Source organism: Actinoplanes sp. NPDC049548 (assembly GCF_040676695.1).
Lineage (GTDB): Bacteria > Actinomycetota > Actinomycetes > Mycobacteriales > Micromonosporaceae > Actinoplanes.
Map to the genome: position 1 here is coordinate 228243 of NZ_JBFAPM010000002.1, position 115343 is coordinate 343585.

Annotated in this window: 94 protein-coding genes and 3 pseudogenes (1 of these 97 only partly in view); 52 read left to right on the forward strand and 45 right to left on the reverse strand. The window is 72.2% G+C overall.

The features are described 5' to 3' along the window. From AB0J80_RS05195 to AB0J80_RS05210, 4 genes are all read right to left on the reverse strand, one after another. Nucleotides 1–918, reverse strand: partial view of a sugar kinase gene (locus AB0J80_RS05195; RefSeq protein ID WP_364700591.1) — the 5' portion only. 12 nt of this gene lie to the left of the window's left edge; 918 of the gene's 930 nt are visible here — the first part of the coding sequence; it begins with the start codon at nt 916–918; the stop codon falls past the left edge of the window. Beyond that, nucleotides 915–1544, reverse strand: coding sequence for a bifunctional 4-hydroxy-2-oxoglutarate aldolase/2-dehydro-3-deoxy-phosphogluconate aldolase (locus tag AB0J80_RS05200; protein WP_364700593.1), 630 nt, complete (start codon nt 1542–1544; stop codon nt 915–917). The genes AB0J80_RS05195 and AB0J80_RS05200 overlap by 4 nt, the downstream gene beginning before the upstream one ends. A gap of 42 nt (nt 1545–1586) precedes the next feature. Then, entirely contained in the window at nt 1587–2159 is a 573-nt protein-coding gene (locus tag AB0J80_RS05205; RefSeq protein ID WP_364700595.1) for a hypothetical protein, read from the reverse strand. Between the two features lie 142 nt (nt 2160–2301). After that, on the reverse strand, nt 2302–2601 hold the full coding sequence (locus tag AB0J80_RS05210) for a helix-turn-helix domain-containing protein (RefSeq protein WP_364700597.1): 300 nt from the start codon (nt 2599–2601) through the stop codon (nt 2302–2304). 142 nt (nt 2602–2743) lie between these two features. Between AB0J80_RS05210 and AB0J80_RS05215 the strand changes: the two genes are divergently transcribed. Together AB0J80_RS05215 and AB0J80_RS05220 are read left to right on the forward strand one after the other, a co-directional pair. Then, the gene (locus tag AB0J80_RS05215) at nt 2744–3550 is read left to right on the forward strand and encodes an MBL fold metallo-hydrolase (RefSeq protein WP_364700599.1); all 807 of its coding nucleotides are present in this window, start codon (nt 2744–2746) and stop codon (nt 3548–3550) included. Nucleotides 3551–4052: 502 nt separating this feature from the next. Then, nucleotides 4053–4826 carry an NADP-dependent oxidoreductase gene (locus tag AB0J80_RS05220; RefSeq protein ID WP_364701300.1) on the forward strand — a complete coding sequence of 258 codons (774 nt, stop codon included), beginning with the start codon at nt 4053–4055 and terminating at the stop codon, nt 4824–4826. A gap of 4 nt (nt 4827–4830) precedes the next feature. On the opposite strand, the gene AB0J80_RS05225 is transcribed toward AB0J80_RS05220, so the two are convergent. Next, nucleotides 4831–7146: an EAL domain-containing protein gene (locus AB0J80_RS05225; RefSeq protein WP_364700601.1), complete on the reverse strand. Its 2316-nt coding sequence runs from the start codon at nt 7144–7146 to the stop codon at nt 4831–4833. A gap of 184 nt (nt 7147–7330) precedes the next feature. Between AB0J80_RS05225 and AB0J80_RS05230 the strand changes: the two genes are divergently transcribed. Continuing rightward, a complete protein-coding gene (locus tag AB0J80_RS05230; RefSeq protein ID WP_364700603.1) occupies nt 7331–9376 on the forward strand; it encodes an N-acetylmuramoyl-L-alanine amidase in 2046 nt (681 codons plus the stop codon). Here the strand turns inward: AB0J80_RS05230 and AB0J80_RS05235 are convergent. Beyond that, nucleotides 9364–9957: a sigma factor gene (locus tag AB0J80_RS05235; protein WP_364700605.1), complete on the reverse strand. Its 594-nt coding sequence runs from the start codon at nt 9955–9957 to the stop codon at nt 9364–9366. The genes AB0J80_RS05230 and AB0J80_RS05235 overlap by 13 nt on opposite strands. A gap of 168 nt (nt 9958–10125) precedes the next feature. Between AB0J80_RS05235 and AB0J80_RS05240 the strand changes: the two genes are divergently transcribed. The 5 genes from AB0J80_RS05240 to AB0J80_RS05260 all read left to right on the forward strand — a co-directional run bounded on the left by AB0J80_RS05240 (nt 10126) and on the right by AB0J80_RS05260 (nt 15037). Further along, a complete protein-coding gene (locus AB0J80_RS05240) occupies nt 10126–10380 on the forward strand; it encodes a DUF5999 family protein (protein ID WP_364700607.1) in 255 nt (84 codons plus the stop codon). 9 nt (nt 10381–10389) lie between these two features. Continuing rightward, nucleotides 10390–12735 carry a LuxR C-terminal-related transcriptional regulator gene (locus tag AB0J80_RS05245; RefSeq protein ID WP_364700609.1) on the forward strand — a complete coding sequence of 782 codons (2346 nt, stop codon included), beginning with the start codon at nt 10390–10392 and terminating at the stop codon, nt 12733–12735. Nucleotides 12736–12800: 65 nt separating this feature from the next. Next, nucleotides 12801–13166, forward strand: a complete 366-nt coding sequence (locus AB0J80_RS05250) for a VOC family protein (RefSeq protein WP_364700611.1) — start codon at nt 12801–12803, stop codon at nt 13164–13166. Nucleotides 13167–13221: 55 nt separating this feature from the next. Continuing rightward, on the forward strand, nt 13222–13818 hold the full coding sequence (locus tag AB0J80_RS05255) for a winged helix-turn-helix domain-containing protein (RefSeq protein ID WP_364700613.1): 597 nt from the start codon (nt 13222–13224) through the stop codon (nt 13816–13818). Nucleotide 13819: 1 nt separating this feature from the next. Further along, complete coding sequence (locus AB0J80_RS05260; protein WP_364700615.1) at nt 13820–15037, forward strand: MFS transporter; 1218 nt, start codon at nt 13820–13822, stop codon at nt 15035–15037. A 54-nt stretch (nt 15038–15091) separates the two neighbouring features. Here the strand turns inward: AB0J80_RS05260 and AB0J80_RS05265 are convergent, their stop codons facing one another. Continuing rightward, nucleotides 15092–15571 carry a TspO/MBR family protein gene (locus tag AB0J80_RS05265; protein ID WP_364700617.1) on the reverse strand — a complete coding sequence of 160 codons (480 nt, stop codon included), beginning with the start codon at nt 15569–15571 and terminating at the stop codon, nt 15092–15094. A gap of 9 nt (nt 15572–15580) precedes the next feature. Continuing rightward, nucleotides 15581–16201 (reverse strand): TetR/AcrR family transcriptional regulator C-terminal domain-containing protein, encoded by a 621-nt coding sequence (locus tag AB0J80_RS05270; protein ID WP_364700618.1) that lies wholly within the window; start codon nt 16199–16201, stop codon nt 15581–15583. 59 nt (nt 16202–16260) lie between these two features. Between AB0J80_RS05270 and AB0J80_RS05275 the strand changes: the two genes are divergently transcribed. Continuing rightward, nucleotides 16261–17895, forward strand: coding sequence for a CocE/NonD family hydrolase (locus tag AB0J80_RS05275; RefSeq protein WP_364700620.1), 1635 nt, complete (start codon nt 16261–16263; stop codon nt 17893–17895). Here the strand turns inward: AB0J80_RS05275 and AB0J80_RS05280 are convergent. Next, a complete protein-coding gene (locus tag AB0J80_RS05280; protein ID WP_364700622.1) occupies nt 17874–19571 on the reverse strand; it encodes an alpha-glucosidase in 1698 nt (565 codons plus the stop codon). The genes AB0J80_RS05275 and AB0J80_RS05280 overlap by 22 nt on opposite strands. Nucleotides 19572–19632: 61 nt before the next feature. Between AB0J80_RS05280 and AB0J80_RS05285 the strand changes: the two genes are divergently transcribed. The 6 genes from AB0J80_RS05285 (at nt 19633) to AB0J80_RS05310 (ending at nt 26394) form a co-directional block, all read left to right on the forward strand. Then, a complete protein-coding gene (locus AB0J80_RS05285) occupies nt 19633–20634 on the forward strand; it encodes a glycosyltransferase family 4 protein (RefSeq protein ID WP_364700624.1) in 1002 nt (333 codons plus the stop codon). A 103-nt stretch (nt 20635–20737) separates the two neighbouring features. Beyond that, entirely contained in the window at nt 20738–21889 is a 1152-nt protein-coding gene (locus AB0J80_RS05290) for a glycosyltransferase (protein WP_364700626.1), read from the forward strand. Beyond that, nucleotides 21886–22968: a glycosyltransferase gene (locus AB0J80_RS05295; RefSeq protein ID WP_364700628.1), complete on the forward strand. Its 1083-nt coding sequence runs from the start codon at nt 21886–21888 to the stop codon at nt 22966–22968. The genes AB0J80_RS05290 and AB0J80_RS05295 overlap by 4 nt, the downstream gene beginning before the upstream one ends. Further along, complete coding sequence (locus AB0J80_RS05300) at nt 22965–24470, forward strand: glycoside hydrolase family 130 protein (RefSeq protein ID WP_364700630.1); 1506 nt, start codon at nt 22965–22967, stop codon at nt 24468–24470. The genes AB0J80_RS05295 and AB0J80_RS05300 overlap by 4 nt, the downstream gene beginning before the upstream one ends. Before the next feature lie 67 nt (nt 24471–24537). Continuing rightward, on the forward strand, nt 24538–25647 hold the full coding sequence (locus tag AB0J80_RS05305) for a lactonase family protein (RefSeq protein WP_364700632.1): 1110 nt from the start codon (nt 24538–24540) through the stop codon (nt 25645–25647). A gap of 81 nt (nt 25648–25728) precedes the next feature. After that, a complete protein-coding gene (locus AB0J80_RS05310) occupies nt 25729–26394 on the forward strand; it encodes a hypothetical protein (RefSeq protein ID WP_364700634.1) in 666 nt (221 codons plus the stop codon). Between the two features lies 1 nt (nt 26395). On the opposite strand, the gene AB0J80_RS05315 is transcribed toward AB0J80_RS05310, so the two are convergent. Both AB0J80_RS05315 and AB0J80_RS05320 read right to left on the reverse strand, forming a co-directional pair. Beyond that, entirely contained in the window at nt 26396–27067 is a 672-nt protein-coding gene (locus AB0J80_RS05315; protein WP_364700636.1) for an enoyl-CoA hydratase-related protein, read from the reverse strand. A 39-nt stretch (nt 27068–27106) separates the two neighbouring features. Continuing rightward, nucleotides 27107–27928, reverse strand: a complete 822-nt coding sequence (locus AB0J80_RS05320; protein WP_364700638.1) for a methyltransferase domain-containing protein — start codon at nt 27926–27928, stop codon at nt 27107–27109. Nucleotides 27929–28069: 141 nt separating this feature from the next. Between AB0J80_RS05320 and AB0J80_RS05325 the strand changes: the two genes are divergently transcribed. Continuing rightward, nucleotides 28070–29095, forward strand: coding sequence for a Gfo/Idh/MocA family oxidoreductase (locus tag AB0J80_RS05325; protein WP_364700640.1), 1026 nt, complete (start codon nt 28070–28072; stop codon nt 29093–29095). Here AB0J80_RS05325 and AB0J80_RS05330 read toward each other — a convergent pair. Then, a complete protein-coding gene (locus tag AB0J80_RS05330) occupies nt 29086–29943 on the reverse strand; it encodes a haloalkane dehalogenase (protein ID WP_364700642.1) in 858 nt (285 codons plus the stop codon). The two genes, AB0J80_RS05325 and AB0J80_RS05330, sit on opposite strands and share 10 nt — an antisense overlap. An 83-nt stretch (nt 29944–30026) precedes the next feature. Here AB0J80_RS05330 and AB0J80_RS05335 point away from each other — a divergent pair, with 83 nt between their 5' ends. Next, nucleotides 30027–30470, forward strand: coding sequence for a MarR family transcriptional regulator (locus tag AB0J80_RS05335; RefSeq protein ID WP_364700644.1), 444 nt, complete (start codon nt 30027–30029; stop codon nt 30468–30470). Between the two features lies 1 nt (nt 30471). On the opposite strand, the gene AB0J80_RS05340 is transcribed toward AB0J80_RS05335, so the two are convergent. Genes AB0J80_RS05340 through AB0J80_RS05370 form a run of 7 tightly spaced genes read right to left on the reverse strand, consistent with a single transcriptional unit; the run spans nt 30472 to nt 36128 of the window. After that, nucleotides 30472–31341, reverse strand: coding sequence for a serine hydrolase domain-containing protein (locus AB0J80_RS05340; RefSeq protein WP_364701302.1), 870 nt, complete (start codon nt 31339–31341; stop codon nt 30472–30474). A 25-nt stretch (nt 31342–31366) separates the two neighbouring features. After that, complete coding sequence (locus AB0J80_RS05345; RefSeq protein ID WP_364700646.1) at nt 31367–32194, reverse strand: SDR family oxidoreductase; 828 nt, start codon at nt 32192–32194, stop codon at nt 31367–31369. A gap of 2 nt (nt 32195–32196) precedes the next feature. Beyond that, complete coding sequence (locus AB0J80_RS05350; protein ID WP_364700648.1) at nt 32197–33180, reverse strand: amidohydrolase family protein; 984 nt, start codon at nt 33178–33180, stop codon at nt 32197–32199. Beyond that, complete coding sequence (kynU, locus tag AB0J80_RS05355) at nt 33177–34406, reverse strand: kynureninase (protein ID WP_364700650.1); 1230 nt, start codon at nt 34404–34406, stop codon at nt 33177–33179. Before kynU ends, AB0J80_RS05350 begins: the two co-directional genes overlap by 4 nt. Continuing rightward, nucleotides 34403–35260, reverse strand: a complete 858-nt coding sequence (locus AB0J80_RS05360; RefSeq protein WP_364700652.1) for a tryptophan 2,3-dioxygenase family protein — start codon at nt 35258–35260, stop codon at nt 34403–34405. The genes kynU and AB0J80_RS05360 overlap by 4 nt, the downstream gene beginning before the upstream one ends. Nucleotides 35261–35302: 42 nt before the next feature. Beyond that, complete coding sequence (locus AB0J80_RS05365) at nt 35303–35749, reverse strand: YchJ family protein (RefSeq protein WP_364700654.1); 447 nt, start codon at nt 35747–35749, stop codon at nt 35303–35305. Nucleotides 35750–35753: 4 nt separating this feature from the next. Beyond that, nucleotides 35754–36128: a MerR family transcriptional regulator gene (locus AB0J80_RS05370; RefSeq protein WP_364700656.1), complete on the reverse strand. Its 375-nt coding sequence runs from the start codon at nt 36126–36128 to the stop codon at nt 35754–35756. A gap of 53 nt (nt 36129–36181) precedes the next feature. Between AB0J80_RS05370 and AB0J80_RS05375 the strand changes: the two genes are divergently transcribed. Then, nucleotides 36182–37114, forward strand: coding sequence for an aldo/keto reductase (locus AB0J80_RS05375; protein WP_364700658.1), 933 nt, complete (start codon nt 36182–36184; stop codon nt 37112–37114). A 24-nt stretch (nt 37115–37138) separates the two neighbouring features. Here the strand turns inward: AB0J80_RS05375 and AB0J80_RS05380 are convergent, their stop codons facing one another. Further along, nucleotides 37139–37651, reverse strand: a complete 513-nt coding sequence (locus AB0J80_RS05380) for a methyl-accepting chemotaxis protein (protein WP_364700660.1) — start codon at nt 37649–37651, stop codon at nt 37139–37141. 178 nt (nt 37652–37829) lie between these two features. Between AB0J80_RS05380 and AB0J80_RS05385 the strand changes: the two genes are divergently transcribed. Next, entirely contained in the window at nt 37830–43010 is a 5181-nt protein-coding gene (locus AB0J80_RS05385; protein ID WP_364700662.1) for a diguanylate cyclase, read from the forward strand. 3 nt (nt 43011–43013) lie between these two features. On the opposite strand, the gene AB0J80_RS05390 is transcribed toward AB0J80_RS05385, so the two are convergent. After that, the gene (locus AB0J80_RS05390; protein WP_364700664.1) at nt 43014–44084 is read right to left on the reverse strand and encodes a methyl-accepting chemotaxis protein; all 1071 of its coding nucleotides are present in this window, start codon (nt 44082–44084) and stop codon (nt 43014–43016) included. 151 nt (nt 44085–44235) lie between these two features. Here AB0J80_RS05390 and AB0J80_RS05395 point away from each other — a divergent pair, with 151 nt between their 5' ends. From AB0J80_RS05395 to AB0J80_RS05430, 8 genes are all read left to right on the forward strand, one after another. Beyond that, nucleotides 44236–45243, forward strand: a complete 1008-nt coding sequence (locus tag AB0J80_RS05395; protein WP_364700666.1) for a LacI family DNA-binding transcriptional regulator — start codon at nt 44236–44238, stop codon at nt 45241–45243. 169 nt (nt 45244–45412) lie between these two features. Next, nucleotides 45413–46771, forward strand: coding sequence for an extracellular solute-binding protein (locus tag AB0J80_RS05400; RefSeq protein WP_364700668.1), 1359 nt, complete (start codon nt 45413–45415; stop codon nt 46769–46771). 14 nt (nt 46772–46785) lie between these two features. After that, a complete protein-coding gene (locus AB0J80_RS05405; protein ID WP_364700670.1) occupies nt 46786–47685 on the forward strand; it encodes a sugar ABC transporter permease in 900 nt (299 codons plus the stop codon). Between the two features lie 10 nt (nt 47686–47695). Beyond that, nucleotides 47696–48664, forward strand: coding sequence for a carbohydrate ABC transporter permease (locus AB0J80_RS05410; protein WP_364700672.1), 969 nt, complete (start codon nt 47696–47698; stop codon nt 48662–48664). A 21-nt stretch (nt 48665–48685) separates the two neighbouring features. Beyond that, on the forward strand, nt 48686–50272 hold the full coding sequence (locus tag AB0J80_RS05415; protein WP_364700674.1) for a glycoside hydrolase family 13 protein: 1587 nt from the start codon (nt 48686–48688) through the stop codon (nt 50270–50272). 12 nt (nt 50273–50284) lie between these two features. After that, nucleotides 50285–53851, forward strand: a complete 3567-nt coding sequence (locus tag AB0J80_RS05420) for a CARDB domain-containing protein (RefSeq protein WP_364700676.1) — start codon at nt 50285–50287, stop codon at nt 53849–53851. 125 nt (nt 53852–53976) lie between these two features. After that, nucleotides 53977–56811, forward strand: a complete 2835-nt coding sequence (locus AB0J80_RS05425) for an AAA family ATPase (RefSeq protein ID WP_364700678.1) — start codon at nt 53977–53979, stop codon at nt 56809–56811. Between the two features lie 989 nt (nt 56812–57800). After that, nucleotides 57801–58544 carry a hypothetical protein gene (locus tag AB0J80_RS05430; RefSeq protein ID WP_364700680.1) on the forward strand — a complete coding sequence of 248 codons (744 nt, stop codon included), beginning with the start codon at nt 57801–57803 and terminating at the stop codon, nt 58542–58544. Nucleotides 58545–58643: 99 nt separating this feature from the next. Here the strand turns inward: AB0J80_RS05430 and AB0J80_RS05435 are convergent, their stop codons facing one another. From AB0J80_RS05435 to ppdK, 3 genes are all read right to left on the reverse strand, one after another. Next, nucleotides 58644–58913, reverse strand: coding sequence for a hypothetical protein (locus AB0J80_RS05435; RefSeq protein ID WP_364700682.1), 270 nt, complete (start codon nt 58911–58913; stop codon nt 58644–58646). A gap of 3 nt (nt 58914–58916) precedes the next feature. Next, nucleotides 58917–59159, reverse strand: a complete 243-nt coding sequence (locus AB0J80_RS05440) for a hypothetical protein (protein WP_364701304.1) — start codon at nt 59157–59159, stop codon at nt 58917–58919. A gap of 195 nt (nt 59160–59354) precedes the next feature. Continuing rightward, nucleotides 59355–62030: a pyruvate, phosphate dikinase gene (gene ppdK, locus AB0J80_RS05445; protein ID WP_364700683.1), complete on the reverse strand. Its 2676-nt coding sequence runs from the start codon at nt 62028–62030 to the stop codon at nt 59355–59357. Between the two features lie 296 nt (nt 62031–62326). Here ppdK and AB0J80_RS05450 point away from each other — a divergent pair, with 296 nt between their 5' ends. The 6 genes from AB0J80_RS05450 (at nt 62327) to AB0J80_RS05475 (ending at nt 71270) form a co-directional block, all read left to right on the forward strand. Further along, nucleotides 62327–64909, forward strand: coding sequence for a carboxylate--amine ligase/circularly permuted type 2 ATP-grasp protein (locus tag AB0J80_RS05450; protein ID WP_364700685.1), 2583 nt, complete (start codon nt 62327–62329; stop codon nt 64907–64909). Nucleotides 64910–64950: 41 nt separating this feature from the next. Continuing rightward, the gene (locus AB0J80_RS05455; protein ID WP_364700687.1) at nt 64951–66729 is read left to right on the forward strand and encodes an N-acetylglutaminylglutamine amidotransferase; all 1779 of its coding nucleotides are present in this window, start codon (nt 64951–64953) and stop codon (nt 66727–66729) included. Between the two features lie 17 nt (nt 66730–66746). Continuing rightward, complete coding sequence (locus AB0J80_RS05460; protein WP_364700689.1) at nt 66747–68522, forward strand: S9 family peptidase; 1776 nt, start codon at nt 66747–66749, stop codon at nt 68520–68522. Nucleotides 68523–68641: 119 nt separating this feature from the next. Continuing rightward, nucleotides 68642–69964 (forward strand): MFS transporter, encoded by a 1323-nt coding sequence (locus tag AB0J80_RS05465; protein WP_364700691.1) that lies wholly within the window; start codon nt 68642–68644, stop codon nt 69962–69964. 42 nt (nt 69965–70006) lie between these two features. Further along, nucleotides 70007–70756 (forward strand): hypothetical protein, encoded by a 750-nt coding sequence (locus tag AB0J80_RS05470; protein WP_364700693.1) that lies wholly within the window; start codon nt 70007–70009, stop codon nt 70754–70756. A 13-nt stretch (nt 70757–70769) separates the two neighbouring features. Continuing rightward, nucleotides 70770–71270: a DUF664 domain-containing protein gene (locus AB0J80_RS05475; RefSeq protein WP_364700695.1), complete on the forward strand. Its 501-nt coding sequence runs from the start codon at nt 70770–70772 to the stop codon at nt 71268–71270. A 73-nt stretch (nt 71271–71343) separates the two neighbouring features. On the opposite strand, the gene AB0J80_RS05480 is transcribed toward AB0J80_RS05475, so the two are convergent. The 6 genes from AB0J80_RS05480 to AB0J80_RS05505 form a co-directional block, all read right to left on the reverse strand. Then, nucleotides 71344–72069: an HAD family hydrolase gene (locus AB0J80_RS05480; RefSeq protein WP_364700697.1), complete on the reverse strand. Its 726-nt coding sequence runs from the start codon at nt 72067–72069 to the stop codon at nt 71344–71346. Next, nucleotides 72054–72809 (reverse strand): UDP-N-acetylglucosamine 2-epimerase, encoded by a 756-nt coding sequence (locus AB0J80_RS05485; protein WP_364700699.1) that lies wholly within the window; start codon nt 72807–72809, stop codon nt 72054–72056. The genes AB0J80_RS05480 and AB0J80_RS05485 overlap by 16 nt, the downstream gene beginning before the upstream one ends. After that, nucleotides 72757–74223: an ATP-binding protein gene (locus tag AB0J80_RS05490; protein WP_364700701.1), complete on the reverse strand. Its 1467-nt coding sequence runs from the start codon at nt 74221–74223 to the stop codon at nt 72757–72759. The genes AB0J80_RS05485 and AB0J80_RS05490 overlap by 53 nt, the downstream gene beginning before the upstream one ends. Continuing rightward, on the reverse strand, nt 74223–75881 hold the full coding sequence (locus tag AB0J80_RS05495; protein WP_364700703.1) for an FAD-dependent oxidoreductase: 1659 nt from the start codon (nt 75879–75881) through the stop codon (nt 74223–74225). Before AB0J80_RS05495 ends, AB0J80_RS05490 begins: the two co-directional genes overlap by 1 nt. Before the next feature lie 14 nt (nt 75882–75895). Then, the gene (locus tag AB0J80_RS05500) at nt 75896–76123 is read right to left on the reverse strand and encodes a UBP-type zinc finger domain-containing protein (protein WP_364700705.1); all 228 of its coding nucleotides are present in this window, start codon (nt 76121–76123) and stop codon (nt 75896–75898) included. A 62-nt stretch (nt 76124–76185) separates the two neighbouring features. Beyond that, complete coding sequence (locus AB0J80_RS05505) at nt 76186–77355, reverse strand: NAD(+)/NADH kinase (RefSeq protein WP_364700707.1); 1170 nt, start codon at nt 77353–77355, stop codon at nt 76186–76188. A 159-nt stretch (nt 77356–77514) separates the two neighbouring features. Here AB0J80_RS05505 and AB0J80_RS05510 point away from each other — a divergent pair, with 159 nt between their 5' ends. The 3 genes from AB0J80_RS05510 (at nt 77515) to AB0J80_RS05520 (ending at nt 82289) form a co-directional block, all read left to right on the forward strand. Beyond that, on the forward strand, nt 77515–79062 hold the full coding sequence (locus AB0J80_RS05510) for an RICIN domain-containing protein (protein ID WP_364700709.1): 1548 nt from the start codon (nt 77515–77517) through the stop codon (nt 79060–79062). A 178-nt stretch (nt 79063–79240) separates the two neighbouring features. After that, the gene (locus AB0J80_RS05515; RefSeq protein ID WP_364700711.1) at nt 79241–80875 is read left to right on the forward strand and encodes a beta-1,3-glucanase family protein; all 1635 of its coding nucleotides are present in this window, start codon (nt 79241–79243) and stop codon (nt 80873–80875) included. Nucleotides 80876–81026: 151 nt separating this feature from the next. Further along, entirely contained in the window at nt 81027–82289 is a 1263-nt protein-coding gene (locus AB0J80_RS05520; protein ID WP_364700713.1) for a multidrug effflux MFS transporter, read from the forward strand. Nucleotides 82290–83818: 1529 nt separating this feature from the next. On the opposite strand, the gene AB0J80_RS05525 is transcribed toward AB0J80_RS05520, so the two are convergent. Both AB0J80_RS05525 and AB0J80_RS05530 read right to left on the reverse strand, forming a co-directional pair. Continuing rightward, nucleotides 83819–84826, reverse strand: a complete 1008-nt coding sequence (locus AB0J80_RS05525) for an SGNH/GDSL hydrolase family protein (protein WP_364700715.1) — start codon at nt 84824–84826, stop codon at nt 83819–83821. 165 nt (nt 84827–84991) lie between these two features. Further along, the gene (locus tag AB0J80_RS05530) at nt 84992–86260 is read right to left on the reverse strand and encodes a PHB depolymerase family esterase (protein WP_364700717.1); all 1269 of its coding nucleotides are present in this window, start codon (nt 86258–86260) and stop codon (nt 84992–84994) included. Nucleotides 86261–86367: 107 nt separating this feature from the next. Here AB0J80_RS05530 and AB0J80_RS05535 point away from each other — a divergent pair, with 107 nt between their 5' ends. Continuing rightward, nucleotides 86368–86643 (forward strand): hypothetical protein, encoded by a 276-nt coding sequence (locus AB0J80_RS05535; RefSeq protein ID WP_364700719.1) that lies wholly within the window; start codon nt 86368–86370, stop codon nt 86641–86643. Between the two features lie 171 nt (nt 86644–86814). Continuing rightward, nucleotides 86815–87111, forward strand: coding sequence for a hypothetical protein (locus AB0J80_RS05540; protein ID WP_364700721.1), 297 nt, complete (start codon nt 86815–86817; stop codon nt 87109–87111). A gap of 10 nt (nt 87112–87121) precedes the next feature. On the opposite strand, the gene AB0J80_RS05545 is transcribed toward AB0J80_RS05540, so the two are convergent. The 3 genes from AB0J80_RS05545 to AB0J80_RS05555 form a co-directional block, all read right to left on the reverse strand. After that, the gene (locus AB0J80_RS05545) at nt 87122–88027 is read right to left on the reverse strand and encodes a glycoside hydrolase family 16 protein (protein WP_364700723.1); all 906 of its coding nucleotides are present in this window, start codon (nt 88025–88027) and stop codon (nt 87122–87124) included. After that, nucleotides 88024–90153, reverse strand: a complete 2130-nt coding sequence (locus tag AB0J80_RS05550) for an acyltransferase family protein (protein ID WP_364700725.1) — start codon at nt 90151–90153, stop codon at nt 88024–88026. Before AB0J80_RS05550 ends, AB0J80_RS05545 begins: the two co-directional genes overlap by 4 nt. 106 nt (nt 90154–90259) lie before the next feature. Continuing rightward, the gene (locus AB0J80_RS05555) at nt 90260–91690 is read right to left on the reverse strand and encodes a glycosyltransferase family 2 protein (protein ID WP_364700727.1); all 1431 of its coding nucleotides are present in this window, start codon (nt 91688–91690) and stop codon (nt 90260–90262) included. Nucleotides 91691–92059: 369 nt separating this feature from the next. Here AB0J80_RS05555 and AB0J80_RS05560 point away from each other — a divergent pair, with 369 nt between their 5' ends. Then, entirely contained in the window at nt 92060–92866 is an 807-nt protein-coding gene (locus tag AB0J80_RS05560; protein WP_364700729.1) for a PrsW family glutamic-type intramembrane protease, read from the forward strand. Nucleotides 92867–92879: 13 nt separating this feature from the next. Here the strand turns inward: AB0J80_RS05560 and AB0J80_RS05565 are convergent, their stop codons facing one another. Next, complete coding sequence (locus tag AB0J80_RS05565) at nt 92880–93869, reverse strand: hypothetical protein (RefSeq protein ID WP_364700731.1); 990 nt, start codon at nt 93867–93869, stop codon at nt 92880–92882. Nucleotides 93870–93953: 84 nt separating this feature from the next. Between AB0J80_RS05565 and AB0J80_RS05570 the strand changes: the two genes are divergently transcribed. Next, entirely contained in the window at nt 93954–94874 is a 921-nt protein-coding gene (locus AB0J80_RS05570; protein ID WP_364700733.1) for an aminoglycoside phosphotransferase family protein, read from the forward strand. Here AB0J80_RS05570 and AB0J80_RS05575 read toward each other — a convergent pair. The 4 genes and pseudogenes from AB0J80_RS05575 to AB0J80_RS05590 all read right to left on the reverse strand — a co-directional run. After that, nucleotides 94832–95239 carry an alpha-L-rhamnosidase C-terminal domain-containing protein gene (locus AB0J80_RS05575; RefSeq protein WP_364701306.1) on the reverse strand — a complete coding sequence of 136 codons (408 nt, stop codon included), beginning with the start codon at nt 95237–95239 and terminating at the stop codon, nt 94832–94834. The genes AB0J80_RS05570 and AB0J80_RS05575 overlap by 43 nt on opposite strands. Beyond that, nucleotides 95240–95459 (reverse strand): annotated as a pseudogene (locus AB0J80_RS05580) (hypothetical protein); the annotation flags it as partial. It abuts the gene before it with no gap. A gap of 26 nt (nt 95460–95485) precedes the next feature. Beyond that, a pseudogene (locus AB0J80_RS05585) lies at nt 95486–95861 on the reverse strand (hypothetical protein). A 93-nt stretch (nt 95862–95954) separates the two neighbouring features. After that, nucleotides 95955–96179: pseudogene (locus tag AB0J80_RS05590) on the reverse strand (family 78 glycoside hydrolase catalytic domain); the annotation flags it as partial. Between the two features lie 57 nt (nt 96180–96236). Between AB0J80_RS05590 and AB0J80_RS05595 the strand changes: the two are divergent. From AB0J80_RS05595 to AB0J80_RS05625, 7 genes are all read left to right on the forward strand, one after another. Continuing rightward, the gene (locus AB0J80_RS05595; RefSeq protein WP_364700735.1) at nt 96237–96815 is read left to right on the forward strand and encodes a DUF1684 domain-containing protein; all 579 of its coding nucleotides are present in this window, start codon (nt 96237–96239) and stop codon (nt 96813–96815) included. A 36-nt stretch (nt 96816–96851) separates the two neighbouring features. Next, complete coding sequence (locus AB0J80_RS05600) at nt 96852–97979, forward strand: histidine kinase (protein ID WP_364701308.1); 1128 nt, start codon at nt 96852–96854, stop codon at nt 97977–97979. Next, nucleotides 97976–98623 (forward strand): response regulator transcription factor, encoded by a 648-nt coding sequence (locus tag AB0J80_RS05605; protein ID WP_364700737.1) that lies wholly within the window; start codon nt 97976–97978, stop codon nt 98621–98623. Before AB0J80_RS05600 ends, AB0J80_RS05605 begins: the two co-directional genes overlap by 4 nt. Before the next feature lie 88 nt (nt 98624–98711). Then, nucleotides 98712–99368, forward strand: a complete 657-nt coding sequence (locus AB0J80_RS05610; RefSeq protein ID WP_364700739.1) for a DUF2306 domain-containing protein — start codon at nt 98712–98714, stop codon at nt 99366–99368. Between the two features lie 169 nt (nt 99369–99537). Beyond that, on the forward strand, nt 99538–99816 hold the full coding sequence (locus AB0J80_RS05615; RefSeq protein WP_364700741.1) for a YggT family protein: 279 nt from the start codon (nt 99538–99540) through the stop codon (nt 99814–99816). After that, complete coding sequence (locus AB0J80_RS05620) at nt 99813–100328, forward strand: GNAT family N-acetyltransferase (RefSeq protein WP_364700743.1); 516 nt, start codon at nt 99813–99815, stop codon at nt 100326–100328. Before AB0J80_RS05615 ends, AB0J80_RS05620 begins: the two co-directional genes overlap by 4 nt. 64 nt (nt 100329–100392) lie before the next feature. Then, nucleotides 100393–101202: an SAM-dependent methyltransferase gene (locus tag AB0J80_RS05625; RefSeq protein WP_364700745.1), complete on the forward strand. Its 810-nt coding sequence runs from the start codon at nt 100393–100395 to the stop codon at nt 101200–101202. A gap of 3 nt (nt 101203–101205) precedes the next feature. Here the strand turns inward: AB0J80_RS05625 and AB0J80_RS05630 are convergent, their stop codons facing one another. From AB0J80_RS05630 to AB0J80_RS05650, 5 genes are read right to left on the reverse strand one after another with little or no spacing between them, the layout of a single operon-like run. Further along, nucleotides 101206–103407, reverse strand: coding sequence for an FtsX-like permease family protein (locus AB0J80_RS05630; RefSeq protein ID WP_364700747.1), 2202 nt, complete (start codon nt 103405–103407; stop codon nt 101206–101208). Beyond that, complete coding sequence (locus AB0J80_RS05635) at nt 103404–104087, reverse strand: ABC transporter ATP-binding protein (RefSeq protein ID WP_364700748.1); 684 nt, start codon at nt 104085–104087, stop codon at nt 103404–103406. The genes AB0J80_RS05630 and AB0J80_RS05635 overlap by 4 nt, the downstream gene beginning before the upstream one ends. Continuing rightward, nucleotides 104084–104608, reverse strand: a complete 525-nt coding sequence (locus tag AB0J80_RS05640) for a PadR family transcriptional regulator (RefSeq protein ID WP_364700750.1) — start codon at nt 104606–104608, stop codon at nt 104084–104086. Before AB0J80_RS05640 ends, AB0J80_RS05635 begins: the two co-directional genes overlap by 4 nt. 45 nt (nt 104609–104653) lie before the next feature. Beyond that, nucleotides 104654–105529, reverse strand: a complete 876-nt coding sequence (locus AB0J80_RS05645; protein ID WP_364701310.1) for a diacylglycerol kinase family protein — start codon at nt 105527–105529, stop codon at nt 104654–104656. Continuing rightward, nucleotides 105529–107034 (reverse strand): FAD-binding oxidoreductase, encoded by a 1506-nt coding sequence (locus AB0J80_RS05650; protein ID WP_364700752.1) that lies wholly within the window; start codon nt 107032–107034, stop codon nt 105529–105531. Before AB0J80_RS05650 ends, AB0J80_RS05645 begins: the two co-directional genes overlap by 1 nt. 17 nt (nt 107035–107051) lie before the next feature. On the opposite strand from AB0J80_RS05650, the gene AB0J80_RS05655 reads away from it, so the two are divergent. From AB0J80_RS05655 to AB0J80_RS05675, 5 genes are all read left to right on the forward strand, one after another. Further along, nucleotides 107052–107654 (forward strand): TetR/AcrR family transcriptional regulator, encoded by a 603-nt coding sequence (locus AB0J80_RS05655; protein ID WP_364700754.1) that lies wholly within the window; start codon nt 107052–107054, stop codon nt 107652–107654. After that, nucleotides 107651–109177, forward strand: coding sequence for a glycerol-3-phosphate dehydrogenase/oxidase (locus tag AB0J80_RS05660; protein WP_364700756.1), 1527 nt, complete (start codon nt 107651–107653; stop codon nt 109175–109177). The genes AB0J80_RS05655 and AB0J80_RS05660 overlap by 4 nt, the downstream gene beginning before the upstream one ends. Before the next feature lie 1825 nt (nt 109178–111002). Continuing rightward, the gene (locus tag AB0J80_RS05665) at nt 111003–111629 is read left to right on the forward strand and encodes a TetR/AcrR family transcriptional regulator (protein WP_364700758.1); all 627 of its coding nucleotides are present in this window, start codon (nt 111003–111005) and stop codon (nt 111627–111629) included. Between the two features lie 3 nt (nt 111630–111632). Beyond that, on the forward strand, nt 111633–113369 hold the full coding sequence (locus AB0J80_RS05670; RefSeq protein ID WP_364700760.1) for an ABC transporter ATP-binding protein: 1737 nt from the start codon (nt 111633–111635) through the stop codon (nt 113367–113369). Continuing rightward, nucleotides 113366–115324, forward strand: coding sequence for an ABC transporter ATP-binding protein (locus AB0J80_RS05675; protein WP_364700762.1), 1959 nt, complete (start codon nt 113366–113368; stop codon nt 115322–115324). Before AB0J80_RS05670 ends, AB0J80_RS05675 begins: the two co-directional genes overlap by 4 nt. Nucleotides 115325–115343: the final 19 nt, after the last annotated feature.

Below are 115343 nucleotides of genomic sequence, written 5' to 3' on the forward strand. Positions count from 1 at the left end.
GTCGTCGCCGGCGGACGTCAGGGCACCGAGATCGGCCCGGGTGGGCAGCCCCTCACAGTCGCCCGGCACGGTCACCGCGAACGCGCCCGCCGCGATGGCCGTGGCGAGCCGGGCGGCCGGAGCCGCACCGGCCAGGCGGTCGGCGAGGTAGCCCGCGACGAAGGCGTCCCCCGCACCGACCGGGTCCACCACCGTGACGTCCAGCGCCTCTCGCTCGTACCGCTCGCCGCCGATCAGCGCGGTGCAGCCCCGGGCGCCGTCCTTGACCACCACCTCGGCCGGCCCGAGCGCCGCCAGGCCGTCGAGCGGCGGGCCGTCGACGAAGAGCGCTGCCTCGTCCGGGCCGGCGAAGACGACATCGGCGCGCGTGACCAGGTCGCGGAGCACCGGCCCGGCGTCGAAACGCGACCACAGCTTGGCCCGGTAGTTGACGTCCACCGACACCGGCACCCCCGCCGCGCGCGCGGTCTCCACGGCCTGGAAGACCGCCGCGCGCGCGGAATCGCTGAGAGCCGGGGTGATGCCGGTGACGTGCACAATCGCCGCCGCACGCAACGCGTCGGCCGGGATGTCGGACGGCGCGAGCCGCGAGCCGGCGCTCCCCGCACGGTGGTAGTCGACGTGCAGCAGAGCACCGGTGCGGCGGTGCTTCACCATGAGCCCGGTGAACGACGAGTCCCGGATGACGACGGCGTCGACCCCCTCGGCCCGCAGCCGGCGAGCGATGAGCTCGCCGGTCGCGTCGGAGCCGACCCGCCCGATCCATGTCGCCGGCCCGCCGAGGCGCGCCACACCGATGGCCACGTTGCTCTCCGCGCCGCCGATGCCGAACCCGAACCCCCGCGCGTACTCCAGCGGGCCGATGCCGTCGGCCGAGACCAGGCCCATGGTCTCGCCGAAGGTCAGCAGACCCGTCATGAGCGGGCGTACGCGACCGCGTCGGCCGCCCGCCGGGCCCGGTCGGCGAGCTTCGCCAGGCTGCCCCCGGAGGCGGCGTCGCCGAGCAGCGGGCCGCCCAGCCCTACCGCCGCCGCACCCGCGCCGAGCCAGGCCGCCACCTCGCCGATCTCGATGCCGCCGGTCGGCATGATCCGCACACCGGGGAGCGGCCCGTGCAGATCCTTGAGGTAACGAGGGCCGACCGCCGAGGCCGGGAACAGCTTGACCAGCGGTGCGCCGGTGCGGGAGGCGGCGAAGATCTCGCTCGGGGTGAACGCGCCCGGATAGACCGGCACGTCGAACCCCTCGATGCCGGGCACCGCCACCGGCGAGACCAGGAAGGCGGCTCCCGCGTCGATGCCGGCCTTGGCGTCGTCGGGGCTGAGCACCGTGCCCGCACCCACCACGACGTGGGCGGGAAGCTGCCGGCGCAGCCCGGCGATGGCCTCCAGCGCGCCCCGCGAGGTGAGGGTCACCTCGAGTGCGGTGATGCCCGCCTCGACGAGCACGTCACTGATCGCGGAGAAAGCACCGGCCGTCGGCGCCCGCAGCACCGCCACCACCCCGCTCCGCACCACCGCATCAGTCACTGACAAATCCGACATGGACGCCTCCCCACGAGTTCCGTCACGTCTGGCGATGATGACCTATCCGCTCGTGATGCTCGACTCCTCCGACGCCGGATGCCGCCTCATGTACGACCGCAGCGAACGCGACGGCTGCCCGGCCGACGGGGGCGGCGGCGCGTCCTTGATGCCCAGCTCCTCCCGGATCGCCGCCTCCAGCTGCTGCATCACCAGGGGTACGTGGCCGAGCATCTCGCGGGCTGACTTCGCCGGGTCCACGCCCGGGGGCGGGGTGGGGCGCTCGCCGTACAGCTTCTCCAGCAGCAGATGGACGGCGAGAGCGGCGCTGCGGACCTGGCCGGACGCGAGCAGCCGCACCTGCATCAGGGCCGGACCCACCTCGTCCAGGTAGGTGAACGGGCCGGGTAGTGGCCGGCCGGCGTCCAGGGCGGCGCGGGCACGGTACGAGGCGCGCTCGAACTGGGTGAGCAGGGCGACGTAGGCGTCGCGGCGTTCGGCGTACCAGCGGCGGGTTCGCTTGGCGCGGCTGCGCAGGTAGTTGTCGCGGGCTGACACCAGGAGGGTGACACCTGCTCCGACCAGGGCGAATACGGCGGCGATGAGGGGCAGGCCCCACCACGGGATCTCAGACACCCGACCACCGTAGCGATGCCCCGGGGTCGCCGGGTCCGGGCTGCGCCGGATCGTGACCGGGGTTCCTTTTCATCCGGCCTTCACGGCTTTCTTGCGCGCGGAGGGCCAAGGGCTGGAGCGACCAAGGCGGCTATGGCGCGTTTCATGCCGTTTCGCCGGGGCGGGGCGTGTCGGAGCCCCAGTCCCAGAGGGCTTCGAGGACGGGCAGCAGGGCCCGGCCGCGGTCGGTGAGGGCGTATTCGACTCGGGGTGGCCAGCCGGGGCTGCGTCTGCGGTGGGTCACTCCCGAGCGGGTCAGTTGGGCCAGTCGTTCGGCGAGGATCTTGTCCGAGAGGTTGGGGAGGGCTCGGGCGAGGTCGACGAAGGTGCGGTCGCCCAGGAGGAGTTCGCGGATCACCAGCGGGGTCCATCGGCCGCGGAGCACCGTGAGGGTCGTCTCCACCGGGCACGACGGTTCGGGTGCCGGCGCGGGTCCTCGGCAGCTTCGCCGCATCGGGGACTCGCTGCTCTCGTCACTAACCGTTAGGTGAGCCACTACGACGCCTCCTAGGGTTTCGGCGGGACATCGACGAGGGGGTTCGGTCTTGCGGGTTCATAGTCTCAACTGCGGGTCGCTGCGCGAGGTCCAGCCGCCACCGGAAAGCGGCCTTCGGGCGTTGCCGGCGGTTACCCACTGCTTGTTGATCGAGCCGGACGACGGCGGGCTGGTGCTGGTCGATTCCGGGTTCGGGCTGGGCGACGTCGCCGCGCCCGAGCGGTCGCTGGGGCCGGAATTCGTCGCGTGGGCTCAGCCGGCGCTCGATCCGGAGGAGACGGCGGTCCGTCAGATTCGTCGCCTGGGCTTCACCGCCGGCGATGTGCGTCATATCGTGCTGACGCACCTGCACCGCGACCACGCGGGCGGCCTGCCGGACTTCCCGGACGCCGCGGTTCACGTCTCGCGGGCGGAGCTCGAGGCGGCGACGGCCGGCCAGGGGTATGCGAACCGGACACAGTGGGCGCACGGGCCCCGGTGGGTCACCTATCCCGATGCGGGCGGTGAACGGTGGGAGGGCTTCGACGGCGTTCACCAGCTCGACGGTCTGCCGTCCGACGTACTGCTGGTTCCGTTGCGCGGTCATACGCCCGGTCACACGGCTGTAGCGGTCAAGGCCGGTGACCGGTGGTTGCTTCATGCCGGTGACGCGTACTACTACCACGGTGAGGTGCAGGACCCGCCCGCTGAGGCGCCGATGCTCACGCGGGCCCTGCAGGAGCAGGTGGAAACCGACCGCACCGTGCGGTTGGCGAACGTCGATCGGTTGCGTCGACTCGCCGCTGGCGGCAGCGCGGATGTCACGGTCTTCTGCGCACACGACCCTTGGGAGTTCCGGCGACTTGGCGTCTCCTGATTCGTGGCGCCAGGCTGCTGCGGTGGACGCAGAGTGGGGATCGGTGTGTGTGAGCGCAAGCGGCGAGGTGCGTCCGCTTGACCCACCAATGGGGTGGGCCTGCGGAACCAGATGCTCACCGCGACCGAAAAGCGCGGTAGCCGGACCACGCAGCGCGAGGTGGAGGCGCAGCGCACGATGCAACCAGCGAGGAGCAAGCCATCTCTCACCCGCAGCTGGTGTCCATGCAAGGTTGGGGGCCGGGGTGACCAAGAACGGCGTAAAACGCCCCACCAGCCGTCTTGGTCACCCCGGCCCCCAACCGTCCACCGCAAGAAACAAAGATCGCTTGACCTCAACCCAAGTTGAGCTAGCACAGTCAAGCGCATGAGAGCTGCCGTCTTCGACCGCTTCGGCGCGCCCGACGTCCTTCGCATCGCTCAGCTGCCCGACCCCGAACCCGGTCCCCGGTCAGGTCCGGGTCCGGGTACACGCCGCCGGCGTCCAGCCGTTCGACGTGGGCGTGCGGCGCGGCCATATCGCGCCGGTCCCGGTGCGCTTTCCTCAGCAGGTCGGCCAGGAGTACTCGGGGGTGGTCGACAAGCTCGGCGAGGGCGCCACCGGGACCGGCCTCGAGGTGGGCACCGCCGTGCTCGGGTCGACGATGATGAACGGGCAGGCCAGCCACGTCGTGGTGGAAGCCGCGACCGTCGTACGGAAGCCGCCGGAGCTCGATTTCCTCACCGCCGCCGCTCTCGTAGCGGCCTCGCAGACGGCTTCCGGGGCGTTGCTCGAGCTGGGTGTCGGTGCGGGTGACGTCCTGCTGGTGCATGCCGCCGCCGGTTCGGTGGGGACGGTGGCCACCCAGCTGGCCCGGCGGGCCGGGGCGACGGTCATCGGCACCGCGAGTCCCGCGAACCACGACTATCTGCGGCAGCTCGGGGCCGTGCCGGTCGCTTACGGTCCCGGGCTGGTGGACGCCGTCCGGGCGATCGGGCCGGTGACCGTGGCGCTCGATGCCGCCGGGGGCGAGGCGGTCGCCCAGTCGGTGGCGTTGGGCGTCGCGCCGGATCGGGTCGGCACGATCGTCGATGACAAGGCGGCTGCCGAGCACGGCGCCCGGGTGGTGCGGGCGGGGCGGTCGCCGGTGCGGCTGGCGGAGGTGGTCGCTCTGGCCGCCCGGGGGCTCGTCACGATGCCGGTACGCGCGTACCCGCTGGACGAGGTGGTGCAGGCGCACGCCGCCGTGGAGGCGCGGCACGGCCGCGGCAAGGTGGTGCTGATCGTGGAGCCGTGACGGGTCAGGCCGTGCCGCGGATCAGGTCGGTGTGGCCGGTGGGGAGCTGCGGCCGGCCGTACAGCCAGCCCTGGGCGAGGTCGCAGCCCTGCTCGCGCAGCCAGTCGCGTTGGAGCTCGGTCTCCACGCCTTCGGCGACCACCCGCAGGTTCAGGGCGCTGGTCATGGCGAGGACGGCGCGGACGATCGACTCGTTGGCGCCGTGCTCGCCGACCTCGGAGACGAAGGCGCGGTCGAGCTTGACGATGCCCACGGGCAGCCGGTTGAGGTAGCTCAGCGACGAGTAGCCCGTACCGAAGTCGTCGATGGCCAGGGTGACGCCCAGCTCTCGCAGAGCGTCGAGGGTGGCCAGCGCGGTTTCCAGGTCTTCCATCACGCCCGATTCGGTGATCTCCAGCCACAGGGCGTCCGGCGGGAGGCCGGTGGTGGCGAGCACGTCGCGGACGATGGCGACGAGGGTGTGGTCGCGCAGCTGCCGGACCGAGACGTTGACCGAGACGTGCAGCTGCCGGGCCTGCGGGCCGCGTTCGGCGCGCCATGCGGCGAGCTGGGCGGCGGCCTCGCGCAGCAGCCAGGCGCCGCTCTCGACGATGAGGCCGGTCTCCTCGGCGATCGGGATGAAGTGCAGCGGTGACACCGCGCCGAGGGTGGGGTGCTGCCAGCGCATGAGGGCCTCGAAGCCGTCGAGCTCGCCGGTGGCCAGGTCCACGATCGGCTGGTAGTGCACGGACAGCTCGCCGTTCGGCAGCGCGGTGCGCAGGGCCTGTTCCAGGTTCATACGGTCGCGGACCTGGTCGCGCAGCGAGGTGTCGAACAGGGCATACGCGTTGCGCCCGGAACCTTTCGCCTTGTACATCGCGGTGTCGGCGTCGCGGATCAGCTCGAGGGCCTCGGCCCCGCCGAGGGACTTCGCGACGCCGATGGAGGCCGAGATGACCACGTCTCCGACGGACAGTGCGAACGGGCGGGAGAACTCGTCGAGGACCCGGCCGGCGAGCGACTCGGCGAGCCGGGAGTGCGACGGGCTGGCCAGGGCGATGACGAACTCGTCGCCGCCGATGCGGCAGACCAGGTCGGCGTCGCGGACCTGGGCGCCGAGCCGGCCCGCGACGGCGCAGAGAAGCTCGTCGCCGACCTGGTGGCCCCAGTGGTCGTTGACCATCTTGAAGCGGTCCAGGTCGATGAAGAGCAGGCTGATCTCGAGCTGTTCGGCCGCCGCGCGGTCGCCCCAGCTCGCGACGGTCTCGGCGAGCAGCTCCCGGTTGGGCAGGTCGGTGAGGGCGTCGTGGGTGGCGCGCCGTCGGGTGGCGCGTTCGGCGCGGGCGCGGGAGTCGTTGGAGCGGACCACCCGGTAGAGCACGGCGAGGATCAGCGCTACGCACAGGATGGCCCGGACCGCGCCGTTGACCGTCCCTCCGGCGGGTTCGACCGTCGTGATCACCACGGGTACGACCACCACGAGCGCGATCAGCGCCATCCGGATCTTGCTCAGGTCCTTGACGATGATCCGCTGGGGTGCGGTGAGGGTACGCATCGACGGGTGCAGTCCCGCTCCCCCGACCAGCACGAAGGTCGCGCTGAAGAGCACGTCGATGAGGTGCTGGGGCGCGTCGGCGACGGCGTTGTCGCGGAGCATGAAGAGGAAGTCTCCGGCGAACATCGCGACGGATGCGGTGATCAGCAGCCAGAGGGAGAACTGGCGCGCGCCGCCGGAGAGGGCGAGCTGGGCCACGACCACCAGCAGGACGACGTCGAGGACCGGGAAGATCGAGTTGGCCACCCGCAACGGCGTGAGGTCGAGCTGGTCCATCGAGGGGACCATCACGAACGTCCAGCACATGAACGCCGCCGCCAGGCCGACCAGCACGGCGTCGACCCGGGCCGGGTCGTCCTCGGCCGCGCGGCGCCGGCGCAGCATGCTGCCGAAGGCGTACACCATGGTCAGGTAGCCGGGCAGCACGAAGGCGTCGGGGATCAGCGACATGGTCGTCGGCGGGGACGCGCCCGCCCCGGGCACCACGATCCGGGTCACGATGCCGGCCAGGAAGAGCCCGGCCGCGGCGAACAGGCACGTCCAGGGGCGGCGTTCCGCGGGCACCGCCATGCGCCGCGCGCCGTATCCCATCGCCGCCAGCCCGCCGAGCAGGGCTACTGCCAGCAGCGGGGTGCGCAGCCAGACCGGGCCGGCGGCCAGCAAGGCCAGCAGGATCCCGCCGGCGCCCAGGTAGGACCAGACCAGCAGCCGGTGGTGCGGGGGTAGCGGGGACCCCGCGCGCGGGACCGCAACCGGGGCGGTTTCCGGGCGCTGCGGGGCCAGCACGGGAGACACGTTCTTCCATCGGCAGCCGGGGCGGGGTCATTAACCATCCGTTTCGAGCTCCCCGGAATGGGTCACGCGGCCGCCCGGACCCGCGTACGTTTCATCCTGATCTGGGAACGGGGGGATAAAAGTGAACAGAACGTGCAGGCGAGTCATCGGTACGGCCCTGGGCACCGCAGTCACCTTGAGTGGCGCACTGGTGGTCCTGGGAAGCCGTGGGCCGGTCCCGGCCGAGCTGACGGCGGCCGCGGCCGGGACCGCACCGACATTGCAGACGATCGATCTGCTGCCGGCCGGAGGATCGTCGCCGACCGGCCGGGCCTTCTCGGCCCCCGGGGCGCTGCGGACCGAGTCGGCGGCGGCCGGCCGGGCCGTCGCACCGCGGACGACAGCCAGGTTCAGCCTGGTCGGCGCGACCTGGACGGACCCGGCCCGCCGGCTCACCGGCACCGTGCAGGTGCGGACCCGCTCGGCGGCCGACGGAACCTGGACACCGTGGCAGTCCCTCGAGGCCGCCGAGCCGAACCCGGCCGAGCCCGGATCCGGCGACGCCGACGGCGCCCGGGGCACCACGGATCCCCTCTGGGTCGGCCCGTCGGACGGGGTCGAGGCGCGGATCGCCGCCGATGCCGGGCGGACCACGCCGCTGCCGCCCGGCCTGCGACTGGATCTCATCGATCCCGGCCGTCCCGCCGCCGCGCCCGTGCCCAGGGCGTACGCGCGCGTCGAGGTCCCGGCCCGGCCGGTGCCGAACGTCGTCACCAGGGCGCAGTGGGGCGCCAACGAGAAGCTGGTCGAGGACGCGCCGGAGTACACCACCGACGTGCAGGTCCTGTTCGTGCACCACACGGCGGGGACCAACAGCTACAGCTGCTCGGACTCACCCGCGATCATCCGGAGCATCCAGGCGTACCACGTGAAGAGCAAGCACTGGAACGACATCGGCTACAACTTCCTCGTCGACAAGTGCGGCACCCTGTTCGAGGGGCGGCGCGGCGGGATCACCCGGGCCGTGCTCGGGGCGCACACGCTGGGTTTCAACTCGCACAGCAGCGCCATCGCGGTGCTCGGGAACTTCGGCTCGACCGGCGTATCGGCCCGGGTGCGCACGGTGATCGCGCAGGTGGCGGCGTACAAGCTGGGGGCGTACGGCAACACCCCGGCCGGCCGGACCACCCTGGTCTCGAGCGGCAGCGACCGGTACGCCAAGGGCAGCAAGGCGGTGCTCAACCGCATCTCGGGGCACCGTGACACCGGCCAGACCGAGTGCCCCGGCAACACCCTGTACGGCCAGCTCGGCTCGATCCGCGGCATCGCCGCAGCGGCCCCGGCCGACCTCGCGGTGGCCAAGGTCAACGGCGCCACGAAGATCGGCGCCACGTACTTCACCCGTGGCACCATCCGCCCGTTCTGGCGGGTGGACACGGCCACCACGCTGATGAACCGCTATGACGTGTACGTCGACGGCGTCCTGACCGCCTCCGTGCCGGCCGGTCAGCTCCAGCAGCTGCTGCGGCTCTCGCCGGGGCGGCACACCGTACGGGTCCGCGCGGTCGCTCTCAACGGCCGGGTCGCCGTCACCGACACCGCGGTGTACGCCGACCAGACCGTGCCCGCCTTCACCAGCGGCCCCAGCGTCACGCTGCGGCCCGGCTCGCTCAACGGCATCGTGCCGGTCCGGCTGCGCTGGGCGGTCAGCGACGCGGGCGGCCTGCGGACCGTGCGGCTGACGAGCCCCGCCACGGCGAGCCTCGGCACGGCCGCCACCGCGTGGGCCGGGTCGGTCAAGCCGGGCGTCGCGACCACGTTCGGCCTGCGCGCCACGGACCGGGCGGGCAACGCGCGCTCGGTGGCGGCGGTCCGGACGGCGGTCCTGGTGCGGGAGGCGCAGGCCCAGCGCGAGGGCACCTGGCGGTCCATCGGCAACCCCGCGTACCTGGGCGGTTCGGCGTTGCGGGCCACCGGCAAGAACGCGTCGCTGACCTGGACCTTCACCGGGCGGTCCGCGGCGCTGGCGGTGAGCCGCACGTCGGTCTCGGGCCGGGTGCAGGTGTACGTGGACGGTGAGCCCGCCGGCATCGTCGACCTTCGTTCGCCGGCCACCGTGTACCGCCGGGCGGTCTGGACCCGCTCCTGGGGCTCCAGCGACCGGCACACCGTGAAGATCGTGGTGGAGGGCACCGCGGGTCGTCCCGGCGTCATCTCCGACGGGCTGGTCTACCTGCGGTAGCCGTCGGTCTGCTGGTCCAGCACGACCCGCAGCGCCCGCATGGCGAAGTACAGGCTGGACTTGAGGGTGCTCACGGGCACGCCGCGAGCCTCGGCGGCGGCCTCCAGGGAGACACCCTCGAAGAACAGCTCGACGAGGATCTCGCGGTGTGACGCCGCGAGATCCTCCATCGCCCGCACGATCGTGGTCTGCGGGCGGGGGGACGGCGAGCGCTCCGCCGGCGCGACGACGGGGCGGTCGTCGTGCCCTGCAGGAGCGGAGCGCTCGCCGTCGCGCAGCACCGTACGAGCCGTGAGCACGAGCCACGGCCGTACCGCGGAGGCCCGCGGGGGGTAGCGGGCAGGATCCTGCGCTGCGCGGTAGAAGGTCTCCTTGAGCACATCGGTGGCGGTGGCCTCGTCGCCGCCGGTGAGGCGCAGCACGTACGCCTCCAGCGCCCGCCGGTGCGGCGCCACCAGCTCGTCGAACGCCACGGCCGCGCGTTCCCGTGCCACCCGCTCGGCGGCGCTGCCGGGCGTCGGGGCGAAGAGGTCGGCATGCATCGGCGGCCTGCCGGGCCGATCGGCCGCGTGGCGGCCCATGAGTGCCCCTTCCCTCGGTGATCGTTCGACGGGTCCCATCGTGATCCACGGGGGCGCCGGCGACACCGGGAGAAGTACCCGCGTCCGCGGATTCGGGTATCACCCGGGTAGTTCCCCGGTGTCCCCCGGGCGTGTCGCGACGAACTCTTGCTGCCGGAAGGGAGCGAGATGCAGTGCAGTCACGTGCCGCCCTGTCCAGGGGCGGCGGACACCGACCATGAGGCCGCGCGGGTGGTGGCCACCCATCCTGAGCAGGGCTGGAGCCTGCTCTGCAACGGCGTGGTGACCTTCGACGACACCGGCGAGCTGCTTCCGGACGGGCGCGCGGTCGCCGCCAAGGCCGTCGCGGGACTCGCCCTCGCGGGCCGAGCCGGGGCCACCGTGGGCATCCGGCAGACCGCAATCGGAGGTCGCACGCACTAACGTGCTCGTATGAGCACCGCCACGAGCGCGCGCGGTTCCCTCGGCAACCTGCCCGCCGAAGTGACCAGCTTCGTGGGCCGGCGCCACGAGATGACCGGCGTGCGGCGGATGCTCTCCACCAGCCGCCTGGTCACGCTGACCGGCGCCGGCGGGGTGGGCAAGACCCGGCTGGCCCAGCACGTCGGGCTGGAGATGCGCCGCGCGTTCCCCGACGGGGTGTGGCTCGCCGAGCTCGCCGAGCTGCGCGACCCCGATCTGGTCGCGGTCACGGTCGCCGAGGCTCTGGGCGTACGGGAGGAGTCGGTCAGTCCTGACGCACCGGGGCTGGCGACCTTCCTCGCCGATCGGCACGCCCTGCTCATCCTCGACAACTGCGAGCATCTCGTGGCGGCGTGCGCGGATCTCGCCGAGACTCTGCTGCGCGCCTGCCCGCACCTGCGCATCCTCGTGACGAGCCGGCAGGCCCTGCGGATCGCGGGCGAGGCGACGCTGACCGTGCAGCCGCTGTCGGTGCCCGGGTCCGACCTCGAGTGCACGCCGGCCGACCTGTCCCGCTACGAGGCTGCCAGCCTGCTGGTGGAGCGGGCCACGGCCGTGCTGCCCGGTTTCGAGGTCACCGACGCCAACTGCGCCACGGTCACCGCGCTCTGCCAGGCACTGGAGGGCATGCCGCTGGCCATCGAGCTGGCCGTGGCCCGGCTGCGGGTGCTGACCCTCGACGACATCCTCGAGCGGCTGACCGACCGCTACCGCCTGCTGACCACCGGCGCCCGCAACGCCCCGGCGCGCCAGCAGACGCTGCGCGCGCTCATCGACTGGAGCTGGGACCTGTGCACCGCCCCGGAGCGCCGGCTCTGGTTGCGGCTGTCGGTGTTCTCCGGCGGCTTCGAGCTCGACGCGGCGGAACAGGTGTGCGCCGCCCCGCCGCTGGAGGCCGGGTCGATCCTGGACCTCGTCGGGTCCCTCGTGGACAAGTCGGTGGTCTTCCGCGTCGGCGACGGCCCGCGCGCCCGCTACAAGATGCTCGAGGTGGTCCGGGAGTACGGCGCCGCCCGCCTCGCGGAGGCCGGCGAGCAGCACGACATCGCGCAGCGGCACTGCGACTGGTTCGCGGAGCTGGCGCACTACAGCGACGCGCACTGGGCGAGCCCGGACCAGGCGGCGCTCATGCTGCGGCTCCGCCACGAGCAGGCCAACCTCCGCGTCGCCCTGGAGTACGCGGTCACCTCCGGCCCGCCGGAGGTGGCCCTGCGCTTCGCGGCCGACCTGACGAACCACTGGTTCGTCCGCGGCTTCCTGTCGGAGGGCCGGCACTGGCTCGACCGCGGCCTGGCGTTGCCCCCGCCCCGGCACTGGACCCGCGTCCGCGCGCTGCGGGTGGCGTCCTGGATCGCCTGCGTGCAGGGCGATCGCGCCCGCGCCACGGCGCTGCTGGCCGACGCGAAGGACCTCAACGCCACCCTGCCGCCCTCGCCGGAGCACGCTTTCCTCCCGGTGGTCGAGGGCAACATCGCGATGTTCGCCGGCGACCATGCGACGGCACTCCCGCTGTTCGAGCAGGCCCTGGCGGAATTCCGCGCCCTGGACGCCCGCAGCGGCGAGCTGTGGTGCCTGGCCGTGCTGGGACTCGCCCGCGGCCTCGCATCGGCGTCACCCACCGACGGGTACGCCGACCTGATCGCCTGCCAGGACCTCGCCGCGGCCAACGGCGAGGTGTGGTGGCGCTCGTTCGCGCTGTGGGCGCTGAGTGTCCTGCGCTGGCGCGCGGGCGACAACCGGGGCGCCGCCGACGCGGCGAAGGAGAGCCTGGAGATCGGGACGATCGTCGAGGACGAGCAGTTCACGGTGGGCCTGTCGCTGGAGACCCTGGGCTGGGTCGCCGGCAGCGAGCGCCGCGACCAGCGCGCGGCCCAGCTGCTGGGCGCGTCCGACCGGATGTGGCGGGCCATGCACGCGTCCCTGTCGTCGTTCCGCAGCCTGCACGACTTCCACGACGAGGCGACCTCCCAGGTCCGGGCCCGCCTGGGCGACCGCGCGTTCGACGCCGCCTTCAGCCGGGGCACCGCCCTGTCGACAGCCGAGGCGGTCTCCCTGGCCGTGGAACGGGTGCCGACGCCCCGGACCGCCCCGGCTGGTGTCGCCGCGGAGCCGTCCGCCCTCGGCGACCTGGGGCTGACCCGCCGGGAACGGGAGGTGGCGACGCTGATCGCGGAGGGCCTGACCAACCGCGAGATCGCGGCACGCCTGGTGGTGGCCCAGCGCACCGCCGAGGGACACGTCGAGAACATCCTGAGCAAGCTCGGCTTCACGTCCCGGGCGCAGGTCGCGGCGTGGCTGGCTTCCCACCGTACCTGACAGAGGTTGTCAGTCTTTCCGGGCAGTATCGGCGGTGACCCATCCGCACGGAGAAGAGGACCACCATGCCCGGCTTCGCCACCCTCGCCATGCTCAACCTGGACGCCACCGACCCGGCGGCCCTGGCCACCTTCTACTCCGGCGTCCTCGGCTGGGACGTCCTGCACAGCGAGGCTGACTACGCCATGATCGGCGACGGCTCGACCAGCATCGGCTTCGGCCGCGTCCCGGGGTACTCGGCCCCGGGCTGGCCGCAGGAGTCCGCACCGAAGCGCTACCACCTCGACTTCTACGTCGACGACCTGGACAAGGCGGAGGAACAGGCGCTGGCGCTGGGCGCCACCAAGCCGTCCGAGCAGCCCAACCCGGACCGCTGGCGCGTCCTGCTCGACCCGGCCGGCCACCCGTTCGACATCTGCCTCCGCTCCTGACGGCATTCCAAAGGATTGTTTGACATCGGCGCCACGCCGGGGTGAGACTCCAAGCATGTCTTTGGAGTCTCACCCCGGGCGTCGCGTCATCACCGACCCGACCGCACTGCGGGCCCTTGCGCACCCGTTGCGCATCAAGCTGTTCGGGCTCGTCGGCCGAGAAGGCGGCCTCACCGCCGCCGAGGCCGCACGCCACCTCGGCATCAGCCAGGCGCTCGCCTCGCATCATCTGCGCCAGCTGGCCAAGTACGGCTACGTCGAGCGCGGGCCGGCGGGCGACAACCGCGAGCGGCCGTGGCGAATCACCGCCACGTCCAACCGGTTCGCCGGAGACGACTCACCGGAGGGCTGGGAGTCGGTCGAGCTTCTCGACCGCCACATGGCCGAGCAGGCCGCCGCTCAGCTCGCCGACTGGCAGCTCCGGCGAGCGGACGAGGACCCCGGCTGGAGCGAGCACGCCGGCGTCGACCAGTCTCTGCTCTACCTCACGCTCGAGGAGTTCGCCGAGCTCAAGACGGCCTGGCACGCGATGGTCGCCGAACGGGCCGCCCAGCGCCCGTTGGGCGACGCCACGAAACGCCCCCCGGGCGCGGTACCCGTGAACTTCACCCTGGTCGCCGTGCCGCTGCGGCCGACGGCTTCCGGTGGCTGAGGTGGGACGCGATCTGCGCCTCCTCCTCACCGCCAACCTCATCTCCCTCATCGGCGACTGGATGCTGCGGACCGGGGTCGCCTACCAGATCTACGTCCTCACCGGATCCACCGTCGCCTCCGCCGCGGCGGTGCTGGCCTCGCTCGTGCCTTCGATCGCGCTGGGCTCGCTCGCCGGAGTCTGCGCCGACCGGTGGGACCGGCGACGAACCATGGTCGGCGTCAACGTGCTCATGGCCGCTGCGCTGCTGCCCCTGCTCGCCGTCGGGAACGCCGGGAAAGCCTGGATCATCTACCTGGTCCTGGCCGCGCAGAGCTGCCTGTCGCCCTTCTTCTCCTCCGCCGAGGCTGCCCTGCTGCCCACTCTCGTGCCGCAGGACCGGCTCGTCACCGCGAATGCCCTCAACGCCCAGGTCCGTGACATCGCGCGCCTTGCCGGCGCAGCCCTGGGCGGCGTGGCCGCGGCGGCCCGTGGCATCGCCCTGCTGGGCGCACTCGACGCAGTCACCTTCCTGCTGAGCGCGGGGCTGCTGCTCGCCATCCGGGTACGCCGCAGGCCGGAACACGCGTCCCGCGCCCACCCGGTGCGCGAATGGATGCAGGGGCTGACCATCGCGCTCGGCAACCACGCACTGCGGGTGTTCCTCGCCTTCGGACTGGTCACCGGCATCGGCGAGGCGGTGATCGGCACGCTGATGGCGCCGTTCGTGCGCGACGTACTGGGCGGCAACGCTCAGGCGTTCGGCCTCTTCATGGCGGTGCAGGCGATCGGCGGGCTCGGCGGCGGCCTCATCGTGACTCTGGTCGGGCACCGGTTCGCGCCCCGCGCCATGTTCGGCTGGGGCGCGGTCGCCTTCGGCGGGCTGGATCTGGTGCTGTTCACCTATCCGCTGCTGACACCCACCCTGTGGCCGGCCGTCGGGCTGATCCTCCTGGTGGGACTGCCGGCAGCCTTCCTCGCCGCCGGCAGCATGACCGTGTTCCAGCAGGCCACCGAGGACGGACACCGGGGCCGGGTATGGGGTGCCATCGTCACCGTCGACGGGATCGCGATACTCGTCGGCTCCGTGGCAGCGGGCACTCTCGCCGGGTGGTGGGGCATCCTGCCGGTGATCGCGACTCAGGGGGTGGTCTACGCCCTGGCCGGCGCGATGGTTCTGCTCTGCCTGCCGCGACGCCTGACCCCCGCTCCGGGTCGCCTGCTGTCCAAGATCGGGTGACGCTCAGCGGGCTCACAGCACGGCTGCCGCAGGATGGCCGGCATGCCTCCGCGGTCAGTTGGCCAGCCAGATCGCCGCGTTCAGCGCGGTCGCGAACGTCACCCACGCCCAGTACGGCAGCAGCAGCCCCGCCGCGAGCCGCGAGACCGGGCGGAACAGCAGCACGGTGACGCCGATCGCGACCCACAGCACCACGATGTCCACCAGGGCGAGGCCGTAGCGGCCGAAGCCGAAGAAGATCGGCGTCCAGAGCGCGTTCAGCACGAGCTGGATCGCGTACGCCGTGAGCGCCGGCGTCCAGCCCGTCCGGCGCCACACCAGCCAGCCCGCGACGGCGATCATCGCGTACAGGATGGTCCAGACCGGGCCGAACAGCCACGACGGCGGCGCCCAGGCGGGCTGCTTCAGGCTCTGGTACTCCTCGGCGGTGCCGGCCACGCCGAGGCCGCCGATCAGCGCGGCCGCCGCCACCGCGGCGGCGAAGGGGGCGAGGCTCCACCGGGAGCCGGGTCGATGGGCGACGTGGCTGCTCATCCCGGGGTTCTACCCGACGAGACCGGCGATCATGCGGGCGGCGATGTCCTCGAACGACGGCGGTGCGCCGGATCCGCCCTCCGCGAGCACCGCGGCCAGCTCGGGGTAGGCGCCGCTCGCGACCGCGGCCTGCAGGTGGGCGACCTGCGCCGCGAGGTGTTCGGGGGTGGTGGCTCCGGCGCGCGCCTGAGCGAGCTCGTGCGTCACGTAGCCGACGACGAAGCCGGTGACGAGGGCGATGACCTCCATCTTCGCCGGGCCCGGCAGCCCGGTGCCGGCGAGCGCGGCCAGGCCGCGCTCGAGGAAGCCGAGCATGTTCGGTCCCTGCAGGTCGCGGCCCGGGACGGCGGCGCGCAGCCAGGGGTGGCGCAGCATGAGCTGGCGCTGCCAGGAGGCGAGCTGCAGCAGCGTCGGCGCCGGCGGTCCGTCGTACTCGCTGACCTGGTCGACCATCAGGTCGACGAGCTCGTCCTTGTCGCGGACGTACGTGTAGAGAGACATCGCCCCGGTGCCCAGTTCGGCGGCGAGCCGTCGCATGGTGAGTGCCTCCAGCCCTTCGGCGTCGGCTACGGCGACGGCCGCGGTGACGACGGCGGTACGGGTCCGCGCGGGCGGGCGGCCACGGGGCACAGCGATCCTCCGGGATGGTCTACTATTTCCAGTACAACGTACGGGAAAGGGGCCGGGTCATGCAGCGACTGCCATTCTTCCTTCGGATGATGCGACGCCGCGCACGGGCGGCCGCCCCGTACGACGTCCAATGGCAGCCCGGCCTCGAGGTGCCCGCCGCGGACGGCAGCCCGCTCGTCACGGACCACTACGCCCCGGTCACCGACGAGCCGTGCCCCGTACTGCTGGTGCGCAGCGCGTACGGGCGGGGCTTCCCGTGGAACGTGCTGTTCGGCACCGCGTACGCCGCTCACGGTTTCCGCGTGCTGCTGCAGAGCACTCGCGGGACCGGCGGCTCGGGCGGCGAGTTCCACCTGTGGCGCAACGAGGCGGCCGACGGGCAGGCGACCGTGGAGTGGATGCGCAAGCAGGAGTGGTTTCCCGGCGCCTTCGCGACGATCGGCCCCAGCTACCTCAGCTACGTGCAGTGGGCGCTCGGCCTGGACCCGCCGCCCGAGTGGCGCGCCGCGGTCCTGCAGGTGGCGGCCCACGACTTCTACGACGGCTTCCACCCGGACCAGCAGTGCGCGCTGCGTCTGGAGATGGCTCTCATCAGCGGCACCGCGTTCTTCCACCAGTCGGCCGGCCAGCTCTCCTATCTCCGGGCGCTGCTGCGGCTCGCCCGGCACCTGCGGCACGCCGTACGCGGGGTGCCGCTCCTGGACTCCTACCGCCGGGCACTCGGGGGCCGGCGGCAGGAGTTCGAGGACTGGGTCGGTCACCCGTACCCGGACGACCTGTTCTGGGCCGGCGCCGACGCCGGGCCGGCGGCCGACCGGATGACCGTGCCCGTCAGCCTGGTCACCGGGTGGCACGACCTCACCCTCGGGCAGACCCTGCGGCAGTATGACCGGCTGCGCCGCGCCGGGCAGGATCCGACGCTGATGATCGGGCCGTGGACCCACACGTCCCTGTTCGAGCAGGGCCGCGCCGACGTGCTCGCCGACTCCCTGGAGCACCTGCGGTTCCACCTGCTCGGCCGCGGCGAGCGGAGGACGGGGGTGCGGGTCCACGTCGGCGGCGAATGGCGGGATCTGCCGGCCTGGCCGCCGCCGAGCACGCCGGCCCGCTTCCACCTGCGTCCGGAGGGCGGCCTGGGCGAGCTCGCCGACGGCGCGACGAGCTTCACCTACGACCCGCGCGACCCCACGCCGTCGTTCGCCGGCCAGCTGCAGTCCCGCACGGCGGGCGCCCGGGACAACAAGCCCCTGGAGGCGCGTCCCGACGTCCGGACCTTCACCACCGGGCCGTTGCCCGAAGCCCTCGAGATCATGGGTACGCCCACAGCGGACCTGTACGCGACGGGCAGCACCGGCCACTTCGACCTGTTCGTACGCCTGTGCGACGTGGACCCGCAGGGACGCTCGGTGAACGTGTGCGACGGCTTCGTCCGGCTCACCCCCGACCACGCCGACGAGGAGGTCGTGCCCGTCGCGCTCGGGGCGGCCGGGCACCGCTTCGCCGCCGGGCACCGGATCCGGCTGCAGGTCAGCGGGGGTGCGCATCCCCGCTTCGCCCGCAACTACGGCACGGGTGAGCCGCTCGCGACCGCCACGCGCCTGGTCGCCACGACGACGACCGTGCACCACGACCCGGCCCACCCGTCCGCGCTGACGCTGCCTGTCGTCGGACCTCAGCCCAGCGTGCGCCGGTAGATCACCACCTGCCAGGGTTCGAGCTCGAGACCGGCCGGCGCGGGGGCGTTCGTCAGCACCAGCTCCGCCGACGACCAGGACTCCGCGTCGGCGAGGTCGGCGCGGGTCCGCTCGCCCGAGAAGTTGCCGATCACCAGCAGCTCGACGCTGCCGTGGCGGCGGGTGAACGCGTACAACTTCTCGTCGTCGGGCAGCAGCATGGTGAAGTCGCCGTGGACGACGACCGGTTCCTTGTGCCGCAGCTCGATGAGCCGGCGGTAGAAGTGGTAGACCGAGTCGGGGTCCTGCACCGCCGCCGCGGCGTTGACCTCGGTGTAGTTGGGATTCACCGCCAGCCACGGCGTGCCGGTCGTGAAGCCCGCCTGCGGCGAGGAATCCCACTGCATCGGCGTACGGGCGTTGTCGCGGCTCCGGGCCCGCAACACCGTCAGCATGTCCTCGGGCGAGCGGCCCTCGTGCTCGAGCGCCTGGGCGTACTGGCCGAGCGCCTCGATGTCGCGGAAGTCCGCGATGGAGGCGAACGGCGCGTTGGTCATGCCGAGCTCCTCGCCCTGGTAGACGTAGGGCGTGCCGCGGTGCAGATGCAGCACCGCCCCGAGCATCTTGGCCGAGCGGGCCCGGAATTCCGGTGAGTCGTCACCGAAGCGGGAGACCACGCGGGGCTGGTCGTGGTTGTTCCAGTAGAGGCTGTTCCAGCCCACCTCGGCGAGACCGGCCTGCCAGCGCCCGAAGATGCCCTTCAGCTTGGTCAGCTGCAACGGGTACAACGTCCAGGGGTCGGGTCCGCGGTCGACGTCGACGTGCTCGAAGCCGAAGACCATGTCGACCTCGCGGCTCGCGGGGTCGGTGTAGCGGATGGCCTCCGCCACCGTGACTCCGGGCATCTCGCCGACGGTCAGCATCTTGTCCCGGCCGGCGAAGACCCGCTCGTGCATCTCGTGCAGGAACTCGTGGTTACGCGGCCCGTTCATGAAGTACGGCCCGCCGTCGCCGTAGGGCCAGCCGGGGCGTACCGCGCCGTCGGGCAGCGCCGTGTCCTTGGAGATGAAGTTGATGACGTCCATCCGGAAGCCGTCCACGCCCCGGTCGAGCCACCAGTTCATCATCGCGTACACAGCCTCGCGGACCTCGGGGTTCTCCCAGTTGAGGTCGGGCTGCTTGCGGCTGAAGATGTGCAGGTAGTACTCGCCGGTCGTGGGGTCGTACTCCCAGGCCGGCCCGCCGAAGACCGAGCCCCAGTTGTTCGGCTCGGCGCCGGGCGTACCGGGTGTCATGCCGGCCCGGGCCGGGCGCCACCAGTACCAGTCGCGCTTCGGACTGTCCTTGCCCGACCGGCTCTCCACGAACCACGGGTGCTCGTCGGACGAGTGGTTGACCACGAGGTCCATGACCAGGCGCATGCCGCGCTCGTGCACCGCGGCGAGCAGCTCGTCGAAGTCGGCCAGCGTGCCGAAGACCGGGTCGATGTCCTGGTACTCGCTGATGTCGTAGCCGTTGTCGTCCTGCGGGGAGCGGTAGATCGGCGACAGCCAGATGACGTCGACGCCGAGGCCCGCGATGTGGTCCAGGTGCTGGATGATTCCCCGCAGGTCACCCATGCCGTCGCCGTCGGCGTCGGCGAAGCTGCGCGGATAGATCTGGTAAACGACGGCACTGTGCCACCAGGGGTTCTCCATGGTCCCTCTTTAACACGCGAACCCCGTACGGAACACCTGATCGCCTCCCATACTGAGGATCATGAAGGTGGCGCTGCTGGGACCGATCGCGTGGCGTACGCCGCCCGTCCACTACGGCCCGTGGGAGCTCGTCACCAGCCTGCTCGCCGAAGGGCTGACCGCCCGGGGGGTCGACGTGACGCTGTTCGCGACCCTGGACTCGGTCACCAAGGCCACCCTGGACGGCGTCGTGACGCGCGGCTACGAGGAGGATCCGGAGCTCGACGGCCGGGTGTGGGAGGCCCTGCACGTCGGGTACGCCCTGGAACGCTCGGGCGACTTCGACCTCGTGCACAACCACCTGGACTGGCTGCCGCTGGCGTTCTCCGGGCTCTGCCGCGCGCCGATGCTGACCACGATCCACGGCTTCTCCGGGCCGAACATCCTGCCGGCGTACCGGCGCGCCCGCTCGGCGTTCGTGTCGATCTCGGACGCGGACCGCTCCCCCGACCTGGACTACGTGGCGACCGTCTACCACGGCGTCGACCTGGACGAGCTGCCGTTCGACGCGGACGGCGGCGACGGCCTGGTGTGCTTCGGGCGCATCCACCCCGACAAGGGCACCCACGCCGCCGTCGAGATCGCCCGCCGGGCGGGGCGCCGGCTCACCCTGTGCGGCATCGTCCAGGACGAGCGTTACTTCCACGAGCAGGTGGAGCCGCACATCGACGGGGACCGGGTGGTCTACCTCGGCTCGGTGGGCCCCGCCGACCGGGCCCGGATCCTGGGCGGCAGCGCGGCGCTGCTGCACCCGATCCGGTTCGCCGAGCCGTTCGGCCTGTCCGTGGTGGAGTCGATGGTCTGCGGGACGCCGGTGGTGGCGTACCCGCGGGGTTCGATGCCGGAAGTGGTGGACGAGGGCCTCACCGGCCGGCTGGTCGCGGGCGTGGACGAGGCGGTGGCCGCCGTCGCGGAGATCGGACGCCTCGACCGGGCGGCGTGCCGGGCGCGGGCCCGCAGCCGCTTCGGCGCGGACCGCATGGTCGACGACTACCTGAGGATTTACCGCGAATTGGTCGGATGATAAGGGCTTCCTTGTTACCGTCGATTACCGAATTGCGGTAATTCCATGCAAATGTCCTAGCACGCTGCGGGGAGGCAGCACCCTGAGCAGAAAGGGCCCGTTCATGCCCGCCACGTACGGCTTTCTCAGCACCTATCCCCCGACGCAATGCGGTTTGGCGACGTTCAATGCGGCATTGGCGTCCCACCTCACCGGGGGCGCGCCCGGCAGCGGCGTGGTCCGGCTGCTCTCGGCGGACGCGGCCGGCGGCGGGCTGGAAGTCGACCGGACGGCACCGCGGGTCGTGCACACCTGGCACACCGACGTGGCCGGCGGATGGGCCGCCGCGGCGAACGCCCTGAACCGCTTCGACGTGGCCGTCGTCCAGCACGAGTACGGCATCTACCCCGGCGTCGACGGCGACGAGGTGCTGCCCCTGCTGCGCGCGCTCAAGGTGCCCACGATCGTGGTCCTGCACACCGTGCTGAGCACCCCGTCGCCCTCCCAGCGGTCCGTGCTGGAGCGCATCGTCGGTACCGCGGACGCGGTGGTCACCATGACGGACACCGCCCGGCACCGGCTCATCGCCGGCTACCGCGTCGACTCCCGCAAGGTGACGGTCATCCCGCACGGCGCGGGTAGCCACTCGAGCGCTCCCCGCGAGACCCTCGAGGTTCCGCACCTGCTCACGTGGGGGCTGCTCGGCCCCGGCAAGGGCATCGAGTGGGCGCTGCGGGCACTGGCCCTGCTGCGCGACATGGATCCGGCTCCCGTGTACACGGTGGCCGGCCGGACCCACCCGAAGGTGCTGGAACACCACGGCGACGTCTACCGGCAGTCGCTCAAGGCGCTGGCCGCCGAGCTGGGCGTCACCGAGCACCTGCGGTGGGAGGACGTCTACCTGGACCAGGCCGCCCTCAGCCGGCTCATCCGCTCCGCCGACGTGGTCGTGCTGCCGTACGACTCGACCGAGCAGGTGACCTCCGGGGTGCTGATCGAGGCGGTCGGCGCCGGCGTGCCGGTGGTGGCCACGGAGTTCCCGCACGCCGTGGAGCTGCTCGCCGACGGTCCCGGCCTGCTCGTGCCGCACCAGGACCCGGAGGCGATGGCCGCCGGCATCCGGCGACTGCTGCAGGCGCCCGACGCGACCAGCCGGCTGACCGGCCTGACCGGCGGGCCCACCCTGCGCTGGCCCGCGGTGGCCGCCCGCTACCAGAGCCTCGCCGCGGGGCTGCTCGCCGACCGCGCACCCGTCGCCGCCTCCGTGCCGGCGTGAGCGTCTCCCTGCGGCTCGTGCCGCCCCCGCTGCAGCTCATCGAGGCGCCGGAACCGAACTGGTCGCACCTCGCGCGCCTCTCCGACGACACCGGCCTGCTGGAGCACGCGCGCAACGCGATCGTCCGCCGCGAGCACGGGTACTGCGTCGACGACGTGGCCCGCGGCCTGGTGGTCGCCAGCCGGGAACCCCAGCCCACCGCCCAGGTCATCGGGCTGGCCGAGCGCTACCTCGCGTTCCTGAACCACGCGACGGCACCCGACGGCAGGGTGCGCAACCGGCTCTCGTACGACCGCCGCTGGCTCGACGAACCGTCCACCGGCGACTGGTGGGGCCGCGCCGTCTGGGGCCTGGGCACCGCCGCCGCGCGCAGCACCGTCCCGTGGATCCGCAAGGAGGCCCGGGAGGCGTTCGCCGTCGCCGTCCAGCAGCGCTCCCCGTGGCCCCGCGCGATGGCCTTCGCCGGGCTGGGCGCGGCCGAGGTGCTGCGTGCCGACTCGCGGGCGGGCGATGCCGCGCAGCTGCTCGGCGATGCGGCCACGGTCATCGGGCTGCCGGGCCGCGACCCGCAATGGGTCTGGCCGGAGCGCGAGCTGACGTACGCCAACCCGGCCCTGCCCGAGGTCCTCATCCACGCCGGCGACCTGCTCGGCGACGAGCCGCTGCTCGCCGACGGGCTGCGGATGCTCGGCTGGCTCTGCCGGATGCAGAATCACCAGGGTCACCTGTCCACCGTGCCGGTGGGCGGCTGGCACCCCGACGAAGAGCGGCACCGCTTCGACCAGCAGCCGATCGAGGCCGCGGCCACCGCCGACGCCTGCGCCACCGCGGCGGCGGTGACCGGCGACGACTACTGGGAGGGGCCGCTGGTGCAGGCCATCGCCTGGTTCCTCGGCGACAACGACACCGGGTCCGTCATGTACGACCCTTTAACTGGCGGGGGATATGACGGTTTGACGCCGGATGGGCCTAATCTGAACCAAGGTGCCGAATCCACTCTCGCGCTCGTCTCCACGTTGCAGCACGCCCGCGCGTTGGCAGGCCGCAGCGCGACCCGACCGTCAGGCGGCCTAGCGTGACCGCAACTCTCGACCCGCACGGGGTCCGGACCACTACCCTCGTCCAGCGCCACGAGCTCACGATGCAGCCCGACGGGCGGCGCGTGGTGATCAAGCTGTTCGTCCCCGGCGAGGACGCCCAGCTGGCGCAGAACCGGGCGTCCAGCCTCATCGAACGCATCCTCCAGCTCGACGAGAGCGAGATCGGCAGGCTGCTCGACGACGTGCTGGCCCGCTTCTCCGGGCGCCACCACGACATTCTCGCCACGTTCCAGCATCACTACGACGTGGTGCACCACCGCGTGCCGCCGGACGTCGAGCTCTCACCGAACGCGCGGACGCTGATCGGCGCGTACTTCAGCCACGAGTTCGCGGTCGAGGCCGCGGCGCTCTGCAACCCCTCGATGGTCCCGCATCCCGACCAGAGCGGACTCGAACCGGGCGAGCTGCGGGTGGCGATCAGCCTCCGGCAGATCGGCGAGGGGCACATCTCCTCGATCGGTTTCTGCTCGGCCGTCCTCGGACCGCACGACGCCTTCCGGCTCGAGAACCGCGACGGCCCGCTGGTCATCGGCGAGCGCACCGGGGCCAAGCACCAGCGCGACCTGCTCGCCGCCGGCCTCGCCGAGCTCGAGATCGACAACGAGCTGACGTGCAGCGTCCTGGGCTCGCTGCCGGAGCGCTACTCCGACGAGGAGTTCGAGGACGTCCTCGGGCACCTGCCGGGCGAGCTGCTGGCCCGTCCCACCACCGGGGACACCCTGGCCGTGCTGCGGGAGATCACCGCGACCGACTACGCGGTGACGTTCCCGGCGTCGGTGCCGCTGCACCGGCGGGTGCTGTGGCCGGCCGCGCCCGCCGAGAGCAACGGCATGGAGGACGCCCGGTTCGTACAGGTCGCCGAGCCCGACGGGCGCCTGGCGTACCTCGCGACCTACACCGCGTACGACGGCCGGCAGATCGGCGGGCGCATGCTGCACTCCCGCGACCTGCGGCACTTCGAGGTCACGGCGCTGCGCGGACCGGCGGCCCGCAACAAGGGCATGGCCCTGTTCCCGCGGCCGGTCAACGGGCGGCGCCTCGCGCTGTGCCGCTCGGACGGCGAGACGCTGGGCCTCAGCGAGTGCGACGAGAACAACCGCTGGCAGGAGGCGACCCCGCTGCTCGTCCCGCACCGCGGGTGGGACCTGATCCAGGTGGGCAACTGCGGATCGCCGGTGGAGACCGAGGCGGGATGGCTGGTGCTGACGCACGGGGTCGGCCCGATGCGCCGGTACGCGATCGGCGCGATGCTGCTCGACCTCGACCACCCGGAACGGGTCCTCGCCGACCTGCCGCACGGCCTGCTGGAGCCGGACGAGATCGAGCGTGAGGGGTACGTCCCCAACGTCGTCTACTCCTGCGGCGGGCTGCTGCACGACGGGCGGCTGTGGCTGCCGTACGGTGCCAGCGACGTCCGGGTGGGCTTCGCCAGCATCGCGCTGGACCGGCTGCTGGACGCGATGGTGGTCGTCGTCCCCTGATGCACGCGGACATCGTCGAGCCGTGCCGATCTCCCGATCGGTACGGCTTTCCGTTAGATTGCCCTCCATGGATGGATTGAGGATCTCCCGCCGCGGGCTTCTCACGCTCGGCGGCGCCGCGGCGGTCACCGTCGCGGCCGGCGCCGGCGCCGTCAGGACCCTGCCCGCCGTCGCCGACGAGGAGCCTCCGATGACCACCTTCCACGTCGGCAGCTACACCTCGGCGGGCGGCCCCGGCATCACCCGCGGCCGGCTGGACCCGGCGACGGGAGCGCTCACCGCGACGGCCACGACCGCCGCGGTCACCGACGCTTCCTGGCTGGCGACCAGCCCCGCCGGCAGCATCCTCTACGCGATCAGCGAGCAGGACGAGGGTACGGTCAGCGCCCTCGCCCCCGACCTCGGCGTGCTCAACACCGTCGCCACCGGTGGCGGGCCGGCACACCTGGCCGTCCACCCCGGCGGCAGCTTCCTGTTCGTCTCGCTGTACGGCGCCGGCGCGGTAGTCACCCACCCGATCGATGCCGACGGCACGGTCGGCGCCGCCACGGACATCCGGCCGCAGGGCACCGAGGGTCACCCGTCGCACGCCCACCAGGTGGTGATCGATCCGCTGGGGTCGTACGTGCTCGCCGTCGACCTCGGCCGCGACAGCGTCTTCACCTACACGCTCGACGCGCAGGCGGGCAAGCTGACCGAGGTGGCCCGGACCGCGATGGCGACCGGCAGCGGCCCCCGGCACCTCGCCTTCCACCCCTCCGGCGAGGTGGCGTACGTGGCCGGCGAGCACGACTCCACCGTCACCGTGTGCCGATGGAGCGACGGGGTGCTCAAGCCGGGCCAGGTCATCGCGGCGGCACCGGACACCGGGGTCACGAACCACCCGGGCGAGATCGCCGTGTCGCCGGACGGCCGCCACGTCTACGTCAGCAACCGCGGCACGAACACGGTCGCCGTCTTCGCCACCGGCGACGACGGCACCCGCCTCGAACGGGTCGCCGCGCCGGCGTGCGGCGGCAACTGGCCCCGGCACCTGGCCCTGGACCCCACCGGCCGCTGGCTGTACGTCGCCAACCAGCGCTCCGGAACCGTGACGTGGCTGCCGGTGCGCGACGGCATCCCCGGACCGGCCGCGGGGTCCCTGGCGGTCCCGGGCGCGGCGCAGATCCTGGTGTAGTCCCCGGCGTCGACTTTGGTCGGTGCCACGACGACTTTCGGTGGTATCCCCGGCCCCTGCGGGCGGTGAAGGCTTGCCGGCGTGATCGAGGAACGGACCGTGGCGACGCCGTGGTGGGCCCGCGCCGCGATGTGGACCGCCCTGCCGGCCGCGGGCGCCGGGGCCGGCTGGGTCGTGCACGAGCTGCCGGACTGGATCCTGCGCATCCCGTTCGCGCCGATGCGTGGCCCGTCGCGGTGGGCGGCACGGCTTCCGGAGCCCGAGTCGACCCTCGTCCTCCTGGCCGTGGGTGCGGTGCTCGGGCTGGTCCTCGCCTACCTGGCCGACCTGGAGTCGCTCACCGTACGGATCACCGGCAGCGAGGTGGTGCTCACCCGGCCGGGAGTGCGGCGGACCGTCGCCCTCGGCGAGGTCGTCGCCGCGTTCCGCGAGCGGGACCGGCTCGTGCTGCTCGGGCGTACCGGCCGGGAGCTGGCCCGCGAGCCGTCCCATCTCGGCGAACGCCGGCTCGCGGCGCTCTTCGGCACCGTCTGGCGGGACGGGGACCCGTACGCGGGCACGTACCGGCGCTGGGTCCCCGGCCTGCCCGACGTGCCGGCCGAGGCGGAGGCCCTGTTCGCCGCCCGGCAGCAGGCGCTGGGCAGCGGTGACGCCGATGACGCCCGCGAGCTACGCGACGAGCTGGGCCGGCTGGGCTTCGTCGTCCGCGAGGAGCGCAAGCGGCAGCACTTCCGCCGGGCGCAGTGACTCAGCCGAGCGGGTTGTCCTTGTCGCGCAGTGTCTCCAGCACGGTCGCGTACATCCGGGCCTTGATCGTGGCGAGGGTGTCGCCGGCCTTGGCGGCCTGTGCCGCGGCGAGCCCGGCCGCCGCCGTGCGCACCTCGTCCTCCGGCACCGCCTGGTCGACGATGCCCGCGGCGAGCGCTTCGATGCCGCCGTAGCGCCGGGCCGTCGTCATGGCCTCGTGTGCGGTGCGGGGGGCGAGCCGGGACTGGATCAGCGCGGACATGCCGCGGGTGAAGGGGATGTTGATCTCCGCCTCGGGCAGGCACCAGAACCCGCGGTCCGCCCGCATCACGCGGAAGTCGTGGGCCAGCGACAGCATCGCCCCGGCGGCGAAGGTGTGCCCCTGCAGGGCGGCCACGGTGATCACGGGCAGCGACAGCATCCGGGCGAACAGCTCGTGCACCGACACCGCGTACTCGTGGAACCTCTCGGCGTTGCGCCCCAGCCAGTCCAGGTCCAGGCCGTTGGAGTAGATCTTGCCCGTGGCCGCGGTGACCAGCGCACGGGCGCCGTCGGCCCGCTCGACCCGGTCCAGGGCGGCGGTCACCTCGGCGATCCAGTCGGGATGGAACCGGTTCTCCCCGTCGCCGAGGTCGAGGACGAAGACGTCGTCGTGGCGGTCCAGCGTCGGCATGGCGCTCCTCTCGATGCTACCCACGGGTAACATACGGCATCACACCGTGCCGGCGACCACCCAGATGGTCAGGACGGCGAGAAAATCGCCCCGCTCGCCGGCCGTGTCGACCTGCGCGAACCATTCGTCGCGCAGCCCGGCGGGGGTCATCCAGCTCTCCTCCGGCACGTCGTGGTTGACCATCGGCAGCACCACCGCCGCCGACGCCGGGTCCGGGAAGTAGCAGGTCACCGGCGTCGCCGTGACGTCCTCGAGGCCGTGGTCGACCAGGCGGCGGCGCAGCGTGCGGCCCATGTCGAGCTGCCGCGGGGTGAGCCTGCCGTGCATGTGCCCGATCACCGTGCCGGCCAGGGCGCCGTCCACGCCGTCGAATGCCAGCGACGCCCAGTCGGTGTCCAGCAGGCAGACGCGCCCGCCGGTCCGCGTAACCCGGACCAGCTCGCCGATCGCCGCGTCCGCGTCCTCGACGTGCTGCAGCACCCGCTCGCACCACACCCCGTCGAAGCTCTCGTCGTCGAAGTCCAGCGCGCGGACGTCGCCCGTCACGTACGAGATGGCGCCGCCGGTGTCGCGGGCCCGAGCGGCCGCCAGGGTCGCCGCGGAGAAGTCGAGCGCGACCACCTCGCCGTCCGGGGCGACGGCGGCCGCGAGCTCGCGGGCGACGTCCCCGGCACCGCAGCCGGCGTCGAGCAGACGCTGGCCGGGACGGGGGCGCAGCGCCTCCCAGGCGGTGTGCCGCACGCGGCGGATCTCGGGGTGGCGGGACATCGCCTCGAGCGCCGCCACGAGCATGGCGAGCATGTCGGGCGGCATCCGGTCGAGGTCCGCGAACGGGGTGCGGTCCAGCTGGTCGGGCTCCATGGCGCCCATGGTGGCTCGGGAAAAGCGCCCCGACCGGCGCACGTCAACCTTCCGACATGCCGCGTTCACGTTTCGTGATCGCAGCGATCGTGCTCTGCGTCACCCTCCCGGGGAGGATCGGGGTTTGTAAGATTCCGCACCATGACGGCAACAAGGATCGGCCTGGTCGGGTACGGCTCGGGCGGGCGCATCTTCCACGCGCCCCTGCTCGCGTCGGCGGAGGGCGTCGAGTTCGCGGGCGTGGTGACCCGCTCGGCGGAGCGGCGCGAGGAGCTCGCCAAGGCGCACCCCGGCGTGCCCGCGTACGACTCGATCGCCGACCTGGCGGCCGCGGGAGCCGAAGCCGTGGCCATCTCCACCCCGGCCGCCACGCACGCCTCCCTCGCCCGCGAGGCGATCGCGCAGGGGCTGGCCGTGGTCGTCGACAAGCCGTTCGCGCTGGACGCGGAGGCGGCCCGCGAGGTCACCACGATCGCCGCGGACCGGGGCGTGCTGCTGACCGTCTACCAGAACCGCCGCTACGACGCCGACCTGCTGACCGTGCGCCGGCTGCTCGACGAGGGCACGCTCGGCGAGGTCCGCCGCTTCGAGTCCCGCTTCGAGCGCTGGGACCCGGACCGCCAGCCCCCGGCCGCGGGCGGCGGCACCCTGCTCGACTTCGGCGCCCACCTCGTCGACCAGGCGCACCTGCTCTTCGGCCCGGTCGCCCGGGTGTACGCGGAGATGCACTCCGACGGCGACCTCGACAGCGACGTCTTCGTGGCCCTGCACCACCGCAGCGGCGTGGAGTCGCACCTGTGGGGCAGCTGGCGGCAGGCCGCGCCGGGTCCGCGGTTCCGCGTCACCGGCACCACGGGCACGTACATCGTCGACGGCATCGACGGTCAGGAGGCGGCGCTCAAGGCCGGCCGCTCCCCCGCCACCCTCGGCGACCGCTGGGGCGTCGAGCCGGAACACGCCTGGGGCCGCCTCTACCGCGGCCGGACCGGTGCGCCCGTCCGCAGCGAGCGGGGCCGCTGGGACAGCTTCTACCCGGCGTTCGCCGCGGCGGTCCGCGGCGAGGGACCGCTGCCGGTGGACCCGTGGGACGCGGTGCGGAACATGGACGTGCTCGACGCGGCCCGGATGAGCGCGACGACCGGCGAGACGGTCGATCTTCAGATCTGACACCGCTCGGCCCAGGCGGTGACGGCTTCGGCGATGGCCTGCGGCTGGTCCTCGGGAGCGTGGTGCCCGGCGGGGCCGCAGTGCCGGACCGTCAGGGCGGCGATGGTGGCCTTGCACCACTGCGCCGTCTCGGCGTCGATCAGGAGGGTCGGCGAGGAGTCGAAGGTGAGCAGCAGTTTGGGCACGTCATGGCTCGTGGCCAGCCACTTGCCGTACCGTTCGACGCGCTCGGCGACGTCCGCCGGCTGCCCGTCCAGGGGCAGCGAGCGGGCCCACTCGAGGATGGGACGCCGGCTGTCCCGGGTGGGGTACGGGGCCAGGTAGGCGGCCAGGTCCTGCTCGCTGACGGGCTTCAGCACGCCGCCGGTGAAGGCGGACGTGAGGAAGAAGTTCTGGTCGAGCACCAGCTCCTCGCCTTCGGGCCCGCGCACGGCCTCGGCGCGCGCCCGCGGCCCGCCCGCCAGGTCGCTCCACGACAGGGGCCGCACGATGGTCTCGAGGAAGGCCACGCCGCGGACCCGGTCCGGGTGCCCGGCCGCCCAGTCGAAGGCGAGCGCTCCGCCCCAGTCGTGCCCGACGAGGACGACGTCGTCCAGGCCGAGCCGGTCGAACCAGGCGTCCAGGTAGCGGGCATGGTCGGCGAAGCGGTACGGCACGTCGGGCTTGCCCGACCGCCCCATCCCGATCAGGTCCGGGGCGAGCAGGCGGGCCCGCAGACCCACCGCGGGCAGCACCTTGCGCCACAGCCACGACGAGCTCGGGTTGCCGTGCAGGAACACGACAGGGGTGCCGGCGCCCGGAATCTCCTCGTAGTACATCGTCGACTCGAGCACGTCGGTCATCGGCATGACAGCCCCATTCGTTGGTCACACTAACGTTTCGAGCGACGGTAAATCGTTAGTGCGACTAACGCAAGGGCTATGCTGACGGGATGAGCGACAGTGCGGAGCGGCTGCGCAAGCTCCCCACGCGGCTGCTGTCCCTGGCCGCGATCCATTCCGATCGCCGCGTCACCGAGGAGCTGGCCCGCGCGGACGCCCGCAAGTGGCACTACGCGGTGCTGGCGACCCTGGACGAGTTCGCGCCGGCGAGCCAGGCCGAGCTCAGCTCCCGGACCGGCATCCACCGCAGCGACCTGGTCGCGGTCATCAACGAGCTGGCCGACCGGGGGTTCATCCAACGCGCCCCCGATCCCGCCGACCGCCGGCGGAACGTCGTCACGCTGACCGGGCCGGGCCGGCGTCAGCTGCTGAGGCTGGACGGACTGATCGCCGACGTCGAGGACGAGGTGCTGGCCCCGCTGACTCCGGAGCAACGCGACCAGCTGACCGGCCTGCTCTGCGCCCTCGTGGACCACCACGGCCGGCGGATGTGACTCAGAGCAGGCGTTCCAGCAGCGCGAAGATCGATGACGGGTCCAGCACCTCGCTGTTGGTGAGCACCACGATGCGCCGGTCCGACTCCGGCAGGCAGGCCGCGAACGTCTTGTAGCCGGCGTTGTGCCCGCTGTGCTGGAACCACGGCTCGCCGTCGTACGTGCCCACGAACCAGCCGTAGCCGTAGCCGCGGGAGTGGTCGTCGGCGTTCCCGGTCGCCGCGCGCTCGGTGAGCATCAACGTGCGCCACGGCTCGCCGAGCACGTCCCCGGCCCACAGCCGGCGCATCCAGGAGACCATGTCGCCGGTGGTGGACCAGACGTCGCCGGCGCCCATGCCGACCACGTCGAGGTCCCAGGACGGCAGGGCAGCGCCGTGCTGGTCGTGTCCCGGGGCGATGTCGCCCGCGTCGCCCGGCGAGCCGGCGAAGGTGCCGGTCAGGCCGGCGGGGCCGAAGACCCGGCCGGCGAGGAAATCCCGGTACGGCAGGTCGGCGACTCGCTCCACGACCTGCGCCGCCAGCACGTACGCCGGACTGCTGTAGCGCCAACCGTCGCCCGGCGCGAACACCGGCGGCACGCGGCGGAAGGTCTCGACCAGCTCGCCGGGGTCGACGCGGCGGCCGAGGTCGATCATCGGATAGTCGTGCCAATGCCCGATCCCGGAGGTGTGCGCGAGCAGATGGTGCAGGGTCACCCCGGGCCAGCCGGCGATCCACCGGTCCAGCGGGTCGTCCAGGCGTACCCGGCCGTCCTGCGCCAGCAGCAGCACCGCGGCGGCGGTGAACTGCTTGCTCACCGAGGCCAGCTGGTAGCGGATCGGCGACTCCCCACCGATGACCGTCTCGTCGCCGCGCTCGAGCCGGACCATCCCGCCGTGTCTCACCCCGCCGACTCTAGGATGACCGCACCAGCTCCGCGAGGGTCTTCGCGCGGCGGCCGACGAGCCCTTCGATCGCCGGGTCCACCGTGGCCAGTTCGCCGGCGGCCACCGCCGTGTACGTGCTCACCCAGGCGTCCACCTGCCAGGCCGGGGCGCCGTACGCCGCGCGCGAGGCGTACGCCTCCTCGAGGGTCTCGTCATGGAAGCGGACCTCGCGCCCGGTCGCCTCGGTGAGCACCGCCGCCATCTCGGCGAACGTGAGCGCCTCGGGCCCGGTGAGGTCGTAGGTCCGGCCGGCGTGCGGTCCCGGGTCGCGCAGCACGGCGACGATCGCGTCCGCGATGTCGTCCTGCGCCACGACCGCGGCCCGCCCGTCCCCGCCCGGCCAGCGGATGACCCCGTCGTCACCCACGAGCGCCGGCACGAAGTCGGCGTACAGGTTGTCGCGCAGGAAGGTGAAGGGCAGGCCGCTTTCCCGGATGTGCTGCTCCGTCGCCCAGTGGTCGCGGGCGAGGGTGAAGGTGGCGTCCGGCCGCGCCCTGGCGAAGGAGGTGTAGACCAGGTGGCCGACGCCCGCGGCCGCCGCCGCGTCGACGAAGACGCGGTGCCGGTCGACCCGGTCGGGACTCTCCGACGCCGAGACCATCAGGACGGTCCCGGCGCCCTCGAGCGCGGCCCGGACCGCCGTGGCGTCGCCGTAATCGGCCTGGGCGACCTCGGCGCCCGGGATGCTCGGGGCACGGGCAGCGTCGCGGACGAGGAGCCGCTGCGGCCGGTCCAAGCGGGCTGCCACCCGGCCTCCGAGGCGGCCCGTGGCGCCGCTCACCACTGTCAGGGTCATGCTCAGACGATATGCCGGGGGTTGACCTCGGGGCCGAGAACCCGGGCGGTGGCCAGGGAGTCCGCGAACCGGCCGGGATCGAGGTCCAGGCCGCCGGGCACCCAGCTGAGTTCGGTACGGCCGGGGTCGGTCATGGCCGCCAGGACGTCCGCCGGGTTCAGCCCGGCCTCCTGCAGGGCGCGTACCTCGCGGGGATTGATCGCGAGCGGCAGCGGGCCGTTGCCGAGGTCGGTGCCGTACCGGACTTTTCCGCCCTGGCCGAGGAAACGCCGCAGGTTGCCGACCGCGGTGACCCGATCCGGCGACGGCGCGCCGTAGCCGTGGATGTCGAGGGTGCTGATCCACGTCATCCGCGCGGCGCACGCCCGGACGAGCCCGTCGTCGAGCTCCTCCGTCCACGGTGTATGGGCGAGCAGGTCGGCTCCCGACTCGTACGCGGCCCGCACCATGCCCGGCCCCTCGGCGTGCACCACCACCGGCAGCTCCCGCGCGTGCGCCGCCTCGACCACGGCCGCCAGCGTCCCGGGCGCCAGGACCGGCCCGCCCGCGTGTGCCGTGACCTTGATCAGCGTCGCTCCCCCGGCGTACGCCTCCGCGACCGCCTCGGCGGCGTCGGCCACCGACCGGACCGCACGACAGCTTCCGGCCGGCGCCCACGACCGGTCGCTGGGGTAGCCACCGGGTGCGGTCAGGAACGGCCCGGCGAACCGGAGCCACGGGTACCGGGCGGCCACCGCGGCGACCGCCACCGGCGCGCCGCCGAGATCCCAGGCCCAGGCGATCCCGCCGGCGTGCAGCGTCGGCAGATCCACCAGGGCGGAGTGCACGTGAGCGTCCCCGAGCCCCGGCAGCACCGTGCCGGGCAGCCGCTTGCGCTTGTCACCGGCGGGCAGGTCGCCGGCTGCGGCGAGCACACCGTCGCGCAGTGCCGTCCCCGTGTGCCACCGGCCGTCCCACCACAGCGAGTCGGGCACCAGCCAGGTCATGCGTGCTTCTCGAGCAGATCCCGCAGAATCCCCAGTCCCCGGTGGACCTCGGCGAAACCGGTGCTCAGCGGGGCCGGTCCGATGCGGAGCCCGTCGGGGCGGCGGTAGTCCGGGATCACCCCGCGCTCCCACAGCGGGTCCAGCAGCTCCTGGAAACCGGGCCGGCGCAGCGTCACGTGGCCGCCGCGGCGCTCCGGCTCCCGGGGCCCGGCCACCTCCACGCCCAGCGGCGTCAGCCAGCGGTCCGCCAGCTCGATGACGTAGTCGGTGAGCAGCAGCGACTTGGCCCGCACGGCCTCGATGCCCGCCTCGGCGTAGAGGTCCAGGCTCGCGTGCAGCGGCACCATGCCCAGGATCGGCGGGGTGCCGCTGAGCAGCGCCCGGGCGCCCGGCGCCGGCTCGTGCCCGGGTCCCATCTCGAACGACGCCCGATGCCCCATCCAGCCCCAGATCGGTTGCCGCAGCTCGTCCTGCAGCCCCGCCCGCAGGTACGCGAAGGCCGGCGCCCCCGGACCACCGTTGAGGTACTTGTACGTGCAGCCCACCGCCAGGTCCACGCCCCACGCGTCCAGCTCGACCTCCACCGAGCCGGCCGAGTGGCACAGGTCCCAGAGGGTCAGCGCCCCGGCGGCGTGCGCCACGCGGTTGATCTCCGCGGCGTCGGCGAGCCAGCCCGACCGGTAGGCGACGTGGCTGAACAGCACGAGCGCCGTGTTGTCGTCCACCACCGCGGCGACCTGCTCCGGCGTGATTCCGGCGGCCGGGTCGGTGTCGATCCACACCAGCTCGGCGCCGCGTTCCGCCGCGACGGCCTCACACACGTACCGGTCGGTCGGGAAGTTGTCGGTGTCCAGCACGATGCGGCGGCGGCCGGGACGGGCGTCGACGGCCGCCCGGACCAGCTTGTAGAGCAGCACGGTCGTGGAGTCGGCCACCACGACCTGCCCCGCGGCGGCGCCCAGGGCGATCGCGCCGAGCCGGTCGCCGAGCCGCTGCGGCCACTCCAGCCAGCCGTCCGTCCAGCCGCGGATCAACCGGCCCGCCCACTGCTCGCGGACGAACTCGGTCATCAGCTCCCCGGTGGCGCGCAGCGGCCGGCCCAGCGAGTTGCCGTCGAGGTACGAGACCACGTCGAAGTCGCCGGGGGCCAGGAAACGGTCGCGCAGCGGCGCCAGCGGGTCGGCGGCGTCCAGCGCCTCGGCCCGCTCCAGCAGGTCGTCCGTCACAGATCCTCCACGCCGATCTCCGTGCGGACGGCGTACAGCTCGGGGAAGAACTCCAGGTCGAGGGCCTTGCGCAGGAACCCGACGCCGCTGGAGCCGCCGGTGCCGCGCTTGACCCCGATCGTGCGCTCGACGGTCTTGAGATGCCGGAACCGCCAGAACTGGAAGTTCTCCTCGAGGTCGACGAGCTCCTCGCAGGCCTCGTACGCCTCCCAGAACTTGTCCTTGTTCTCGTAGATGGCGACGAAGACCGGCACCAGGTCGGCGTGGAAGCGCCACGGCAGCGTCACGTCCCGCTGCAGCAGCTCGACCGGGATGTCGTGGCCGTGCCGGGCGAGGTAGCGCAGGAACTCGTCGTAGACGCTCGGCGTCTCCAGCGCCTCGACGAGCATCTCCTGGGCCGCCGGGTCGTCGTCGAAGAGCGACAGCATCCGCCGGTCCTTGTTGCCGAGCGTGAACTCGACCGCGCGGTACTGGTACGACTGGAAGCCCGACGAGGTGCCCAGAAAGCTGCGGAACTCGGCGTACTCGCTGGGGGTCAGCGTGGCCAGCACCGACCACTGCTCGGTCAGGCAGCGCTGGATGTGCTTCACCCGGGCCAGCCCCTTGAGGGCGGGCCGCAGCTCGTCGGCGGCCAGCTGCCGGCGGACCGCCCGCAGCTCGTGCAGGACCAGCTTGAGCCAGAGCTCCGACGTCTGGTGCTGAAGGATGAACAGCAGCTCGTCGTGGTGCTCGGGCACGCTGACCGGATGCTGCGCGCTGAGGATCCGGTCGAGATCCAGGTACTTCCCGTACGACAGATTGACCTTGAAGTCGCGGACGATGCCCGGCTCCAGCGGCCGCTGGTGCGACGACACGATGACCTCCTGACGGTGATCCCTGCAGCAGATCACACGAGGTCAGCTGTTGGCGAGGGTCCCGCCGGTAAGGAGCGGCCCCCAGTACACCCACTGACCGTCGTGCCGCACGAACCGGCTGCGCTCGCGCATGTCCCCGGGCCGGCCGCCGTCGCGGTAGTGGGCCCGGAACTCCACGACACCCTCGGCGTCGAACAGGCCACCCCCGGTCGCCTCCAGCACGTCGAGGCCGGTCCAGCGCAGGGTGTCGTCAGCCTCGACGGACTCGGGACGGGTGTCGGGATGCCAGGAGTGCAGCACGTACTCGGCGTCGTCCAGCGCGAACGCGGCGTACCGCGAACGCATCAGCGCCTCGGCGGTCGCGGGTGCGTGGCCGCGGTGGGCGGGGCCGCAGCACTCGCCGTACGGCTGACCCAGCCCGCAGGGACAGGCGGAGGTCTCGTCGAAGGGCGCGGGCGCCGGTCGGCGGCGCTGAGCACGTCGGGCCATCCGCCTATTCTTCCCCAACCGGCACCTCCACCGACCGGTAGTAGCGGATCTTCTCCCGGATGTGCGCACGCTGCAGGATCAGCTCGTCGATCCGGCGGCTGATGTCGGCGTCGTGGTCCTCGAGCAGCTCCCGCCGCTCGGTGACGGTCGACGCGTCGCGGCTCAGGTCGGCGTAGCGGCGCATCTGGGCGATCGGCATGCCGGTGTCCCGCAGGCAGCGCAGGATGCCCAGCCACGCGACGTCGTCGTCGTCGAAGACCCGCTGCCCGCCCGCGGTCCGCGCGATGCCGGCGAGCAGGCCGATCCGTTCGTAGTAGCGCAGGGTGTCCAGGCTGAAGCCGGTCTTCTCGGCGGTCTCGCCCGGCGTGTAGGTCGGCATCCTTCGATTCTGCCCTTGATCTGGAGCGCGCTCCAGGTGGCACCGTCGCCGGCATGAGCGAGATCGTCCTGGGTGCCATGCTGTTCGGGAACGGGATCGGCGAGCGGGAGTCGTTCGCCCTGCTGGACCGGTTCGCCGAGCGTGGCGGGCGGTGGATCGACACCGCCAACAACTACATGTTCTGGACCCATCCGAGCGGCTTCGGCGGGCAGAGCGAGGAGGTGGTCGGCCGCTGGCTGGCCGCCCGGTCCGCGCTGCGCGACCGGATGCGGATCAGCACCAAGGTGGGTGCTGAGCCGACCGACGCGGCACTGGGCCTGGCCTCCGCCGAGGGACTGTCGGCGCGCGTGGTCCGGCGCGCCGCCGACGGCAGCCGCAAGCGTCTCGGCGTCGACCGCATCGACCTGTACTGGGCGCACATCGAGGACCGGTCGGTGCCGTTGGAGGAGACCGTCGGCGCGTTCGGCGAGCTGGTCGCGCAGGGCACGGTCGCCCGGCTCGGCGCGTCGAACCACGCGGTGTGGCGGGTCGAGCGGGCACGGGCCGTCGCCGCCCGGCTGGGCGTGGCCGGCTGGACCGCCCTGCAGCTGCGGCACTCGTACCTACGGCCCCGGCCTGGCGCGGCCCTGCAGTCCACGGCGCACCGGCTCGTCACCGAGGAGACCCTGGATTTCGTACGCGGCAACGACGGCCTGGAGCTGTGGGCGTACACCGCGCTGATGAACGGGGCGTACGCGCGCGCCGACCGGCTGGAGGAGGCGTACGACCACCCGGGTACCACCCGCCGCCTCGCCGCCCTCGACGCAGTGGCCGCCGAGACCGGCGCGACCCGCAACCAGATCGTCCTGGCGTGGCTCCTCGGCGGTGACCCCCCGGTCGCCCCGATCCTGGGCGCGACCACGGTCGAGCGCCTGGACGAGGCGATGGACGCCCGCGACCTGACGCTCGACGACGACCTGCGTGCCCGCCTGGACGCGGCGGCCTGACCCCGGCGGGGCGGCAGGCCGGCGTCAGCCGGCCTGCTGCTCCGCCACGATGCCGGAGATCACCTTCTGGCAGCGGTCCAGCTCCTCGATGAGGGACTGCATCTCCTCGATCGCCGAGACCGCGTTCTGGGTGTCGGCGCGGATCCCGCCCACCTGCCCGCCGATCTCGTTGGTCGCGGTCGCCGTCTCGTTGGCCAGGTCCTTGACCTCGCTCGCCACCACCGCGAAGCCCCGGCCCGCCTCCCCCGCCCGCGCCGCCTCGATGGTGGCGTTCAGGGCCAGGAGGTTGGTCTGCTTGGCGATCGTGGCGATGAGCTGAACGACCTTGCCGATCTCGGTGCTGCTCGCGTCCAGCCGCTGGATCACGGCGACGGCGGTCTCCGCCGCACGCACCGCCGATCGGGTCGCCGTGGCCATGTCACTGCTGACGTCCGCGAGCCGGTGCACCGAGTCGCGCACGTCCGTCGTGTACTGGCCGGCGTCCACCTGCGAAGCTTCCGGGGACCACTCTTCGGTCCCGGTCTGCCACTCACTCATCGCATCCGCCCATCACTCGTCGCGGTTACCAACATCGCACCTCGGGGAGGGCGTTCGCGGGCGTTTCCGCCTAATCGGGCAGCGGCAAGGGCAATCGCGGCCGGCCCGGGCTTGTTCTCAGCCTGGCCGTGCACCGGCCGATCTGATCATCGGACGTGGTGACGGGATGGTGGGGCGCGTGGCGGTGGCCGATCTCAGCGACCTGGTACTGGAGAAGGAACTCGGGCGCGGTGCACAGACCAGCGTGTTCCGGGCGCGCCGCGGAGCGGATCGGTACGCCGTCAAGGTGCTGCGCGGCGCGGCGGCGGACGCCCCCGACGCGGTCCTCGACCTGCGCCGGGAGGCGGCATTGCTGGCCAGCCTCGATCACCCGGGGATTCTGCGCACGTACGCGTCGGGGCTGCACGAGGGCCGTCCCGCGCTCGTGACCGAACTGGTCCCGGGCGATTCGCTGGCGGATCTCCTGGCCCACGGTCCGCTCCCGGTGGACCGGGTGGTGCGGTTGGCCCTGGAGCTGGCCGACGCGCTCGCCGCGGCGCACGAGGGCGGGGTGGTGCACCGGGACCTGAAACCGCAGAACGTCATGGTCCCGCCGACGGGACCGGCGAAACTGATCGACTTCGGGCTCGCGGGGCTTGCGAGCCAGCCCTCCGACGCGGACACCGCCATGGGTACCTTCGTGTACGCGTCCCCGGAGCAGACCGGGATGCTCAAGCGCCCGGTGGACCACCGCTCCGACCTGTACTCCCTCGGCGTGGTGCTCTTCGAGTGCCTGGCCGGCCGGCCGCCGTTTCTCGCGGACGACGTCGGGGAGCTGCTCCGCATGCACGCGGTGCAGGCCGTTCCGGACGTGTGCGAAATACGCCCGGACGCCGGCTCCGAAGTGGGCGCCGTCATCGGGCGGCTCCTCGCCAAGGATCCCGACGACCGATACCGCAGCGCGCCGGAGCTGCTCGCCGACCTGGCGCGGGTTGGCGGCAGCGATCCCGCGGCACCGGTTCCCGCCTCCCACCGCCGGCCTCTGTGCGGACGCCAGGCCGAGATGGACCAGCTGCGTACACGGTGGCAGTCGGCACGGGCCGGACGGGGCGGGATGGCCTTGGTCCGCGGACCGGCGGGAGGAGGCAAGAGCCACCTCGCGCGAGCGCTGGCGGACGCGGTGGACGGTGTGGTGCTCAGCGCTCGCTGTTCCCGCGACGGCGGACCGCTGGCGGCGGTGCGGGAGGCGGTGGAGACCTATCTCGGGAAACTGCCGCCCGGAGATCCCGCTCGGCGGCGGGTCCGGGACGCGGCCATGACGGCCGGTCCGGGCCTGCTGAAAGCACTTTCCGCCCGGCTGGCGGCGCTGCTCGCGGATGTCCCCGATCCGGCCGCGCCCGCGGGCAACGACCAGTTCGCCGAGATCGTGGCGGTCTTCCTCGCGGAGCTGGCCCGAGGCGACGACGGTGCTCTGCTGGTGCTGGACGATGCCCATGACCTGGACGAGCGGTCCGGGCAGGTCCTGGCCCGGCTCGCCGACCTGCTTCCGAACGCGCCCATGCTGGTGGTCCTGACCGCCGCGGAGGGCGCTTCCGCCGCTCCCCTGCGTGCCGCGTACGGCGCCGCCCTCGACACGGAGGTGGTGGCCGGAGCCCTCGGCCAAGGAGCCACCGCTGAACTGATCAGCTCCCGGCTGCCGGGCGCGGCGGTCAACCCGGCGCTCACCGCGCACGTCCTGGCCCGGACCGGCGGCCTGCCGCTGGCCGTGGTCGAGTATCTGCGTCTGCTCGTCGACAAGGCGGTGCTCTCGCCGTACTGGGGAACCTGGCGGCTCGACGACTCCCGGCTCGACACGCTGCCGGCAGCCGGCCGGGACCTGCTGGCGTCGCGGCTCGCCGATCTGCCGGCGGCGACGGTGGAGGTCCTGGTCGTGGCCGCTTGCATGGGCAGCCGGTTCCGGGCGGACGTCGTCGCGGCCGCCGCGGAGAAGCCCGGTGACGTGGCGGCGGCCATCGAGGCCGCGACCGCTCAGCGGCTGATCGAGGTCCGCCAGGACGGCCGGTACGGCTTCGCGCACGCCGGCGTCCGCACGGCCCTGCTCGACTCCGCCGACGAGGTCCGGGTCCGCCGGCTGCACCGTCGCATCGCCCAGGTGCTGGAAGAGCAGGATCCTGCCACGCGCGACGCCGAGCACGCGTACGCGGTCGCCGAGCACTACCTCCGGGGCGCCGTCGCCGGCGACGAGGCGGCGATGTACCGCAGCCTCGTGGCGGCCGCGCAGAAGGCGCTCGCCGACGGCTCCCCGGCCGAGGCCCTGCGGTTCCTGGAGCGTGCGGAGGAGACGGCCCGCGCCGGTGGCCTGCCGGTGGCTCCGGAGGTACGGCACGGGATCGTCACCGCGTACCTGCGGATGGGCCGGGTGGAGGCGGCACGCGACCGCATCGAGGAGACCCTGCGCACGGAGACCGACCCGGGGTGGCGGGTGAAGCTCTGGAGCGCGATGGCCGAGGTGCACGCGATCGAGTACGAAGACGATCGTGCGGTAGAGGCGGCCTCCACGGCCCTGTCCGAGCTCGGCCATGCGGTGCCCCGGGGCCGGCTGCGACTGGCGGTGTCCACCGTGGGCGCCGCGGTGGCCGGGGCCCTCGTCCGGCGGACCGGCATCGGTTTCGGGACGGTACGCGGCCGCCAGCGGGAGGAGTACCTGGTCCGCGCGTCGCTGCTCGAGGCGTGCGCATACGGCTCGGCCGTCGGCATGCGGATTCTGCACCTCGCCGTGTACGTGATGCGGGCGCTGTATCTGGTCAACCGACTCGGTGCCGGGCGGCACTACGTACGGGCGTACGCGCTTCTCGGTCTCGTTCCCGCGCTCGTGGGACTGCGCCGTCCCGCTGAGCGGTGCTGGACCCGCGCGGCCCACGCGGCGCGCGAACTGGCGGATCCCGCCCTGGTCGCCTTCGTGGACTGGGTACGCGGCACAGGCCTGCTCTTCGGCGGTCACGATGACGGCGGAGCCTGGGAGAAGGCGGTGGACGAGCACGCGCGCTGGCTGGCCCCGGCCCAGCTTCTCGGCGGGTTCGGAACCGTCGTGATGCGCCTGCTGTTGCGGGGGCGGCCGAACGAGGCGGCGGCCGCCCTGCAGCGCTGTGAGGCGATGCTGCCCGGGGCGGCCGGGCGGATCAACGGCACGAGCATCGGCATGGCCCGGGTGATGGTGCCGGCGCAGCAGGGCCACAACGGCGAGGCGGCGGCCGCGCTGGCGACCATGCGGGCAGCGTTCGCGGACGGCGGCGGAACGGTCCAGCAGCGCGCGAACGTCGCGGTCGCCACGCTGCACTCCCTCGTGGAGCAGGGCGAGTTCGGTGCGCCGTTCGACGAGGCGGTCGCGGAGTTCGAGGCGATCGGGATGCGCCGCTCCGAGATGATGGCCATCCACAAGTACTTCTTCCTGTTCCGAGCGCACGGACGCCTCGCACAGTGCCGGTTGTCCCCACCCGGCGAGCTCTCCTCGCGGCTCGCCGTGGCCCGCGAGGCGATCGCGGATCTGCGCCGCAATGCCGGCACTCCGCTGCTCAAGGTCGGCCATGGGCTGACCCGCGCGGCGCTGTTCCAGCTCACGGGCGACCATGTGGCCGCCCTGAAGCTGGCGGACAGGATGGAACACCGGGCGCGACCGCTCGACAGCCCGCTGGCCATCCTCGAGGCGTCCCGGATCCGGGCTCGCGCCCTGCGGGCGCTCGGGATGACGGGAGAGGCTCAGCGCCAGGCCCGCTGGGCGTACTCGGTCGCTGCCTTCTACGGCCTGGACCGCCGGGCACAGCAGGTCCGTGCCGAGTTCGGCGAGATGGAGTCGGGCACGGCGGCCGGTGGCACCTCACAGCGCACCCGCGAGCGTGCCCGGGACCGTGACCTCGAAGCGATGCAGCGGGTGGCTCTCGCCGCCGCCACCGTGCTGGATCCGCAGGAGCTGGCCCGGGTCACGCTCGCCGAGACGTTGCGCATCTTCGGCGCCGAGCGCGCGCTGTTCTTCCTCGTCGGTGACGACGATCGTCTCGCCCTCTATGCCGGGCTCGATTCCACGGGCGCGGAACTGGACGCGGTGAGCGACTACGGGTCCACGCTGCTCCGCCGGGTGCGGGAGAGCGGCGAGCCGCTCGTCCTGACCGGCACCGAGGAGGGGGCGGCGCTGGGTTCGCGCAGCGTCGTCGCGCACGGGTTGCGCAGCATCATGGTGGCTCCGGTGCAGTTGAAGGGGCGCCTGCTCGGGGTGGTGTACCTGGACAGCCGCCTCGCCCGCGGCGTCTTCACCGACGAGGACATCGACGTGCTGGCCACGGTGACGAGCCACGTCGCGGTGGCGTTGCAGACAGCCCGCGCCGCGCAGCTCGAACTCGCCGTCCAGGTCGCCATCCGGCAGCAGGAGCTGGCCGAGACACTGCGCTCGAGCCTCGCCGAGCTGAGCGCGATCCTCGATCCTCAGGAAGTGCTGCACCGGCTGGCCGGCACCCTGGTCGAACAGGCCGGGGCCGGCCGTAGCTGTCTGCTGCGCGCCGGCGCGGACATGTTCACGGTCGTGGCGACCACGGGACCGGACACCGCCTCCCACGGGCAGGAGGTGGATCTCGCCGCCGACGTGCAGGCGGCCGAGCTGGTGACGACCGCCCTGGTCTCGGGAGGCTGGGCTTCGACGGCACCCGGCGTCGTAGCCGAGCTGCTCGGAAACCCTGCTGCCTGGCTCGCCGTCCCGCTGCACGGCCGCGACGGGCTGGTGGCGGTGCTGTTCCTGGGCGGCGACCACTTCGACGACGGCCACCGCCAGGTCGTGTCCACCCTGGCCGGTCAGGGCATGAGCGCCTACGACAACGCCGAGCTGTTCAGCCGGGTGGAGCGGCTGGCGACCACCGACGGCCTCACCGGGGTCGCCAACCGCCGGCACGCCTTCCAGCTGGGCGAGACGCTGTTCGGGGTGGCCCGCCGCAGCGGGCGGCCGCTGACCGCGGTCATGGTCGACATCGATCACTTCAAGGGCATCAACGACCGGTACGGGCACGCCTGCGGTGACGACGTGATCCGGGAGGTCGCGGCGCGGCTGGGCGCGGTCATCCGCTCGTCCGACATCCTGGGCCGCTACGGGGGCGAGGAGTTCCTCATCATCCTGCCGGAGGCGGGCACCGGCGGCGCGGAGCTGGCCGAGCGCATGCGGGAGGCGGTCGCGGCGGAGCCCGTGCCGACCCGCGACGGGCCGGTCCCGGTCACCATCAGCGTGGGTCTGGCCGGGCTGGCCGCGGACGACGACACCCTGGACACCCTCGTGGCCCGCGCCGACCACGGCCTGTACCTGGCGAAGGAGGGCGGCCGCAACCGCGTCGCCGCGGCTTGACCGTCAGGCGGTGAGTTGACGCAGCCGGTCGGCCTGCTCGCGGAGGCTCGCGGCCGCGGCGAGCACCGTCTCGGCACCCTTGGCCGCCGCCGTCGCGGACTCGGCCACGGCGTGCATGCCGCCCGACATCTCGGCGCTGGTGGCGGTCTGCTCCTCCACCGCCGCGGCGATCATGGTCTGTTGCTCCGCGATGCTCTCGATCAGCTTGACGATGCCGGAGATGCCGTCCACCGCCTGCAGGCTCTCGGTCTGGATGGCGTCGATGCGTCCGATGATCTGCTGGGTCGCCTCGGCGCTGCGCCCGGCCAGCTCCTTCACCTCGCCGGCCACGACCGCGAACCCCTTACCGGCCTCACCGGCCCGCGCCGACTCGATCTGCGCGTTGAGCGCGAGCAGCTTGGTCTGCTCGGCCACGGCGATGATGAGCTTGGTGACGTTGCCGATCTCCTCGCTGGAGCCCTGCAGCTGTTCCATGCTGTTCGCCGTCGCCCGGGCCGACACGACCGCCGTGTCCGTGCTGGACGTCGCGCTCGTGACCCGGGAGGCGATCTCGCGGATGCTCTCGGCCATCTCGCTGGAGTTGCGGGAGATCGCGTCGGCCCGCTCGGCGCTCTGCCCGGCCGCCTCGGCCAGTTGCCCGCCGGCCTCAGCCAGTTCGGTGCTGGCCCGGGTGAGCTCGGTAACCAGCGAGTTGACCACCTCGTTCCGCTCCACCTTCTCGGTGTCGTCCACCCACGTGAAGATGTAGCCGCCGGGGAAGCGGTCGATGGTCATGGAGCCGTACAACGTCCTGCCCTTGACCTCCGTCGGGATGTAGGTGGTCAGCGGAAAGGTGGTCGCCGTTGCCAGGACGCGCTTGACCCCCTCCCGCAAGGCGGCCACCGACTGCTCGCCGTGTTCCTCGATGGAACGCCGGATGATGTCCTCACCGGCCTTGTTCCGGTACACGACCTCGCCCTGGTCGTCGGCGACGATCAGCACGACCGGGGCGGCGTTCAGGGCGGCCAGCGCTCCCTGGGCGGAACGCAACAAGGGCGGCACGTCCTGACCCGCCGAGCTTTTCCGGACCACCATCAGTTCTCCCCCTTCGACGGCACACCCCGAGCGTATGGAAACAGCCTCGTTCGCGAGGAGAACTCACAGCATCCGCAAGGCACGGCAGCAATCCGTCCGATCCTGCAAGACTCAGTTCCGATTTTGCAGAAAGCCGACGTAGGATTCCGACGTGATCAAACGTCTGGCCGAGGTGGCCAAGAAAGCCGGCGTCAGTGAGGCGACCGTCAGCCGGGTGCTCAACGGCCGCAGCGGCGTCTCGGAGGCGACCCGGGCCTCCGTGCTCACGGCCCTCGACGTCCTCGGCTACGAACGGCCGACCAAGCTGCGCGGCGAGCGTGGCCGCCTGGTCGGGCTCGTCCTCCCCGAGCTGCAGAACCCGATCTTCCCCGCGCTCGCCGAGGTGGTGACGGCCTCTCTGGCCCAGCGCGGCTTCACGCCCGCCCTGTGCGCCCGCACGATCGGCGGCGTGCCCGAGCGCGACTACATCGAGATGCTGCTGGACCACCAGGTGTCCGGCGTCGTCTTCGCCGGCGGGTCGTACGCGCTGGCCGCCGCCGAGCACGGGCACTACAAGCAGCTGCTCGACCGCCGCATGCCCGTGGTGATGGTGAACGCCGGCGTGGACGGTCTCGGTTTCCCGCACATCTCCACCGACGACGCGGTGGCCGTCGAGCAGGCGTACGGGCATCTGCGCTCGCTCGGCCACGAGCGCATCGGCATGGTGCTGGGGCCCGAGGACCACGTCCCGTCGCGCCGCAAGCTGGCCGCCGTCGTGGAGGCGGCGAAGTGGACGGAGCCGCCCGCGGAGTGGCTCATCGAGCGGACGAACTTCTCCATGGAGAGCGCCCGGCTGGCGGCCACCCGGCTGATCCAGCGGGGTGCCACCGGACTGATCTGCGCCAGCGACGTCATCGCCCTCGGGTCGATCCGGGCCGCGCGCCGCCTGAACCTGGATGTGCCGAACGACATCTCGGTGGTGGGTTTCGACGACAGCGCCCTGATGACGTGCACCGACCCGCCGCTGACCACGGTGCGCCAGCCGATCGAGCTCATGGGCCAGGCCGCCGTGGACGTCCTCGTCAACCAGATCGAGGGTGCCGCGGCGACCACCGACGAGCTGCTCTTCGAGCCGGAGCTGGTGGTACGCGGATCGACCGCGCCGGCACCCGCCCCCTAGGGCGGCTGACCAGCGGATTCAGGGCGGGCCCGAGGCGGGCCCGCCCTCTTTTTGTGCCCGCCACCACAAGAGTCGCAAAATTTCTGTCCGCAGTCGAGTTCTTGCGGCAACTCGTTTGTCTTTGTATCGTCATCGCCACGAAACAGACTGCGAGAAGGGCGTATCCCTCATGTTCATAACCAGGCTGCGCAGTGCCCTCGGGCTGCTGCTCGTCGCCGGGGTCGCCATGTCGGCCGCGGCGTGCGGCGGGGACGACGACTCCGCGACATCGAAGGACGGCAAGGTCACGCTCGTCATCAACGGGCTTCCCCCGGCCACCGAGAAGGCCACCCACGACCGCTTCCTCGCCAACGTCGCCGAGTTCGAGAAGGCGAACCCGACCATCAAGATCGACGCCCGCGAGGGCAAGATGGACCCGCAGACCTTCCCCGCGAAGCTCGCCGGCGGCCAGCTCGAGGACGTCTTCTACGTCTACTTCACCGACCCGGCCAGCCTCATCGCCAAGCGCCAGGTCTCGGACATCAGCAAGTACCTCAAGGACTTCCCGGTCACCTCGCAGATCAAGCCCGAGGTGCTCCGGGTGTTCCAGGACGACAAGGGCAACACGTACGGTCTGCCGTACAAGAACTACTCGATGGGTCTGCTCTACAACCGCGACCTGTTCAAGAAGGCGGGGCTCGACCCGAACAGCCCGCCCAAGACGTGGGCCGACGTCCGCACGGCCGCCAAGAAGATCGCGGGCCTGGGCGACGGCACGGTGGGCTACGGCGACTACAGCAAGAACAACACCGGCGGCTGGCACTTCACCACCGAGCTCTACTCGCTGGGCGGCGAGGTGGCGGTCAACCAGGGCGGCACCTGGAAGGCGGCGTTCAACAGCCCGCAGGGCAGGCAGGTCCTGCAGCAGCTGAAGGACATGCGCTGGACCGACGGCTCGATGGGCCAGAAGCAGCTGCTCGAGTGGGCCGACCTGCTCCAGCAGATGGGCTCCGGCAAGCTGGGCATGTATCTGGCCACCGCCGACAACATCCCGACGATCGTCAACCAGTACAAGGGCAAGTACGAGACGTACGGCCTGGGCCCGATCCCGGACGGTAAGGGCACGCTCGGCGGCGGCGAGGGCTACATGTTCAAGGCCGGGCTCAGCCCGGAGAAGATCCAGGCCGGGCTCAAGTGGCTGACGTTCTGGTTCACCTCGGCCGACCGCTACGAGGCCGAGAACAAGTGGTCGAGTGAGACCAAGCAGCCCGTCGGCCTTCCCGAGCCGGCCATCTTCACCGGCGCGGCGGCCCAGACGCAGGCCGCGGCCGACAAGAAGTACGCGAACGTCCCGCAGGAGAACTACGCGCCGTTCGTCGCCTCCATGGGCTCGATCCCGGTCAAGCTGGAGCCGCCGAACGCCCAGCAGATCTACGCGACGCTCGACGTAGCGATGCAGAAGGTCCTCACGGACAGGAACACGAACGTCGACGAGCTGCTGGCGAACGCCGAGACCCAGGTCAACCAGATCCTGGCAAGCGTCAAGTGAGTGCCCTGTCCCCGGTGGCCCGCGCACGCGATGCGCGCGCGGGCCGCCTGCGCCGCAAGGTCTCCGACAACCTCCTGGCGTACGCGTTCATGGCCGCGGGGCTGGCCTGTTTCGCCTTCTTCTCGTGGTACCCGCTCGTCAAGGGCGTGATCCTCAGCTTCCAGCAGGACAACTTCGTCGTCCCGCCGTACTGGGTGGGCCTCGACAACTACCGGGCGCTCTTCGACGACCCGCTGTTCTACACGGCGTGGAGGAACACCCTGCTGTTCACCGGGCTCGCGCTCGTCTTCGGCTTCGCCCTGCCGTTCTTCATCGCGGTGCTGCTCAACGAGTTCCGCCACTTCAGCGGCTACTTCCGGGTGCTGGTCTACCTGCCCGTCATGCTGCCGCCGATCGTGGCCGTGCTGCTCTGGAAGTACTTCTACGACCCGGGCAACGGCCTGTTCAACACGCTGCTGCGCGGCGTCGGCCTGCCGGAGTCACAGTGGACCCAGTCCTCCGGCACCGCGATGATCTCGCTGGTGCTGGTCTCCACCTGGGCCAACCTGGGCGGCGCCACACTGATGTACCTGGCCGCGCTGCAGGGCATCCCCGGCGAGCTCTACGAAGCCGCCGAGCTGGACGGCGCGAGCGTCTGGCAGCGGCTGCGGCACGTCACCTTCCCGCAGCTGCGGTTCATCATGCTGGTCCTGCTGCTGCTGCAGATCATCGCGACCATGCAGGTCTTCATCGAGCCGTACGCGCTGACCGGCACCTCGAACCCGGACACGATCACCGTGATGGTCCTGGTCTACCGCTACGCGTTCACCGTCAACAACGACTTCGGGCTGGCCGCCGCGATGAGCGTGCTGCTGTTCGTGGTGCTCGGCGCCTTCTCGGCGCTGTACCTGCGCCTGACCCGCAGCGGGGACTGAGGAGAACCCGATGACCCTGACCGCCCCGCCCTCGGCCCCGGTCGGTACGCCCGCGCCTGCGCCCGTACCCGTGGCACGCAAGCGCCGGACCTCCACCGGCGGCACGGCGAGCCGTACCCTCATCTCCGCCGTCGACCTGCAGCGGCACCGCCGGCTCTACTTCGCCGTGCTGGGCCTCACCCTGGTGGTCTTCACGCTCGTCTTCCTCTTCCCGCTGTACTGGATGGTCACCAGCGCGGTGAAGTCGCCGGTCGAGTACGCCCAGAGCACCCCCACCTTCATCCCGCACTCCTGGCACCCGGACACCTACGCGACCGCGTGGACGAACATGCGGATCGCCAAGTACTTCACCAACACGGTCCTGTACGCCGTCGGCGGCTGGCTGATCTCGCTGCTGGTCGACGTCGGGGTCGCGTACGCCCTCAGCAAGCTGAAGCCGGTGTTCGGCCGGATCGTGCTCGGCGCGATGCTCGCCAGCCTCATGCTGCCCGCCGCCGCGCTGCTGGTGCCCGCCTACAAGACGGTGGCCGACCTGCCGCTGCTGCACGTCAACCTGCTCAACACGCCGTGGGCGCTGTGGCTCCCGGCCGCCGCCAACGCCTTCAACGTGTACGTGCTCAAGCGCTTCTTCGACCAGATCCCCGACGACCTGCTCGACGCCGCCTCGATCGACGGCGCCGGGCGGCTGCGCCAGCTGTGGTCGATCGTCCTGCCGCTGTCGCGACCGGTGCTCGGGGTCACCTCCATCTTCATCATCGTCGCGATGTGGAAGGACTTCCTCTGGCCGCTGCTGGTGCTGCAGAACCCCGAGTCGCAGACGCTCAGCGTGGCCCTCGCCCGGCTCTCCAACACCAGCCAGGTGCCCCCGACCGAGTTCATGGCCGGGCTGGCCATCGCGAGCCTCCCCATGATCGTCGTCTTCCTGATCTTCCAGCGCAGCATCATCGGCGGGCTCTCCGCGGGCTCGATCAAGGGCTGAACTTCCAGAAAGCAGGTCACTGTGCCCAGTTCCTGGTGGCGCGACGCCGTCATCTACCAGGTCTACCCGCGCAGCTTCGCCGACTCCGACGGCGACGGCGTCGGCGACCTCGACGGGATCCGCTCGCGCCTCGACCACCTGGCCGGCCTCGGCGTGGACGCGATCTGGATGAGCCCCTGGTATCCGTCGCCGATGGCCGATGCCGGCTACGACGTCGCCGACTTCCGCGACATCGACCCGGTCTTCGGCACCCTCGCCAAGGCGGAGGCCCTGATCGCGGAGGCGCACGAGCGCGGCATCCGCACGATCGTCGACATCGTCCCCAACCACGTCTCCAGCGAGCACGCGTGGTTCAAGAAGGCCCTCGCCGATCCCGCGGCGCCGGAACGCGACCTGTTCTGGTTCCACCCGGGGCGCGGCGAGCACGGCGACGAGATGCCCACCGACTGGGTGGGCGAGTTCGGCGGCACCACCTGGACCCGCACCACGAACCCCGACGGCACGCCGGGCGACTGGTACCTGCACCTGTTCACGCCCGAGCAGCCCGACCTCAACTGGGACCACCCGGCCGTCCGGGCCGAGTTCGAGGACATCCTGCGGTTCTGGTTCGACCGTGGCGTCGACGGCATCCGCATCGACTCGGCGGCGCTGCTGCTCAAGGACCGCGCCCTGCCGCCCGTGGTCGAGGGGCGGCCGCACCCGTTCCACGACCTCGACGAGGTGCACGAGGTCTACCGGGCCTGGCGGCGGGTGTCGGACGCGTACCCGGACCGCGCGCTGATCGGCGAGGTGTGGATGCCCGAGGCGGACCGCTTCGCCAACTACCTGCGCGCCGACGAGCTGCACGCCGCCTTCAACTTCGACTTCCTCGGCTGCGCCTGGGACGCCGGGCTGCTGCGCGAGTGCATCGACCGTACGCTCGACGCCCACCGCGCGGTCGGCGCGCCCGCCACCTGGGTCCTGTCCAACCACGACGTCACCCGGCACGTCACCCGGTACGGCCGGGCCACCACCACCTTCAGCTTCGACGACAACCTCGACGGCACCCCGGTCGACCTCGAGCTCGGCACCCGCCGCGCCCGGGCCGCCGCCCTGCTCTCCCTCTCCCTGCCCGGCGCCACCTACGTCTACCAGGGCGAGGAGCTCGGCCTCTGGGAGAACGAGAACATCCCGGTCGACCGGATGCAGGACCCCATGCACGCCCGCCGCGGTCACAGCCGCGACGGCTGCCGGGTACCGCTGCCGTGGAGCGGCGACGAACCGCCGTTCGGATTCTCCACCGCCGAGCCGTGGCTCCCCCAGCCGCGGGAGTGGAAGGACCGCACGGTCCAGGCCCAGACCGGCGACCCCAGCTCGATGCTCGAGCTCTACCGGTCGGCGATCGCCCTGCGCCGGGCGGAGCCGGGCCTGCACGAACCGCACATGGACTGGCTGCCGAGCTCGCCGGGCGTGCTCGCGTACAGCCGGGGCGAGGCCTTCGCCTGCGTCCTCAACCTGTCCCCGGCCGCCGTCCCGCTGCCGGACCACCGATCCGTCCTCCTCACGAGCAGCCCTCTCGACGGTGACCACATCCCCCCGGACACCGCCGTCTGGCTGCGCCTGACCTGAAAGGCGCCCCCCATGCCCCGATTGCGACGAGTCATGGCGGCGACAGCAGCCGCCGTCCTCGCCAGCGCCGTCCTCCAGGCCCTCTCCCCCACCGCCCCCGCCGCCGCCGCGGGCCCCAACCTCGCCGCCGGCAAGCCCTTCACCGCCAGCAGCGTCACCGACGTGTACGCCGCGGGCAACGCGGGCGACGGCAACGCCAGCACGTACTGGGAGAGCGCCAACAACGCCTTCCCGCAGTGGCTGCAGGTCGACCTCGGCCAGTCCCTGTCCGTCAACCAGGCCGTCGTCAAGCTGCCGCCCGCCACCGCGTGGCAGACCCGTACCCAGACGTTGTCGGTCCAGGGCAGCACCACCGGCTCGTCCTTCACCGATCTCAAAGCGAGCGCGGACTACACCTTCAACCCGGCGACCGGCAACACCGTCACCGTCGACTTCGGGGCGGCCACCACCCGGTACGTGCGCCTGCGGATCACCGGCAACACCGGCTGGCCCGCCGGGCAGGTGTCGGAGCTCGAGGTCTACGGCCCCACCACCGGGGACACGCAGGCACCGAGCGCGCCGGGCGGGCTGGCGTACATGCAGCCGCAGGCCGGGCAGATCCGGCTGACCTGGAACGCCTCGACCGACAACGTCGGCGTGACCGGCTACGAGGTCTACGCCAACAACAGCCTCAGGACCACGGTGGCCGGGAACGTCCTCACGTACACCGACTCCCAGCCGGCGAGCGCGACCGTCGCGTACTACGTCAAGGCGCGCGACGCTGCCGGCAACGTGTCCGCCCCGAGCAACACGGTGACACGTACGGGCACCGGCACCGGCGGGACGAACCTGGCGGCCGGGAAGCCGATCACCGCCTCGTCGACCATCTACTCCTTCGTCGCCACGAACGCCAACGACGACAACACGGCGACGTACTGGGAGGGCAGCGCGTACCCGGCGGACCTCACGGTGTCGCTCGGTGCGAACGCCACCACCAGCTCCGTCGTGGTCAAGCTCAACCCGGCGGCCGAATGGGGTACGCGCACCCAGACGTTCTCGGTCCTCGGCCGTGAGCAGGGCGCCTCGGGCTTCACCACGCTGGTGGGCCCGGCGACGTACACGTTCGACCCGGCCACCGGCAACACGGTGACCATCCCGGTCAGCGCCACCGCGGCGGACGTGCGGCTGAGCTTCACCGCGAACACCGGGGCGCCCAGCGGGCAGGTCGCGGAGTTCCAGGTCATCGGCGAGCCGGCGCCCAACCCGGACCTGACGATCACCGGCCTGACGTTCTCGCCGTCCGCTCCGGTCGAGACCGACCAGATCACCCTGTCCGCGACCGTCCGCAACGCCGGCACCGCGGCCAGCCCGGCCACGACGGTCACCTTCTACATCGGTACGGCCAAAGCCGGCACCGCGAACGTCGGGGCGCTCGCCGCCGGGGCGTCCGCCACGGTCACCGCCACGGCCGCCGCTCGTGAGGCGGGCACGTACCCCTTGAGCGCCAAGGTGGACGAGGGCGGCACCGTCACCGAGCAGAACGAGACGAACAACGCGTACACCAGCCCCACCGACCTGGTCGTCACCCCGGTCGCCAGCTCGGACCTGGTCGCCTCGGTGGTGAGCTGGTCGCCGTCGAACCCGTCGGCGGGCCAGACGGTCACGTTCAGCGTCACCATCCGCAACCAGGGGTCGACCGCCTCCGCCGGCGGCGCCCACGGCGTCACCGTCACCGTCCTCAACGACAGCGGCGCGACGGTGAAGACGCTGACCGGCTCGTGGACCGGCACCCTCGCGCCCGGCGCCTCGTCGCCGGCGATCACGGTGGGCACCTGGACCGCGGTCAACGGCAAGTACACCGTCCGGACCGTCCTGGCCGACGACGCGAACGAGCTGCCGGTCAAGCGGGCCAACAACACCAGCGAGAAGCCGATGTTCGTCGGCCGCGGCGCCAACATGCCCTACGACATGTACGAGGCGGAGGACGGCACCACCGGCGGCGGCGCGCAGGTCGTCGGCCCCAACCGCAAGATCGGCGATCTCGCCGGCGAGGCGTCCGGCCGCAAGGCGGTCACGCTGAACACCACCGGGGCGTACGTGCAGTGGACGACCCGGGCCGCCACGAACACCGTGGTCACCCGCTTCTCCATCCCGGACGGCACCACCAGCTCGATCAACGTCTACGTCAACGGCTCGCTGAACAAGACGCTGCCGCTCACGTCCCGGTACGCGTGGCTCTACGGCAACGAGAGCTCGCCGCAGAACTCCGGCACCGGGCCGCGGCACATCTACGACGAGGCGAACACCATGCTCACCGGCTCGTTCCCGGCGGGCACCGTGATCAAGCTGCAGAAGGACGCCGGCAACCCCGGAAACATCGCGATCGACTTCATCAACACCGAGCAGGTCGCGCCGGTCGCCAACCCCAACCCCGCCACATACGTGGTCCCCACCGGCTTCGACCAGCAGTCCGTGCAGGCGGCGCTGGACGCGGCCCGGATGGACAGCGGCAAGGCCGGCGTCTACCTTCCGGCCGGCGACTACCAGACCACGAGCAAGTTCCAGGTGTACGGACGGGCGATCCAGGTCGTCGGCGCCGGTCCCTGGTACACGCGGTTCCTCACCCCGCAGAACCAGTCCGAGACGGATGCCGGCTTCCGGGCCGACAGCTCGGCGAACGGCTCGACGTTCAAGAACTTCGCGTTCTTCGGCAACTACACGATCCGCCAGGACGGGCCGGGCAAGGTGTTCGACTTCGCCAACGTCGCGAACATCACGATCGACAACATCTGGGCCGAGCACACGGTCTGCCTCTACTGGGGCGCGAACACCGACCGCATGGTCATCAAGAACTCGCGCATCCGCAACCTGTTCGCCGACGGCGTCAACATGACCAACGGCAGCACCGACAACCTGGTCGACAACAACGACGCCCGGGCCACCGGCGACGACAGCTTCGCGCTGTTCTCGGCGATCGACGCGGGCGGCGCCGACGAGATCAACAACGTCTACTCGAACCTCTCCACCACGCTCACCTGGCGCGCCGCGGGCATCGCGGTCTACGGCGGGTACGCGAACACCTTCAAGAACATCTACATCGCCGACACGCTCGTCTACTCCGGCATCACGATCAGCTCGCTGGACTTCGGCTACCCGATGAACGGCTTCGGCGCCGACCCGCCGACGGTCTTCGACAACATCTCGATCGTCCGCGCCGGCGGCCACTTCTGGGGTGCGCAGACGTTCCCGGCGATCTGGGTGTTCTCCGCCTCCAAGGTGTTCCAGGGCATCCGGGTGAGCAACGTCGACATCGTCGACCCGACGTACTCCGGCATCATGTTCCAGACCAACTACGACAGCGCCGGACGCCCGCAGAACCCGATCAAGGACACGGTCTTCACCAACGTCTCGATCAGCGGCGCCCGCAAGAGCGGTGACGAGTTCGACGCCAAGTCGGGCTTCGGCATCTGGGCCAACCCGATGCCGGAGTCGGGCCAGGGCCCGGCGGTCGGCTCGGCGACCTTCACCAACCTGCGCCTGAGCGACAACTGGCGGGACATCGAGAACACGACATCCACCTTCACCATCATCCGTAACTGACCGCTCACTCACGACGATGCGAGGCTCGCGCCGGCCTTGCCGGCGCGGGCCTCGCCGCCCCACATGGCGAGATCATCGTCACGGGTACGGTTCACCGTCCGGCCCCCCGTGGCATTCTCACCCAGGTGACGACCCGGCTCCGAGGGACGCTGGTCGGCCGCGACAGCGAGCTGGCCCGGCTCAAGGACGCCTGCACCCGGATATCGGACGAGCCCGTCGCGGTGCTGGTCGGCGGCGAGGCCGGCGTGGGCAAGACCCGCCTGGTGCGCGAGTTCGCCGACGCCTTCGCGGACGCCGACATGCAGGTGCTCACCGGGCAGTGCCTGCAGCTGGGCGAGGAGGGGCTGCCGTTCGCCCCGCTGGCCGGCGCGCTGCGGCAGCTGCTGCGCCGGGACGGGCCGGCCGTCTTCGCCACCCACCAGGCCGACTTCGCCCGGCTGCTGCCCGAGCTGGGTCCGGTCGGGCCGGCCGTCCTCGACGAGGCGCACCGGGCGTACCTCTTCGACCTGGTGGCCGGGCTGTTCGAGCGCCTCGCCGCGACCCGGCCGCTGCTGCTGGTGCTCGAGGACCTGCACTGGGCCGACCGTTCGACCCGCGACCTGCTGGCCTACCTGGTCCGGGTCGCGCGCCCGGCGTCGGTGCTGGTCGTGGTCACGTACCGGTCCGACGAGCTGCACCGCGGCCACCCTCTGCGGCCGTTCCTGGCCGAGCTGGACCGGGTGCGTACCGTCGACCGCTTCGAGCTGGACCGGCTGGACCGCAACGACACCGCCCGGATGATCCGTGAGCTGCTCGGCGCGGAGCCGCCGACCGGCCTGGTGGACGATGTCTTCGAGCGGGCGCAGGGCAACCCGTTGTTCGTCGAGGAGCTCACCCACTGCACCGGCGACCTCCCGGACAGCCTGCGCGACCTGCTGCTGAGCCGGGTGGACCGGCTGGACGAAGCGGCCCAGCGGATGCTGCGGGTGTTCGCCGCCGGCGGCAACCGGATCGGCCACGACCTGCTCGCGGCCGTGTCGGGTCTGCAGCCGCCCGAGCTGGAGGAGGCGTTGCGCAGCGCCGTCGCGGCGCAGCTCGTGCACGCCGACCCCGACGGCGGGTACGCGTTCCGGCACGCTCTGGTCCGTGAGGCCGTCCACTCCGACTCCCTGCCCAGTGAGAGGGTCCGGCTGCACACCCGGTACGCGGCCGCGATCGAGGCCGACCCGGGCCTGGTCGGCTCCGACCGCGCCCCCGCCGAGACGGCGCACCACTGGTTCCAGGCGCACGAGCCCCGGCGGGCGCTGACCGCGGCCGCGGCCGCCGCCGAGCTCGCGGGCCGCCGGTACGCGTACGCCGAGCGCAGCCAGCTGCTCGAACGCGTCCTCGACCTGTGGGAGCAGGTCCCGGACGCCGCGGAGGTGCTCGGCATGAGCCACCTCGATCTCCTGGAGGCCACCGCCACGTCGGGGTACACGGCCGGCGACTATGCGCGGGCGCTCACCCTCATCCGGGCCGCGCTCGCTGAGGTGGACGAGCGGAAGGCGCCGCAGCGGGCAGCCCGGCTGTTGATGTCGCGCGGCCGGTGCCTGCGCAAGCTCGGCACCTCGGACGGCATCGCCGACCTGGACCGGGCGCACGACCTCGCCGCCCGTGTCGAGAGTCTCCCCGACCGCTTGACACTGCTGGCCGAGCTGGCCTCGGCGCTGGTCTGCGTGGATGGCGAAAGGTCGGCCCGAGTGGCTCAGGAAGTCCTCGGCGGGCTCACGCCGGGCACCGACGTTCCGCTGGAGATGTCCGTCTGGCTGACCCTGGCCCGCGCACGCAAACGGGAATGGTCCGACGAGGACCAGGTCGCCGCGATTCGTCGCGCCGCCGCGGACGCCGAGCGGATCGGTGACACCCACGGCTACCTGCGCGCCCACGTCAACGCCTCACACCACCTGTTCAGCCTCGGCAGGTACGCCGAGTCACTGGCCGCTGCGGAGCTCGGCCTGGCCGCGGCGCATCGGGTGAACGCCCACCGGACGTCCGGCGCCCTGCTGCTGACCAACGCCACCGAGGCGCTGATCGCCCTCGGCCGCTGGGACGACGCGGAGACGATGTGCACCCGTGCCGTCCGGCTCGACCTGCCCGGCTACGGCGCCGGCCCGGTGCTGAACCTGGCTGCCCGGCTACGTTTGGCTCGCGGCACCGAGGACGCCCCCGAGATGGTGGCCCGTGCCCTGCGCTTCCTCGACCGGCCCTACCTGGAGGCGCAGTTCCGCGCCCCGCTGACCGAGTTGCGGGTGCGCACCCGGCTCGCCGCCGGCGACGTCGCGGGCGCGCTCACGGCGGCCACCCCTGGGGCACGGGACGCGGACCTGCTGGCAGACCCTCGCGACGCCTGGCCGCTGCTCGCGGCCGCCGCCCGCGCGGCCGCCACCGCCGGCGGTGCCGGGCGGGAGCTCTCCCGGACGGTGCTCACCGCCGCGGCGGCTCTGGCCCGGCCGAACCCGCGGGACCGGGCCTTCGCCGCCGAGGTCGCCGCATGGGCCTCGGGCGACCTCGGCGACTGGGCCACGGCGGTGGCCGCCTGGCGGGCGGACGGCGCGCCGTACCCGCTCGCGGAGGCACTCACCGCGTACGCCCACGCGGCAGCCGCCGCAGGCGACCGGACCGCCGCGGCCGCCGCGCTGGACGAGGCGGCCGACCTCGCCCGGCCGCTCGGCGCCGCGCCCCTGGTCGACGAGGGTGAGGTGCTCGCCCACCGGCTCGGGCTGCGCCCCGGCCGGGAAGCGGACGAGGTGCTGACGGCGCGGGAGCGCGAGGTGCTGCGCCTGGTCGCCGAGGGGCTGAGCAACAGCCGGATCGCCCGCGACCTGTTCATCTCGCCCAAGACGGCCAGCGTGCACGTGTCCCGGATCATCGCCAAGCTGTCCGTCGGCAACCGCACCGAGGCCGCCGCCGTCGCCCACCGGCTCGGCCTGCTCGACGGCTGACCGTCGCCGCCGCCGGTGGCGCCACCTGCCTCACGCTCAGTGGCTCGCCACTACTCCGCACCGGCCGGCCGCGTGTTGCACACTGGGAGGGCGACCGATCATAGACGTAACGCCGCGCACTTCCGCTACCGCAGGATTTCACTATCAACGGTTTCTGCGGGAGCGCCGCGCCCCCTTTCCACTGTGATCCGTGGCGGCCGCCTCGCCGGTCCGGCACGACGGCATCCTGTGCAACTCGAAAGCAGGCGCGGTCGAAGCCTGCACGCCGCTTGCGTATGCCCGACCCGGCGGGACACGCGGCTACCGCGACCGGCGGGAAACGACCGACCGGGCCTCCGCGCCCGTTCCGCAGCCACCACCGGGCGCCGCTGACCTCCCGCGCTGCCGCTTTGCACTCTGCCGTCCCGGGGTGCGGTGCCTCGCCCCCGACTCGTCGTCTTGTGCTCAGCGTCCGGCCGCTCGAGACCGTCAGTGGCGTGACCGCGATGCGTCATGCCAGGGCCGGCCTGTGGGACCGCGGACCGATCCTCGGTCTCGCGCAGCCGGCGCAAGCGCCGGGAATGACGTTGCACCAATCCCCACGAACGGTGCCGCTCGTGCTCGCGCCGAAACTTCTCAGCCGCCGGTGAATAATTGCGACGGACGGTGCGGCTTCGCACATTCTTCGATGGGAACAATGCGAGCTGCGTCATTCCACAATTATCCCCGACACCCCCGGAATCAGCGATGGTGACCGCGGATGTTTCATATCAGGAATCGATCCGAGGCTGCCTTGACGATCCGAATATCGGCGTGGCGGAAACAGTGACGTCGCCGCCGGGCGCAGCGCTCTGTTCGGCGCCGAGAGATACGGGCGGCACGGCACGTCATCAACGGCGTGCCGGCTCGTGGCGCCGATCATGAGGAAGAAGTGGGTCATGGCGCTGACCTGGATCGCAGTCGCTCCCCTGGCAACCGCACCCGCTTTTCGGCCAGAACACGCCCCAGCGGTGGATCTCGCGGCCACGGCAGCGCGCCTTGATGCGCTGTATCTGCGCATCGGCGGGAACCGCCAGGAACAGCGGGCGAGCGAACTAATCAACTATCACCGCATCGAGGGCGGCGTCTACCGGTGCATGCGCGCCGCAGGGAAGGCCTACCGGATCGCGCCGTTCGTCAGCCGCTTCGACGACTTCAAGAACGCCGACCTCGGATTCGGCTCTGGCCACGGGTCGGTGGTCGACTCGGTCACCGACCGCGGGCGGGTCAGCATCCTGAACGAGCTCGCCGGCGCCCGCTACGCCCGCGCCGGCGTCCTCGACTGGTGGTCCTCGGTCCCGGCCGCCGACGCAGCGACCTTCAACAGGTGCACGGCGCCGTTCCAGCACCGGACGTACCCCGACTTCGACCCGCCCGCCAGGATCTACCAGCTGTCCGGGTTTCCCGGCCTTCTCGACACTGTTGAACGCGACCCGGCCGTCGTCGCGGCGATGCGCCCGTACAAATCCTGCATGAAGAACCGGTATGGGTACGACGTGGACGAGCGCACCGACCTTTTGTTCGCCCAGCGCATCTCCTACCAGGACGCACCCATCGACGGCCGCCACGCCACGCCGGCATGGAGTCGCGGAGTCAAGAAGATCCGGGCTGCGTTCGCCGCGGACATCGACTGCCGGATGCCCGCGTACCGCATCGCGATGACACTGCTCGCCCCACGGATCAGCACCTGGGAGAAGAGCACCGCGCCGACATAGTCGCTCACCTGGAGCGCTGCGACGACCGCCTGAATCCGCCGGTCACCGGGTGGCGCGCCACCCGTTTCACCTTCCTCCGGCGCGACCCCACCCCGACGCTCAAGGGCGCCGGTCGATCCGCAGCGACGAGCCCGGGGTGCCGGCGCGGCGCAGCCCGGCCTTGCGCACGAAGATGCGCCGGCGCGCCACCGCCTGCCCGCGGCGGTCCAGCTGATACCCGTCCAGCCAGACCCAGCCGTCGTACGTCGGCCGGTCGTCGACGGCGATGATGCGGAACGCGAAGCCGGACCGGCCGGTGAACTGCACACTGGCCGCCCGCCCGACGAGCACGACATCGCCCGGGTTCAGCGCTGGTCCGGCATCGGCCATGGTTCATGGATGCCGGGGCCGGGGGCGCCGCAAACCACCCAGTCGGACGAAGATGCGGCGCCGGGCGGCCGGGCACCCGCGCCGGTCCAGCTGATACCCGTCGAGCCAGGCCCAGCCGTCGTACGTGGGCCGGGGATCGACGTCCACCACCCGGAAGGCGAACCCCGCCGAACCGGCGAACTGGACGCTCGCCGCCCGGCCGACGAGCACGACGTCCCCGGCGCGGACCGTCCCCACGACAGTCACCACATCCGTCACCTCCGCACCGGAGCGACCCGCTCGCCTCCACCCAGCCGTACGGAGGTGATGTCGCGCGCGGCCGGGTGGGCCGGGGATTTTCCGTCCGCGACCGAGTCCACCTTGGGCCGTCGGCGCGCGTACCTCAATCCCTCACACGGATATGGCACAAAGCCTGCCGGTCCGGTAGGGCCGGTCCTTTGCTCAGCGGCTGTCGGACTCCCCCGCCGTGACCGCCGCCCGGCCCGCTTCGAGGCGCGCGACCGGCACCCGGAACGGCGAGCACGACACGTAGTCCAGCCCGACCTCGTGGAAGAAGTGCACAGACTCGGGATCGCCGCCGTGCTCACCGCAGACGCCCAGCTTCAGCTCCGGCTTCACGGCCCGGCCCTCCTCCGCGGCGATGCGGATGAGCCGGCCCACGCCGTCGCGGTCGATGGACTCGAACGGCGAGATGCCGAAGATGCCGAGCTCGAGGTAGCGCCAGAAGAACGCGCCCTCCACGTCGTCGCGGGAGAAGCCCCAGCCCATCTGGGTCAGGTCGTTGGTGCCGAAGGAGAAGAAGTCCGCGGCCTCGGCGATCTGCCCGGCGGTCAGGGCCGCCCGCGGCACCTCGATCATCGTGCCGATCAGGACCTGCACGCCGCTGTCGGCGACGACCTCGGCGACGATCTGCTCGCACTCCTGCCGGACCATCTCCAGCTCCTGCACGGCGCCGACCAGCGGCACCATGATCTCCGGGCGCGGGTCGAGGCCCTCGCCGGCGAGCTGGACGGCGGCCTCGGCGATCGCGCGGACCTGCATGGCGAACAGACCGGGGATGACCAGACCCAGGCGTACGCCGCGCAGGCCGAGCATCGGGTTCTGCTCGTGCATCCGGCGTACGGCGTCGAGCAGCCGTTCCTCCTCGGCGTGCACCTCGCCACGCTCGCGGGCCACGGCCACGTTCACGGCCAGCTCCTCCAACGAGGGCAGGAACTCGTGCAGCGGCGGGTCGATGAGGCGTACGGTCACCGGCAGCCCGTCCATGGCCCGGAACAGGTCGACGAAGTCGGCGCGTTGCAACGGCAGCAGGGCGGCGAGGGCGTCGTTGCGGGCGCTCTCGCTGACGGCCAGGATCAGCCGCTCGACCAGCTCCTTGCGGTCGCCGAGGAACATGTGCTCGGTGCGGCACAGGCCGATGCCCTCCGCGCCGAAGCGCCGGGCGCGGGCGGCGTCCTCGCCGGTGTCCGCGTTGGTGCGCACGGCCAGCCGGCGCGTGGCGTCGGCGTGGCTCATGATGGTGTGCACCGCCTCGACCAGCGTCGAGTCGACCTTGTCGCCCTCGAAGTACTGGACCACCTCGGACGGGCGTACCGGCACCGCGCCCAGGTAGACGCAGCCGGTGGTGCCGTCGACCGAGATGACGTCGCCCTCGTCGACCGTACGGCCGTCCACCGTGAACCGGTCCGCCGCGATCTCCAGCTGGTCGGCGCCGCACACGCAGGTGCGGCCCATGCCGCGGGCGACCACCGCCGCGTGGCTGGTCTTGCCGCCGCGGGCGGTGAGGATGCCCCGGGCGGCGATCATGCCGGCCAGGTCCTCGGGGTTGGTCTCGCGGCGGACCAGGATGACGTCCTCGCCCGCGCCGGCGAGCTCGACCGCCCGCTGGGCGGTGAAGACCGCCTTGCCGGACGCGGCGCCCGGTGAGGCGCCGATGCCCCTGGTCAGCGCGGTCGGCTCGGCCGAGAGGTCGAAGCGCGGGAACATGAGCTGGGCGAGCTGGGCTCCGGAGACCCGGCGCAGCGCCTCGTCGGGCGTGATCATGCCCTCGGTGACCAGCTGGGCGGCGATCCGGAAGGCGGCCGCGGCGGTGCGCTTGCCGACCCGGGTCTGCAGCATCCACAGCTTGCCGCGCTCGATGGTGAACTCGATGTCGCACAGGTCGCGGTAGTGGCCCTCGAGCGTGGCCATGATGCCCAGCAGCTCCTCGTAGGACCGCGGGTCCAGGCGCTGCAGGTCCTCCAGTGGCACGGTGTTGCGGATGCCCGCGACGACGTCCTCGCCCTGGGCGTTGGCGAGGTAGTCGCCATAGATGCCCTGGGCGCCGGAGGCCGGGTCCCGGGTGAACGCCACGCCGGTCCCGGAGTCGGGGCCGAGGTTGCCGAACACCATCGCCACCACGTTCACCGCCGTGCCGAGGTCGGCCGGAATGCGTTCCTGGCGGCGGTAGAGCACGGCCCGCTCGGCATTCCAGGAGCGGAACACGGCCTCCATCGCCAGCCGCATCTGCTCGCGGGGATCCTGCGGGAACTCATATCCGGTGTGCTTGGCGAAAATGCGCTTGTACCGGTCCACGAGGCCGCGCAGGTCGGCCTCGTCCAGGTGCAGATCGTCGGTCGCGCCCTTGGCTTTCTTGGTCTCTTCGAGCGCCTCGGAGAAATCCTCGCCGGGCACGTCGCACACCGTTTTCCCGAACATCTGGATGAGCCGGCGGTACGAGTCCCAGGCGAACCGGTCGTCGCCGCCGGCCTGGGCGGCGAGGCCCGCGACGCTGGCGTCGGTGAGGCCGACGTTGAGCACCGTCTCCATCATGCCGGGCATCGAGAACGCGGCGCCGGAACGCACGGATACCAGCAGCGGATCGTCCGGATCGCCGAGCCGGCGGCCCATCGCGGCCTCCAGCGCGGCAAGATGCTCGTCGATCTCCGCCTCGAGCCCCTCGGGGTTGCGCCCGGTCGCCAGGTACGCCTGGCAGGCACGCGTGGTGACGGTGAATCCGGCCGGAACGGGAAGCCCCAGACGGGTCATCTCCGCCAGGTTCGCGCCTTTGCCGCCGAGGAGCTCCTTGAGATCCTTGTGACCTTCCGAAAAATCGTAGACGTACTTCTCCCCGGCCATTGTCGCCTCCCATTGCCACGCGCCGAACGCTCGTTAATGGTGTCCCGGAGGGTAGGGGCGCCGCCACCGGTGGCCATAGCCTTCGTGAAGAATTGCACAAGCATTCGCGTGGATGAGCGCGGAAGAGCGTGACTTCGAGCAGCCCCGCGCACGCGTACGCACCGGAGCCGCACCGCAGGGCCCCGGTGTCGGCAGCGTCATGCTTGATCGCAGCTGGAAATGGGCACGTCACAGGTTCGGTACATGAGCTGACAAGGCTCCGGGCCAACGGACGATGCGACATAGGCGGTTGACACATGACGGAGTCACTGAGGGTCAGCGAGGGCGACGAGGAACGCAGCGTAGCCACCGATCTCACGCTGGGTGTCGAGGAGGAGCTGCACGTCGTCGACCTCAAGACGCGCGAGCTGGTGCCGCGCGCCCCGGACGTCCTCGCCGAGCTCGGCGAGGCCCACTTCTCCGCGGAGCTGCACCGTTCGGTGGTCGAGACGAACACCCCTGTGGCCGCCACGTTGGACGATCTGCGCGACGGCATCGTGGCGCTGCGCCGGCGCGCGATCGGCGTCGCGGAGTCGCTCGGCCTGGGCCTGGTGGCGGCCGGTACGGTGCCGATCGTCGACCTGGACTCGCTGCCGGTGACGCCGACCTCGCGCTACCGCCGGATGCTCGACGAGTACCAGATGCTGGCCCGCGAGCAGCTGATCTGCGGCGCGCAGGTGCACGTGGGCATCCCCGACCGCGACGAGGCCGTCGCCATCGCGCAGCGGGTCACCCCCGCACTGCCGGTGCTGCTGGCCCTCTCCGCGAGCTCGCCGTACTGGATGGGTGAGGACAGCGGCTACGCGAGCGTGCGGTCGCTGGTCTGGATGCGCTGGCCGACCGCCGGGGACAGCGGCCTGGTCCGGGACGCCGCCGACCACGACGCGCTGGTGGCCGACCTCATCGCGTCCGGCACCATCAGCGACCCCAAGATGGTCTATTTCGACGTCCGGCCGTCGGCTCACCTGCCGACCGTCGAGCTGCGGGTCACCGACTCCAGCCCCGACGCGGACACGGTGGTGCTGCTGGCCGGCCTGTTCCGCGGGCTCGTGCTGCGCGCCCGGCAGGACCACCGTGCCGGCCGCCCGCTCGTGCCGACCCGGCCGCCGCTGCACCGGGCGGCGATGTGGCGCGCCGCCCGCTCCGGCCTCGAGGGCGACCTGCTCGACCTGCCCCGCTCGCCGGTGCCCGTACCGGCCGCCGTCGCCGTCGAGCGCCTCGTCGGTGACCTGCGCCCGCAGCTGGAGGAGCTGGGCGACTGGGAGCAGGTGTTCGACCTGTCGGTCCAGGCGCTCAGCCGGGGCAGCTCGGCCGCCCGGCAGCGGCGCGCCCTGGCCCGCCGCGGCCGCATCTCGGACGTGGTCGACCTGGTGGTCGCCGACACCCGCGGCGGCGCGACCGGCATCGGCCCGGGTGGTCAGACGATCCCCGCGGGGCTCACACCGTACGCGGCGAGCGGCGACGAGGCGTTCCCGGACGGCGACGTGGTGCCCGCGTACCAGCCGATCCTGACGGTCCTCAACGCGCTGGGGCCGGCCGGGTTGCGCCGCCGCGAGGACGCCAAGGACGACGAGCAGCGCGCCCGCGGCATCACGTTCAGCGTGGCCGGCGAGGCCGCGACCCGCCTGTTCCCGTTCGACCTCGTGCCGCGCATCGTGCCCGCCCGGGACTGGAACGGCCTGCAAAGCGGGCTGATCCAGCGGGTCCGCGCACTCGACGCGTTCATCAACGACGTGTACGGCGACCGTGCCGTCGTGGCCGACGGCGTCATGCCGGAATGGGTCATCGACGGCTCCCCCGAGCTGCGGCCCAGCGGCGCACTGGTCGCCCGGCAGGGCGTACGCGCGCAGGTGGCCGGCGTCGACCTGGTCCGCGACGGCGACGGCAACTGGTGCGTGCTCGAGGACAACCTGCGGGTGCCGTCCGGGATCGCGTACGCGATGCAGAACCGCCGGCTCACCGAGGCCGTGCTGCCGGAACTGCCCCGCCCCGGCGGCCTGCTCAGCCCCGAGGAGACGCCGCGGCTGCTGCGGCAGGCGCTGCTGGAGGCCGCCGGCCCGGCCGCCGGGGACGACCCGAACGTCGTGGTGCTGAGCCAGGGCCCCGACGACTCGGCGTGGTTCGAGCACCGGATGCTGGCCGAGGAGATGGGCGTACCCGTGGTCCGCAGCACCGAGCTGCTGGTCGACGACCGCGTCGTGTACCGGGTCGCCAGCGGGCGCAAGCACCGCGTCGACGTGATCTACCTGCGCATGGGCGAGGACAGCCTGGTGCACTCGCCGGGCGCGGACGGCATGCCGCTGGGCCCGAACCTGGTCACCGCCCTGCACGCCGAGTCGGTGGTGCTGGCGAACGCGCTGGGCAACGGCATCGGCGACGACAAGGCCGTGTACGCGTACGTCCCGAAGCTCATCGAGTACTACCTGGGCGAGAAGCCGCTGCTGGCCGACGTACCGACGTACCTGTGCGGCATCCCGGAGCAGCGCGCGGAGGTCTTGGAACGCCTGGAGGAGCTGGTCTGCAAGCCCGTCGACGGCTACGGCGGCGACCGCATCGTCATCGGCCCGCACGCGAGCCCCGAGGACCTGGCCGCGGTACGCCGGCAGATCCGCACCGCCCCGCACCGCTGGGTGGCGCAGGAGGTGGTGAACCTGTCGACGCATCCGGTCTTCGACGGCCAGGAGCTTGCGCCCCGCCACGTCGACCTGCGCGCGTTCGTCTTCACCGGCGAGGAGTCGGTGGTCGCCCCGGCGGCCCTGACCCGCGTCGCCCCTTCCGGGAGCATGATCGTCAACTCCTCGCGCGGCGGCGGCTCCAAGGACACCTGGCTGCTGAGCTGACTGACATCCCCTCGAACGGAAAGCGTGGAGGTTGATCCATCATGTGCGGAATCGCCGGCGAGCTCAGGTTCGACGGGCGGGCGGCCGACCCCGAGGCCGTGCGGCGGATGCTCCCGGCCCTGGAGTCGCGCGGTCCCGACGGCGAGGGCCTGTGGCACCGCGGCCCGGTCGCGTTCGGCCACCGGCGGCTGAAGATCATCGACCTCTCCGAGGCCGGCGGGCAGCCGATGACCGACGAGCAGCTCGGCCTCACGCTGGTCTTCAACGGCTGCATCTACAACTACCAGGACCTGCGCGATGAGCTGCGCGGTCACGGCTACACGTTCGCCTCCACCTCCGACACCGAGGTGATCATCAAGGCGTACCACCGCTGGGGCGCCGACTGCGTCAAGCACTTCCTCGGCATGTTCGCCTTCGCCATCACCGAGCACGCCACCGGCACCGTGATGCTGGCCCGCGACCGCCTCGGCATCAAGCCGATGTATCTGGCCGAGACCCCCGGGCGGCTGCGCTTCGCGTCGACCCTGCCCGCGTTGCTCGCCGCCGGCGACGTCGACACGTCCATCGACAAGGTGGCGCTGCAGCACTACATGACCTTCCACTCGGTCGTGCCGGCGCCACGCACGATCGTCACCGGCATCCGCAAGCTGCCGCCGGCCACGGTTCGCATCATCGAAGCCGACGGTACGTCGACCTCGACGGTCTACTGGGAGGCGTCGCACACCCGCGTGGACGCGCCCTCGACGCGCGAGGAATGGGCCGAGGCGATCCACGTCAAGCTGCGGACGGCGGTCGAGCGGCGGATGGTCGCCGACGTGCCGGTCGGGGTGCTGCTCTCCGGGGGCCTCGACTCCTCGTACATCGTCGCGCTCCTGGCCGAGCAGGGGCAGCGCGGGCTCACCACCTTCTCCATCGGCTTCGAGTCCGCGGCCGGCGAGAGCGGCGACGAGTTCGCGTACTCGGACATCATCGCCAAGCAGTTCGACACCCGGCACCACCAGATCCGGATCGGCAGGGACCGGTTCCTGCCCGCCGTGGCGCGCACGGTCGCCGCGATGAGCGAGCCGATGGTCAGCCATGACTGCGTCGCCTTCAACCTGCTCAGCGAGGACGTGTCGCAGCACGTCAAGGTCGTCCAGTCGGGGCAGGGCGCGGACGAGATCCTCGCCGGCTACAGCTGGTACCCGCCGCTCGCGGACGTGCCCCGGGAACGGGCCGTCGACGCGTACGCGAAGGAGTTCTTCGACCGCCCCCACGGCGACCTGGCCCGGCAGCTGAACCCGGAATGGTTCCTCGGCGAGGACGTCAGCCGCGAGTTCGTGGCGGCGAGCTTCGCCCGGCCCGGCGCCACCACCGCGGTCGACGCGGCGTTGCGGCTGGACTCCCAGGTCATGCTGGTCGACGATCCCGTCAAGCGGGTGGACAACATGACGATGGCGTGGGGGCTGGAGGCGCGCGTACCGTTTCTGGACCATGAGCTGGTCGAGCTCGCGGCGGCCTGCCCGCCGGAGCTGAAACTGGCCCAGGGCGGCAAGGGAGTGCTCAAGGACGCGGCCCGCGGGGTCGTGCCCGACGAGGTGATCGACCGCACCAAGGGCTACTTCCCGGTTCCCGGGATCCGGCACCTGGAGGGGCCGATGTTGGACATGGTCCGCGAGGCGCTGCACGCACCCGCGGCCCGCGCGCGGAATCTCTTCCGCAAGGAGTACGTTGACGCGCTACTGGCCGACCCGAACACGCCACGGACGACGCTCGGGGCGAACCAGCTGTGGCAGCTCGCGCTGCTCGAGATGTGGTTGCAGGACAAGGGGATCCAGTAAGCCGAAGGAGGACCTGTATGACCGGTCAGCTCAGCCGGGTCGACGTCACCGTGCTCCCCGCCGGGTGGCTGTCGAAAGGGTCCTACCCCTCGGAAGCCAGCGGCAGCTGGTCGCCGGCGCTGTCCCCCGACGGCCGGCACATGGCGTACGTGTCCGACCGCAGTGGCTCCCCCAAGGTCTGGGTGCAGCCGGTCGGCAGCGAGCTGACCTTCCTCGTCGACACGGGTGCGGAACCGGTCGCCTCGGTGCAGTGGTCCACCGGCGGCGGGTGGCTGGCGTGCGTGCTCGCCCCCGGCGGAGCCCCCCGCACGGAGGTCTGGCTGGTCCGCCCGGACGGCTCGGCGCTGCATCAGGTGGCCGGCTTCGGCTCGGACAGCGCCGAGAACACCCGCTGGCTGCCCGGCCGTCCCCTGCTGGCGGTGACCGAGAATCTCACCACCACCGTGCTCGTCGACGCCGAGCACGGCACCCGTGAGGTGATCGCGGAGGGCGAGCTGATCTCGCTCTTCGACGTCTCCGCGGACCGTCGCCGCGCGCTGCTGCGGCGTGGACCCCGCGGCGCCCGCCATGTGGTCGTGCGCGATCTCGAGACCGGGGTCGACGAGTACGTCACCAGCGGCGAGCAGGCGTGCTTCGCCCCGGACGGCTCGATCTACGCGCGGAGCGACACCGGTGAGCGGCCGGTGCTGCTGCGTATCGTGGACGGCACGGCCGAGGTCGTGGCCGGTGCCGGAACCGCCGAGGTGGAGCAGTTCGCGCTCACCTCCGACGGCGCGAAGGTCGCGGTGCTCTGGAACGCCCACGGCGGCCGGTCCGAGCTGACCGTGCACACCGCGGACGGCAGCACCGCCGTGCCGCTGCCGGGCACGGTGGTCTCCGGCCCGGTGTGGAGCCACGACGGCAGCACCCTCGCCTTCACCGCCGAGGGGCCGGGACAGCCGCACGGCGTCTGGGTGTGGGACGGCGACCAGCCTCAGGCGGTGTCGGCCGAGGAGCCCGCGCCCGGAGCCGTGCACCCGACGCTGCGCCGGTTCCCCTCGCACGACGGCCTGGAGATCAGCGGCTGGTTGTTCGAGCCCGCCGGTCCAGGCCCGCACCCGGCCGTCCTGTGGTTCCACGGTGGCCCGGAGGCACAGGAACGCCCCGGGCACGGGCCGCTGTTCCAGTCGCTGGTCGACCGGGGCATCGCGGTCTTCGCGCCGAACGTCCGCGGCTCGTCCGGCTTCGGCCGAAGCTTCGTCAACGCCGACAACGGGCCGCTGCGGTGGGCAGCCGTCGCCGACGTCGCCGCCTGTGTCGAGCACCTCGTCGCCACCGGCGTCGCGGATCCGGCGAGGGTGGGGTGCATGGGCCGCTCGTACGGCGGCTACCTGACGCTGGCGGCGCTGACGACGTACCCGGAGCTGTTCGCGGTCGGCATCGACGTCTGCGGCATGTCGAACTTCGCCACCTTCTACGAGCACACCGAGCCGTGGATCGCAGCGGCGGCGGTCTCCAAGTACGGCGACCCGGTCCGGGACGCGGAGCTGCTGCGGGAGCTGTCGCCGATCACCCGGATCGACCGGCTGCGGGCGCCGCTGATGGTGGTGCACGGCGAGAACGACAGCAACGTCCCCGTCATCGAGGCCGAGCAGGTGGTGACCGCCCTGGCCGCACGCGGGGTGCCGCACAGGTACCTGCTGTTCCCCGGCGAAGGCCACGAGCTGCTGCACCGCTCGTCCCGCGCCGAGTACCTGCGCGCGACGGTGGGCTGGCTCACCGACCACCTGGGGGTGTCGTCGCCTGCCGCCTGATCCGGCGGTTTGGCCGAGCTATGACCGGGCACACGTCCGATTTGTGACGCTCCTCGTTGGCGGTCTTGCACCGTCCGCGAAAGGGTGGAACGGCACGCGAGCGGACGGAGTGGGTTTTCATGCAGGGCGGTGCCCGGGCCTGGGCGGTGTGGGCCGTCGGCCTCTCCGCGTACGTGGTGGCCGTGCTGCACCGCACGTCGCTGGGCGTGGCCGGGCTGGACGCGCAGCACCGGTTCGGCATCGGCGCCGGCGCGCTCGCGTCGTTCGCCGTGCTGCAGCTCCTCGTGTACGCCGCCCTCCAGGTGCCCGTCGGCCTGCTGCTCGACCGGTTCGGCTCGCTGCGGCTGGTCGTCGCCGGCGCCCTGGTCATGGCCTCCGGTCAGGCCCTCATGGCGGTCGCCGACGGGGTAGGGGGTGCGGTCGCCGCCCGAGTCCTGGTGGGCGCGGGTGACGCGATGACGTTCATCAGCGTGCTGCGCCTGGTGCCGCAGTGGTTCCCGTCGGGGCGGGTGCCTGTGGTGACGCAGCTCACCGGCATCGTCGGGCAGCTCGGTCAGGTGCTCAGCGCCGTACCGTTGGCCGCTCTTCTGGCGGGGGCCGGCTGGACCACCGCCTTCGTCTCCGCGTCGGCGAGCGGACTGTTCGTCGCGATCGTGGCCCTGGCGGCGCTGCGGGACACCCCGCAGCGCCGGATCAACTCCGGCGACCCGATCGAGTTCCGCCGGCTCGGGGCCGACCTGGCGAGCGCCTGGCGGCACCCCGGGACGCGGCTCGGGCTGTGGACGCACTTCACCAGCCAGTTCCCGGGCACGGTCTTCGCTCTCATGTGGGGTTATCCGTTCCTGGTCGCCGGGGAGGGCCTGTCCCGCGGCGCGGCGAGCACGCTGCTCACCCTCTTCGTGCTCGTCGGCATGGCCGGCGGTCCCCTCCTCGGCGTCCTGGTGCAGCGGCACCCGATGCGCCGCTCCTGGCTCGTGCTCGGCGTGATCGCCGCCAACGCGCTCGGGTGGGCGCTGATCATCGCGTGGCCGGGCCGGGCCCCGCTGCCCGTCGTGGTGCTGCTGGTGATCGCGCTGGGCCTGGGCGGCCCCGGCTCGATGATCGGCTTCGAGTTCGCACGCACTTTCAACCCGCCCACCCGGCTCGGTACGGCCACCGGCATCGTGAACGTCGGCGGCTTCGTGGCCTCCCTGGTCACGATCCTGCTCGTCGGCCTGATCCTCGACGCCCGCACGGGCGGCCGGGCCGGCTACGACATCGCCGACTTCAAGGTCGCGATGGGCGTGCAGTACGCCGTCGGCATCATCGGCGTCGCCGGGATCCTGCGGACCCGCAGACTGGTCCGCCGGCGGCTGGCCGCCGAGGGGATCCACGTGCGACCGCTGCGTGAGGTCCTGGCCGAACGAGGATGGTTTAGCGCGGAGCGCATCGGTAAAGGCTGAAGCTTCGCGCCCGACTCGACAGAGTCACTATGTGAGGAGGACATGAGCGAGCAGGCACCGGACCGGTTGTGGTCCGGCATCCAGATCAGCAAGGTCATCGCCGGAACACTCGCGGCGGTGACCGCCGCAGTGCTCGGCTCCTTCCTGGGAGTGGCCGGCACCCTCGCCGGGGCTGCGCTGGCCAGTGTGGTCGGCTCGGTCGGAACGGAGATCTTCAACAATTCCCTGAAACGCAGCACCAAGCACCTGCAGACGGTGGCCCCGGCCTTCATCAAGGCACCGGCCGCCGTCGGCACCCCGCCGGTCGCGGCGGCCGCCGAGGAGGAGAAGCCCTCCCACACGGTGGTCCCCGAGCCCGGGCGGTTCGCGATCCGCTGGAAGACGGTCGCGTTGGGCGCCGCCGCGGTGTTCGTCATCGCCATGGGCGCGATCTTCGCGGTCGAGGTGACCGCGGGCCGCTCACTGGCCTCGATGACGGGGCACGGCCCGAGCGGCGGCAACACGTTCAGCAACCTCGTCTCGAGCAACGACGACACGTCGAAGGAGAAGGCACCGTCGACCGAGGTCTCAGAGAGCCCCTCGGACGACGCGTCGTCCACGCCGGACACCTCGTCCAGCGAGGCCCCCGCGACGGGCACACCGGAGGAGACGCCGGCGACCACGGAGCCGACGACCGAGCCCACCACCGAGGCGACCACCCAGGCGCCGCAGACGCCCCCGGCGGACGAGCAGCAGCAGCAGCCGGATCAGGAGATCGCACCGCAGCAGGAGCAGGACTCGACGACCGAGTAGGAGGCGCGGCACCGTGAACGTCAGCGAGTTGCTCACCGAGGCGTACGGCCGCCTGCCCGACCTGGTCCGCACGGCCGTGGACGGCCTCACCGCGGACCAGCTCCGCGCCGCACCGGCCGGCCGCGGCAACACGGTCGGCTGGCTGGTCTGGCACCTGACCCGGGTCCAGGACAGCCACATCGCGGAGCTGCTCGACGAGGAGCAGGTCTACACCGCCGGCGACTGGGCGTCCCGGTTCGGCCGCAAGCCGGACCCGGGCGACACCGGCTACGGGCACTCCCCCGAGGAGGTCGCCGCGGTCCGCCCGGAGAACGCCGCGGCGTTGGTCGAGTACTACCAGGCGGTCCACGAGCGGACGATCGCCTACGTCTCCGGGCTCACCGCCGAGGACCTCGACCGGGTGGTCGACGAGTCCTGGGATCCGCCCGTCACGCTGGGCGTGCGGCTGGTGAGCATCCTCGACGACGACGTCCAGCACGCGGGCCAGGCGGCCTACGTGCGCGGGCTTCTCTAGGACGGGCAGACCAGCGCTCCCGTACCCCCCGGGTGCGGGAGCGCTCGGCTGTCACGCACCGGGCATTCCGGTCTCATCGGGAGGCGCGCTTCTCCCGGCTCGCGATGAGCAGGTCGGCCGCCGCGGCAAGGTTCGGGACGACGGCGGTGGCGGCGGGTACGTCGGGACTGTCCGCATACTCGCCCGTGCGTACCCGGATGGAGCGCGCTCCGCACGCCGTGGCGACCGCCATGTCCTTGCCAGGCCGGTCGCCCACGACGACCAGACCGCCCACCGGGACACCCAGCAGGTCGGCGGCCCGGTGCAGGCCCGCGGGGTGCGGTTTGCGCATCTCGCGACCGCCCAGCTCGTCGGTGATGACGACGACGGCGAAGGCGGATGCCAACCCGGTGGCGGCGATCTTGGCGCGCTGGATCGCCGGGTTGCCGTCGGTCAGGCATGCCAGCGGATAGCGCTGACCCAGGGCGGCCAGTGCGGCTCGCGTGCCCGGATACAACGCCAGCCGACGTGGCCGATAGGCGGTGAACGCGGTCACCAGTGTCGGGACCAGTTGTGCCACCTCTGCCGGCGGCACGCCGTAAGCGATGAGCGCCCGGTCGATGGTGCCACCCGCGTCCGAACCGGCGATCAGCTGCCGACGTACGGCCCGGCTCAGCCGGACCGGATCCAGGCCGAAGGCGCTTCCGGCCCGTCCCACAGCCCGCGCCGCACCGTACAGGTAACCGCTCTGCGGATAGAGCGTGTCGTCCAGGTCGATGACGATGCCGTCCGGCGCGGGTGGTCTCAGGCGGCCTTCCACGGCCGGCTCCCGTCGGTGTAGTCCGGTTCCTCCAGGGCCAGCAGCGCAGCCAGGGCCGGGTCGGACAGCAGCCGCGCGACCCGCGAACCGGTGTGCCCATCACCGTACGGGCATGGCAGCGCCGCGATCCGCGCGAGTTCCTCCGGCGTGCTGAGCCGTTGCGCGGCGGCCACCGCACGGGTCGCCTCCTCGTCACTCGTTATCCCGGTCAGGACCGCCGAGCCCGACTCAACCCCTTCCCACCGCGGCGTGGAGCGGCGGAGTACGACGGCCGGCACCCCGAGATAGGCGGCCTCCTCCTGCAGACCACCCGAGTCCGTGACCACGACCCGCGCGTGCGCGAGCGCGTTCAGCAGGTCGTCGTAGGCGAGCGGTTCCTCGAACGCCGTGAGTCGGTCGGCGAGCCCGTACTCGATCAGCCGTGCCCGCGTCCGGGGATGCACCGGAAAGCGGACCGGCCCGATCTCAGCGAGTCGTCCGATGACGCCGACCAGTCGGGCGCGCCGAGCGGGGTCGCCGTGGCACACCGTTGGTGATCGGTTGCCGGCGCAGGCGCTTGAGGTCTTGAGCCTCGACCAGTTCAGCGACGCCGGTCCGGGAGATGGCGAGCCCGAGGGACACGAGCGTCCGGCGGTGCGGCGGCGTGGGAGCCGGAGCGCCGCCGGCCGCAGGACCGGGCCCCCGTGATCACCGCGAGGGCGGCTCCGCGAGCGGCAGCTTGACCAGGAAGCGCGTGTCACCCGGCCGGGACTGCAGGACGATGTCCCCGCCGTGGCCGTTGACCACGATCCGGTACGAGATGTCGAGGCCCAGCCCGGTGCCCTCCCCGACCGCCTTCGTGGTGAAGAACGGCTCGAAGACCCGCTTGCGCAGCTCCTCGGGAACGCCCGGGCCGGTGTCGCCCACGGAGACGACGACGTGGTCGTCCTCCCGGAACGTGCGGACGGTGAGCGTGCCGGCGCCGTCCATGGCCTGTACGGCGTTGTCGATGATGTTGGTCCAGACCTGGTTCAGCTCGGCCGGGTGGGCCGGCACCTGGGGCAGCGAACGGTCGTAGTCCTTGACGACCTTGACGCCGGTGCCGATCTTGTGGCTGAGCATGACCAGCGTGCTGTCCAGGCCGGTGTGCACGTCGATCCACTGGTGCGCCGCCCGGTCCAGCTGGGAGTACTGCTTCGCCGCCGACACCAGCGACGAGACGCGGCCGGTGGCGTCCTCGATGTCGCTCATCAGCTGCTCGGTCTCCAGGGCGTACCCGATCCAGTGGATGGCCTGGTCGAGCAGCTCGGGCGAGCCCACCTTGGCCTCGATGTCGTCGAGGCACTGCAGGTCGAGACCGCCCTGGGCGAAGACCGGGGCGAGGTCCCAGCCGCCCGTGACGTTGCGCTCGTCCATCCACTCGCCGAGCTCGTCCTCGCGGTCGGCGGCCTGCATGGCGGTCAGCGCGGGCGCCTTGGCGGCCCGTTCGATCACCTCTTCCTGCAGCTCCACCAGCGCGTCGAGGCGGTCCGGGTCGACCTTGCCGTGGGCGAGCATGCCGAGCTTGTGCCGCATGCCGGCGACCCGCTGGCGCAGCGCGCCGGTGGCCCGGGAGGCCGCGGCGGCCGGGTTGTTCAGCTCGTGCATCAGGCCGGCGGACAGCGCGCCGAGGGCCATGAGCCGCTGGCGCTCGCTGATCGCGGCCTGGGTGCTGCGCATGCCGAGGGTGAGGCCTTCGAGCAGGTGGATGGCCATGGGGAACCACTCGCGCATCATCCAGCCGAAGTCGGCGGCGGAGAGCATGAAGAAGTCTGCGTCGTCGAGCGCGCGCATGGTCGCCATGTACTTGCGTTCCACGCCCTCGTCACGGATGTACGCCTGCGTCGCGCCCATGTAGACGCCGCGCTGCTCCGTACGCGTGGTCTGCACGTCGTCCTGGCCCACCCGGCGCGAGAGCGCGATCGTGCCACTGAGCAGGACGAAGAACGACTCGGCCGGGTCTCCCTCGCGGAGCACCAGCGAACCGGCCGGGGCGTGCATGGTGCAGCCGTGGTCGGCGATCCAGGCGAGCTGGTCGTCGGTCAGCTTCTCGAAGAGGAACAGCGTCCGCAGCTCGTCGGGGGTGAGCTTGCCGGGTTCGCAGGGTTGCAGCCGGACTTCCTCGATGTCGCTCATCACTGCGCCTCCAGGTAACGATGGACCAGCGTGACGGCCATCGCGCCCTCGCCGACCGCCGAGGCCACCCGTTTCACCGAGTTCGCCCGGACGTCGCCGGCGGCGAAGATGCCGGGAACACTGCACTCCAGGTAGAACGGATCCCGGTCGCGATCCCATCCCGGCGGGCGTGTGCCGTTCGTCAACAGATCCGGGCCGGTGTAGACGAAGCCCTTCTCGTCGCGCGCCACCGCGTTGCCGAGCCAGTCGGTGCGCGGCTCGGCGCCGATGAAGACGAACAGGTACCCGCATTCGACGGTGGTCTGGAGGCCGTTCTTGCTGTCGCAGATGGTGATCGCCTGCAGGTGCCCGTCGCCCTGGGCGCTGAGCACCTCGCAGCGGGTACGCACGTGCACGTTGTCGATCTTGTTGAGCTGCTGGATGAGGTAGTAGGACATCGACGCCTCGAGCGAGTCGCCGCGGACGAGCAGGGTGACGCTGCGGGCGTACCGGGAGAAGAAGAGCGCGGCCTGCCCGGCGGAGTTCGCCCCGCCGACGATGTAGACGTCGCTGCCGGCGCACGACGGGCCCTCGGTCGAGGCGGACCCGTAGTAGACGCCCGAGCCGGTCAGCTCGGGGATGCCCTCGGCGACCAGCGGACGGTACGCGACCCCGGTGGCCAGCACGATCGAGTGCGCCGACACCTCCCCGCCGTCGGCGAAGGTCAGCGTGCGGGCCGAGCCGTCCAGCCGCAGCCCGGTGACCTCGCGGGTGTTGAGCACCTCCGCCTCGAACTTGCCGGCCTGCCGGCGGGCCCGGTCGGTGAGCTGGGCGCCGGAGATGCCGTCGGGGAAGCCGAGGTAGTTCTCGATGCGCGAGCTCTGCCCCGCCTGCCCGCCGACCGCCTGGCGCTCCACGAGCAGCGTCTTGAGGCCTTCCGAGGCGCCGTACACCGCGGCGCCCAGCCCTGCCGGACCGCCGCCGACGATGATGAGGTCGTAGAAGTCGCGGTTGGGCGCGGTGGACAGGCCGGCGGCCTCGGCGACCTCCGACGGGCTCGGCTGCGCCAGGGCCCGGCCGTCCGCGGTGACGACGAGCGGGATCGCCTCGGGTCCGACCCCGGCGGCCTCCAGCAGGCGGCGCCCCTCCGGGTCGTCCGCTCCGAGCCATCGGTACGGCACCAGGTTGCGCGCCAGGAAGTCCCGGATCTGGTACGACGGTTCGCTCCACCGGTGCCCCACGACCCGGATGTCCTCGACCTCTCGGTCGCCGGTGGCCTGCCAGGCGTCGAGCAGCGCGTCGATGACCGGGTAGAGCTTCTCCTCCGGCGGGTCCCACGGCTTGAGCAGGTAGTGGTCGACGTCCACCACGTTGATCGCCTGGATCGCGGCGTCGGTGTCCGCGTACGCGGTGAGCAGCGCCCGGCGCGCGTTCGGGAACAGGTCCATGCCCTGCTCCAGGAACTCGATGCCGTTCATCTGCGGCATCCGGTAGTCGGCGAGCATGACGGCGACCCGCCCGCCGCGCAGCTTGATGTCGCGCAGCGCCTCGAGGGCGTCGGTGGCCGAGGAGGCGCGGATGATCCGGTAGTTCTCGCCGTAGCGGCGGCGCAGGTCGCGGGCGATGGCCCGGGACACCGAGGGGTCATCGTCGACGGTCAGGATCGCGGGGTGTCCCATGGGATTCGGTTTCCTCAGCCGTAGGTGAAGGTGGGGGCGTCGGCGACCTTGAACGCGACCTCGTCCTGGTAGCACCACCACCAGTCCTCGCCCGGCTCGTACGACTGCACGAGCGGGTGGCTCTCGGCGTGGAAGTGCGCGGTCGCGTGCTTACCGGGTGACGAGTCGCAGCAGCCGACGTGGCCGCACGTCATGCAGACGCGCAGGTGCACCCAGCGGCCACCGGCGGCGAGGCATTCCACGCAGCCCTGCCCGGACGGCGTGACGTCCCGGGCCTCGTCGACGTGAGAACAGACGGCATTGGTCATGAGGGTGTTCCTCCCGTGTCGAGCACGTCGCTGAATTCGGGGTGACGCTGCACCCACCCGGCCACGAACGGGCAGGTGACCAGCACCGGGGTGGAGCGGCGGCGGGCGTCGCCGAGGGCGGCCGAGGCCAGCCTGCCGGCCAGGCCGCGGCCCTCGAAGGCCTGGTCGATCTCGGTGTGGGCCAGCTCGATCCGGCCGCCGGCGCGGCGGTAGTGCAGGGCGCCGGCGAGCTCGCCGCCGAGCAGGATCTCGTAGCGGGACTGTTCGAAGCTGTCGACGACCACCGCGTCGCCCGGCTCCCCGCCGCTCACCTGGGCGCTGCCCTCGACGCGCAGCTTGCGCCGGGCGCGCTCGTAGAACGACGTACCGCCGAAGCGGATGACCTGGGCGGCGGCCGGCACCGGGATGATCTTCAGGTGGTCGCCCGCGCCGGCGTGGCCCTGGATGATGCCGTCGACCTCGATGGCCAGGCGCCCGCTGGTCGCCGCCACCTCGAGCTCGAGCCGCTCGTCCGGCGAGAGCATCAGCGAGCGGTTGAACGACGAGTGCGCCGCCGACGCGCTCACGAGGATGCCTTCGACGTTGGGCGAGACGATCGGGCCGCCCGCCGAGAAGCTGTACGCCGTCGACCCGGTGGGCGTGGCGACGATCACGGCGTCGGCCGCGTACCGCACGAAGTTGCTGCCCTCGACGTTGATGCCGATGTGCGCGAGGCCGTCGCCGGGGACCCGGACGAGCGCGATGTCGTTGAACGCCGACACCTCCTTGCCGCCGGGCAGGACCGTGCGCACCGCCGTACGGGACTCGATCGTGAACTTGTGCTCGTCGATCATGGACAGCGCCCCGGCCAGATCGGGCAGGTCGACCTCGGCGAGGAAGCCGAGGCGCCCGACGTTGACGCCCAGCACCGGGGTCTTGCGGCCCTCGACGAGGCGCATGGTCCGCAGCATGGTGCCGTCGCCGCCCAGGCTCACGAGCAGCCCGGCCCGCTCGACCATCTCCTCCGTGGACACCGCCACGGCCTCGCAGTCGATGCGGGTGATCTCGTCGTGCAGCCCCAGCACGGTCACGTCCCGGGCCTGCGCCCAGCGCACGATCGCGTCGATGGCCGCGCCGCAGTCGCGCCGCGGGTGCAGGACCAGCCCCACCACCTTGACCATTCCCATGGGTTCCAGCCTTGCACGTCCGCGGGACGAGGGCGAGGTCCCCCGGAACCGGTACCGGGTCCGGGAATTGTGAAAGTTTCTTGACAGCGTTGTCAAATATCGAAACACTCCGATGGGGAGAGCGCTCTCCTTCCCCTGACCAGCGGAAGGACTCCCCCCATGTCCCCTGCCCTCAAAGCGTTCGGCGTCACCGCCGCCGCCCTGGCCGTCGTCGGCCTCGTACCCACGTCCGGCTTCGCGGCCGAGACCCCCGCACCCGCCGCACCCCCGGCGGCGACCCGCTTCCACATGGCCCCCGGCATGGTCGAAGCGATGCGCCGCGACCTGCACCTGAGTGACGACCAGATCGCCGCGCGCCTCGCCACCGAGGCCGCGGCACCCGTCGTCGAGAAACGGCTCCGCGCCCGGCTCGGCGCCACCTTCGCCGGCGCCTGGATCCCGGACGGCGCGGACCGCCTCACCGTCGCCACCACCGACGCCCGCCGGGCCGCCGACATCCGGGCGGAGGGCGCCGTACCCGTCATCGCCCGCCGCAGCGACCGGGACCTGGCCGCCGCCCGGGCGAAGCTCGACCGCAACGCCGCCCAGGCCCGCGGCACCGCCGTCCGCGGCTGGTACGTCGACGCCGCCACCAACAGCCTCGTCGTCATGGCGAAGCCCGGAGCCGCGGCGCAGGCGCGCAAGTTCGCGGCCGACAGCGGCGCCGGCACCGTCACGGTGGTCGACACCGCCGAGCAACCGCGGCCGGTCTACGACATCCGCGGTGGCGACCAGTACGTCATCAACGGCAACACGCTGTGCTCGGTGGGCTTCTCGGTCGCGGGCGGCTTCGTCAGCGCCGGCCACTGCGGTGGCGTGAACAGCCCCACCCTCGGCTACAACAACGTCGCCCAGGGCACCTTCGCCGGCTCCTCGTTCCCCGGCAACGACTACTCGTGGATCCGCACCAACGGCAGCTGGACGCCGCAGCCGTGGGTCAACAACTACGCGGGCGGCAACGTCGTGGTCGCCGGTTCCCAGGAAGCGGCGGTCGGCAGCTCGGTCTGCCGCTCCGGGCGCACCACGGGATGGCGCTGCGGCACGATCCTCGGCCGCGACGAGACCATCGTGTACGCCCAGGGCGCCGTCTCCGGCCTCGCCCGCAGCAACGCCTGCGCCGAACCGGGCGACTCCGGCGGCTCCTGGATCAGCGGCAACCAGGCCCAGGGCGTGACGTCCGGCGGCACGGGCAACTGCAGCTCCGGCGGCACGATGTGGTTCCAGCCGGTCAACGAGATCCTCAGCGTCTACGGGTTGTCGCTGACCACGAGCGGGGGTGGCGGCAGCACCAGTTCCGTGGTCAGCAACTGGAACAACAAGTGCATCGACGTACCGAACGCGAACTTCTCCGACGGCGTCCAGCTGCAGATGTGGGTGTGCAACAACACAGGTGCGCAGAAGTGGACCTTCGTCAACGGGACGCTGCAGACTTCCAATAACAAGTGCATGGACGTGGCGTGGGGCTCGACCGCTAACGGCGCGGCTATTCAGATCGTCGGCTGCAGCGGCAACCCGGCCCAGCAGTTCGTCCTGTCCGCCGCCGGTGACCTCGTGAACCCGCAGGCGAACAAGTGCGTCGACATCAAGGACTGGAACAGCAACGACGGCGCGCTGCTGCAGTTGTGGGACTGCGGCGGCACCGCCAACCAGAAGTGGCGACGAGCATAGAAATAGTTCCGGAGAAACTGTTATCGCCCGTCGGTCGTGCGTTCCGCGATCGGCGGGCGACTCTTCGTGCACCCACTCTATTAGCGGAACTTTAATCATGGTCTTAATTAATCATCTGAGGCCGCGGCTCGCCAATAATCGCCGGGAACCCTTTCATCCCCCTGGAGGCAGCTCCCCGATGCGCCGCAAGCGAACGCTCATTCTGTCCATGGCCGCCGTCGTGGCGGCGGCAGGGACCGCCTGGATCGCCATGCCGGCGTCCGCCGCCGCCACGACCGCGGTCTTCAGTAAGACGTCCGACTGGGGCTCCGGCTGGCAGGGCAGCGTCACCATCACCAACGGCGGCCCGTCGGCCATGAAGTCCTGGAAGGTCGAGTTCGACCTGCCCGCAGGCGCCACCATCGGCAGCTTCTGGGAAGCCGACATGGCCGCGTCCGGCCAGCACCGCACGTTCACCAGCCGCCCGTGGAACGGCGAGGTCGCCGTGGACGGCAAGGTGACCTTCGGCTTCATCGGCGCCGGTGGCGACCCGGTCAACTGCAAGATCAACGGCAACCCCTGCACCGGTACGGGCACCGCGCCGACCCAGCCCGCGGCGACGTACGCCCCCACGTACGCCCCCAAGCCGCCGGCCACCCCCACCACGGCGCCCACGACGAAGCCGGCGGCGACGACGGCACCCACCACGCCGCCCGCGGACAACCCGAAGCCGCCACCGGCCGGGAACGTGCTGCCCGTCTCGGTCACGAACAAGACCGGCCGCTCCGAAGCCGTGCACCTCTACGTCCTGGGCGTCAACCTGACCACCGGGAAGCTCGGTTACGTCAACGGCGGCGGCGCCTTCACCGCGTGGAGCGGCGGCGCGGCCACGCCGGTGCCGGCCCCGGACGTGTCCATTCCCGGACCGGCCGACGGCGCCACCACCACGATCAAGCTTCCGAAGAACCTGTCCGGCCGGATCTACATGTCGTTCGGCAAGAAGCTCGACTTCCGGCTCAGCAACGACGGCCTGGTGCAGCCCGCGCCGTGGGCCGGCGGCGACCCCAACAAGGACATCCTCTTCGACTGGAGCGAGTTCACCCTCAACGACTCCGGCCTGTGGCTCAACAGCTCCCAGGTCGACATGTTCGCGGTCCCCCACATCGTCAGCGTGCAGGGCGGCGACGGCGCGACCCAGAAGACCGGTGAGCTCAAGCCGGGCGGCCGGCAGAAGGTCATCGACAGCCTCAAGGCCGAGCCCGCCTTCGCCAAGAGCGTGCAGACCCGCTCCGACGGTACGGTGCTGCGCGTGCTCGCCCCCGGCAAGGCGGCGGACGCCGGCCTGATGAGCGCGACGTACCTGGACCCGTACATCAACCGGGCGTGGAACGCGTACACCAGCAAGACCCTGACCGTGGTGCCGTTCACCGACCAGCCGAACAAGAAGTTCACCGGCCGCACCAGCGGCAACGTCATGAACTTCACGGACGGCACGGGCAAGGTGGTGGCCTCGTTCACCAAGCCGTCGACGGCCAACGTGTGGGGCTGCGACGGCGCCCTCGGCGCCCCGAACGACCTGGTCGTCGGCCCGATCTCGCGCACCCTCTGCGCCGCGATGCAGCGCACGACCCTGGGCACGCTCGACACCCAGCCGAGCGGCAAGGCGGCGGACTTCTACAAGGGCGACCCGACGAACTGCTACGCCCGGGTGATCCACGACCAGATGGTGGACGGCAAGGCGTACGCGTTCGCCTTCGACGACGTGCAGAACCAGGAGTCGCTGGTGCACAGCGGCGACCCGCGGCAGGCCGGGATCGTCATGACCCCGTTCTGACCGCCCGCTTCACCCCGGCGGGGCCGCCCATCGTGGCGGCCCCGCCTTTTTGTGACGACACCCACCTCGAGGAATCCCCGGAAGCATCCGGAACTTGTCGTACCTGTGTCGGACGCTGTACGGCGACCGACCGGACGACGATGGGAATCTCATGACGCAGGCGCTTGACCGCCTCGAAACGCCGACGGCCTCGCCTTCCCGCGAGCGGCTCCGGCTCGTCCTGGTGCTCGGCTTCCTGATCGCACTCGGCCCGCTCACCATCGACATGTACCTGCCGTCCCTGCCCACCATCACGGCAGACCTGCACACGACCGCCGCGGCGGTGCAGCTCACCCTCACCGGCACGCTCGCCGGCCTGGCGCTCGGTCAGCTGGTCATCGGCCCGCTCTCCGACGCCCTCGGCCGGCGCACCCCCCTGCTCGCCGGTGTCGCGGTGCACATCCTCGCGTCGGTCCTGTGCGTCATCGCACCGAACCTGGCCCTCCTCGGCACCCTGCGCGTCCTACAAGGGCTCGGGGCCGCCGCGGCCACGGTCGTCGCGATGGCGATCGTGCGCGACCTCTTCACCGGCTTCGCCGCCGCCAAGCTGCTCTCCCGCCTCATGCTGGTCATGGGCGCGGCCCCGATCCTCGCCCCGACCCTGGGCGGCATCACCCTCAGCTGGACGTCGTGGCGCGGCGTCTTCGTGGTGCTCACCCTCTTCGGCATCGCGATCCTGACGGTGACCGCCCTCGCACTGCCCGAGACGCTGCCCGCCGAGCACCGGCGCAACGGCGGCGTCGTCGGCACGGTCCGCGACTACGGCCGGCTGTTCACCGACCGCGCCTACCTCGGCCTCATCGTCGTGGCGGGGCTGGCGATGGCGGCGCTCTTCGCGTACGTGTCGGGCTCGTCCTTCGTCTTCCAGGAGGAGTACGGCCTGACGGAACAGCAGTTCGGCTTCGTCTTCGGCGCCGGCGCGGTCGGCCTGATCACGGCGACCCAGCTCAACGTCCGCCTCCTGCGCCGTTGGAGCCCCGCCCGCATCCTGGTCACCTCGCTCACCTTCGGAGCGGTTTCCGGCGTCGTCCTGCTGATCGTCGCGGCCACCGGCCTCGGCGGGCTCCCGGGCATTCTGGCCCCACTCTGGCTCGTCCTGGCCTCGGCGGGCCTGGCCTTCCCGAACGCCCCAGCCCTCGCCCTCTCCCGCCACGGCGAGGCAGCGGGCACGGCGGCCGCCCTGCTGGGCGCCGTCCAGTTCGGAGTCGGCGCCCTGGCAGCACCGCTGGTGGGCGTCCTCGGCACCGGCGCGGTCAGCATGGGCCTGGTCATCGCGGGCGGCATGCTCGCCGCGACCATCGTCCTGGTCACAGTGGTCCGCCCATGGTCCCTCCCCACCGACCCCGCAGCCGAGCCGGTGATGGCCGCACACTGACCAGCCACGGCCCGGCGCCCGGCGCCGTCGCTGGGGCCGCGATCACCAAGAACCGGCCCGACCCCCGCTTCGAGGCCGTCGTCCGGGTCGCCGCCATGGTCGCGGGGGTACCCACCGCGACGCTCAACCGGGGCTGCGGAAGCGCCGGCCGCGAGCAGCCGCTGACGGCGCCAAACCCTTAGCTTGCCGTTTGGCCTTTAGCCTCATCTCGACGTCGCTGCGGGCAAGGTCGATGCGTCATCAAGAGAACTTCGGTGCGTACCGGCCGGCGCGCTGGGAGCGGGCGGCGATGGGCCCTCGCGCGCATCCTCTGCGGCATGTGAGCCCGCAGCGGACCTAAGGGGTCAAGCCCGGTGGGGAATGGACCGCCATGCCCCACACGCCTTGAGCCACCCATGCGGGCCTAGCCAAGAGCGCGTTCGCACTGCTCGAGCAACTGAACCATAGGTCGACTCAAGCGTGGCGTCATCGTGCGACCTCGCCCACTGATCTCGACACTTCAGGTCTACCAGGCTGCGCGCCGCCGGTCACCAACCGTGACGCCCGCGCTCCCCCGCGCGCACGAAAGGCGGCAGATCAACGTGCTCGACCTCAGTGTCCTGTAACTGTTTTCGTAAGGCTGGACCAGCGGATCATCCAGTCGACCAAGGATCATTTCTTGATATGAAATACGGGCGGTCATCTTCGTGGATCATGAGGGGCGCCTGAGACAATGGGGAAATGACGCAGCTCGCATTGTTCCCCACGAAGAATGTGCGGGACCGGACGCTGCGTCGCAACTATTCGCAGGCCGCTGAAGAGTTCCGGCGCGAGCATGCGCGGCACCGCTCGTGGGGCTTGGTGCGGCGTCATTCCCGGCGCTTGCGCCGGCCACACGAGACCGCGAACCCGCAGCCCGACCCTCATCACCTCCGCCCTTGCGGCCCCCGCCCTGGCGATCCGCACCTCAGCGACGTCCGCCCCGGCGACCCGCGCCCAGGCGACCCACACCTCAGCGACGTCCACCCCAGCGACCCGCGCCCAGGCGACCCACACCTCAGCGACGTCCACCCCAGCGACCCGTACCCCGGTGATCGGCGCCCCGGAGCGCCGCCCAGCATGACGTATCCGGGTGGCCCAGCTCATCATTCCGACCAGCCGGACAGGCCAGCACAAGACGACGACCCCGGGCCGAGGCACCGCACCCGCACACGGCAAGGTGCGAAGCGCCGGCACAGCGGAGCACCGAGTCGAGACGGCGGCCGCGCAACAGGCGCGGGCCGCCGGACCACCACCTCCTGCCGGACGCGACAGCCGCGCATCGTGCCGAACAAATCTTGCGACCAGAAAAAGGCCACCACCCGGCCGCCGCTTCCCAGCACGCGAATACGGCGTCATCCAATCAGCGGCCATTGTCCCACCGGACCAGTGCGGCGGCCGCCGCGGAAAGGCGAACGAGACCCCCCGCGGAAACTGTTGACGAACTCATCTCGGCTACAGATCCATGCACTCGTCGGCTCCCTTTCCGGGCCGACTGCTGTAACTGAGCGTCAGGCGGCACCTGGGGGTAGTTGACGCTTCGGCATGCCGAGGCCGGCGGAGCCGTGTCCGCGCCTGTCGACGGTCGCTGTGGCGGTCATGGCTGACCGAGCAGAAGCGACCTGGCGGACGGCCGCCGCCCCCGAGCCCACCGATGTTTTCCGCGGCGACCCGTGCACCCCGGTGCCCGCGTGAGCTGCGGCGGTGCGTGCCGCTCGCCCGAGGTCCTCGACGCGGCCGGCCCGTGGCTCCCCGCGTCCCGCGAGTCCCTCGAGGACTGTGAACAGGACAGGCAGGGTTACCGCGGCGGCTCGGGCGTACCCGTCGGCCGAGGGATGGAAGCGGTCCGGGCCGAACATCCGGTCCGGCTCGGCCGTGAAGTAGGGGTTGAGCAGGTTCGCCAGCGAGACGGTGGACCCGCCCGCGCGGACCACCTCGACCGTCTGCGCGGCGGCCAGCCGCCGGCTCAGGTACCAGGCGAGCCAGCGCAGCGGCGGTTTGAAGGGCGGCAGCGCGCTCAGGTCGGGGCAGGTTCCGACGACGACCTCGCACCCGGTCGCCCGCAGCCGGCGCACCACGTCACCGAGCCGGCGGACGTGCGGGCCCGGGGCGGACAGATGCGTGACGTCGTTGCCGCCGATGTAGATGACCGCCACGTCGGGTCCGACTCCCAGGGCGCGGTCCACCTGGCGATCGAGCTCCGAGGTCTCCGCGCCCAGCACCGCGAAGGTGTACGCCTGCACCCGGCGGCGGAAGCGGCGCGCCAGCCCGGCGGCCAGCAGCGCCGCGGGCGTGTCCCTCGCCCGGCCGGCCCCGTATCCGGCGGCGAACGAGTCACCCAGCACCACCATCGTGAGTGGCCTGCGCGAGGACCGGCGGCCGTAAGCCACGTCGCCCCGCGGCGGCGGCTTCTCCGGTACGGGAATCCGCCGTGGAGTGAACACGATCTGCGCGGCGAGCGCACCGGCCGCCACAGCCGCTGCCGCGGCGGGAACGATCGCGAGGGCAGTCGCGCGCACGGAGGTGCCCTTCGTCGAGGAACGGATGAAATGGCGAGCGCCGATTGCGAGACTCGCGAGCGGAGACATCCGTGTCAACGAAGCAGGGGCCACCATGCCCCATGGGGCACCGAACAGGGCCGCCGAGGGCTGGTACAGCGCGCACACCGTGAAGGTGCGCCGGTGTCAGGCGCGCTGCCGGGCCATCCACTGCCAGATGTGGGTGCCGTCGATGCTCGGGTCGTTGCGGGCCACGTAGATCCACGACCAGTGGCCGGGGAACTGGTGCCCGTTCCAGACGACGTGGTCGTACAGCGTCATCAGCGAGCCCGGGATGAGGTCGTGCGCGTGGACGGTGTTGGGCCCAGGCGGCACGGTGTCGTCGTCTCGTGAGGCCACGAGCCAGGTCGGGGTGTCGATGCTGCGCAGCTCGGCGTCGGTGATCATCCGGGGGCCGCCGGGCTGGAGGGACTCGACGACGCCGCAGATCGGGACGGAGGCTGCGAACAGGTCCGGGTAGACGGTGGTCATCTTGAGGCTCATGTAGCCGCCGTTGCTGGCGCCCACGACGTAGATCCGGTCGCGGTCGACGCGGTGCCGGCGGGCGACCTCGCTGACGATCTGGCGGATCAGCGGCGCGAAGCCGTCGCCGTCGTCGAGCCAGCGGGAGGTGCTCTGCGGGGCCACGACGTACGCCCCGGCGAAGATCCGTTGTGCCTCCGGGGTGGCGAAGCCCAGCGCACCCCGGTTGGCTCGCAGCGTGGTCTCGTTGTCGTAGTAGCCGTCGGGAAGCGATGCGCCCTCCCCGCCGCCGTGCAGCCAGAGCACCAGCGGGTGCCCGCCGCGGCCGGCGGAGCGACGAGGCGGCGAGTACAGGCGGTACTTCATGCCCGAGCGGGAGGTGTGGTAGCTGAACGCGTCCACTTCGGGGTTGGACAGCCGGCCCTGGATGAAGTCGGTGATGGTCACCCGGCGGCGCCCGCGGACGACGAAGGGGCTGTGCTGGGTGATGGTGTAGACGAGGTCCAGCCGGACGTTGCGGCCGCGGCTCGCGATGTAGCCGAGGGTGCCGCCGCCGACCTGGCCTTCGGCGTACGCGAGGTCGAGCACGATGTCGCCGTGGCGGTCGAGCCGGACGGCGGTCACCGCGCGGTCCAGGTCGTACTCGCTGAAGATCTGGTCGCCGGGAGCGAGCGGGATCGGGCTGGTGGCCTTGGCATGCACGCTGAAGGTGGCGGTCGTCAGGCTCGCCGGGTCGATCGGGCCGAACCTCGCGGTGGCGAGGGTGAGCGACACGACCTGCTCACCACCGTCCAGCGTCACGGCGTTGAGGGTGAACCGCACCCTCGTGGACACGTGGCCGTCGGCCACTGCCGCCGCACCCGGCAGCGTCAGCCCGACGGCGGCTCCGGCGCCGGCGGCCAGGACGGAACGACGGCTGATCGACGTGGCCATGCGGCCTCCTTGATTCGATCAATGTAAATGCATGCCGTTCCGGGTCTATCACACCCGTCGGCGCGGGCGGAAGATTCGACGATGCGATGATCTTCTACCCTGCCCGCATGCACCCCCACTACCCCGGGCCCCCGAACGACCGCCGTCCGGACCTCCTCGACCGGCTGGCCTCCTCTGACAGTGACCTCCTGGTCCACGTGCTGCTGACCGTCTGCACGTGCGGCCTGTACCTGGTGTTCCTTCCCTTCATCCTGCTGTTCGACCAGGTGGAGAAGGTCATCGACTGGGCCGTCGACAAGTTCTTCGCGGCGATCTGGTGGGTGGTCTCCGCACCGTTCAAAGCACTCTTCGCCCTGGTGCGCTCCGCCCGGCGACAGGGGTGATCCGGCCCCGGTGCGCTCCGTGGCGGTCGCTCAGCACGGTGGATGCTCCCTGCCGAAAGGTCTGACCTGGTTTTGTCCCTGGTGCGGCTCAAAACCGGCGGGGTTCGCGCCGATCGGACGGGTATGAAGTCTGCGACGAAGTACCGCGAGGCACCGACCCCGGAAGACACCATGGAAAAGATCATGGATGTGCCGCTGACTCGCCGCTGGCGCAACCTGATCGAGACGATCGCCGCCGCGGCGCCCGAACCGGTCGACAGCCAGGTGTTCTTCCAGCCGCCGCTGAACTGGACGCCCTCGATCCTCGAGGGCGTGCACCATTCGCTGCACATCTGGGTGAACGCCGTGCACTCCCGATGCCCCTGGGACTACCAGCTGACCGAGGAGCAGGAGCCGGTGCAGTACAGGATGAAGCCCTCGGTGGCGACCATCGTCAAGACGCCGACGTGGTCGCCACCGGGACACTGACGGAGCACCGTCAGCCGGGCCGCCGTTGCGTGACGGCGACGTAGTCGACGAGCATCGACCGGCCCGGCTCGGTGGCGTTCGTCGGCCGGCCGCCGAGGGCTGCGGGGAACGCACCGCCGATCGCCACGTTGAGGATGACGAAGAAGCCGTGCCCGGTCGCCCGGCTCCAGGCCGGCTCGCCCACCTGGGCGGCGGTGACCTTGTGGAACATCGTTCCGTCGAGGTACCACCGCACCTCCGCGGGGCTGGCCGACAGGTCGAGCTCCGCCGCGTACACGTGGAACCGGGAGCCGCAGTCGGCGCAGGCCTGCTCCGGCGAGCCCAGGCCGCCGCGCGCCTCGTGGCACGGGCCGTCGGGCAGCTCGCCGCAGTGCATGGCGCCGACGATCGTGCCGCGGCCGTTGACCGACTCCATCACGTCGATCTCCCCGGCGCCCGGCCAGTCGGTGTAACCGTTGCGGAACGGCGCGCCCAGCATCCAGAACGCCGGCCAGTAGCCCGCGCCGTCGGCGGCGGCGACGCCCGGCAGCCGCAGGGCCGCCTCGACCCGCAGCACACCGCCCGCCGGCGGCGCGAAGTCCGCGCTCTCGGTCTCCACCCGGCCGGAGGTCCAGCCGCCGGCGGTCCGGCGGGGTGTGATGGCGAGGTGACCGGTTCCGTCGAGCGAGACGTTGGCCGGGTCGTCGGTCATCGTCTCGATCTCACCGGTGCCCCAGTGCGGCGCCGGGCAGCCCGGGTAGCACGTACCGGTGTCGTAACGCCACTGGCCGGACAGCCGGCCGCCGGCCGGACCGGTGAAGTCTTCGCGCCACACCCCGGTCCACGATGGAGGCGGCGAAGGCTGGGGCGTCGGCTCCGTGCACCCGGCGACCGTCAGTGCCAGCATCACCGCGACGCCGGCCGCGAGCCGCCTCACCGGTTCACCGCCGGCAGCAGCTTCAGGCGGTCGATCTCGTTCTCCAGCCGCGGCGCCAGGATCGTGGCGGCCGTGCTGGTGAGGTGCGAACCGTCGCGGTAGAGCAGGATGCCCTCGCGCACGGCCGGGCACTGCCGGCCGGGCGGGCAGACGGCTCGGGTCAGGTCGACGACCGAAACCCCCGCATGGCGGCCCTGCGCGAGCTCCTCGGCGAGCTGATCGCGCGGCAGCGCCGCCTCCCGGTCCACGGCGCACCGGCGCCAGGACTGCAGCGCGCCCGAGACGCAGGTGGGCACGTCCCGGCCGAAGGTCGGGGTGTCCCGCAGGTACGCGACCGGCGCACCCGTCGCGACGAGCCGGTCCAGTGTGCTCTCCCAGCCACGGGCCAGCGCCCGGGCGTCGGCCGTGTACCGGTTGAGGCTGGCCGCCACGATCAGGCGCGGCCGGGGCCCGGCGGCCAGCCGGGCCAGCGTCCGTTCCCGCCAGGTGTCGCACTCGGTGTAGGTGCGGCCCAGCTGCGGGTTGCGTACGGTCAGCCGGGGCAGCGGGCACCCCTGCTTCACCAGCACTTCCACCGCCCAGCCGCGCCGCGACGCCAGCTGCTCGACCGCGGTGAACCACTGTCCGGCGTGCGAGTCGCCGATCAGCACGATCCGGTCGGAGGCGCCGGGCGGGCCGTAGCGGCACGCCGGACCGGTCGTGGCCTCCGGCGGGATCTCGCAGCCGGCGATCGGCGGGAAGTCCACGCGGGCCTGCGCCGGCGCGGGCCGCACCGGTCCGCCGTCGCCGGCCGGTCCGGGCGTGGCCAGCAGCGACGGCCCGCCGGTCGCGCCCGCCGGGAGGGGACCGGCCGCGTTGCGCGCGTCCGACTCCAGCTGGCGGATCGCTCCGGTGCCCAGCAGCAGTGCGGCGACGAGCGGTACGGCCACCGCAACGGCACCGAGGGCGAGTCCCCGGCGCGGCCTGGCGGCCACCACGAGCGAGAACCGCAGGGGGCGTTCGACCAGCCGCGTGGTCACGACGGCGGGGAGGGCGGCCGCGACGACCAGGGCCGCGCGCGCCGGCCAGGCCAGCTCGCCGAGACGCGCCTGGGCGAGCACGAGCACCGGCCAGTGCCAGAGGTACCAGGCGTACGAGAGCCGCCCGACCGCACGCGACGGCCCGGTGGCGAGCAGGCGGCCCGCCTCCACGCCCGCCGGCGACCGGTCGTCGGCTCGCTGGCCGGCGAGGATGACGGCTGCGGCACCGAGCGTCGGGACCAGCGCCGCCGTGCCGGGGAACGCGGTGAGCCCGTCGAAGGTCACCGTCGCCCAGCCGATCGCGGCGACACCGGCCCAGCCGGTCACCGCCCGCGCCCAGGCTCCGCCGCGGCGCGACAGGATGCGCGCGACGTACGGCGCGACGAGGGCGGCAGCGGCGCCGATCCCGAACTGCCAGGCCCGCGACGGGGACGCCAGGTACGCCAGCGGCGCCGCGACAGCGGTCCAGTGCAGGCTCAGCGCGAACGAGCCGGCGGTGACCACGCCGACCGCCACCGCGATGCCCGGCAGCGCGGACCGTCGCCACCGCCGGGCCAGCACCGCGATGAGCAGCAGCAGCGGCGCCCACACCAGATAGAACTGCTCCTCGACCGCCAGTGACCAGAAGTGCAGCACCGGGCTGGGCTCGGCGTGCGCGGCCAGGTAGTCGGTCTGACCGGCGATGAACCGCCAGTTCGCGACGCTGAGCGCGGCGGCGATGAGGTCGTACGCGGCGTCGGCGCGACCCAGCGGTGGCAACAGCAGCCAGCACCCGAGAGCCGTCGCGGCGAGGGTCACGCCGGCCGCCGGCAGGATGCGCCGCGCTCGCCGGGCGTAGAAGTCGGCCAGCGAGAACGTGCCGTGCGCCGTGACCCGGGCCAGCAGCAGTCCCGTGATGAGGAAGCCGGACACGACGAAGAAGACGTCCACACCGACGTATCCGCCGGAGAAGAACGGAACACCGGCGTGGAAGCCCAGCACGGTGAGGATCGCGACGGCCCGCAGGCCCTCGATGTCGGGCCGGAAGTTCAGCCGGTAGGCCAGCGCTCGGGAACCCGCGGTCGCGACCGGGGCCGGGGCGGCGGTCAGCGTCATGGCCGGCGTCACCGGGCCCACGGCAGCATCGGGTCCACCCAGCCGCTGGCGACCAGGGCGATCAGGGCGAGGACGGCGGTCACGGCCACGGACTCCGGCCAGCCGATCCGGTCGTCGGTCATCGGTTCTCCCGCTGCCAGAGGGCCGCGATCAGCGGCACGGTCAGGTACGACATGACGACGGCGTAGCCCGCGACACCCCAGTGCTGCGCCCAGCCGTAGCGGGCGACGTCGTACGCGACGCCGCACCACAGGGCCACCGTGGTGGTGGCCAGCCAGCCGAGGGCGACCCGGCCGACCGTACGCGCGAGCGGGGAGCGCCCGCCCCCGGCGCCCGTGGGCACCCACGCCGCCGCCCGATGCCGCAGCGTGTGCAGCAGCGCGACCGCTCCGGCGAAACTCACCATCAGGTGGGCACGGATCACTTCCATCCGCCATCGGGTCGCCGAGACCGAGGGCAGCAGCACCAGCCAGACCCACAGCGGGGCGAGCAGCGGCAGCACGTGCCAGGCGCGGATCTCGCCCGGGAAGCAGAACATCATCACCAGCGGCGGCAGCGGCGCGGCGAAGGCGTTGACCGCGGCCAGCAGGTAGCCGAACACCCCGTTGGCGTACGCCAGCCGCAACCGCCAGGGCGCCGGCATGCGGCGGAAGCCGGAGTCGACGAGCAGGTGCAGGTTGCCCATCGCCCACCGGTACTGCTGGTTGACGAACGCGGGCATCGTGTCGGGTGACAGGCCCTTGGCGACCTGGACCGGGACGTAGCGGGTGCGGTAGCCGGCGCACAGCATCGCCAGCCCGGTGTACAGGTCCTCGCTGTGCTCGAGCCGGGCGAAGCCGCCGATGCGCTCCACCGCCGACCGGCGGTAGACGGCGTTGCTGCCGCAGCAGATGGCCGCGTCGTCGGCGTCCCGCGACGGCTGCAGCCAGCGGAAGAACCACTCCTGCGCCGCGCCCGCGGCGCGCTGCAGCCACGGCATCCGCGCGTCGGTGTCGAAGGACTGCGGGCTCTGCACGATGCCGATGTCGGGCGCCTCGAGGTACGGCACGAGGTGCTGCAGGAAGTCGGTACGCGGGCAGAAGTCGGCGTCGAAGATCGCGATCAGCTCACCGTCGCTGAGCGAGAGGGCGTCGTTGAGGTTCCCCGCCTTCTTGAGGTGTCCCCGGTCGGGCCGGGTCCGGTAGGTGAACCCGTACTCGCCTGCGAGGTCGCGCACTTCCGGGCGGGCGGCGTCGTCGAGCACCCAGAAGCGCAGCGCCCCGCGCCACTGCATGCGTGCCACGTGGTCGTACGCGTTGCGCAGCACCCCGAGCGGCTCGCCGCAGGTGGGCAGGAAGACGTCGACGCTCGGCACGACGGCCGGATGCCACGCCCGCACCAGAAGCTCGTGCGAGTCGCGGGTGAGGCGGCGCTGGCGCTGGCCGTCCATGCAGGACAGCAGCCATCCGGCCACATTGAGCCCCAGAACGACCAGGAACACCCACAGAGCGGGATGACGCAGGGCGAAAAAGAACAGCGTGGCGGCCGTGAAGGCGTACGACAGTGACACGCACAACAAAACCCATCGGCGCTGCGGTCCGAAATAGGCATACAGTTCGGTGTCGTCCGGCGGTGCCGGCAGCAGTGGCTCCGCCTCTACCATTTCTGAGCTGGCCGGCGGCGCGTCGAGCGCGGCTGACGCGGGCATGACAGTGCTCCCCATGAGTTGAAAATGCACGGCCCGACGGGCCGAATCCCCGGGGCCAACCAAAACATAGGTTTGTTAACTGAAGGCGGCCGAGGCATTGATTCATGACGGCCGTCACGTCCGTTCATTTTCTCCTGACAAATGTGTGTCATCGGAGAACTGAATTGAGAATTGCCGATGCAGCCTGGTGAGCGGTGGCGGATCCCGCGGACATGCGAAAGACTTCCCGGCATGCGTGGTCGCTCTCGGCGGTGGGCCTGGCTCGGCGTCCTGGTCATCGGGCTCGTGCTCTACGTCGTCGTGCTCCGGACCCTGGTCCGGACCCAGAACCCCAACTTCGTGCCGTCCCTGCTGCTGCTCGGTGCGACCGTCGTACCGCTGGCCTTCCTGACCTTCGCGCAGGCCCGCACCGGGCGCTGGCAGGTGCCGGCGTCCGCGCTGGTGGTCGCGGCGTTCTTCGGCGGGGTCATCGGCGTGGTCGTCGCCGGCACGCTCGAGTACGACGCGCTGCGCGGGCTCGGGGCGCTGCCCATGCTGTTCGTCGCCGTCATCGAGGAGGCGGCGAAGATGATCATCCCGGTGGTCCTGCTCTTCGCGCTGCTGGCCCGGCACGGCCGGCGGCTGCCCTCGGACGGGCTGGTCATCGGGGTGGCGTCCGGCATGGGCTTCGCCGCGCTCGAGACCATGGGGTACGGCTTCACCGCCCTGCTGTCGTCGAAGGGCAACATCAGCGCCGTGCAGGAGACCCTGTTCGTCCGGGGGCTCACCGCTCCGGCAGGTCACACCGCATGGACGGGCCTGACCTGCGGCGCACTCTGGGCCCTGGTCGCCACGCCGACCGGCAAGAAGCTGCTGGCCTTTCTCGGTACGTTCGTCGGCGCCGTCGCCATGCACACCGCCTGGGACACGTTCGGGGGTGTGGTGCCCTTCGTCATCCTGGCGATCCTCAGCCTCGGCTGGCTCTTCCTCGCGCTGCACCGCTACCGCGCGTTCGGCGAGCACACCCATTGGGCTCCCCGCGACCCGATCGCCGTATAGCCGCGACGCACCGTCACCGGCTGGGCGACCGCCCGGCGTAGTAGCTCCTCGCCCGCGCCACGAGCGCCGGCGCCCCGCACTGTTCCGCCAGCTCGAGCCCGTCCCGCAGCACCCGGCGGGCCTGCGGGCGGCGGCGGGCCAGGTTGAGCAGCCCGCCGAGGTCGACCAGCGCGGTGGCCCGTTCGAAGCGCCGAGGCGTGCCCTGCAGGACCCGTACGGCTTCCTCGGCCGCGCCCATCCCGGCCAGCCCGGGCCGCACCTGGCCCTGGATGCGCAGCGCCCGCCCGAGCGCCGACGCCAGCCCGTGCCGGCGGGTCAGCGCCACCTCCTCGGCGACCAGCCGCTCGGCGGCCTCGGCCGCCCCGAGCCCGGTGAGGACGAGACCCGCGGCCGACCGCCAGGGCAGCACCCCCGGGTGGTCCGAGCGGCGGGCGGCCACCCGTTCGCCGCAGTGGTACAGGTCGGCCAGGCCCTCCCCCGGGCGGCCGGCGGCGGCGTGCAGGCGCCCGCGGACGTAGCGCAGGAGCAGGAACTCGGAGTCGTCGGGCAGGTCGTCGCCGCCGAAGGGCGTGGCCGCCAGCAGCGCGTCGGCGGAGTCGATCTCGCCGAGGTCGAGGCGCACCGCGATCCGCCGGGAGGTGAGCAGCGCCGCTGTGGCGCCCCGGGGCTCGGCGCCGGAGACCTCCAGCAGCTCGGCAGCGGCCTCGCAGTCCCGGCGGGCGGCGGGGAGGTCGCCCAGGCGGCGGGCCGCGGAGCTGCGTTCCGAGTACGCCATGACCAGCCCGCCCGCCGCACCCTCGCGCGCGGCCACCTCGACGGCGAGGCTGCACCCGGCGTACGCGACAGCCAGGTCGTCGGCGTTCGAGAGGCGACGCAGGGCACGGAGGTATCGCGGCAGGTCGTCGGCGCTCGCCGGGGCTGCGACGGGCACCGGCCGGGCATTGCGGACGGTGATGTCCCGGTCGCGGTTCGCCAACCTTGGCCGTTCATCGCGGACGGTCATGCAGGGTCTGTACCCCTCCGGGCGCTGGAGCCACATCGCGAACCTCTCCAGATTTCTCCTTCCGGGCGCAATGCACAATGTCGCATGCGCAGTCCGACCCAACGAGTTCTCGACGCCGCCGCCCTCGACGCGATGGTGGCGCCCGTTCTGGGGGCGTCCGTCGCCGATGCCGCGGAGCTGTCCGGTGGCGGGTTCGCCGCCGTGTGGCGTGCCACGCTCACCGACGGCCGCCGCATCGTGGTCAAGGCGGGTCCGCCGCCCGGGACGCGCCTGCTGCGCTACGAGCGCGACCTGATCCCCGCCGAGGCGGCCTACTTCCGCATGGTCGCCGAGGTGGCGCCGGTTCCGCGGGTGCTGCACCTGGGCGACGGCTGGCTGGCCACGACCCTCCTACCGGGACGCCCGCTGGCCGGGCAGCCGGACTCGGCACCGGTACGGGAGGAGCTGGGCCGCACCATCGCCCGGGTTCACGAGCGGTGCGGCGACCACTTCGGATACACCGGCGACCGGCCGTCCGGGGCGGACTGGCCCACGGCGTTCACCGCCATCGTCGAGGCCCTGATCGCCGACGCGGCCGACTGGGACGTACCGCTGCCGGCCGGGATCGGGGCCGCCGTCGATCGCCACCGCACGGTGCTGGCCGCCGTCCACCGGCCCGCGCTGCTGCACTTCGACCTCTGGGACGGCAACGTACTGACCGAGGGAGGGAGGCTGACCGGGCTCGTGGACGGCGAGCGGTTCCTCTACGGCGACCCGCTGCTCGATCTCGTCTCCCCCGCCCTGTTCCGCCGCATCGAGGACGAACCGGACCACCCGTTCCTGCGCGGGTACGCCGGGGCCACCGGCCTGGTGCTCGACGAGCCGGCGCGGATCCGGCTGGCGCTCTATCGCGTGCACCTCTACCTGCTGATGCTGGCCGAGGGGCCGAGCCGGGGCGTCCCGGCCGGCGGCGAGCGGCACGATCAGCTGACCGGCCTGCTCGCCGCCGAGCTCGCGACCCTCTGACCCACGGTGAACGTGTACGAGCCGGAGCCGAGCGCGTACGCGGCAGCGCCGCCGGCATAGCCCTGTGGCACCGCCTCCGCCGGGGCGGTGACCACGGCCGCGGACGGCGCCGGCACCTCGATCGTCGCCGTGGTGTTCGGCGGTACGACGACGCTCAGCGTCGGCTTCCCTCCGCTGCGTGTCCACTGCGTACGCGTCTCGCCGTACCGTGTCGTGAGCGACGTGGTCGCGGCCGTGAGCGAACCGCCGGGCCTGGGCGCGACCAGGAGCTTCTGATATCCGGGCGCACCGGGGGCGAGTCCGCCGACCGTGCGGTAGAGCCAGTCGCCGACCGACCCGAGGCCGTGGTGGTTGAAGGAGTTCATGCCCGGGTCCTGCAGCGAACCGTCCGGCCGGATGCCGTCCCAGCACTCCCGAATGGTGGTTGCGCCGCGGGAGCTCATGTAGGTGCCCGTTGCGGGACGCCACCTTGGCGGCGAGCTTGTCGGCCACCGCCTGCGCGCGCTCCTGCGGCACGAGGCCGAAGGCCAGCGCGAGCACGTAGCCGGTCTGGCTGTTGCCGCCGACCGTGCCGTCGGCCGCCACGAAGCGGCCGGTGAACGCCGTACTCGTCAGGTCGTTGGCCGTGTTGTCGTCGACGTTGAGCCAGTCGCCGTAGGTCTCCTGGTCGCGGATGAGGTTTTCACCCCGGTGGCCTTGAGGTAGTCCACCCAGCGGGCCATCGCGTCGAAGCGCCGGTCCACGGCGGACAGATCCCCGTAGCGCTGCCAGAGCACGTACGGCACCACCACTCCCGCATCGCCCCAGCAGGCCGTGGGTGTCGAGGGCGAACGTGGACGTGGCGCCGAACGCCGCGATGTCGCCGGTCCATCCGAGCCGCTCGTCGCGCTGCGGGCAGTCGGTGGGGATCGACAGCATGTTGGAACGCGCGCCCCACAGGACGTTGTGCTGCAGCTGGTTGACCAGCGGGTCCGAGGTGGTGAACATCCCGGTCCCCGCGCCGGCGGTCCAGGCCGCCGGCCCGGTGATGGTGTCGGCGGTCGGGGTGCCGGGGAAGCCGGTCAGCTCCACGTAGCGGTAGCCGTGCACGGTGAAGTGCGGCTCGAACGTCTCCGTGCCACCGCCGGCCAGCGTGAACGTGTCGGTGGCCTGGGCCGCGCGGAGGTTGGCCGCGTAGAGCGTCCCGTCCGCGTCGAGGATCTCGCCGTGTCGCAGCGTCACCGTGGTGCCGGCCGGTGAAGGTGCGCTGCAGGTAGCGGGTGGCGGCGGGCGGATCGTTCTCGGGGAACCAGATCCAGTGCGCACCGGCGAGCGTTGGCGGAGTCGCAAGATCTACTCAAGGGTGCCGTTACGGTGGAACCCGTGCAGGCACTCGAACTGGCCGACTACCGGGCGGCGGTCGCACGCCTCTACCTGACCGCGACCGACCTCGTCGACTTCCGCACCCGGCGCGACGCCCTCTTCGCCACCCACCCGCAGTCGGCGATCCCCCGGGGCGAGCCGTTCGCCGGCCTGAAGTACTACCCGCCCGCCGACGAGTACGTGACCGAGGCGGACCTGCGGGTGGCCCCCGGCGAGCTGGTCATCGACACCGGCGGCCCCGACGGCGTCTGCCGCTACGACCGCGTCGGCATCCTCGACACCCCGTGGGGCCCGTTGTCGCTGTGGTGGCTGGCGGCGTACGGCGGCGGGCTGTTCCTCCCGGTCCGCGACGCGACCAGCGGCACGGAGACGTACGGCGGCGGCCGGTACCTGACCGACACGGTCAAGGGCACCCACGGGCGCGGCCTCGAGCTGCTCGGCCCCACCCGGGTCCGGCTCGACTTCAACTACCTCTACAACCCGAGCTGCGCGTACGACGACGCATGGCTCTGCCCCCTGGCACCACCGGAGAACACGCTCACCGCACCGATCCGGGCGGGAGAGCTCAGCTACCACTAGGAGTCCCTCGGCCCCTACCATCGGGCCGTGCGCTCGATGCTCCGCTCCGTCTGGGACGAACCGCGCCCGCCCGCGGCCCCGGCGCGGGTGTGGCGCGACTGGGCGCTGGTCGCCGTCCTCGCGGTCCTCATCCCGCTGGAAGCGGCCCTGCGGCCGGGCCTGCCCGCGCGGTTCACCGGTGCGGCAGTCCTGATGGCACTGCTGCCGACCCTGCTCTGGCGGCGGACCCGGCCGCTGACGGCGGTCGCGGTGGCGTTCGGAGCGACCGCCCTGCTCCCCCTCGTCACCGGTGGGGTGAGCCTCGAGCACTACGCCACGGCCTACCCGCTGATCCTCCCGTACGCCCTGGTCCGCTGGGGTTCCGGCCGGGAGATCCTGCTCGGCTCGGGGATCATCGCGGTCAAGGTCGCGGTCTCCGCGGCCGTCGGTCAGATCGGGCCGGGCGACGCCGCCGGGGGCGTGGTCGTCCTCTGCTCGGCCGGCGCGCTGGCGCTCGCCCTGCGCTACCGGGCCCGCGCCCGGGCCCGGGAGCTCGACCAGGTGAAGCTGCTCGAGCGTGAGCAGCTGGCCCGGGACCTGCACGACACCGTCGCCCACCACGTCTCCGCCATGGCCATCCGCGCCCAGGCCGGTCTGGCCACCTCCGCCGCCGACCCGGCCGCCGCCACCGACGCGCTGCGGTTGATCGAGTCGGAGGCGGCGCAGGCCCTCGCCGAGATGCGCACGATGGTCCGCGTCCTGCGCCGCGGCGAGCCCCTCGACCTGGCGCCCAGCCCGGGCATCGGCGACGTGACCGCCTTCGCCGGCAAGGCGCGCGGCGGCCCGGAGGTCGACGTGCGGATCACCGGCGACGTGTCCGGCGTGCCGGCCCCGATCGGCGCCGCCGTCTACCGGCTGGCCCAGGAGTCGATCACGAACGCCCAGCGGCACGCGCGTCACGCGAGCCGCATCGAGGTCCGCGTCGACGCGGGCGCCGAGGCGGTCAGCCTGCGGGTCAGCGACGACGGGGACGGCGGGCACGGACGCCCGGCCGGTGGCGGCTACGGCATCAGGGGCATGGTCGAGCGCGCCGGCCTGCTCGGCGGCAGCTGCGCGGCGGGTCCCGGGCCGGACCGCGGCTGGACGGTCACGGCGACCCTGCCGCTCGCCGGGGCGGCCGGATGACCGTCCGGGTGCTGGTCGCCGACGACCAGGAGATCGTCCGTACGGGCTTGACGATGCTGCTCAACGCCCACCCGGACATCACCGTGGTGGCCGAGGCGGCGAACGGTCAGCGCGCCGTGGAGCTGGCCCTGAGCCTGCGGCCCGACGTGTGCCTGCTGGACATCCGCATGCCCGGCGTCGACGGCATCGAGGCGACCCGGCTCCTCGCCGGCCCCGGCGTGGCCGACCCCATCCCGGTCGTCGTCATCACCACCTTCGACCTCGACGAGCTCGTGTACGCGGCCCTGCGCGCCGGCGCCCGCGGTTTCCTGCTCAAGGAGGCCGGCGCCGCGATGCTGGCCCAGGCCGTGCACGCCGCCGCGGCCGGGGACGCCCTCATCGCGCCCAGCATCACCGCGCGGCTGCTGCACACCTTCGCCGCGGCCGGGCCCGCCGGAACGCCGCGCCAGCCGGTCGAGCCGTTGACCGAGCGGGAGGAGGAGGTGCTGCGGACGGTGGCCGCCGGGCGGACCAACGCCGAGATCGCCGACGAGCTGCACATCAGCCTCAGCACGGTGAAGACCCATGTCGCCAGCCTGATGACCAAGCTCGGGGCACGGAACCGGGTGGAGATCGCCATGTGGGCGTACGAGCATCGGCCATAAGTACGGCTCGCGCCTCCGTCCGCGGTACCAGACGATGCGAGCCCCGGGAGCGATGAGGCGTACCCCGATCTCCCGTGACGATCGTGACATGGCTTCCCGAACCTGGCTCGCGCCCACCGGACTCGTCGCACTCGCCCTCGTCCCGTCGGTGGCCGGCGCCGCCCGGCTCACCGAGCTCGCCTCCGGGGCGGAGGTGACGGCGGAGAACCAGCGCTTCTTCGACCTGCCCCTGCCGGTGGTGCTGCACGTCCTCGGCGCAGTGCCCTACTGCATCGTCGGCGCCTTCCAGTTCTCGGCGGTCCTGCGCCGCCGATGGCCCCGGTGGCACCGCGTCGCCGGTTACCTCCTCATGGTCTGCGGCCTGGTCGCGGCCGCCTCGGGTCTGTGGATGACGTTCGCCTACGACCTGCCCGCGACCGACAACGCGGCCACCAACGTGTACCGGGTGATCTTCGGCGGGGGGATGATCGCGTCGATCGTGCTGGGGCTGGTCGCGGTCCGCCGTCGCGACTTCCGGAGCCACGAGGCGTGGATGATCCGCGGTTATGCCATCGGCATGGGCGCCGGGACCCAGGTGTTCACCAACGTGCCGTGGCTGCTGCTGGTCGGCGAGCAGGGTCCGGTCAGCCACTCGTTCCTCATGCTCGCCGGCTGGGTCGTGAACCTCGCCGTCGCCGAATGGGTCATCCGCCGCCGCCCCACTCCCGCCCGCCGCGGCCGTCGCCTGGTGGACGTGGCGGGCTAGGTGGGTGTCTCGGATCATGGCGTCGCCGAGACGGAGTCCCCGTTTCGTCTCGCAAGTGGGCCGGACGCGGCGCGCAGCTGCGGCCCACCCCGGTTCTCACCTGAGGTTCAGCGATTTCACAACAAAGCGCCGCATAGTGGAGGGGCCCACCGGCTTCTGGAGGTATTCCATGGGTTCCGTGCTCGCCGTGGTGAGCCTGCTGTTGCTGCTGCTCCAGGTGCTGCTGATCCTTCGCGCGGTGCTCGACTGGACCGTCGCCATCGCCGGCCCGAGCATGCCCGGATCGTTCCGGTCCCGTCTGTCCGCCGGGGTGCGCGCGGCCACCGAACCGCTGCTCGCCCCGGTGCGCCGGGTGCTGCCGCCGCTGCGCGTCGGCGGCGTCGGCATCGACTTGGCCTTCATCGTCGTCTTCCTGGCCATCGTGATCGTCCGCTCGCTCCTGCCGTGACCCGTCCCGCCCGGGTGCGGATCGTGCACCTGACCGCCGCGATCTTCGAGGCCCTCGCCCGGCAGGACCTCGTGGCGGCGAACGCGCTGAGCCCGGTGCCGCTGTCGGCGTACCTGGCCGGGCCCGACAACGCCGGCACCTGGCGGCGGCGCCACCGGCAGGTGCTGGCCGACCCGGCGGAGGCGGCCTGGGTCACCGGCGTCATCTGGGACGAGGACGGGCGGCGGGCCGTCGGGCGGGCCGGCTTCCACGGCCTGCCGTCGCCCGCCGGCCTGGCGGAGATCGGCTACGCGGTCGACCCGGCGTTCCGGCGCCTCGGGTACGCCACCGCAGCGCTCGGTGTCCTGCTCGACCGCGCGGCCCGCGAGCCCGCCGTGCGAACCGTGCGGCTGTCCATCAGCCCGGACAACGTGGCGTCGCTCGCCCTGGCTCACCGGTTCGGGTTCGTCCAGGTCGGCGAGCAGTGGGACGACGAGGACGGTCGGGAGCTGGTCCACGAACGGGCGTCGTGACTCCGCCGATCCGCTCATTAAGATCGGTACCGGACGTTCCCCTCGTCCAGCGGTGGGAGGCAGTGTGAGCGGCGGCCACGCGGATGTGAACCGGTTCGACTCGACGGTCGCGCATCCGGCCCGGCGGTACAACTACTGGCTCGGCGGCAAGGACCACTTCGCCGCGGACCGGGCCTCCGGTGACGCCATCGAGGCCGCCATGCCGACCATCCGGCTCATGGCGGTGGAGAACAGAATGTTCCTCGGCCGCGCCGTGGAGTTCCTGGCGCGGCAGGGTGTGCGGCAGTTCCTCGACATCGGCACCGGCATCCCGGCCCCCGGCAACACCCACGACGTGGCCCGCGCGATCCAGCCGGCCACCCGCACCGTGTACGTCGACAACGACCCGATCGTGCTCACCCACGCCCGGGCGCTGATCACGGGCGGGCCGGAGGGCGCGATCGCGTACCTCGACGCCGACCTGCGCAGGCCCGGGGACATCCTGGGCCACCCGGACCTGCACGCGACCCTGGACCTCACCCAGCCGGTCGCCCTGCTGCTCGTCGCCGTCCTGCACTTCATCCGCGACGACGAGGACCCGCAGGGCATCGTCGACAAGCTCGTGGGCGCCCTGCCCGCCGGCAGCTACGTCGTCGCCTCCCACGCCACCTGGGAGCACCAGACGCCGGAGGCGATCGCCGAGCTCACCGCGAACAACCGCGACGGCCGCTTCGTGCCGCGCACCGGCGAGCGCCTGGCCGAGCTCCTGCACGGCCTCGAGCTCGTCGACCCGGGCCTGGTGTCGGTGTCCCGCTGGCGTGCCGACGGCGCCCCGCACCCCCGCCCGTCCATCGAGGACGTGTCCTGCAACGGCGTGGTGGCGCGCGTCGGATGACCCTCAGTCGTTGCGGGCCGCTTCGGGACCGGTGATGCGGCGCAGCAGCGGCAGCATCGACGTGATCACCGCCAGGGAGACCGCCAGCCCGAGCCCCACGATGACGTAGTAGCCGGGCCCCGGCGACCTCAGCGACAGGTGCATCTGTGCCTTGAGAAACAGATGGGCGCAGAGGAACCCCGACCCGGCGGACACGAGCGCCGCCGTCAGCAGCGGTGTCACGCTCTCGAGTGCCACGACCCGCCGCAGCGTGGCGAGCGACACCCCGGTCAGCCGCAGCATGCTGAACGGCCGCTTGCGCTCGGCCAGCCCGCCCGCCACGGTGACGGCGAGGCTGAGGCCGGCGATGGCCAGGCTGACCAGCACCACCACGTCGGCCAGCCGCTGCCAGCCGTCGAAGACCCGGGCGGCGTCCGCCTCCCACTCGGCCGGCGTCACCGGACCCCACAACGTCGGGTACGCGGTGGTGATCATGGTGCGGGCGCGCTCCACGGTGGCAGCCGAGCCGTCCGTGTCCACCATGAGCGACAACGCCGGGAGCTCGCGGAGCCGGGACACGGGTAGGTCCGCGGCGGGCCAGGGACCGGTGAACTCGTCGGGGCCGACGAGATCGGCCCACACCCACGCGGTCGTCGCCCCGGGCTCGCACTGCCTTGCTCCGGGCGTACGGGCGATGTCCGCGCAGTCGGCGAGGCTGTCGGGGAAGAAGAACCGGTCGGCGCTTCCCGGCGGCCGGGGCAGGTCTTCGGGGGCCACCCGGACCACCGTCACGGTCCGGACACCGGGCAGCTCAGCGAGCCCGGCCGGGACGACCGTCCCGGTGGGTGCCGCGCGCTCGTCCCGGAAGATGAGCCCGAGCTCGCCGTCGTAGCCGACGCCCGGCCGCGGGCGGTCCGCCGAGAGCGTCGTCATCACGCCCACGGCGACACTGGTCACGAACAGCGCGAGGACCAGGCCGCTGACCGCGCGGAACCCCGCCCTGGGGTCGTCGGCGAGCCGGCGCGCGGCGATCAGCGACTCCGGGCGCCGGGCCCGGCGGGCCAGCAGCCGGGAACCGGCCATGGTGAGCCACGGTCCCGCGATGACCAGGCCCGCCATGACGATGAGGATGCCGGGCAGGAAGGCGAGGATCTGGTCCTCGGTGCGGTCCGGCCGGCGGCCGATGAAGTAGGCCAGCTCGGCGAGCCCGACGGCCATCGGGATGAGCCGGTACGCGCGCGGCGGCCGCGGCGTGACCCGCCGGCTCACCCCGAGCGGTGAGATCTGGACGCGGCGCAACGCGAACCGGGCGACCAGGGCGGCCGCCACGGGTACGCCCACCGCCACGCCCAAGGTGCCCGCGATGCCGGGCGACAGGTCCGACGGGAACATCGGCGCACCGGTGAACGGGATGGCGGCCAGCAGGTCGCGGAAGGCGTAGAACAGGATGAACCCGCCCACCGTCCCGGCGAGTGCGGACACTGTGGACTCGACCGCGGCGACGGTCGCCACCTGCCGGGGTGTCGCGCCGACCAGCCGCATGGCCGCGAACCGCTGCTCGCGCCGGGTGGCGTTGAGCCGGGTCGCCGAGCCCACGAGGATCAGCAGCGGGAAGATCAGCGCGCCCGCGACCACCGCCAGGATGAGCTGCAGCCCGGCCGACGGGATGCCGGCCCAGCAGCCGCCCGGGCAGCTGGCGGGGGCCGCGGCCGGGATGCGGTCGACCCGCACGGCGCCCGGGCGGTGTGCCAGGTCCGCCGGGGCGTACCCGACGACGGCCACCAGCGAGTCCGGCGCGGGCAGCGCGGCCGGGCCGATCGTGCCGGCCATCCGGCCGGGGAAGCGGGCGCCGAGCTGGTCGGCGGGCGCGGTCGCGAGCAGGTCGCGCAGGGCCGGCGAGACGTAGAACTCCCCGGGCCCGGGCAGTCGCGGCAGGCCGGGCGGCACGGGTGCGCCCGGCGCGGCGGCGGCCAGGTCGACCCGGCCGAGGGCCCGCTTGTCGTAGCTGTCGATGCGCAGGTGCCACCACAGGGGACCCTGTTCGGCCGGGTGCACGGCGGCGTTGGCCCAGCCGTAGCGGTCGTTCTGCCGCTCCACGCCGGTCATGCCGGCCACGGCGGTCAGCAGCATGCCGACCCCGACAGCCACCGCCGCAGCGATGATGACCAGCCGCAGCACCGCCTCCCGGCCCCCCGCGACCGTGAGGCGCAACCCGAAGCGGATCATGAGACGACCGGCTCGGCGGTGAGCGAGTGGACCCGGCCGTCGCGGACCACGACCTCGCGGTCGGCGTATGCGGCCACCCGCGGCTCGTGGGTGACCAGCACGACGGTGGTGCCGCGCTCGCGGGCCGCATCGACGAGAAGGTCCATGACCTGCTCACCGGTGAGCGAGTCCAGGGCGCCGGTCGGCTCGTCGGCGAACAGCACCCGGGGCCGGGCGACCAGGCCGCGGGCGAGCGCCACCCGCTGGGCCTGCCCGCCGGACAGCTCGCCCGAGCGCCGCTGCTCCAGCCCGTCGAGGCCGAGGCGGGGGAACCAGTCGCGCGCCTCGCGCACCGCCGCGGCCCGGCGTACGCCGTTGAGCAGCAGCGGCAGGGCGACGTTCTCCTCGGCGGTGAGCTCGGGCACGAGCTGTCCGAACTGGAACACGAACCCGAAGGCGTCCCGGCGCAGGGCGCTGCGCGCGGTCTCGGGCAGGGTGTCGACCCGGCGGCCGTCGAAGTGGATCTCACCGGTGTCCGGCGTGAGGATGCCGGCGAGGCAGTGCAGCAGCGTGGACTTGCCCGAGCCGCTCGGGCCCATGATGGCGAGGATCTCCCCGGCGTCGACGCTCAGGCTCGCGCCCCGCAGCGCGGGGGTCTGCCCGAAGGACAGCGAGACGTTGCGGGCGGCGATGAGGCTCATCGGCGGACCTCCTTGGCGAGGGCGTCGAGCCGGGCCGCGGTGAGCTCGATCCACCGCAGGTCGGCCTCGAGGTGGAACAGCCCGTGGTCGGCGAGCAGCGCGTCGACGAGCTCGCCGGTCCGCTTGATCTCGGTCAGCTCGCGCATCCGGCGCAGGTGCGCGGCCCGCTGGGTGTCGAGGTACTCCTCCGCCGGGCGGCCCAGCATCAGCGCCAGCGTGACCTTGGCGAAGAGCAGGGTCTGCAGGTGCGGCTCGGGCTCGACCGGCTCGGTGAGCCAGGTGTCCACCTCGGTGGCGCCCAGGTCGGTGATGATGTAGCGCTTGCGGTCGGGCCCCACGCCGGGGCCGACCTCGCTGATGACCACCTTGCCGTCGCGTGCGAGCCGGCCGAGCGTGGAGTAGACCTGCCCGAACGACAGCGGCTTGCCGCGCCCGAAGAAGGTGTCGTAGTCGCGCTTGAGGTCGTAGCCATGGCTGGGTTCGCGTTCGAGCAGCCCCAGGAGGGTCAGCGGCACCGTCATGTCGCCGACTATACGCTGAGAGTATACGCCGAGGGAATACCCGCCTCAGGCTCCGATCAGGCGCAGCGCACCGGGGTGGACGCGGACCGTGAGCGGACCGGACGGCAGCGGCTCGCCGTCCGCGTAGAACGGCGTCGGGCGGTCCGTGGCGATCGTGACCTCGCGGACCGGCCGGCACTCGATGCCCGGCATCGTCACGTGCTCGCCGCGGCGCATCGCCCGCAGGACCGGCACCAGGCGGCGCCGGCTCATCTCGCCGATCGTCACGAGGTCGAGCAGCCCGTCGTCCAGCCGCGCCGCCGGAGCCACCCGCAGCGCCCCGCCGTACCAGGCGCAGTTGGCCACCACGACCGTGTTGCCGCGCAACCGCTGCGGCGCCCCGTCGACCGTCAGGTCGTAGGTCACCGGCCGCCACCGAGCGAGCACCCCGGCCGCCGCGATCTGGTAGGCGATCGGCCGCCGCGGCAGGCGCCAGCGGTTCGCCGCGGCGTTCGCGGCCGCGTCGAGACCCGCGCAGACGCTGCCGAGCACCACCCGGTCCCCCGCCATCGCCACGTCGACCGGCCGGCTGACCCGCTCCCGCAGCGCCGCGGCGAAGGCCGCCGGGTCCTCGCGCGGCAGCGGCACGGCCCGGGCCAGGTCGTTCCCCCGGCCCGCCGGCACCACCCCCAGCTCGGCCCGCGTGCCGGCCAGCCCGGCCGCGACCGCCCCGGCCATCCCGTCACCACCGGCCGCGAGCACCGTCTCACCCTGCCCGGCTGCCGCGGCGGCCAGCTCGGTGGCATGCTCCAGACCCCTGCTGTACGCGACCCGCACCCGTGCCCCGCTGTCCCGCAACGCCCGGGCCAGCGCGATCATCGTGGCCGCGGCCGTACCCGCGCCGGCGGCGGGGTTCACGACCGCGGTGAACGTCTCGCGCATCACCACGGCAGCAGGATTCCGGGATTGAGGACGTCGTGCGGGTCCATGGCCCGCTTGACCGCCTGCAGCACGGCGACGCCGACCGGGCCGATCTCCTCGGCGTACCAGGGCCGGTGGTCGCGGCCGACGCCGTGGTGATGGCTGATCGTGGCGCCGGACGCGACGATCGCCTCGCCCGCCGCCACCTTCGCCGCCCGCCACTGCGCGACCGGATCCTCGGCCTGTGCCGCCACCACCGTGAAGTAGAGCGACGCGCCGGTCTCGTACACGTGCGAGATGTGGCACATGACGATCGGCGGCGTACCCCCGGCGCCCAGCGTGCCGACCAGCGCGTCCCGGACGGCGGCGTACGTCTCCGGAAGGCGGTCCCAGAAGGTGGCGGTCTCCAGCGTCTCGGCGAGCGCACCCGCATCGAGGAGGGCGTCGCGCAGGTACGGTGCGCGGAACCGGCCCGCGGCCCACACCCGCCCCGGCTCCGCACCGAGCGGCTCACCCCCGTACGCCTTGAGCTGCTCGGCGGGATGAGCCTCCTCCAGATGCCCGACGATGGCGAGGCAGCCGCCGCCGGCCTCCGCGCCGGAACCGGTCGCCGCGTTGATGGCCGTCTCCGCCTCGTCGGACAACCGCAGCACCGCCGGCAGCGGGCCGTCCTGGGCGAGGGCGCGCACCGCCCGCATCCCGGCCTCGAAGGAGGGGAACGCCCACCCGGCATAGCTCAGCTCGCACTGCGGCCGGATGCGCACGGTGAGCTCGGTGAGCACGCCGAAGGCCCCCTCGGAGCCGAGCATCAGCTGGCGCAGGTCGGGCCCGGCCGCGGACTGCGGCGCCCGGCCGAGGTCGAGGGTGCCCGCGCCGGTGGCCGCGCGCAGGCCGACGACCATCTGGTCGAACCGGCCGTACCCCGCCGACGCCTGGCCGCTGGAGCGGGTCGCGGCGAAGCCGCCGAGCGTCGCGTACTGGAAGGACTGGGGGAAGTGGCCGAGCGTGAACCCCTCGGCGTTGAGCAGCTCCTCGGCTCGGGGGCCGCGGATGCCGGCCTCGAAGGTGGCGGTCCGGGAGGTGCGGTCGAGGCGGAGCAGCTTGTCGAGGCCGCTCAGGTCGAGGGCGACGACCCCGGCGTAGCCGTCGCGGACGGCGCGCAGCCCGCCGACCACGGACGTGCGGCCGCCTTGCGGCACGACCGCGATCCGGTGCTCGGCGGCGAGCCGCAGGACTTCGAGGACGTCCTCGTGCGAGGACGGCCGGGCGACGCCGTCCGGCGCGTCGGGCACGGCGCCGCCGCGGGCGGTGAGCAGGTCCTCGGTGGACATCCCGGCGGCGTGGCGCAGGCGGGCCGCGGCGGAGACGTCCAGCCCGGGGAAGTCCGGCAGCGGCGCCGGCTCCGGGAGCACCGGCTCGGCCGCCGGCCGCGGTCCGGTCACGCCCAGCGCGGAGGAGAGCAGGTCGCGCACGGACAGCGACAGGGTGACGGCGTCGGCGGGATCGCCCCAGCGGAAGGTGGTCATGCGTTACACTGTGACACATGACGTCAACTCGTAACACCCCCGCTCGCGAGCGAGGCGACGACGCGCTCCTCGACGCGGCCCGGGAGTGCGTGCTCGCCGTCGGCCTGCGGCGCACGACGCTCACCGACGTGGCCCGGCGAGCCGGCGTCTCCCGCATGACGATGTACCGGCGCTGGCCGGACATGGCCACGCTGATGGCGGACCTGATGACCCGCGAGTGGAGCGCGCTGGCCTTCGCGGCGGAGTCGGACGCGGTGGGCGGGACCGCGCGCGAACGCATCGTCGACGGCCTCGTCCGGGGCGCGCGGGCGCTGCGCAGGCACGCGATGTTCCGGCGGGTGGTCGAGCTCGACCCCGAAGTGCTGCTCCCCTACCTCGTCGATCGCCGCGGCAGCGTGCAGGACGCCATCCTCGAGCACCTCGTCGCCGCGATCGAGCAGGGCCGCGACGACGGCTCCCTGCGCCGGCAGCATCCGGTGCTGCTGGCCCGCACCGCGGTCCTGGCCGTGCACGGGTTCGTCATCTCCGCATCGACGATGACGGGCCCGGACGGCGACGTCACCGAGGAGGCGCTCGACGACGAGCTGCGCCTGCTCCTCGACCGGCACCTGCAGCCGTGAACGCCACCTCGCTGTCCGCGGCCCGCCGCCGCCGCGACCTCGCCGAGCTGGCCGGCGGCACCACGGTCGACCTGCTCGTCGTCGGCCTGGGCGCGACCGGAGCCGGCGTGGCCCTCGACGCCGCCTCGCGAGGGCTGACGGTGGCCGCCGTCGACGCCGGCGACCTGGCCTTCGGCACGTCCCGCTGGAGTTCCAAACTGGTCCACGGTGGACTGCGTTACCTCGCGGGCGGGCACGTCGGCCTGGCGTACGAGAGCGCCGGCGAGCGCGACGTGCTGCTGCGGCGTACGGCCCCGCACCTGGTCAGCGCGCTGCCGTTCGTGCTGCCGCTCACGCCGTTCGTTCCCGGGTCGAAGGCGTGGCTGGCCCGTGCGGGATTCGCCGCGGGCGACGCCCTGCGCATCGCCGCCGGCACCCCACGCGCGGCCCTCCCCCGCTCCCGCCGCATCTCGGCCGTCGAGGTACGCCGCCTGGCCCCGGGCGTACGCCGCTCCGGCCTGCGCGGCGGGCTGCTGCAGTGGGACGGGCAACTGGTCGACGACGCGCGGCTGGTCGTGGCACTGGCCCGCACGGCGGCCGGCTTCGGCGCGCGCATCGTGACCCACTGCGCGGTCGAGTCGCTGCACGGCCGAGGAGCGGCCGTCCGTGACACGCTGACCGGCGAGCGCCACGAACTGCGCGCGCGAACCGTCGTCAACGCGACCGGCGTCTGGGCCGGGCAGCTCGACCCGGCCGTACGCCTGCGCCCGTCCCGCGGCACCCACCTGGTGCTGCGCGCCGCGGCCCTCGGCCACCCCACCGCCGCGCTGACCGTGCCGGTCCCGGGCGAGACCAACCGGTTCGTCTTCGCGCTCCCCCAGCCGGGCGGCCTCGTCTACGCGGGAATCACCGACGAGCCGGTCGACGGGCCGGTGAGCGACGTCCCGCGCCCCAGCCCGGCGGAGGTCGGCTTCCTGCTCGACGTGTTCGCCACCGCGCTGGAGGCCCCGCTCTCCGAGGCGGACGTCGTGGGCACGTTCGCCGGGCTGCGACCCTTGCTGACGGGGCGGGCGGACACCACCGCCGACCTGTCGCGGCACCACGCCGTGCACACCTCGGCTGCCGGCGTCACCACAGTGGTGGGCGGGAAGCTCACGACGTACCGGAGAATGGCGGCCGACGCGGTCGACACTGCGGTGACCCACGCCGGGTTGACCGCCGGCCCGTGCCGCACCGCGCGACTGCCGCTGGTCGGAGCGGCGCCGCCCGCCCGCCTCAGCCGCCTCAACGCCCCGGCCCGGCTGATCGCCCGCTACGGCGCCGAGGCGCCCGCCGTGTACGCCCTAGGCGCGGCCGATCCGACCCTGCGGGAGCCGGTCGCACCCGGCATCGACGTGACCGGCGCGGAGCTGCTCTTCGCGGTACGCCACGAGGGCGCGGTGACCGAGGAGGATCTGCTGGACCGCCGCACCCGCCTCGGCCTGGTCCCGGCCGACCGCGACCGCGCGCTCCCGGCAGCGCGCGCAGCCCTGGCCACCCCCTGAGCGACCCGCCGGCCACCAGCGAGTCAGCGGACAACCGTTCCGCTGGGCCAAGTCCGTCCGCGAATGGTCACAAAGGTTGATCGGCCACACCGTCGAAGACCTCGCCGGGATCACCCGAACCGACCTTCCAGAACGCTGAGTCACCGCCACGACGACGATGGGACCGCAAAGGAAACGAAACCCCGATTCATCATGGACGCCCGATAAGTGGCCGGACCGGGCGCGGACTGCGATCGAGAAATGCCGCGATTTGGGAGCGTATGCGCATCGGCTGTTGTCGGGCTTCGGCATCAAGAAACCGGCCGAACATCCTTCCGACGACAAGACCCTGGCCGTCGCCAATTGCACCCGTCAACCGGCTGCCGCGCGGCCTGCGAAAGTGCGGCTTCGTCCATCCTCGTCGGCCGTTGAAGAACACTCCGGCACACCACCGCCGGCCCTCGCCGGATCGGCGACATCCTCGCCGCAGCGCTACAACCGGCGCTTCGAACATGGGAACCGATCGAGGACTGCTGATCTCACCTTGCGGGACGAACAACCCAGCGCGATGAGCGGCCAACACAACGCTCACCCTTGGCTCGGCTGGGGTGTGCTTGGATCGCGTCAGGTCACTGTCCAGGTCAGCGCCGGCAATCTTGGCCTGACGACACGTCCGCCGTCAGGCCGGCGGGGACATTCGGCACTCGCTCGACGGCGCCGCAAAGGTGGCGCGCACGTACGGCGGCACAATAAAAAGCGTTCCATCGCGTGGCATCTTCGCTGTTCGTCGTGCCGGACAGGCGCAGCACCCAGTCGACTTCAGATGATTGCTTGATATGAAAAAACCGAGGTCGGCGTCGTCGAAGCGGAGGGTGGGGGAGGATAATTGCGTCATGACGCAGCTCGCATTGTTCCCCGCGAAGAATGTGCGGGACCGGACGCTGCGTCATAACTATTCACCGGCGGCCGAGGAGTTCCGGCGCAAACATGAGCGGCACCGCTCGTGGGGCTTGGTGCAACGTCATTCCCGGCGCATGCGTCGGCTGCGCGATGCCACGGATCAGCCGACGAACTCCCAGCCAGCGCCGGACGCCCCTCACCCTGGGACGCCGCCCGGCATGACGCATCGGAAGGAAACAACCGATCATCGCGATCCGCCGGAGCGCCTAGCACAACACGACGAGCCGGAGCGCGGCGCCGCAGCTCAGGACGACAGAGTGCACAGCAGCAGCGCGGCAGATCATCGATCCCAGGCAATGGCCGCGGCGCGGGCGACCGGATCGCCTGTTGCACCGGCGGCCGCGGACTGCGCCGCGCGTCCCACGCGACGAGAGCGGGGACGAAGCCGGGCCCGCCGCTTCCGTGCGCCTCGACATTGCGGCCTTGACCGATGCCTGCCACGACGGCGCGGGTCACGGTACCGAGGCCCCCGCCGAGCAGTCGGACCGGCTGTCGCCGACCGCACGGTCAACCGGCTGCTGCAGAGTCTGTGCCGGCAGGGCGAACGGCCTCGCCTTCCTCCACGGATGCCGGCAAACGCTTCGGCACGCCCACCGCCAGTCCTCACCGGATCCGTGACGTCGTCGCTGCAGCGCTACAGCTGATGCACTTACGAATACCGCTGCCGCATGAAGATCGTCGGGAACCCCAGGGGGCGCCTCCTGGGCCGATGGCTGAACCTGGATGCGGTTCCACTCCGCGGCCACGCCTGAGCCGACCGGTCACGACAGCTCACGACCGCTCCCAGCCGCCCGCCCGGGCTGCCGGCCCTCGATCGGCGGCCAGAGGCGGCGAGTCGTGAGAAAAATCAGTGGCTGAGTGAGTGCTCGCTCAGTAGCCTTGCCGCGTGAACTCACCCCAGACCCGCCGGCGCCGGGTGCCCGCGATGGCGCCCGATGACCGCCGGGCCGCCCTCATCGCCGCCACCGTTCCGCTGCTGCACGAGGTCGGCATCGAGGTCAGCACGCGGCGTATCGCCGAGGCCGCCGGCGTCGCCGAGGGCACGATCTTCGGCGTCTTCCCGGACAAGCAGTCGCTGATCGTGGCGGCCCTGCTGCAGGCGCTCGACCCGCAGCCCACCCTGGACGCCATCGCGGCCATCGATCCGCGCGCCGGCCTGCGGAAGCGGCTCGCGGCCGCGGCCACGCTGATCAACGACCGCTTCACCGAGAGCGCCCACCTCATGACCGGCGCCCGCAAGCTGGTGCTCGCCTCCAACGCCCATCCCGACGCCGCCGCGCGGATGGCCCGCTCCCGGGAGCTCCTGCAGGCTGTCGTCGCCGACCTCATCGCGCCCGATGCCGCCCTGTTGCGGCGCTCGCCCGGCACGGTCGCCCGGCTTCTCCTGCTCTTCTGCGGCGCGAACTCGTTCGGGCCGTTCGGCGACCCCGACCGCTTCGACGGGGACGAGCTGGTCTCGCTCCTGCTCGACGGTCTCCTCGTCCCATCCGACTTCGATCACGGGGGTTCCTGACAGGTGCTGATCCGACTACTGCGTGCGCGGCTGCGGCCGTACGGGAAACCGATCTTGCTGGTTGTGCTCTTCCAGTTCGTCGCCACGCTGGCAACGCTCTATCTGCCCACCTTGAACGCCGACATCATCGACAACGGCGTCGTGCCCGGCGACACCGGCTACGTGATGCGCGTCGGCGCCGGGATGCTGGCCGTGTCCCTGGTGCAGATCGTCGCGCAGGTCGCGGCGGTCTACTTCGGGGCGCAGACCGCCATGGGCGCCGGCCGGGACATCCGGGCGGCGATCTTCTCGCGCGTGATGGACTTCTCGACCCGCGAGGTCGGGCAGTTCGGCGCGCCCTCGCTCATCACCCGCACCACGAACGACGTGCAGCAGGTGCAGATGCTGGTGCTGATGACCTTGCTGCTCATGGTCTCGGCACCGATCATGTGCGTGGGCGGCATTCTGCTCGCCCTGCGCCAGGACGTGCCGTTGTCCGGCCTGCTGCTGGTGATCGTGCCGTTGCTGCTGATCGTGGTGATGGTGCTGATCGCGGCCATGCGCCCGCTGTTCCGCAGCATGCAGGTGCGCATCGACAAGGTGAACCGCATCATGCGCGAGCAGATCGCCGGCATCCGGGTGATCCGCGCGTTCGTCCGCGACGAGCGTGAGCAGGCCCGCTACGGCGTCGCCAACGACGAGCTGACCGACGTCTCGCTGCGGGTCGGCAAGCTGATGGCGCTGATGTTCCCCACGGTGATGCTCATTGTGAACCTCTCGAGCGTCGCGGTGCTCTGGTTCGGCGGGCACCGCATCGACGACGACTCGATGCTGGTGGGGGCGCTCACCGCGTTCCTCAGCTACCTCATGCAGATCCTCATGGCGATCATGATGGCGACCTTCATGTTCGTCATGATTCCGCGGGCCGAGGTGTGCGCCGAGCGCATCGAGGAGGTGCTCGGCACCGAGCCCTCCGTACGGGTGCCCACGGCTCCCGTCACGGCGCTCCCCCGCCACGGCGACCTGGAGCTGCGCGGCGTCGACTTCCATTACCCGGGCGCGGAGGCGCCGGTGCTGTGCGGGGTGGACCTGACGGCCCGGCCGGGCGAGGTGACCGCGGTCATCGGCAGCACCGGCTCCGGCAAGACCACTCTGCTGAACCTGGTGCCGCGGTTGTTCGACGCGACCGGTGGCGAGGTCCTCGTGGACGGGGTCGACGTCCGTGAGCTCGATCCGGGGCTGCTGTCGCGGCTCGTCGGCCTGGTGCCGCAGAAGCCGTACCTGTTCAGCGGCACGGTGGCGTCGAACCTGCGCTACGGCAACCCGGACGCCACCGATGAGGAGCTGTGGGACGCGCTGGAGGTGGCGCAGGCCCGCGACTTCGTGCAGCGGATGGAGGGCGGGCTGAGCGCGCCGATCGCGCAGGGCGGCACCAACGTCTCGGGCGGTCAGCGGCAGCGGCTGGCGATCGCCCGGGTGCTGGTGCACCGGCCGGAGATCTACCTCTTCGACGACTCGTTCTCGGCGCTCGACTACGCCACCGACGCGGCGCTGCGGGCGGCCCTGGCCGAGCGGACCGCGGACGCGACCGTGGTGATCGTCGCGCAGCGCGTCAGCACCATCCGCGACGCGGACCGCATCATCGTGCTGGACGACGGCCTGGTGGTCGGCGCCGGCACCCACACCGAGCTCATGGACACCAACGAGACCTACCGGGAGATCGTCCTCTCCCAGCTCACCGAGCAGGAGGCAGCGGCATGACGGCTCCCGGACGCAGGCCGGCCGGGCCACCGATGGGCGGTCCCGGGCGGATGATGATGGGCGGCGGCATGCCGACCGAGAAGCTGCAGGACTTCAAGGGGTCGAGCAAGCGGCTGCTGGGCATGCTGCGCCCGCAGCGGATGCTCGTCGGTGTCGTACTGCTGCTGGGCATCGCCAGCGTGGCGCTGTCGGTGGCCGGGCCGAAGATCCTCGGCCACGCCACGGACGTCATCTTCGCCGGCGTGGTGGGCAGGAAACTGCCCGCCGGGATGTCCAAGGACCAGATCGTCGAGCAGCTGCGGGCCCACGGCGAGACCAACCGGGCCGACATGCTCGCCGCCATGGACTTCGTCCCGGGCCAGGGCGTCGACTTCACCAAGCTCGGCCACATCCTGGCCTGGGTGCTCGTGGTCTACGCGGCGGCCTGGGTCTTCGGAGTGCTGCAGGGCCGGCTCACCGCGCGGGTGGTCCAGGCCACCGTGTCCCGGCTGCGCCAGGACGTCGAGGCGAAACTCTCCCGGCTGCCGCTGTCCTATTTCGACCAGCAGCCCCGCGGCGAGGTGCTCAGCCGCGCCACGAACGACACCGACAACATCGCGCAGACCCTGCAGCAGACGCTCGCCCAGCTCGTCACGGCGCTGCTGATGATCGTGGGCGTGCTCGGGGTGATGCTGTGGATCTCCCCGCTGCTGGCGCTGATCGCGCTGGTCACCGTTCCGGTGTCGGTCTGGGTCACCACTCGCATCGGCAAGCGCTCGCAGCCGCAGTTCGTGGCGCAGTGGGCCACGACCGGCCGGCTCAACGGGCACATCGAGGAGATGTTCACCGGCCACTCGCTGGTCAAGGTCTTCGGTCGCTCGCGCGAGGCGGCGGAGACCTTCGAGGAGCACAACACCAAGCTGTACGCGTCCAGCTTCCGCGCCCAGTTCATCTCGGGCCTGATCCAGCCCGCCATGATGTTCATCAGCAACCTCAACTACGTGCTGGTGGCGGTGGTCGGCGGCCTGCGGGTGGCCTCCGGCGCGTTGTCGCTCGGCGAGGTGCAGGCGTTCATCCAGTACTCGCGCCAGTTCAGCCAGCCGCTGACCCAGGTCGCGAGCATGGCCAACCTGGTGCAGTCCGGGGTGGCGTCGGCCGAACGGGTCTTCGCCCTGCTGGACGCCCCGGAGCAGGAGCCCGATCCCGCGTCGCCCGGGGTACGCCGGGTCGAGGGCCGGATCGCCTTCGAACACGTCTCGTTCCGCTACCTGCCGGACAAGCCGCTGATCGAGGACCTGTCGTTCACGGTGGAGCCGGGGCAGACGGTGGCGATCGTGGGGCCCACCGGGGCCGGCAAGACGACGCTGGTCAACCTGCTGATGCGGTTCTACGACGTGTCGGCGGGCCGGATCACGCTGGACGGTGTGGACATCGCCACCATGCCGCGCGCCGAGCTGCGCGAGCACATCGGCATGGTGCTGCAGGACACGTGGCTCTTCGGCGGGACCATCGCGGACAACATCGCGTACGGCGCCGACGATCCGTCCACAGCGGACGTGGCCGCGGCGGCGGAGGCGGCGCACGTCGACCGCTTCGCCCGGTCGCTGCCCGACGGCATGGACACGATGATCGACGAGGAGGGCTCGAACGTCTCGGCCGGCGAGAAGCAGCTCGTCACGATCGCCCGGGCGTTCCTGGCCGAGCCGAGCATCCTGATCCTGGACGAGGCGACCAGCTCGGTGGACACCCGCACCGAGGTGCTGATCCAGCGGGCGATGAACACCTTGCGCACCGGGCGGACGTCGTTCGTCATCGCGCACCGCCTGTCGACCATCCGCGACGCCGACGTGATCCTGGTGATGGAGGACGGCGCCATCGTCGAGCAGGGCACCCACGACGAGCTGATCGCCGCGGGTGGCGCGTATGCCCGGCTCTACTCGGCGCAGTTCGCCCAAGCGGCGGTGGAGGTGGAATAGCGGAAGGGGGCGGCCCGGC

Bases quoted from the DNA above. Each gene is read 5' to 3' on its own strand.
- AB0J80_RS05200 (WP_364700593.1), bottom strand. From the start codon at position 1,544: ATGTCGGATTTGTCAGTGACTGATGCGGTGGTGCGGAGCGGGGTGGTG.
- AB0J80_RS05235 (WP_364700605.1), bottom strand. From the start codon at position 9,957: ATGGGCCGCCACGCGGCCGATCGGCCCGGCAGGCCGCCGATGCATGCC.
- AB0J80_RS05240 (WP_364700607.1), top strand. From the start codon at position 10,126: ATGCAGTGCAGTCACGTGCCGCCCTGTCCAGGGGCGGCGGACACCGAC.
- AB0J80_RS05245 (WP_364700609.1), top strand. From the start codon at position 10,390: ATGAGCACCGCCACGAGCGCGCGCGGTTCCCTCGGCAACCTGCCCGCC.
- AB0J80_RS05250 (WP_364700611.1), top strand. From the start codon at position 12,801: ATGCCCGGCTTCGCCACCCTCGCCATGCTCAACCTGGACGCCACCGAC.
- AB0J80_RS05255 (WP_364700613.1), top strand. From the start codon at position 13,222: ATGTCTTTGGAGTCTCACCCCGGGCGTCGCGTCATCACCGACCCGACC.
- AB0J80_RS05265 (WP_364700617.1), bottom strand. From the start codon at position 15,571: ATGAGCAGCCACGTCGCCCATCGACCCGGCTCCCGGTGGAGCCTCGCC.
- AB0J80_RS05275 (WP_364700620.1), top strand. From the start codon at position 16,261: ATGCAGCGACTGCCATTCTTCCTTCGGATGATGCGACGCCGCGCACGG.
- AB0J80_RS05280 (WP_364700622.1), bottom strand. From the start codon at position 19,571: ATGGAGAACCCCTGGTGGCACAGTGCCGTCGTTTACCAGATCTATCCG.
- AB0J80_RS05285 (WP_364700624.1), top strand. From the start codon at position 19,633: ATGAAGGTGGCGCTGCTGGGACCGATCGCGTGGCGTACGCCGCCCGTC.
- AB0J80_RS05290 (WP_364700626.1), top strand. From the start codon at position 20,738: ATGCCCGCCACGTACGGCTTTCTCAGCACCTATCCCCCGACGCAATGC.
- AB0J80_RS05305 (WP_364700632.1), top strand. From the start codon at position 24,538: ATGGATGGATTGAGGATCTCCCGCCGCGGGCTTCTCACGCTCGGCGGC.
- AB0J80_RS05315 (WP_364700636.1), bottom strand. From the start codon at position 27,067: ATGCCGACGCTGGACCGCCACGACGACGTCTTCGTCCTCGACCTCGGC.
- AB0J80_RS05320 (WP_364700638.1), bottom strand. From the start codon at position 27,928: ATGGAGCCCGACCAGCTGGACCGCACCCCGTTCGCGGACCTCGACCGG.
- AB0J80_RS05325 (WP_364700640.1), top strand. From the start codon at position 28,070: ATGACGGCAACAAGGATCGGCCTGGTCGGGTACGGCTCGGGCGGGCGC.
- AB0J80_RS05330 (WP_364700642.1), bottom strand. From the start codon at position 29,943: ATGCCGATGACCGACGTGCTCGAGTCGACGATGTACTACGAGGAGATT.
- AB0J80_RS05335 (WP_364700644.1), top strand. From the start codon at position 30,027: ATGAGCGACAGTGCGGAGCGGCTGCGCAAGCTCCCCACGCGGCTGCTG.
- AB0J80_RS05340 (WP_364701302.1), bottom strand. From the start codon at position 31,341: ATGGTCCGGCTCGAGCGCGGCGACGAGACGGTCATCGGTGGGGAGTCG.
- AB0J80_RS05345 (WP_364700646.1), bottom strand. From the start codon at position 32,194: ATGACCCTGACAGTGGTGAGCGGCGCCACGGGCCGCCTCGGAGGCCGG.
- AB0J80_RS05350 (WP_364700648.1), bottom strand. From the start codon at position 33,180: ATGACCTGGCTGGTGCCCGACTCGCTGTGGTGGGACGGCCGGTGGCAC.
- AB0J80_RS05365 (WP_364700654.1), bottom strand. From the start codon at position 35,749: ATGGCCCGACGTGCTCAGCGCCGCCGACCGGCGCCCGCGCCCTTCGAC.
- AB0J80_RS05370 (WP_364700656.1), bottom strand. From the start codon at position 36,128: ATGCCGACCTACACGCCGGGCGAGACCGCCGAGAAGACCGGCTTCAGC.
- AB0J80_RS05375 (WP_364700658.1), top strand. From the start codon at position 36,182: ATGAGCGAGATCGTCCTGGGTGCCATGCTGTTCGGGAACGGGATCGGC.
- AB0J80_RS05380 (WP_364700660.1), bottom strand. From the start codon at position 37,651: ATGAGTGAGTGGCAGACCGGGACCGAAGAGTGGTCCCCGGAAGCTTCG.
- AB0J80_RS05390 (WP_364700664.1), bottom strand. From the start codon at position 44,084: ATGGTGGTCCGGAAAAGCTCGGCGGGTCAGGACGTGCCGCCCTTGTTG.
- AB0J80_RS05400 (WP_364700668.1), top strand. From the start codon at position 45,413: ATGTTCATAACCAGGCTGCGCAGTGCCCTCGGGCTGCTGCTCGTCGCC.
- AB0J80_RS05410 (WP_364700672.1), top strand. From the start codon at position 47,696: ATGACCCTGACCGCCCCGCCCTCGGCCCCGGTCGGTACGCCCGCGCCT.
- AB0J80_RS05420 (WP_364700676.1), top strand. From the start codon at position 50,285: ATGCCCCGATTGCGACGAGTCATGGCGGCGACAGCAGCCGCCGTCCTC.
- AB0J80_RS05435 (WP_364700682.1), bottom strand. From the start codon at position 58,913: ATGGCCGATGCCGGACCAGCGCTGAACCCGGGCGATGTCGTGCTCGTC.
- ppdK (WP_364700683.1), bottom strand. From the start codon at position 62,030: ATGGCCGGGGAGAAGTACGTCTACGATTTTTCGGAAGGTCACAAGGAT.
- AB0J80_RS05450 (WP_364700685.1), top strand. From the start codon at position 62,327: ATGACGGAGTCACTGAGGGTCAGCGAGGGCGACGAGGAACGCAGCGTA.
- AB0J80_RS05455 (WP_364700687.1), top strand. From the start codon at position 64,951: ATGTGCGGAATCGCCGGCGAGCTCAGGTTCGACGGGCGGGCGGCCGAC.
- AB0J80_RS05460 (WP_364700689.1), top strand. From the start codon at position 66,747: ATGACCGGTCAGCTCAGCCGGGTCGACGTCACCGTGCTCCCCGCCGGG.
- AB0J80_RS05465 (WP_364700691.1), top strand. From the start codon at position 68,642: ATGCAGGGCGGTGCCCGGGCCTGGGCGGTGTGGGCCGTCGGCCTCTCC.
- AB0J80_RS05470 (WP_364700693.1), top strand. From the start codon at position 70,007: ATGAGCGAGCAGGCACCGGACCGGTTGTGGTCCGGCATCCAGATCAGC.
- AB0J80_RS05490 (WP_364700701.1), bottom strand. From the start codon at position 74,223: ATGAGCGACATCGAGGAAGTCCGGCTGCAACCCTGCGAACCCGGCAAG.
- AB0J80_RS05495 (WP_364700703.1), bottom strand. From the start codon at position 75,881: ATGGGACACCCCGCGATCCTGACCGTCGACGATGACCCCTCGGTGTCC.
- AB0J80_RS05505 (WP_364700707.1), bottom strand. From the start codon at position 77,355: ATGGGAATGGTCAAGGTGGTGGGGCTGGTCCTGCACCCGCGGCGCGAC.
- AB0J80_RS05510 (WP_364700709.1), top strand. From the start codon at position 77,515: ATGTCCCCTGCCCTCAAAGCGTTCGGCGTCACCGCCGCCGCCCTGGCC.
- AB0J80_RS05515 (WP_364700711.1), top strand. From the start codon at position 79,241: ATGCGCCGCAAGCGAACGCTCATTCTGTCCATGGCCGCCGTCGTGGCG.
- AB0J80_RS05520 (WP_364700713.1), top strand. From the start codon at position 81,027: ATGACGCAGGCGCTTGACCGCCTCGAAACGCCGACGGCCTCGCCTTCC.
- AB0J80_RS05530 (WP_364700717.1), bottom strand. From the start codon at position 86,260: ATGGCCACGTCGATCAGCCGTCGTTCCGTCCTGGCCGCCGGCGCCGGA.
- AB0J80_RS05535 (WP_364700719.1), top strand. From the start codon at position 86,368: ATGCACCCCCACTACCCCGGGCCCCCGAACGACCGCCGTCCGGACCTC.
- AB0J80_RS05540 (WP_364700721.1), top strand. From the start codon at position 86,815: ATGGAAAAGATCATGGATGTGCCGCTGACTCGCCGCTGGCGCAACCTG.
- AB0J80_RS05560 (WP_364700729.1), top strand. From the start codon at position 92,060: ATGCGTGGTCGCTCTCGGCGGTGGGCCTGGCTCGGCGTCCTGGTCATC.
- AB0J80_RS05565 (WP_364700731.1), bottom strand. From the start codon at position 93,869: ATGACCGTCCGCGATGAACGGCCAAGGTTGGCGAACCGCGACCGGGAC.
- AB0J80_RS05570 (WP_364700733.1), top strand. From the start codon at position 93,954: ATGCGCAGTCCGACCCAACGAGTTCTCGACGCCGCCGCCCTCGACGCG.
- AB0J80_RS05575 (WP_364701306.1), bottom strand. From the start codon at position 95,239: ATGAACTCCTTCAACCACCACGGCCTCGGGTCGGTCGGCGACTGGCTC.
- AB0J80_RS05600 (WP_364701308.1), top strand. From the start codon at position 96,852: ATGCTCCGCTCCGTCTGGGACGAACCGCGCCCGCCCGCGGCCCCGGCG.
- AB0J80_RS05605 (WP_364700737.1), top strand. From the start codon at position 97,976: ATGACCGTCCGGGTGCTGGTCGCCGACGACCAGGAGATCGTCCGTACG.
- AB0J80_RS05610 (WP_364700739.1), top strand. From the start codon at position 98,712: ATGGCTTCCCGAACCTGGCTCGCGCCCACCGGACTCGTCGCACTCGCC.
- AB0J80_RS05615 (WP_364700741.1), top strand. From the start codon at position 99,538: ATGGGTTCCGTGCTCGCCGTGGTGAGCCTGCTGTTGCTGCTGCTCCAG.
- AB0J80_RS05630 (WP_364700747.1), bottom strand. From the start codon at position 103,407: ATGATCCGCTTCGGGTTGCGCCTCACGGTCGCGGGGGGCCGGGAGGCG.
- AB0J80_RS05635 (WP_364700748.1), bottom strand. From the start codon at position 104,087: ATGAGCCTCATCGCCGCCCGCAACGTCTCGCTGTCCTTCGGGCAGACC.
- AB0J80_RS05640 (WP_364700750.1), bottom strand. From the start codon at position 104,608: ATGACGGTGCCGCTGACCCTCCTGGGGCTGCTCGAACGCGAACCCAGC.
- AB0J80_RS05645 (WP_364701310.1), bottom strand. From the start codon at position 105,529: ATGCGCGAGACGTTCACCGCGGTCGTGAACCCCGCCGCCGGCGCGGGT.
- AB0J80_RS05650 (WP_364700752.1), bottom strand. From the start codon at position 107,034: ATGACCACCTTCCGCTGGGGCGATCCCGCCGACGCCGTCACCCTGTCG.
- AB0J80_RS05655 (WP_364700754.1), top strand. From the start codon at position 107,052: ATGACGTCAACTCGTAACACCCCCGCTCGCGAGCGAGGCGACGACGCG.
- AB0J80_RS05675 (WP_364700762.1), top strand. From the start codon at position 113,366: ATGACGGCTCCCGGACGCAGGCCGGCCGGGCCACCGATGGGCGGTCCC.